Here is a 115343-nt window from a genome sequence, read left to right on the forward strand (position 1 = left end):
GGGATGTCCACCAAAGTGTGGTAATATATCCACACATTGTCGGAGGGCCTGATACATATCAAATCCGTGTATGCTTCTGGCAGAGCCTTTGGCTAACCCTTTCTCTCTGTCTATTGAAAGCACGATGGTGGGCACATAGTAGCGCTCCACGAGTTTGGAGGCTACGATACCGATCACCCCAACGTTCCAATCTTCTTCAGCAACAACCAATACCTTCGGTTTAGACGTCGTATATCGATCCTCTACCCAGGCAATAGCTTCTTTGGTCATTTGTTCAACGAGTTTCTGCCGCTGTGCATTCAATTGATCTATTTCGGCTGCTAATAGCTCCGCTTCCTCTGGCGTTGAGGAAATAAGCAAGTCGACCGCTTGATCGGCCGTCGCTATACGCCCACTCGCATTAATTCTAGGACCTAATGTGAATCCAACGTGCTCTTCATTTAATGGCTCATCATCAATACCTGCCACTTTAATTAAAGCTTGCAGGCCAACATGTTGTGTACGATTAAGCATCTTAAGCCCATGATGCACGATCAACCTGTTTTCCCCCGTTAAAGGCACGAGGTCGGCCACGGTACCTACCGTAGCAATATCGAGTAAATCTCTAGGCATGTCTCCTAATAAGGCGTGGGCTAGCTTTAATGTCACCCCAGCTCCTGCCAAGTAAGGATAAGGGTACTGACAGCCTGGTTTCTTAGGATTAATAACGGCTGTGCACTGCGGTAACTCTGGAGGCGGTTCATGATGATCTGTAATGACAAAATCTAGTCCTAAGGTCTCAACGCCGTATGCGACAACCTCCTTGGAAGAGATGCCTGTATCCACTGTAATAATGAGCTGTACGCCCTCTTCCTTGGCTAAATCAAGCGCTTTCTTATTGAGACCGTAACCTTCTGTAAAACGATTCGGTATGTAATAATCGAATTGGGCATCTAGGCGATTTAACACGTGATACAGCAAACTTGTACTACTCACGCCGTCGCAATCGTAATCACCATAGATACGAATAAACTCATGATTCTGTATGGCTTGTATGATTCTATCTGTCGCTGCCCTCATGTCATCGAGCAAGAAAGGATCATGGAACGACTGTTGTTCTAACTCTAGCATCTCGCGTGCTGTCTTCTCATCCCAACCTCGGGCGATGATCATTTTCGCTACTAGAGAGGATACGCCTAGCGTGTCCTGCCAGTATTGTATCTTGTCTTCTTCTACAGGAGTTATGTCCCATCTCGTTTTTGCATTTAACACCAAAAATCACTCCCAACTTTATCATTATACTTGATAGCGTTCAGGAGTGACAATCTTACTTTGGATATTCCTCTATTTGTCATATCTGATCAATCTCTTCTTAAGCACCGTTGACACCTGACGGATTGACATGAATAAGAACATTATAGACGTGATCATGCTTTTCCATCAACGTCGCTTTGACATTCTTGCCTATGGTGTGTCCTTCTTCTACTGTAAGGGTGGGGTCCACAGCGATTTTAACATCCACGATCACATAGTGACCGTGCTCACGGGCAAATAATTCATCAACGTATTCCACCCCCGCAACCTGCTGAGCTGTGTGTAGTAATTCTTCAGCGTCTTCCTTATGCAAAACATGGTCTAAAGTATTATGTATGGACTCTTTTCCGAGCTTCCAAGCCATGGTCATCACGAGAATAGACACAACGACCCCTGCTATAGGATCTAAATAAACCATCCACGGGATCCCGATATAGCCACCTAACACAGCGCCCCCTATCCCGATTAATGCTGCAAAAGAGGAGTACACGTCTGAACGGTGTTCCCATGCGTTCACAATCAGGGCATCGCTTTTAATTTTTTTACCTAAACGATATTTATACTGAAACATCGCTTCTTTAAGAATAATGGATAACAAAGCGACATAAATAGCGATTTGACTCGGGCTGGTTGTCAGTGGCTCAAATAACATCTGTACAGAACCATAGGCCATCTGTACACCGACAACAAATAAAATCACAGCCACAACGATGGCAGCGATAGACTCCGCCTTTCCATGGCCATAAGGGTGATCATCATCAGGAGGTAATTTGGCTGCTCGAAGTCCGACAAGTACAGCTAAGGAGCCTACCACATCGGAAGCGGAGTGAACAGCGTCAGCGACTAATGCACGACTGTTGCCAATCGTACCGACTATCATTTTTATGACAGCAAGTGCGATGTTCCCTATGATACCGACCCATGCTGCAATTTCGCCTTGCTTAAATCGCTTTGAGTGGTGATCGGTCTGTTTCATAATAACCTCCTGTCTTATATATATCGTGTAAAAGGACCTCAATTAATATTCATTGCCCAATTGTATCGTCTTTAGCCTGTAGCTTTGACTTTAATATGACTAGTCTTATTAAGTTGTTATGATGTTTATACGTATGTAACATACTTAAATGATGATGATGATATAAAAACCGTGAGCAAAGGGCTCACGGTTCATTTTAATTTTCTTTTTGTGGTTGGAACGTACGTGCTCTCACTTCACGTGCTTTCCATGTCACCCATACTTGTGCAGCAATAAAGATAGAGGAGTAAGCCCCTGCTAGTAAGCCGACTAAAAGCGCGAAAGAGAAGTTACGAATACTTTCTCCACCGAACAAATATAGGGTTAAAGCTGCAAAAACCACAGTGAGGGACGTATTAATGGAACGCGCCAAAGTGTCCACAAGACTTTTATTCGTGACAGCGTACAAATCGTCCACTGTTTTAATCTTAGCAAACTTGAGATTCTCTCGAATACGGTCAAAAATAACGATCGTATCATTGATCGAATACCCTACGATCGTGAGTACCGCTGCAATGAAGGTCAGGTCAACCTCTAGACGCAGGATTGAGAATAAGGCAATGACAATGAATGCGTCATGGAGTAAAGCAATGATTGCACATAAGGCGAACCTGTACTCAAAGCGGATGGAGACATAGATAATAACCCCAATAGAGGCGATGATCACAGACCACATCGCTTGTTTTGCTAACTCCTGCGCAATAACAGGTGAGACCGTCGCTTCATTGACATCAGTTTGTTCAATGGCATATTCTGCATTTAAGCTTTGCTTAATCCTCGACATTTGCTCTTGATCCAGTGTACCACGAAAGATCATGGATACGATCTCATTAGCATTACCTGATACCCTTGTCTCTCCGGGCTCAAGGTCAAATTCTTCTAGGAAAAAGGCTTCTAGTTCCTCTGTTGTCACATCCACATCTTCAATGAGAATTTCAACACGTGTTCCGCCTTCAAAGTCCACGCCTAGGTTCAAACCGAAAATCATGGTGAACAATAATCCTAGTGTGATAAGGAGACCAGAGATTAAAAAGTACTTTCTACGATGCTTGACGAAATCTAAACCTAACTTCTCTTGATCAAAGTTCACTGATTTCACTCTCCTTCACACCGAACAGACGTGGTTTTTTATCCAATGCTCGGCTTTTGACTAGGAGACCAAGGAGGAATCTTGATCCAAATACAGCAGTCACAACACTTAAAATAATGCTGGCAATCAGCATCACTGCGAAGCCTTGGATGGCACTACTTCCAAAGTAGAACAGCACAGACGCTGCGATAATCGTCGTGATGTTCGCGTCCATAATGGTCCCTAACGCTCGTTTGGAACCAGCTCTAAAGGAAGACATTATCGTTTTTCCATTCCTGATCTCTTCTTTAATTCTCTCATTCGTGATGATATTCGCATCAACGGCCATCCCAATTCCTAGGACCAATGCGGCAATCCCTGGTAAGGTTAAGGTCGCATCTAACCAATTAAAGACGAGTAGGATCAGGTACACATAAGCAATTAAAGTAATAGCCGCTATCACACCTGGTAACCGATAATAGACTAGCATATATAAGAGAATGAGTATGCCTCCGATCATGCCGGCATTGATGGTGTAATCCATCGCTTGCTCCCCGAGTCTAGCCCCAACACTGTTAGCGGAAAGCTCTTCTAATTGCACAGGAAGGGCACCAGCATTGAGGAGATTGGCTAACTCTTTCGCCTCTTGAAAAGAAGACATCCCTGTAATTCTACCGTTATTACTTAATGCGTTTCTCACTTCAGGTGCTGATATCAGGTTTGTCTCTTCTCCTCTCGCAAGAGCTGCCATCCCTTTTTCATAAGAATCCGTCTCAGGATCAAAATCTAACCAGATGGCTAATGGTTGTTGCAGTAACTTCCGAGTCTCTCTATACACCTTATCTGAGTTATCAAATTCTAGTATCACCTGAGGTTGATTGGCTTCATCAGGAACCGCTTGCGCTGATCCTTCCTTGATATCATCACCATCTAAAATGACCTCATCACTCGTATTTCTGAAGGTGAGGTGAGCCTCAGTAGACAGCATGCGTCTCGCTTCATCAGGGTCTTCTATCCCGGCGAGCTTGACACGAATACGGTCATCTCCTTCAATGGAAAACTCCGGTTCATTAACCCCGATCGCACTGACCCTTCGTTCCAAAGTGGCTTGGGTATGCACTAACGTTTGATTCGTAATGGTCTGGTCTTCACGCAGGGGTTCCACTTCATATAGAATTTCAAATCCCCCTTGTAAATCTAGCCCTAGTGTTATGTCATCAGCCACATCCATAACAGTCGTAGAGATAAACCCAAACGATAGAGCTACTATTAATATAAATGCAATAATTCTGCCCCATCTCGTCATGTATCCTAGTCCTCCTTTTAATGCACATAGGCTCTTTAACCTTCATCGTTATGGTTCCATATAGGTATCCAATCATGAGTGCTTATATCTTTTCATACAAATGATTCGCCATCATATGTAAGGTTGTCCATTTTGTGCAATACCTCTATTATAAAAGTTTGCTTTTTCCAATGTCAATTTCCCCTTTATACGCCTGTGTTGTAAGCCAGTTCATCAGTATAGCAGGTTTAAGGGTATAAATATCATTGACAATTTGGTGAAACATAGGCCATTCTCGTTTGTATTTAGATGTGACACAAGCCCAAATGTCGTCTGTCGTGACTGCATCGTACCCAAGCAGGTGAAGTTCTTCTGCTTTGCCTCTTAACACAGTATCCACTCTTTCACGCAAAATGTTCCACTGTTGAGCATTCATGCTTCATCACTCTCCCAATTTCCCTATGATTAACCGAATATGGAAAAACCGCCACCTACAACCACGCCCGCAATGATCACACCGATAAAAATAGCGGAAAACGCATAAACAAAACGGATTTTAAATAAACTCGCTGCGATACAAGCGGTCCATGCACCTGTCGTAGGTAGTGGGACAGCTGTAAATAAGATTAATCCTATGGCACCAAAACGTTCTATGTTTTGACTCTTCTTCATTGTCCGATGATACATCCAATCATAGAGTTTGGCATACCAACCAAAACGCAGAAGCTTCTCACTTAAAGGGCGAAATAACAACAACAACGGCACAACGGGTAACATGTTTCCTACCACCCCGTACACATACGCTTCCCAGAAAGACATGTGATAAACGCCCATGGCAATGGGGATCGCCCCCCTTAGTTCTAGTATTGGAAAACAACTTATAATCATCACAATCAACTCAGGGGGTAACGTATCTAAAGCTGTAAGTAACATCTCTGTTAAGGTATCTTTCATGTCATGCATTCCTCGGCCTCCTCCTTTTCTATCTTCAAGTTGTCCAATTTCTTGGTCATGCTTTCCCTCAGTACCTGCATATAGATGTATTACAGACAAGTCAGTCTAGAGACGAGATGCAAGGATAGAAAGAAGGGAAGCCAAACATGAGCAAGCAAACATTTATTCAAGGCGCTTTTATTCTCATTATAGCAGGACTAATCACAAAAATTCTTGGTTTTGTAAACAAAATCGTGATGGCAAGAATTCTTGGTCCTGAAGGAATCGGTCTGTATATGATGGCCGTTCCCATCCTTATCCTCGTGATTACCCTCACGAGATTAGGCCTGCCAGTGGCTATCTCCAAATTAGTCGCAGAAGCTGACGCCACAGGAGATAAAAAAAGAATTAAGCGTATACTCGTTGTTTCTCTGGCTGTTACGGGCACGCTCAGTATTTTGTTTACGATCATGACCCTTCTGGGGGCTAAGGTATTGTCTTCCATTTTCTTAACGGACCCGCGTGCTTATTATCCTTTAGTGGCCATTACGCCGATTGTACCGATTGTTGCTGTTTCTTCCGTTATCAAAGGGTATTTCCAGGGAAAACAGAATATGAAGCCCTCTGCCTATTCACAAGTGATTGAACAGATTGTGCGAATATCACTCGTAGCCTTTTTAGCGAACCTGTTGTTACCGTATGGATTGGAGTACGCTGCAGCAGGGGCGATGATCAGCGTCGTGATCGGAGAAGGGGCCGCCTTACTCTATCTCTTCACGACTTTTAAATTTCGCAATAGTAAAGGTTTTCGTGTACGACGCGGTTTTTTTGCCCAATTACAGAAAGGAAGACAAACGCTTCGTGAATTATTAAGAATTGGACTCCCGACAACTGGCAGTGGTCTGATTGGCTCTCTGTCTTGGACTTTTGAAGCGATTATCGTCGCACAAAGTCTCGCCTTAGCCGGGGTGGCGACGTCAGTGGCCACAGCGCAATATGGTCTTTTGTCCGGTTATGCCATCCCCTTGGTCATGTTACCGATGTTTATAACTTATTCGTTGTCCGTCTCTCTAGTTCCTGCCATTAGTGAGGCGGCCGCTCAACATAATGAGGCGATGATACACCGTAGAATTTATCAAGCGATTCGCATTGCTTTAATCTTTGGGGCACCGAGCACGGTGATCATGTTCGTTTTTGCAGAGCCACTCACCACCGTGGTCTATGATGCACCCGACGCAGGTAAGTTTCTAAAGATACTGGCCCCTTTCTTTCTATTGCTTTATTTCCAAGGCCCGCTTCAGGCTGTTCTACAAGGGCTTGATAAGGCCAACATCGCCATGGTCAACAGTTTAATTGGCGCCATCGTTAAAACCGTTTCTATTTTTTTTCTCGCTTCTCAACCTCAATTTGGTATTTATGGGGCCGCGATGGCTATTAACATAGGCGTTTGTTTGGTGACGTTGCTACACTTTTTCTCTATTGTGAAACTCGTGGGGTTTTCTTTTCATCTCTGGGATTTTGTCAAGGTAGGGGCGGCCATGTTTGGCATGGCTTACGCGGGAATCTATACGATGCAGCGACTCGTGGGCGTATATGGGCTTGAGCTCTTATGGGCCTTGCTGCTCACAGTTTCACTCAGCTTGCTTCTATACTTTATTTTACTTATTTTATTGAAGATGATCGGCAGACAAGACATCGCTCGTGTACCGGTCATTGGCCCGATCATAGGTCCAATGTTCCCTAAACGCTAAAAAAGCAAGATAAAAGCGTAAATACTCACTGTCCAGTATTTACGCTTCATTCCTTTCTATCATCAATATCGATGTACCAATGTCCTTTTTCATCCACACTACAAAAGGACACTTTTTTAATATTTGATGAGCCCGCTCTTTTTTTTATTTCTGATTTAAGCCAAAACAGACTTTTATTCAATTTTTTCAAGCTTTGTTCTTGTACGACACCATCTTTGACTAAGATCTCTGGGAGACTATAAGCTGAGCCTCGCATGTCGAGATCCTTTTTTGTTACCGTTTGCTCTTCTTCTATGGGTAATACCGTTAAGCGTCCTGTAGGTTCAAGGATGGCATACTCTACTTGACTCGGGGAGTGAATATTTTTCTCACGTAATTGTATTAACAAATCATCAAGACTGTAGCGTTGTTTGCGTAATTCATCCTCTTTTATTTTACCATTCCGTATCAAAATGGACGGTTTTCCATCCACAACATCCCTGATCTTCTGGGATTTAAGGGATAGATAAGCGAGCGAAACCTGGATCAGCATGAGTATGAGAATGGGCGCGATACTATATATCATCGGCACTTCAACATCTTCTAAAGAGATGACAGCAAGTTCAGCAATCATAATCGATACGACAAGGTCAAATACAGATAACTTGCCGATCTCTCTTTTGCCCATCACACGCAAGACAACAAGTATGAACAGATATAAGATAAACGTACGGAGAATAATGATCCAGAGCTCCATTTTTCTCCCTCCTATTCCTGCTTCTTATTGTCACCCACTGTCGTTATAAACATTCCGGTTATCGCTATCCAAATCTTTGTTCCTTTTCCTTTTCCAAAAGAAGTATAAATGACGGTTGTCCTGAATATGTTTGTACAAACATCATTCGAGAGGAGAGAGTATTATGGGGAGTCGTCGCAATTGGGTGGCTATGCTCTATGGTCTCACGGGTATCGTTGTCATCTTACTTGTGATCAGCCTGTTTTTATCTTTGCTTCTTCACCTTAGCGCGGTAAAAGAATCCTCTGTTCAATGGGTTCTTTTACCCATGACCTTATTGTCCTTATTTATAGGGGGTGCGATCGCTGGGTTCCGTTCAGGACAAAAAGGGTGGTATGTAGGGGGGATGACTGGCGTTCTTTTTCTGCTTCTGATTTGGTTAATTTCTTACTTAGGGTTTAACACGGCATTATCGGTGAAAAGTACAGTCATATACGTGTCTTATCTCCTTCTGACCATATTAGGTGGTATGATCGGCGTCAATATAAGCCCTCATCGAGACTGAGACAAAAAGAAAAAACCCTGCAACACTTGCAGGGTTCCCTTATGTATTCGGCTTAATCGTCCTTAACCACAGCGTTAACCGCTGTTCGTTCAAACGTTAAGCGCACGTTATCTGCCACTTTTAACGTGGCCTTGTCGTCTGTTAGGTCTACGATTGTTCCGTGTAAGCCACCGATCGTGATCACCTTGTCCCCTTTTTGCAGCGCATTAAGCATGTCATTTCGCTCTCTTTGACGCTTTTGCTGTGGACGAATCAGTAAAAAGTAAAACACAGCAAACATAAGCACGAGCGGTAGGATAAAGCCCATAATATCGCCTTCCATGTTTGTCTACCTCCTTTTCTTACTCGATTAAAAAGCACGAGCGTCTGGTTTGTTTAACCCATAGGTCTCAAAGAACTCATTACGATAATCAAGAAGTCTGTCTTCTTTTATCGCCTCTCTTATATTTTCCATTAAATGAATCAAAAAGTAAAGGTTATGATAGGTTGTGAGTTGAAATCCGAACGTTTCGTTACATTTAATCAGATGACGGATATAAGCACGTGAATAGTTTTGACAAGTGTAGCATTGACAATTCGGATCTAAAGGTCCAAAATCCCTTGCATACTTGGCATTACGTACAACCACTCGCCCCTCACTCGTCATCGTCGTCCCATTTCTAGCGATACGTGTCGGCAACACACAGTCAAACATATCAATCCCTCTTATCACGCCATCTAACAAGGCATCCGGTGAACCGACACCCATTAAATAACGGGGTTTATGTGTTGGTAACAATGGTGTTGTTTCCTCTAAAACTTGATTCATGAGATCCTTAGGTTCCCCAACACTGAGACCTCCTATCGCGTATCCTGGAAAATCAAACGGGACGAGTTCATCCACACTCTGCCTTCTCAAATCCGCATGCATCCCGCCTTGGACAATCCCGAATAGCGCTTGGTCCTGAGGTCTTTGATGTGCTTGTAAGCATCTCTCTGCCCACCTCGTTGTTCTCTCAAGGGACTTCTTCACATAGTCTCTCTCTGCAGGGTAAGGGGGACACTCGTCAAAAGCCATCATGATGTCGGGCCCTAAAGCATTCTGTATCTCCGTTGCCTTCTCCGGACTAATAAATAACTTTTCACCGTTGAGGTGGCTTCTAAAAGCCACTCCTTCCTCGGTAATTTTGCGCATATCACTTAAACTGAAGACTTGAAATCCACCACTATCTGTCAGTATTGGTCGGTCCCAGTTCATAAATGTATGCAACCCACCTGCTTCCTGCACGATATCGTGTCCGGGGCGCAGGAACAAGTGATACGTGTTACTGAGGATAATTTGGGCCTTCATCTCCTTTAACTGTTCAGGGCTCATGGTCTTCACAGTCGCTAAAGTGCCCACAGGCATAAAAATTGGGGTATCAATCACACCGTGGGGTGTATGTAATTTTCCCAATCGGGCCCCCGTTTGTTTACATGTCTTTATATGTTCATATCTGACTCCCATACGTGCCTCCTTATGGTCCTATATCTTAATCTATAAAATTAACATTGCATCTCCAAAGCTAAAAAATCGGTAGCGCTGTTCAATGGCTTCTCTATACGCCTTCATAATGTAGTCACGGCTGGCTAAAGCACTGACCAACATAAGCAAAGTCGACTTAGGCAAATGAAAATTCGTTAATAAGCCTGTGATAGCCTGAAATTCAAAACCTGGATAGATAAAGATATCAGTCCAACCACTCGTCTTAATAAAATGGCCGTTGCCTTGGCGAATCACCGTTTCAAGGGTACGAGCTGAAGTGGTACCGACAGCAATAATTCTTCTCCCCTCTGCCTTTGCCTGGTTCAGTTCGTCCGCCGCTTCTTGCTCAAGTTGGTAATACTCTGCATGCATTTTGTGATTCTCCACGTCTTCTACCGCTACGGGGCGAAAAGTACCTAACCCCACATGTAACGTGAGATAGGTCAGACGCACGCCTTTATCCTCTAATGTTTGGAGGAGTTCATCTGTAAAATGTAAACCCGCTGTCGGGGCTGCAGCAGACCCTTGTTCAGAGGCATAAACAGTCTGATACCTCTCAGGGTCGTCTAGTTGTTCACGAATATAGGGAGGCAAAGGCATTTGTCCTAAACGTTCAAGATGTTCTTCAAAAACGCCCTCAAACTCAAAGCGCAGCTTCCTGCCCCCTTCTTCAAGTTCCTCTACACACACTGCTTTTAATGCACCATCGCCGAAGGAAACCACAGTCCCTATTTTGACTCGTTTAGCCGGTTTAACTAACCCTTCCCAAACATGTCCTTCTGCTCGTTTTAATAAAAGCACTTCTATGTTCGCGCCTGTCTCTTCCTTTGTGCCGATTAACCTAGCAGGAAGAACCCTCGTGTTATTTAACACGAGGGTGTCACCGGCCTGTAACAGATCAACAATATTTCTAAACACGAGATGTTTTATATTGCCACTATCACGATGCAGGTGTAACAGCTTTGATTGCGTACGATCTTCTAAAGGCGTTTGTGCGATAAGTTCTTCCGGTAAATCAAAATCAAATGCGTCTACTTTCATCTTTCAATCCCCAATTCTAAACGATAATCTTATTTTAATACTTTGTTTCTAATTTTACATTGTTATGAAAATAGTGTTTCAACATCTGCTCATAATCATACCCATTGTTTGCCATACGATACATGCCCCATTGGGAGGCACCTAACCCATGGCCAAATCCATGACCATGCAATCTGAATAAAGGCTTTTTAGAGAGTATACGTGTGTCTAATTCCTGATTGACAGCAACGAATTGCGTTTGATTGACATTCACTTCTACCGTCTTATCAGGCTCGCCCTGTAAGGCGTATAGTGTTGTACTTTGGGTAGAATCTCTTGGATAATCCACTTGCTGACCATCCGCCCCTAAAACTGTGAATTCTCCCATCGCCTCCACTTCGAATTTGGTGGAGCGAAGGTTTCCTGTACCATCTTTAAAGACAGAACGATGGGCATCTGGTGTTGAAGTCTGAATGGCTTGTCCATTGGCCTCCATAGATAACACCCGTCCTGACGGTCCTCTTTCAGTCACCTCTAGTTGATAAACAGGGCTACGCACAGATGATGACTGAATGTCTCTCTCGTTTATCCAACGCTGTAATTGTTCTCCAGTGTATGGTCCCGCTATCCAAGAGTAAGCATTATCTTGTCTCACTTCATCGAGTATCAGTACACGTGCCCCTTGGGAAAGGGTACCGATCCGATTGTGACGAGTTGACGGACCTGCACGGAAGTTTAACGACGATGTATTAACGGTCCCGAATGTAAATGTTAAATCTGTGTCCGATGGTCCTTGTGTCCCTTTATCAATGTATTCACTGGATACATAGCCTATTTGCCCCTGGCCATCTTGTATACGATACCAGCGTACTTGTACTGTTTCTGGATAAGCATCATCACTTTCAACACGATTATGGTGTTCAAGGTCCTGTCGCCACACTTCTGACCCGTTTGCTGTCATGCCACCAGCGTTGGAATGATAAAAAGTAGCAAAGATATGACCACCGAACGTAAGAAATTGGCCACTGGTTTGATCGACAGCCTGTCGTACGTCCTGTGCCTCCCGTCCATATCCATGGTAAGCTTGTTCAAAGACGGAATCGGATAAATGGGCCACCCCATATTTATTTTCTTGTATCTGATTATAAGCATAGTTTCGAGACATCACAGCTTGAGCTTTTAACGCTTCTATCGGCCAACCTGTGGACATTTCTGTACCAACGACACTATATAAATAAGATTCCAAAGGTAAAACATTAACCACTGTAAAATGACCATTATGTTGCGTTAGTTCCATTTTGCCCCTATACTGACGCTGATCTTTCTCTTCCACTGTTATCAGTGGAACACTTGATGTTTCGGACGACAAAACTTCTAAAGTACTTCGTGTATCCACAGATATGTAAGGGACATTTGCGCTATCCGTTATGACACGCCCGTAATGCAATATATAGTCGGTAGCCTTTGCCGGTTGAAATGTCATATCAGAATAGCTTTGTTGTAACGTGCTCTGCAAGGCTTGTCTTTCTTGTTCGTTCGCAGCATCTCCCATCCATACCTCATAACTGATTTGATCACCAGCGTTCACTTGAGCTAAGTAAGCTGGAATGTCACTATCACCTTGTTGCATTCGTTGTAACCTTTGTTGAGCAGATTTCAAGGAGGTGAATTGCCCCGCCTGTACCCGATATGGGCCGGCGACCTGCGGGTTATAAGACATCTGCTGAGACACTTGTCTCTGCAACTGACTGATGGCTGCATGATCCGTAGCAGAGCCTAATACCACTCGATAATAATCCGTTCCCTGCATTTGTATTTGAACGAGGTCAGCGTTGTAACCACTTTGACTTAAGGCATTGTTGACCTGACGTGCTTGAGACGCATCGGTTGTTTCAGCCACCAGTAAATAAAAATCATCCAAACGAAAACGACTTTCAGACACGTGACCAATATTATCAAAACGCCCATTCCCATTTTGATAAGTGAGTGCCTCATCGCTACTTAAAGTCACTGATTGGACCGTTTCACGATAGCCACTTCCTGTATCTACGAATAGCGCAACTCGTATTTCGTTCGTTACAGCCTGCACATGATCAAAAGACGCTCCCCCTAACCAAGTACTTAATACAAAGACAAATATTAAGACGGCTTTCAAACCCCATTTCAACATACCTTTCCCCTCCTGCTTATTCTGGGTAATCAAGTCCAAAATGCTGATAGGCGAGTGGTGTGGCCATCCGCCCCCGGTTCGTCCGTTGTATGAATCCAATTTGCATCAGGTATGGTTCGTATACATCCTCAACCGTATCTGATTCTTCCCCAATCATAGCGGATATCGTATCAACGCCCACTGGGCCACCTCTAAAATGATCAATAATAGCCTGTAGCAGCTTATGGTCGATATGGTCGAGTCCCTGACGATCTACTTGCAGCTTTTCAAGCGCTTCTTCGGCAATCTCTCTCGTAATCACGCCTTCACCTGCCACTTGAGCAAAATCACGTACTCGTTTTAGGAGACGGTTAGCAATTCTTGGTGTTCCTCTAGAACGTAAAGCAATTTCGTTCGCTGCGTCCTCCTTGATATCTACTTGTAGAATATCAGCTGCACGAGAGATAATATAACCCAAGTCGTCCTTATTATAATATTCGAGTCTACACACAACACCAAAGCGATCACGCAAAGGTGCCGACAGTCTTCCAGCCCGTGTCGTTGCGCCTACCAATGTGAATTGCGGTAAGTCTAAGCGTACGGATCGTGCACTCGGCCCCTTGCCGATCATGATGTCCAAACAATAATCCTCCATAGCAGGGTATAAAACTTCTTCTACACTCCGATTGAGTCGGTGGATCTCATCAATAAATAAGACGTCACCTTCCTGTAAATTGGTAAGTATGGCGGCTAGGTCACCCGCACGCTCAATAGCCGGACCTGACGTCGTCCGTAGATTAACTCCTAACTCATTTGCAATGATATTGGAGAGTGTGGTTTTCCCCAGTCCTGGAGGGCCATATAGTAAAACGTGATCCAGGGCCTCCTCCCTTAACTTAGCCGCTTCTATAAATACTTTAAGGTTGTCTTTGACTTTCTGTTGTCCTATGTATTCAGCCAAATAACGGGGACGTAAGCTAAGTTCAACCTCAGTATCAGCCTCCGTTAATTCTGAGGTAATGATACGGTCTTCCATTCTCATTCCCCTTTCTCTTTATCTCTTTATACGAATCACTTCATGAGAAGTTGTAGTCCTTTCTTAATATACTGATCCGTTGTCCAGTCTTCATCACCTTGCTTTTGAAGTTGAGAAGAGACTTGCTTCACTTCCTTGTCCGAGTAGCCCAACGCCTTTAAGGCTTCTAGCGCTTCACGCTGAACGTCTGAATAATCGCTAGTAACGGTCACAGGAGCCTCATCCTCCAACAGTGTGGGACTAACCTCTTGTTCTGAAACAAAGTGGGGTAAGAGATCATCCAGTTTATCTTTCAGATCTAGAATAATCCGTTGCGCTGTTTTTTTACCTACGCCGGGAAACTTTGTCAAGATATTCACATGATCATTTTTAATAGCTTCGATTACACGCCAAACTTGACCTGAAGCCACAATCGCTAAGGCTCCTTTTGGCCCGACACCTGACACCTGAAGCAGCCGCGTGAATAACGCTCGTTCTTCCCGAGTGGCAAAACCAAACAAGCTTAACTGATCCTCTCTGACGTACTGATATGTATATAGGATTAACTCTTGTCCTTCTTTGCCTTGGTATACGTACGGGTTTCCACAGTGTATATGATACCCGACGCCATGCGTCTCAAGCACCACGTAATCCAAATCTAAATGAGCTAACGTTCCTCTAATATAATCAATCATTACAACCGCCTCTTCTCCACTAGTTGATGCATATGCCCGGAATGGGCTTCACAGATGGCTACAGCCAATGCGTCTGCCACATCATCCGGTTTAGGTCTTTCTTTTAGATTTAATAACATACGAACCATTTCCTGGACTTGCTTCTTTTCCGCTTGTCCATAGCCCACAACGGCCTGCTTGACTTGTAACGGTGTGTATTCCGTAATGGGAACTTCCGCTTCTTCAGCAGCTAAGAGCATGACGCCACGCGCTTGCCCAACGGTAAAGGCTGTCGTGACGTTACGGTTAAAATAAAGCTTTTCGATGCCCATAACATCGGGTTTATATTTATCAATCAGATGAGTCATTGCCTCATAAATCTGCTTTAACCTCGTTTCCGTTCTCAATCCTGCTTCAGTAACGATACTGCCATACTGTACAGGACGAAGCTGATGTCCCTGCTTCTCAACCACGCCAAAACCTACGATCGCAATACCAGGGTCGATTCCTAATATTAGCATGCTTTTCTCTCCCATTTCACGAACATATATTTCCTATATCTTCACACATTTTACCACAGAGACAGAAGAGTGAAAAGCAAGTGATTGCAACGAAAAAAAGACCACAGCATGAACTGTAGTCTATTAACATCGTTATTGACATGTGAAGACTTATTTAAGACCATTCTTCATTTAACTAAAGCTACGATCACTGTTCTGCAAATGGACTATAGGTGGATAGGACACCTAAGTATTCTTCCATACTCTCAATTCTAATGCCTTGAATCAGCGTTTCTACTTCTTCTTGTGGTAAAAGGGACTCTAACTTTTTGGTATCAATTCTGAAAAAGGTTTGAATCACTTTGTTGTCTGACGGTGGCCCTTCAAAAATCGTGAGCACACCGTCCTGGTCTATTCCGAAGTAACCTGTCTCTTTACAGCGCTCTGAAAGATCATCACTTACTTCTCGACCTAGTACATAGTGCCCGCCATTACGCTCTAATACTTTCCATCTATAACCGTGTTCCGTCAACCAGTCCTCCATCTCTCGCTGATGGTGGAATTGTAGCTTCTCCGTTTCCACCCCACAGACATAATGAGTCTGTAGGGTGATGGTAAACTGTTGGGTTGACGCTGCAGCTTGTTGTTGTATGTCTATATTTTCCTTAACAGCAAGGCTCGGTGTTGTACTAATGGAAGTAAGGTGAAAACCATTGATAAGAAAAAACATAATGCTACCGATGGCCACTAAACTTTTGGCTCTTCTTAACATTTTTCTGAGTCTTCTCAGTAAACGAGACATCTCAAAAACCCCTTTTATACTGGAATTTTTGTTTTAGTATTTCCAGCAGCAAGGGGGTTATGCAAAGACAATTTTTAGTTGTGGCTCAAGCGCTCCACCGTTTCATTATCCATCTCTACATTGGAATAAACGTTTTGAACATCATCGTTATCTTCTAGTGCATCAATCAATTTAAGCATTTGCTCCGCATCTTCGCCATGTAGTGCGACGTATGTGGCAGGAACCATCGTGATTTCACTCGAGTCAAAGGAAACCCCTTGGGCTTCTAATCCTTCTTTAACCTCCTCATAAGCTTGAGGTGTGGTATATATTTCAAACGATGATTCGTCATCTGTGATATCCTCTGCTCCTGCTTCTAAGGCTTCTAACATCACCTCTTCTTCACTTAACGGGCTGTCCGACTTCGTAAAGCTAAGGACCCCTTTGCGCTCAAATAAGTATGACACACACCCTGTTTCGCCCAAATTCCCACTATTTTTGTTAAATATGTGACGGATATCTGCTGCAGACCGATTGCGGTTATCTGTTAATGCTTCAACCATGACAGCAACCCCACCTGGTCCATAACCCTCATATAGTATTTCTTCGTATTGAACCCCATCTACGTCGCCGAGTGCTTTTTTTATGGTTCTGTCTATATTGTCATTAGGCATGTTGGCCTCTTTTGCTTTTTGTAAGGCTAACCTTAATCGTGTATTCGTTGTGGTATCGTCTCCCCCGCTACGAACTGAAGCAAATATTTCCTTTGAGATCTTTGTGAATACCTTTGCTCTTCTGGCATCTTGCCGTCCTTTACGGTGCTGTATATTCTTCCATTTAGAATGACCTGCCACGTCATTCCACCTCCCAATGTGTAATCAATCACATACACAGTGTAGCACATTGTTTGGGGATCTCGGTAGGGGGCCTAAATCCATACAAAAAAGCAGGCAAGGATCTGCCCGCTTTTTGCATGAATATTTCTCAAGACACTCATGATAAATACTGGCTCGTTAATAAACGAATGATTCGTGGTGACATGTGTTATTGATTGCCTTCACCAACAGATCGTCCAATATCTCTTAATAACCTTTGCATTTCTCTGCCTGTGTCTTCAATTGGACCATTTTGGTTCTGGTTCTGGTTTTGGTTACCCATATTACCGAGGCGTCCAAAAATGTCAGCATCGTCGGTAATGTGAACCTGCTGCCCTCTCGTGTCTTGTTGCACTTCTTGTTCAACACGTTTCATCACTTCGTCTCTGTTACCGTTAGTCTCTACACCACAGACTACGTCATCACCATCAACCATGACACGAGCATCTTCTACACCAGGTACGGATAGAATTCTCTGCTCTAAGTCACGCGCCATTTCAGTATTTTCATTTCCGAAACGCATGTTGCCACGATTTAACCTGCTTGCATCCTGCATACGTGTGCCTTTTCCACCGCCGAGGAAAGCACCACCGCGGACACCATTGCCCATATTTCTTCTGTTATCGGTTCCTCTGTCTTCGTCACCGATCCGGCCAGCTAAGCCTCTGTATCGTGGGTCGGTGTAATTTTGATCTCGCCCCATCAAACCTTGACGGTCACGTATGTCATTGGTCCCAATGGAACGATTGTCATTCTGATGCGTTCTCTCTTGATACTGTCCAGCAGAACGTAATCTCTGATCATCAGCTGCTCCTTGATCTCCAGGTGTACATGCCACCGTTGCACCCATGACGAGTGCAAGTGTTAGTCCTAATGCTGTTTTTTTCATTTAATAAAAGCCCCCCTTCATCCTTATGTTGATGTTTTTGGAGGGCTTTTAGTCGAGTTAAGATGTTCCTTCACTAGGTAATATTATCTTTTAAGAAAAAAGCGATGCTGTAGATACTGTGTTTGGTACTGGTGTACAAACAACCGTCTTTTTTCCCAGTTCTGGTATAGCTGTTGAGATTGCTCCACTAACTGTTGAGGATGAAAAGTCACATGGGTATTCCATAGTCCTTTCCACTCTCGGAAGATGTCATGAGGAAAACATAACATTAACTGTAAAATAATCAATTGATTTACCGACAGTGGGTTGATGGACATATATCTGGAAACAAACGCATCAGCTATGTCTTTACACCATCCATAATGGTCCAAAATACTTGTCATATATTGAGCAATGTCTAATAATTCTGTGGCATTAGCCATCCGATCATAATCGATTAAATAATAATGACGGTGACGCTGTACAAGCAAATTAGGTGTGAGTACGTCTAAATGGGCCACTTGACCTTTTCTCGATGCTTCTGCTTCTACCCCTCGCAGGTTGTGACTAGGTACGCACTGAAGGACCCATGTTCCCCATGCGAGTGCTTCCTCAACATAAGGGATGAGATCCTTCACAAATCCGTCCCTTCCTTCATTACTTTCAAGAAATTTATTGGCTTGTGTCACCCGATGAACCCATTGGTTTTCTAAGGAAGACATTTTGGGGGCTATTGGAGACACTGGTGTGACTTTCGCTTGCTTGTGAAAATCGGCGAGGAGCTCGATACCATCCATAACTTCATCCATCTGAGCAGGATTAACCGGACGCCCTTCAACTTTGGGAGCAACAGCGATAAATTGCTGATTAAAAGGTGTGCAGTACGCCTCATTCTCGTTTGGAATAAAGGGCACGATACCTGTCATTCCTCTTTGTAAGAAATGCTCTAGGCACTTGGCCTGCCACAGTAGATTCTCTTCGGAAGGAAAGAATTTGACTATATACGTCTGCTCTGAACCAAGTGCTCTAATTTCATATACGCGACCGAGCTTGACGGCTTTAATGTTCATCGTGGTCAGATGATATGCCTGCTCTAACAACTCGAGTAACTTGGTTTCTAAAGCTAAGACACTCAAGCCATAGCCCCCTTCTACCTAAAAATTAGCCCATGTTCTTATCACATGCAAGGGACTTTTTTCACTTGTCGCGCTTGCTCGGATAAGAAGATATGGGCCAATATTTACCACTGTTAGTCATCTGGTTCATTCAATTTTACTGATCTGTAAATTCATCTCCTTGATCTACAGGTTCATAATAATCTTCTCTTGCACAGCCGCAGTCCTTTTTCTTTTTGTGACCATATGGACTCGTTTTCCCATGGGTGGACATGCCACCGTAAGGAGATGGGTATCCTGGTGCACCGTATTCTGGACCTCCATAGGGTGAAGGTGCTCCTGCGCCATACCCATCACTACCATACGGAGACATCTGTGGCATTCCCATCGGTGACTGAACGCCCTGAACTTGCCCCGGTTGTGGCGTTCCGTACATCATACCGGGATACTGTCCATATTGCGGGCCTGGGCCATAAGGCTGCCCCATCCCGTGCGGACCCATCCCGTGTGGGCTTGGTGGATAGGGTGGGCATGGGTGGTGAGACACATTAGGTTTTTGTGGTTTATAAGGCTTAGGCATTGCTTTGGGCTTTGCAGGTTGCACTTTTTGAACCGGTAATGGTTTGTGATGGTGTTGGTGAGACACTTGTTTTTGATGTTGATCCATTTCTACAATGACCTGATTCACGATATCCGGTTTCTTTTGATCCATAATAGCATCTACAATACTTGGTAATTGCTGACTTACTAAGTCTTTTACCATTTGTTGAATATCATCTAATTTTCCAAGGTCAGGCTTAGGTAGATCAAATTTATCCTTCTTGGGTGTTTCTTTCTTTGGTAATTCTTTTGGCACTTCTTTTTTTGGTAATTCTTTAGGGATGTCTTTTTTTGGTAATTCTTTAGGGATGTCTTTTTTCGGCAGCTGAGCCTTGGGTAACTCCTTTTTCGGTAGATCTTTTTTCGGTAACTCTTTCTTTGGCAATTCCTTTTTGGTTTTCGCTTGCACAGCGGAACTCGGAATTTTAATTTTCATTCCGGGCATAATCATATCTGGATTTGTTAATTGCGGGTTTGCCGCTTTCAACTCGTCAAAATCAACACCATACTGCTCTGCAAGCTTCCATAGGGTATCACCTTTTTGTACTGTGTGAATTTTCACTTTGTGATTACCTCCCCTTAAAACATAAGTCCCTATATCTTATGCCTAGGGAGGTCATTTGCTCATATTTTTTTAATAAAAGAAGGATAACTTCCTAGAAAGTGAACATCACAACCTAGTGCGTCAATCTCTGCTAAGGCACCGGGTAGTAAAACTTCATCCATGGCATGATCAACATCAAGGAAAAAGTAGTATGATCCTAAACCTTTTTTGGTTGGCCTTGATTCTATCCTTGTTAAGTTTAGTTTTCTCCAAGAAAAAGCAGCCAGTACTTGATATAATGCGCCAGGGTAATCTTCGGGTAGAGTGATGAGCAAGGAACTCTTATAAGACGCTTGATGCTCTTCTGCCGTGACCCACTTTTCTTTTCCGGCTAGCACAAAACGCGTATAGTTGTTACCGTAGTCCTGTATATCCTCATGTAAAATCTTCAAGTCGTTCATTGAAGCTGCCCATCTATTACCGACAGCGACCGCTCGTTGATCGGAGTGACGACTGACCCACTCTGCAGCTTCTGCGGTGCTCTTCATATATTCCCACTTCGCTTGAGGATAACGATCCTTCAGAAACTGCTGGCATTGAGCGACTGCGTGAGGGTGTGAATATATGGTGTTTATATCGTTTGGTGAACAGTCCTGTAAAGCGGGATGGCACATCACCACCTGTTGAATCGGCAAGTGCAGTTCTGCTTGAATGGTTAATTCAGGGTGCAAAGTAAACCAGTCTAAGGTCATATTAACAGAACCTTCGATCGAATTTTCTATGGGGACAAAGGCGTAATCACACTTATCCTGCAGGCTATATTCTAAAGTATCTGGGATAGACGGGGCTGCAATAATAGAAGTTTCTCCCTTATTAGTCTGTTCATAAGCAAGCAGACTGTGTAATGCTTCTTCCGTGAATGTACCGTGCGGCCCTAAAAAGGCAATTGAGTATGACAATGCTCTTCTCTCCTATACATCTCTAGTTTCTATATCTCCTATCTCACAGAAATGATTTTTTGTATTGAAAAGATCATCTCATGTGTTGTTCTGAGATAAGTTTTATCTATCATACACGCTAAATGATCGTTTAAACAAGTCACTTTTTAGCTAATTGAGATAAAGTTTCTGATGTCGCGATCGCCCCTTGTCGATCAATGTCCAGCTCGGTCACTCTGAGGCCATCATCCTGTGTTTTAAGATGATATTCCATTCTTTCTTTCACATCAGTGATTATAGATGATTGGGAGACGAGTGCCAACACAGTGGGGCCAGCACCGCTAATCATATAACCTAATAATCCATTTTGTTTCTCTTCGCTCATTAACGGAGCCAAACCTGATATGAGATCCGTTCGATAAGGCTGGTGAAGACGATCCTGTAACCCCTCCTGCATCGCTCGCTCATCGGCTCTAAGGATCGCGGAGATGAGCAATCCAAATCGGCTGACATTATAAATGACATCGTGTTTGTCGTAAGCCGACGGTAATATGCCCCGCGCTTCCTTCGTTGATAATGGATAGGAGGGAATGGCCGCAATCCATTTCCAATTTTCTGGAAAATGGAGTGTTTGATAACATACAGACCCTGTCGCTGGATCGATGGTACCCAGAAAAACGCCCCCGAATAAACTAGCTCCTACGTTGTCAGGGTGTCCTTCTTCTCTGGCAGCTAGATGTAGCAACTCTTGGTTTGTGAGTGGACCGTCTAACCATTCATTTGCTAATTTTAAGCCTGCCACATAGGCTGAAGCACTGCTTCCCAAACCGCGAGTGAGCGGGATATCTGACGTAACCGTGATATGCAAGGAAGGCAGGGGGCGCCCTACATACTCGTATACGTCAGTCATGGCTTTCCAAATAAGATTATCCGTTGCACTGATATTCGCTTGCTGCAGTGCGTCCGTTTTCCATTCGAAGGACACGTGATCAGACGCCTGTGCCGTGACCGTCGTATACAGTTGAAAGGCGACGCCTATACTATCAAAACCTGAACCTAAGTTCGCCGTACTTGCTGGCACTCTTACTGTTATTGACCTATGTTCATTCATGTTGTTACACCTCTTGATGCTTGAATATGAGCTTGGTTAATTCTTCTTCATCTCCAGAAATAGGCTCTAACTCCTGATTGATACTGTCCATAGCTGTGGTAGGATCTTTTAGCCCGTTTCCGGTTAATACAGAAACGATGGTCGCGCCCTCAGGTACCTGTCCTTTATTCGCCTTTTTCAACAACCCTGCAACTGAAGAAGCTGAAGCTGGTTCACAAAAGATACCTTCTTCAGCTGAAAGGAGTTCGTAAGCCTCCCTGATTTGTTCGTCAGTCACATCATCAATGTCACCTTGCGATTCCTCCCGTGCCTGAACGGCTAGATCCCAACTTGCAGGGTTTCCAATACGGATCGCAGTAGCAAAGGTATCTGGATTTTCAATCACTTTATTTTTGACGATCGCAGCGGCTCCCTCCGCTTCGAATCCCCACATATGTGGTGTCTTTGATATCATTTGAACTTGGTGTGCTTCTTTAAAGCCTTTCCAGTAAGCTGATATGTTTCCGGCATTCCCCACAGGAAGAGCAACGATATCCACATCTCTCCCTAACTGCTCTCTTATTTCAAAGGCGGCCGTCTTTTGTCCCTCCAATCGGTAAGGGTTAACGGAATTAACCAATGAGATAGGATGCTTTTCACTTAACTGCCGAACGACCTGTAAAGCCTGGTCAAAGTTCCCTTTAATAGGGATAATGTCGGCACCGTATACCATCGCTTGGGCTAATTTTCCCAATGCCACATAGCCATGAGGAATGACAACGAAACAGGATAATCCTGCTTTAGAGGCATAAGCGGCTGCAGAGGCTGACGTGTTCCCCGTGGAAGCACAAATAACAGCACTTGCGCCCTCCTCCTTGGCTTTAGCTACGGCCATCACCATGCCTCGATCTTTAAAAGAGCCTGTCGGATTCAAGCCTTCTAGTTTGAGATAAACGTGTGCTTGGATTCTGTCAGATAGCTTCTCGGCATAAACGAGCGGTGTGGCGCCTTCCCCTAATGTGAGGCGGGGGGTCTGATCCGTCACAGGAAGTAGGGAAGCGTATTTGTGTAGTAAACCTTGACTCATGCTTGTTTCCCTCCTTCCACTGCGTAACAACTAGCGATATTTTCAATTTCTGTGGACGTTTCAACGTCTTCCATCCATGCTTCGATTGAAGCGAGAGAGACTTTATGAGTAATCATCACCACTTCTGCTCTTTCATTCCCAAGTGGTTTCTGGTATATCTGTGAGATACTCATATCAAAATTGGCGAAAGTCTGGGTAATATAAGCCAGCACTCCAGGTTGATCTTTGACCACTAAACGTATAAAGTATGGCCGATATACGCGGCTATTAGGTTTTAATTTCTTTTCCTTATAAGGGGCAACCATACCGCGTCCGTTCACCCCAAGTCTCAGATTCTTGACCACCGTGATAAGATCCGAAACCACAGCCGTCGCTGTAGGTAATTCACCTGCACCAGGTCCATAGAACATCGTTTCTCCAACTGCCTCTCCATGCACATACACCGCGTTAAATACACCATTCACCGATGCCAATGGATGGGTGTGATGGACGAGTGTCGGTTGTACAGATAATTCAATCTCATCGCCATCTCTTTCAGCCATCCCGAGTAACTTCATTTCATAACCGAAAGACTGACTATAATCAATATCCTCTTTAGTGACACTGGAGATGCCTTTGACTTTGACTTCACTTAGTGAGACATCCGTATGAAAACCCAAGGTCCCTAGTATGGCAATTTTACGGGCAGCATCTAGTCCTTCCACGTCAGCGGTAGGATCTGCTTCCGCATAACCAAGTTCCTGTGCTTGGGTTAAACAAGTCTTATAATCTAGCCCTTCCTGAGACATTCGTGTCAGCATATAGTTTGTGGTACCATTCAGTATCCCCATCATTTTCGTAATGCGATCTGATGATAAACCTTCAACAAGCGCTCTCAAAATCGGTATACCACCAGCCACACTCGCTTCATAGAACAAATCACAATCGTTGTCACTCGCTAGCGTGAGTAACTCGGCACCATGTAAAGCAACGAGATCCTTGTTCGCCGTTACCACGTGTTTACCTTGCTCTAAGGCTTGTGCAATAAGCTGGCGCGCTTCCTCAACGCCTCCCATCACTTCAACGACGATATCGATATCTTCATTCATAACGATATCTTCTGAATTCGTTGTTAAAGCGGCTGCATCAATATCGATTGCACGTTGTTTATCTATGGATTGAACCAATGCTTTTTCAACTTTTATCGTACAGTTAGTTTGATGATACAAATCCTCCTGATGTTGTTGGATGATTCGGTAAACCCCTGTCCCCACCGTACCTAGTCCCAATAAACCAATGTTGATTGTATGGTTCTCACTCGCGTCATTTACTGATGGCTTTAAATTTTTCAGCGCTCTCATCTTGTTCCTCCTTCTCCATAGACCACTATTGGTGGTTTTATCTATATTTTTGTTAACGGTCACTCTTCTTGGGTGTTGTCATCGCTAGTCACATGATCCTTCTTGCCTTCTTATGAGTGAATGATCCTCATCTAGGGGGCATCATGACTGCCCCTGTCCTACAATCACCACTTTTTGAATCCCTTCAATCTGTTTGAGCTCTTCTGTCAACTGTGTGGCTGATAAATTCATATGTGCCGTCTCAACGCTTAGGACAACGTTAGCCAGACCTTGTAAAGGAATGGTCTGGTTAATCGTGAGGACATTCCCTCTGCTCTGCGCGATATAGCTCAGCAGATTAGAGAGCACCCCTGTACGATGATCAAGATTTAACGATATGGTGATAATTTTTTGTTTCATCATCGCATTGAAGGGGTGAACGGCATCTTTGTACTTATAGTACGCGCTTCGACTTAACCCCACACGCTCTACAGCCTGCTGTATCGTTGCAACTTCTCCTCTCTCTAAGGTTTTCTTCGCTTCAATCGTTTTTTGAATGGATTCTGGTAATATATCTGAGCGTATAAGGTAGTAAGTTTCCTTGTTATGCTCCATATTTTTGTCCTCCCTGAAAATACATGCGTTTATTTATAATGGACAATTATAGCAAGCTTTGTGTTAAAATACAATCATTTTTTTATTTTTCTGACCACTCCATTAAAAAAAACACTAGAGTCTCAACTCCAGTGCTTCTTTCAGTCTGTTCCATGACGGTTATATTCGTTTATTTTTTCTCGGTATCATGTGTTGAGCACTTCTGAAGAACTCATTGTCCCTAAAGTTAAATTGTTACTCTGTAAACTCAAACTCATAATCCAAGATACGGACAGTATCTCCATCTTCTGCTCCTAAATCCCTTAGGGCACGGTCAACTCCCATGTTCTTTAAGGTTCGAGCAAACTTCATAACGGATTCTTCATACTCAAACTTAGTCATCTTGAACAGTCGCTCAACCTTCTCGCCAGTGACCACAAAGACTTCTTCATCTTTATGGACCTCAAAGCCTTGGTCCTCCTCTTGGAACCCGTAAGTCACATGTTGCTCTTGAGCGTCCTGTATGGTGTTCTCAAATGTTTGCTCTGGTATGCTATCTAAAAGATCAGCTATACGATAAACCAGTTCTTGCGTCCCTTCCTTGGTTACTGCCGATATAGGATAAACGCTTAGGTCACTGTATGTCTCTTTAAATGTTTGTAAATGCTCATCTGCACCGGGCAAGTCCATTTTGTTGGCGACCACAATTTGTGGTCGTTCTTCCAGACGATAATGATACTCATCGAGCTCTTTGTTAATTTGCTCATAATCCTGTAGTGGGTCGCGTCCTTCAGAACCGGCCATATCAATCACATGAACAATAACACGCGTTCTTTCAATGTGTTTGAGGAATTGGTGACCTAATCCTACACCTTCATGTGCCCCTTCAATCAGCCCAGGGAGATCAGCCATAACGAAGCTTCGCTCTCCAACGTCAACAACACCTAAGTTAGGAGTCAACGTCGTAAAGTGATAGGCGGCGATCTTTGGTTTTGCTGATGTGAGCACCGATAACAACGTTGACTTGCCGACACTAGGAAAACCCACCAACCCCACATCCGCTAATACTTTTAGCTCTAGGGTTACGTAGCGTTCTTGTCCTGGCTCCCCATTTTCTGCATGGTAAGGCGCGGGGTTACGCGGAGTGGCAAACCTTACGTTCCCTCTACCGCCTCTTCCTCCTTTAGCAATAATGGCACGCTGCCCTTGATGAATGAGATCGGCAATGACATCACCAGTGTCTTGGTCAACGACTGTTGTTCCGGGCGGCACACGAACAACCATATCTTTTGCATTCTGACCGTTTTGTTTCTTAGGCTTTCCGTTCTCACCCCTCTTGGCTTTAAAGTGCTTCTGATACCTAAAATCCATGAGGGTACGCAGTCCTTCATCTACCTCTAAAACAATATCCGCACCTTGACCACCGTCTCCACCGGCAGGCCCTCCGTCCGGCTCAAATTTTTCTCGACGAAAAGCAACCATCCCGTTACCTCCGTCACCAGCCTTAATGTATATATTCACTTTATCTACAAACATGCTTGTTTCACCTCTAGGTTTCTTCTCAAACGCGGACGTCATCCACAGGAAGTACAATGGTGACCATCCACTCTTGTGATTCTAATTTTTCACAGTGCATACGTTGATCCTTGTGTCCAATGTCGTTTTCTAATGACTGCAAGGCCTTTCTTGCCTCTCTATGATTAGACTGTCCATCTAACTCTAGACTTAATTCCAAGACATCAGATTTAACATCAAAGCTTAAGTATAGGTTATTGTCCGCTTCCTCGATGCATACGTCTTGAGACAGCTTCAATATGCCTTGTACCCATTCCTTGAGCGTCGGATACTTTACGGTGACCGTACGTAAGTCTTGCTCCTCTTCCAAGTCTAACTCATAATGAAGCTTGACTTTCTTTTGCACCCAATTATATGTCATCAGTTCATAAGCCAGTTCAGCGTCACCAATTTGGCTGATTCTGGACTCATCTTGTGCGTTAAAGATGATACGGTCCATATGTCTTTGGGCATCCTCTATTTTACCCAGAGTGAGATATCCTTTTACAATTTGAATATCATTGAGCCAATCATGACGATAATGCTTCAGCAGATTTAATAATTGTTCTTCTTTATTACTCACCGTTCTCTCCCCCACACTCTTGGCCAGCTTCACTATCATTATGAACATCATATCATTTATCGTGGGTTAAAATCATTATAAACCGTTAAGTCATCGGATAATATTTAGTACTAGTCAAAATGTTGAAGTAAAGAGCAAGCTCCGTTCTCCCATGATGCTTACATCGTTTGATGCATGTTGCATATGTCATTGCTTTTTCATATTTTTATACATAAAAATAACCTCTTCTGAACAATGTTCAAAAGAGGTCTTTAAAGGTTGCTTACTTACGCAGGGTAAACACTTACTTTTTTACGGTCACGCCCAAGGCGTTCGAAGCGAACAACACCTTCTGCTTTAGCAAATAGAGTGTCGTCACCACCGATACCTACGTTCGTACCAGGGTAAATTTTAGTACCGCGTTGACGTACTAGAATGTTACCTGCTTTTACTGCCTGACCATCTCCTCGCTTAGCACCTAGGCGTTTAGAGATTGAATCACGGCCGTTCTTTGTACTACCTACACCTTTTTTCTGTGCGAATAGTTGTAGATTCATTTTAAGCATGTCGTTCACCTCCCATCAATTAACTGTATATAGGGTTTGTATTCTTCATTCATCATAATCGACTCAAACGAAACGATCATTGCTTCTAGTAAGAGTTGCATTTTCTCTTGTGTGTCCTTCTGATCTATACTTGGAAGCACGCAGTGGAGAAAGCCATCTTTTACTTCCGTATAACGATCAAGTGGGATGGCTAGGAGCTTTTCAACAGCGTTGACGGTCCCAATCGAGATCGCAGATACAGCGGAACATATAATATCTTCTCCGGGATTCGCATATAGAGAATGTCCTGTAATCTTGAATGCTGTAATCTCACTTTGAGTGTTTCGCTTGATCCTAATTGTAATCAATTTTCATACCTCAATTAAGCTTTGATATCATCAACCACAACTTTAGTGTATGGCTGACGGTGACCTTGTTTACGACGGTAATTTTTCTTCGCTTTGTACTTATAAACGAGGATTTTTTTACCTTTGCCGTGACGGTCTACTTTCGCAGAGACAGATGCTCCGTCAATAGTCGGTGTTCCGACTTGAACATTACCGTCCTTGTTCACTAAAACGACGTGATCAAACGTGACAGTGTCACCCTCATCTGCGTGAAGCTTTTCGATATAAAGCTCAGATCCTTTTTCAACTTTATATTGCTTTCCACCAGTTTCAATAATAGCGTACATCTCTTGGCACCTCCCTCATATACTCAGACTCGCCAATGCTAGGTGGGTTACTCACATCATTGATATAACCACTTTCGGTACCTAGGATGTGCGGTTACAGTATGCCTGGAGACCCAAGCACACAAAAACTAACACAAATGTAAGCTTACCATATAGCGTATCTAGGTGTCAACCAACCAGCGCTTGTAGCTTTTTACTCACTTCGGCCTCTCGTCCATATAATAGAATGGATACATTGTCACGATGTTGTGTTGGTGACCTGTAAAAGTATAACTTATAACCGACCTCTTTTTCAAGGTGTTTGACCGTTTCCTTGTACTCCCCATTTAAGGCTTTTTCCAGCTGTGGATGTACTTGAAGTAACATCGCTTCTGTGTCCAAATGCCGGTAATCCCAAATGAGCTCTTTGACTTGAGATACGATTGTCGCAGTGGAAAAGGCTTTTCCCGTACCCTCACATTGAGGACAATCCGTCATTAACGTTTCCCGTAGGCTTTGCCTCATCTTTTTTCTTGTAAGCTCAACGAGTCCTAACGAGGTAAATCCTACAACAGTCGTTTTCGTCCGATCTTGCTTCACAGCCTGCCCTAACGCTCGTAAGACTTGTGAGCGCCCTTCTTCATCTGACATATCGATGAAATCAATGATGATGATCCCACCGATATCCCTGAGTCGCAATTGCCTCGCAATCTCCCGTGTGGCTTCAAGATTCGTTTGGCGAATAGTCTGTTCGAGGTTCTGTTTCCCCGTAAACTTACCTGTATTCACATCGATTGATGTGAGTGCTTCCGTGTGGTCAATGATCAGGTAAGCGCCATTTTTTAACCATACCTTTCTCCGTAATGCTTTATCTAACTCTGATCGTAATCCAAAGAAATCAAGCATGTTTTCTTTTTCAGTATAAAGTTGGATTTTGCTTTCAAGTTCGGGATAATGCTGTACTTTCTTCTGAAGGGTTTGGATTGCGCTTCGGTCGTTCACAACGCAAGCGTGAACGTCTACAGTCAACAAGTCTCTTACGATTCTGGAAAGGACGTCCCTCTCCTCATAAATCAGTTGTTTGGGCTGAGCACCGTGAGCCTCTTTCTGTAAGGCATGCCACTGATCTCGTAAATTATCGATATCTTGTTTCAGTTCCGCTTCAGACACTTCAGCACACGCCGTACGTAAGATCAGTCCCTCACGATCTTGTATAAAAGACTCTCCTAACTGTTTCAATCGTTCTCGTTCTTCCTCAGAAGTAATCTTACGTGACACTCCGACGTAACGACCAAAAGGCATGTAAACGAGGTAACGCCCTGGGAAGTTCAGGTTTGTTGTGACTTTAGGCCCTTTCGTCCCCGTTGCTTCCTTTTGTATTTGGACTAAAACCTCCTCACCCTGTGTCACCAGTTGCTGGATGGGAGGGAGTCTCTCTTCCGTAAAACGATTAATGTCGTTGATAGGATAAGCTTCGTTCACATGGAGAAACGCGTTTTTCTCTGTCCCTATATCGACAAAACATGCTTCCATACCGGGTAAAACATTTTCAACTTTTCCTTTATATATGTGGCCAACTTGCTCTTTTATCTCTGTTCGTTCAACCCAATACTCGATGGGTTTATCGTGCTCAGTTAGAATCACTTTCGTTTCGTCTAATAGACGCTGTATGTACAGTTTCTTCACTTACTTCGCACCTCATTTTTACATTAAGTCCTGCCGCTCCTTCCTATTTTACCTCAAAAGTCGTTGCACTGTACAATGACTACGTTGTTTTTCAAAGTAGTAAGACAACATCTCCTCTTCACTAAACAAATAAACGAATTGATTAGCCTGCATGACGAAAAAGTAATGGCTCTTATGTCTAAACATTTTCTCCAATGCAGTATGCAAGGTGTCATAGGGAGACACATGGACGCTAGTGGTATCTAAGGGGAAGTCATCTTTTTTACCATAGTGACGGTGCATCAGAAAACGAAGAAACTGAAATGAAGACTGTTTAAATTCAATATAAATAGAAAAAACAAGAAAGACAGAAATCATCCATAAATACAACGCTTGTGGCATAACAAAAAGCACAACTAGGATATATAAACTGACGCCAAACAAACTGATCCAGAGGGTCCATTTGACGGCTCGATAATACGGGAGTAGCAGGCATAATAGTAGCTGTAGGCAACGCCCACCATCCAATGGCCAGATCGGTAAAAGGTTAAATAATAAAATGACGGCGTTAACATTGAGAAAAGCGTATGCGAAGGGCTCTTCCCAAACACCGACCTGCAGTAAACCATAGCCTGCTCCGAGCATGATCACATTGGTAAGAGGACCGGCTAGGGTGACCATCCACTCTTCCTTCATCGGAGCCGTCCCATACTCATCAATTTCAGCCACACCGCCAATTGGTAATAACTGTATTTTCCTTACTCTCCATCCAAGGAAATGGGCTGTTAATGCATGTCCTAATTCATGGATAAGAACGACAGTAAATAATAGCAACACTTCGTATATAAAGTCGTAGACAAGTGCGATGAATACGATTAAGAAAAACAGTGGATGTACAGCAAGGCGGTTAGTCAAAGGGAATCACGTCCAAAGGATCAATAAATTTAGAGTCTTTTTTTAAAGCAAAGTAAAAGGTCCCGTCCTGTGACTCTTCATCAACCCGTGTGTAACCGACGACATCCCCTTGCTGCACCCAATCGTGTAGGGCAATGTTGGCATCTTTGATCTGGGCATACCAAGATTCTTCGCCGTCACCATGTTCAATAATGATGGTAAACCCAAGACCTTCCTTTTCACCTACAAAGGTCACCCACCCTTCTTTTATCGCTTCAACGGGTAATGAATCTGTCGTTCCAACCATAATGCCTTGCTGCGTTTGTCCAAAATTGGACACGACCTTCCCCGCGCTCACCGGAACACCATAATCTGATGGCGGAGGCTCTGTTTCTGGACGTTGTACGATTTGGGGTAAAAACGTCACCTCACTTCCTGTATAAGATTCCATCCACGCAGTGACACCTTGAACATTAAAATCTCTTTGAAGCACTTCAGTCATATAACCTTGGACTTCCAATAGCTCAGGTCTGTCCGATTCCAAAACAAAGTACCCCGCACCCACAATTAACAAGGAGATAAATATTTTAAATAATAGTGGCAATACCCCCTTGTGATCCATTCTTTCTTCTGGTTCGTTATAGTCAAAGTAAGTATGATAAGCATCCTGTTGAGTGCTCATGGTCTTTTGAAACGGGGTGCTGGTTTCATGTAAACGTTGTTTCTTCCGAAGAAGTCGTAGACGCTCGGCTCTTCTCTTTTTGATTCCTTCTTTATAATTTTCGAATTCCATATCTTCACCCCTCAACCAATGATCTACTTGGTACATAATATGCTTGTCTGTAGAAAACATGACTGCCAACATGAAAAAAACCCTACCAGTTGAGGCAGAGTTTAGGTTAAGTTTAGGTTGAGAATATTTACCATTTTCTGTCTGTTATCATGTTGTCATTATTCTAAGTGACCTTTTGGGTGCTCTCTTATGGGATCAGCAAATTCATCATGACGCTCGGATGCTTCGTGTAACTGTTCATTTTCGTAGGAGAAGCGGGGGTTAACTTCTTCACCTGTATCCCATCCAGACGTTTTCCCTAACATTGTATTGGTAGCAGAGCCATAAGGTCCCTCAGGAAACTCTTCTAAAGTTCTGGAATGCACGTAGTTATACTCTGTAGACAATGGTGTGTACTTGTTACGCTCTCCTTTGTTTTCTAAAGATTTTTTGCCCATATAAAACCCTCCCTTTCGTTTAATTTTCCGCTAAGGAGGGTTTCTATACGACATACGCCTACACGCCTGAGTAGGCCATAAAACCGCCATCTACGGGTATGGTCACACCAGTTACGAATCTAGACATCTCCTCGTCACATAACCACATGAGCGTACCTAACAAATCTTCCGGTTCTCCAAATCTGCGCATCGGCGTATGAGAGATAATTTTATGAGAGCGATCCGTTAAAGACCCATCTTCATTCAACAAAAGTTTCCGATTTTGGTCCGTTAAGAAAAATCCTGGCGCGATGGCGTTGACCCTTATACCAGACTGTGCCATATGAACAGCCAGCCACTGGGTAAAATTATCAATGGCCGCTTTGGCCGCACTGTATGCTGGTACCTTTGTCATAGGGGAGGGGGCACTCATCGACGACATATTGATGACAACTGCTTCATCTTTTTCAACCATTTTTTTTAAGAAGACCTGTGTTGGGATCACTGTTCCCAGTATATTCAGGTTAAAGACGTGTTGGAATCCTTCTTCCTTCATATCGAAAAAAGTGGAAATACCGTCTCTATCAAGGTCTTCTGTTTGAAAGGTTTCGTTGGTGGTGGTGCCGTCGGGATGGTTTCCCCCAGCGCCATTAATCAGAATATCACAAACACCGAATGCTTCTGTGATTTTCTGTTCTGCTTCAATCACGCTTTCCACCTTTAACACATCACAAGCAATAGCTAAGGCCTCTCCACCTGCGTCTTTAATGTCTGCCTCCACTTGCTTTCCTTTTTCTGCGGTGCGGTTGAGAATGGCCACCTTAACGCCTTGTCGCCCTAACTCTCTAGCCATTGCGCTACACAATACACCACTTCCTCCCGTCACAACTGCCACTTTCCCTTTTAAGTTCTCATTCAAAGATAGCACGTTATTAAGCCTCCCTTTTTGACTGTTCATCAAATGCTCATAGCAAGATGAACGTTTGGTTAAAACGATGCATTTTTTTAATTCAAGCTCGGTTTGACATGATGAATAGCTCCACCTATGCTTGTTTCATACGCTCTAAAGAATCCCAGATTCCCCATAGATACATGATGCCGAGTGCTCGATCATAAAGGCCATATCCAGGTCGACACACCTCGTCCCAAAGGTGTCTTCCGTGGTCGGGGCGGGCATATCCTGTATAACCGTTCTCATGGTAGGCCTTCACAATGTCGTAAATGTCGACGGACCCATCCTGCGTCCGATGGGACGTCTCGATGAAATCACCATTTTCATAAATTCTCAAGTTGCGAATATGGGCAAACGGAATGCGATTAGCAAAAGCTCGTACCATCTCAGCCACATCGTTATCTTTGTTTGCTCCGAGTGATCCACTACATAACGTTACGCCATGATAAGGACTATCCACGAGGTTCAACAGTCGCTCTATATTCGCTTTGTTGGTTATAATACGTGGAAGACCAAAAACAGACCATGGTGGATCATCCGGGTGGATGGCCATTTTAATATCATGTTCTGCCGCTACAGGGATAATTTGTTCTAGGAAATAGGCAAGATTGGCCCATAAATCTTCCTCAGTGACGCCTTCATAAGCTTTAAAAAGCTGAGTCAAATCAGCCAAACGTTCTGGTTCCCATCCAGGCATGGTTAATTCCGAGTTTTCAGCAATCTGTTTCACTAAATCAAAGGGGTCTACATCATGAATCTTGGAACCCTCATAAAACAACGCGGTAGACCCGTCTTCAAGTGGCTTTGCTAAATCGGTTCTTAACCAATCAAATATGGGCATAAAATTATAACAAATGACTTTTACCCCTACTTGTGCTAATTTTTCAATCGTTCGCTTATAGTTCTCTATATACTGATCTCTTGTCGGTCGCCCCAACTTAATATCCTCGTGTACATTCACACTCTCTACTACATCAATATGTAGATCGTTAGCGTCCGCTTGCGCTTTCACTTTTTGTATCTTTTCCATGGGCCATTCTTCCCCTGCAGGAACATCATGTAAAGCCCAAACGATTCCTTCTACACCCGGAATTTGTTTGATCTGTTGGAGTGTGACATGGTCGTTGTTTTCCCCAAACCATCTAAACGTCATTCTCATCATAAACCCTCCCTAACATGTTGTTGCTAGCTGTCTAGTTGTTCTTCATTAAAAAGTCATAACCGCTTTTCGTACTTCATCAGGATAACGTTCAATATATTCCAAGGCTTCCTGGATGTCCTCCACAGGGAACGTGTGAGTCACCATCCCATCGACGTTCAATTCTTTTTGATTTAAGCGTTTAATGACATTTGGGAATTGATTCGTTTGTAAGCGTGAACCAACCACTGTAAGTTCTTGCTTCGTTAGTGGTAATTGCGGTATAGCTGACGTTTGCTCCGTAAAGCCTAGCACTACGATACGACCTGCATTCGAAGCCACTCGTACCCCAAGTTCAAATGTGTGGGGAATACAAACCGCATCGATGACAACATTCGCTCCTTCTCCGGAAGTGAGTGACATGATTTCCTGTTCCACGTCTTTATTACCTGCATGGATCACTTCATCTGCCCCACTCTGTTTCGCGAATGCTAATCGTTCCTCACTTAAATCGGTGATATAACACTTGGCTCCTAGTAATTTAGCCATCTTCAAACAACAGATCCCTATGGGACCCGCCCCTTGAATCAATACCGAGTCACCCTCTTGAACTTGGCCCCGCCAATTCGCTTGGGCCCCGATGGTAAAAGGCTCCACTAAAACGGATGCTTGATACGGTACGTCCGGTTCTACTTTGTGCAGGTTTGCACTGGGGACAACAATATATTGCTGCATGCCCCCATCTCGATGGACACCGTAAACTTCAAGATTCTGACAAACGTTACTGCGTCCATTCCTACATGCATAACATGTTCCGCATGTATCGATGGGTTCTAGTACCACCTTATCCCCTGGTTTTAATGTATTCACCTGCTCGCCAATCTCGACGACCTCTCCTGTCACTTCATGTCCGATGACTCGAGGATACGTCGCTAGAGGATTCGTACCATGGTAGATGTGCATATCTGAACCGCAGATGCCAACCATTTTGATCTGTACGAGCACCTCATTTTTTTCTCTTATTTCTGGTTTCTCTTTCTCTATGACCTCAATAGAACCCGCTTCCTTCACACTTACGGCCTTCATGATGTCGCCTCCTTCTTTAATCAATCACATTTGGTAAGAATAAGGTTAACGCTGGAATAAATGCTACGAGTAATAGTACGATTAAACTTACAATTAAGAATGGGACTAACGCTTTTGTTGTTTCCCATATTGAAATTTTACCGATACTTGATGCGACGAATAGGCACACCCCAACTGGTGGTGTAGATAGCCCTATAATTAATGTCAGCACCATTAAAATGCCAAAGTGTACAGGTTCCATCCCTATCGTTGTCGCTACGGGTAACAGTACAGGGAACAAAATCACTAGCGCTGCGATCGTCTCCATAAACGTACCCACGAATAAAAGCAAAAGAATAATCAGCAGAGTCACGAGTATAGGGCTCTCTGTTATACTTAATATCGTGTCTGCCACTAAAATTGGAATTTGCTCACTCACGAGGATCCACCCGAATAAATTGGCAAATCCAACGAGCATCAAAATGGCCGACGTACTCACCATTGAATCGAGTATAATCTTAGGAATTTGTTTTAGTTTTAAATTTTTATATACGAATAGACCAATGACGAGGGCGTATAAGACAGCCACAATGGATGCTTCGGTAGGGGTGAAAAAACCACCTAAAATCCCGTATAATATAATGAATGTCATAAGGATAGCCCAAAATGCACCGAAAAAGGATTTGACAATCACAAGGAACGGCTTTCGCTCTTCTTTGGGATACTGACGCTTAACGGAAATGGCGTATGCCACAATCATAAGTCCAACCCCTAATAAGACGCCTGGTATAGCCCCCGCTAGGAATAAGTCACCGATGGATACACCCGCCAGTGTTCCCACGATAATGAGCGGTAAAGAAGGTGGAATGATCGGTCCTACGGTGGATGATGATGACGTGACAGCAGCCGAAAAACCTGCATCATAACCTTCTTTCTTCATCGAGGGGATCATCACAGAACCGATACTGGCAGTATCCGCAAGTGCCGTGCCTGAAATCCCAGCGAATCCCATGGATGAACCGATGTTCGCCAGCCCTAATCCTCCACGAATATGTCCCACAACATCATTAGCAAATCGGATGATACGTTCTGTTATCCCACTTGCGTTCATTAAATTGCCAGCTAAAATGAACCCGGGAATACACAACAGCACGAAGGAATTAATCCCTCCAAATATGCGTTGGGGTATGATGTTCAACCCGATATCTGCCACGAGTAGATAAATGAGTGAAGATATCCCTAAACTGAAGGCGATAGGAATACCCAAACACATTAAAAGTAGAAAAGAGAGGAAGAGTACGAGTGCCATCATGATTGTTCACCCCGTTTCTGCTTAGAAGAAAAAAGTTCAATGATATTCACTAGTGCATAAAATCCTATGAGCAAAGACGACAAGCCAATACTAGCATGAATCCAAGACATGTCGATGGCCATGGTTGCAGACGTTTGCCCTTGACCGATGATCATAAAGTTATAACCCTCATAAGCGACAACAAAACTAATGCCAACGACTATTAAGGTTGTAAATGCCTGATAATAATGGCGAGATGTGTCCGGAATGGCGTTCAATATTAAATCGATACTAATGAACTCTTGACGTTTCATCGCAATCGGTGCGCCAAAAGCCACAGCGTAAATAAATAAAAACCTCGTTAATTCTTCTGTCCAAACGGCGGAAAATGGAAGAAATCTTGTAGAAATTTGAATCATGACCACAGTGATTATACCGATAAAACAAAGCGTAGTTAATATCTCCAAAGTACGGTCTAATAGTTTTAGCGGCTTCATATTGTCAACGCCTTTCTGTTAAAGAGGCCTACCAACGTCTAGTTGATACGCCTCTACACGTTAATTTACTCTACTTCTAATATCTTTTGGTAAAGCTCGAATTGCTCTTCTGTTAATGACGCTTCAATGGCTGGTTCCATCACTTTGCGGAAGGCATCTTGATCTACCTCATGGAATGTCATTCCTTCTGACTCTAGTAATTCATGATAGTGTTGAATTTCTTCCTCGAATAATTGATCACCATACGCCTTGGCTTCCTCGGCAGCTTCCAAAACAGCTGCTTGAAGGTCGTCCGATAAAGCTTCGAATTGGTCATTTCCAACGACCACATAAATCCAAGAGTAAACGTGTTCTGTTAAATTAACATAATCCTGTACTTCATATAATCCACCACTGTGAATGAGGTCTACAGGGTTTTCTTGTCCATGGATGACTCCTTGTTGAAGTCCTGTGAATACCTCATTGAAGTCCATTACTTGTGGACTAGCCCCTGCCGTTTCCCATGCATCCATGAATAATGGCACGTTTGGCACACGCATTCTAAATCCATCTAAGTCATTTGGGCTTGTAATCGGTTCATTTGATGTTAAATTACGTGGTGCACGCTCCATGTAAAATAACGGGGTCACACCCACTTCTTCAATGATGTCTTCTTCAATCTCGCGGCCGATGTCCCCCTCTACCACTTTGCTTAAGTGATCGCTGTCACGAAAGGCGTAAGGAACGGCTAATAGAGCCGCTTTTGGAGCCCAGTTTTGCATCGTTTCTCCCGTAATGAGTAAATCTACATTTCCAGAACGAATACTGTTTAACGTGTCCGTTTCCCCACCTAATTGGTTATTAGGATAGATACTAATGTCAATTTGACCATCCGTTTTTTCCTTCACTAACTCTGCGAACTTTAATGATGTTTCATGCCAAATGTGATCCTCATCCGCTAAGTGACCCATTCTCCATTTAATGGTGTCACCAGAGTCCCCTCCCTCATCCGTTGATGCCGTATCGTTTCCTCCACAAGCTGTAAGTAATAAGGTAAAAGCAGTCAATAACATGAACAATTTGATGTTTTTCATTTTGAGTTTCCCCCTTATGTTTGTATGCTGATATGTGAACGGTTTGTTAACCGCTTACAACATTGTCATTGCATTAAATAATCATTGATCGTTTTTGTGATGGTGACACCTTCTCGTAGGGCTTGTTCCTCTTTTAACTGCTCAGGCTCACCAGGAACGAGTACTTTCTCAAAGCCTTTTGCCGGCTCAACCTGATGAATGTCATCAATCATTTGGTCCATTGAATCTAAGAAATCGTCGACATTCGTAAACATTGCAGGATTGATCGTCATGATGAAATGCCCTAGCTTACGCTTTTTGTCGTAATCTCCATACATCTTTGTTATATTTGGTCCAAATGAGGAACCGGTAAGTACACCGGATAGAATATCCACCACCATCCCTAGTCCGTACCCTTTCGGCCCTGCAAATGGCAGGAGGTAAGACACATCATGAGGGTTTGTTGTTGCTTGACCTGAAGCATCAACCCCCCAATTATTCGGTATGTCCTTTCCGGCTTCACGCGCGTGAAGGACCTTCCCAAAAGCGACATGACTTGTAGCCATATCTAGTACGACTGGTTTATGGTTTCTAGCCGGAAAGCCGTACGCAATAGGATTTGTTCCAAAATAAGGCTTGGCTCCTCCAAATGGGACGACAATGTTATCCGTATGCGTCACTGCCATGCCAACGATATTTTCCTCTGCTGCTTGCTGTACAAAATAAGATAAAGCGCCGCAATGGCTGCTATTTACGATTCCGATCGTGCCAATACCATTCTTTCTAGCCATGTCGATGGCTTGATCCATCGCTTCCTTCATGACGACGTGGCCCATGCCATCATCACCATCAAAGGTGGCGGAACAAGGACCCGTTTCTTTCATAGAAAACAAAGGGTTGGGGTTTATGCTACCTTCTTTCAGCCGTCTGACATAATGTTCCGTACGGAGAACACCATGGGAACTCACCCCGCGTAAATCTGCATGAACTAAAACGTCGGCCACAACCTCAGCATGCTCTTGCACTAACGATGCATCTGTTAATTTCTCTATGACTAATTTTTTCAGATTCTGTGGTGACATTTGCACATCTGTCATCGTCTTCTTCCTTCCTTATTCTAAGTTTGCGTGCCTGTTTCTCATATCTTCTTGAATGTCATTCGTCTCTTTTTTTCTTAGACTGTCAATAATGATGGCGTCTAGCATCAAATGTAGGCTTTGGTCAAATTGATTACCTAACGGTTGTATGGTTTTGGGCTCATGTTCATGACGATATTTCGTTGCGGCCGGAATCGTCAGTAGGGTGTCACTTAGCGATGCTAGTGGTGAGGTCGGTTGTGCCGTGACGGCCAGTACACGGGCACCCGCTTTATGTGCCTTATTGGCAAACTGGACCATTTGTTCAGTTTTGCCTGAGCCTGAAATGGCCACTAACAAATCGCCTCTGTTGATACTGGGGGTGATCGTTTCACCGACGACGTAGACGGTAAAGCCCCCGTGCATCAGTCTCATGGCAAAGGCCTTCCCCATTAAACCTGATCTTCCCTCACCTAGAACAAAGATACGTTTTGCCTTTTGAAGCGCGTGACTTACCTGGACCGCCTGGTTCTCATTCACGTTTAACAGGACTTCTTTCACTTCATTGGCTATTGTTTTTATCGTTGTCTTCAAATCGCCAGCACCTCCTTCAACCTTCTTGCTGCCTCTGTGACGTAGTCCGTCTTCGTCATTCCCCTTCCATCATATCGTCGGGCGTTATCATATGGGCCACGAGCGTATTTTCCGTCTTTCTACCTACCTATCCATCCGTTCTTTCTCTCCCAGCTTAACTAACACATCTTCAAGGTAAGGAAGCCCTTCGTTATCACCAGAGACACTAACAACCATCGAACCGATCACATTGGCAAAATATAATGAATCTTCTAGTGACTTTCCATGAAGATAAGAGTATTTTGCATAAGTGACATTATGTTGATTGCCTATGTTTTAATGTCGGTTCAAACCGAAGAATATACTCTTGCTCCGTTTCGTCCGATTGACTTATTAACTGTAGGAGTATACAAGCTGCCTTTTTTCCCATTTCAAAAGCGGGTTGGGCCACAGTCGTCAGTGCTGGGTTAAAAAGACTGGCAAAAGACACATCATCAATCCCTACAATCGCTAAATCATCTGGAATCGTCAAATTCTCCTCTTTTATATAGGCCAATGTTTCCATCAGAACGAGGTCATTGGCGAGGACTAGCGCTTTTGGCGGTTTGGACAAGGAGAGCATATCTTTCAAAGATGATTGAATATACACAGGCTCGGCACTCTTAATATAGGATTGATTAACGTCTATCCCGTGCTTCAACAGTGCTTGTTTGTAGCCATTAATACGTTCAACACGAGGGGGTAAATGATTAACGATAGATGCTGTGATGATCCCGATATCTTCATACCCGCTTGCAATAAGGTGTTCCACAGCTAGGGAACTAGCTTTCTCGTTATCTAGCATAAGCGTATGTACAGGTAGACCCTCTACCACTCTATCCACAAATACTAAAGGAAATGTCTCATCTACCATTTGCTCGTAAAGGGTTATATTTCGACCGGTGGGAACAACAATTAATCCGTCTACTTGTTTGGCTCGTAACATATCTATGTATTTCTTTTCCTTCACTGGATCATCATCGGCATTACAAACGATGACATGAAAATCATGCTCGTGACAGAAATCCTCGATGGCTCTGATCAATTGTGTTGAGAATGAGTGCAAAATGTTAGCAACGATGACGCCAATTGTAGACGTTTTTTTCTGTTTCAAGCTTCGCGCAACGTAATTTGGTTGGTAGCCTAATTGACGAATGGCTTGCTCAATGCGCGTCTTTGTGTCCTCTCCCATGTAATCATAGCGTTTGTTAATATATTGGGAGACTGTACTTTTTGAAACGTTTGCCTCATTGGCAACATCTGACATTGTAACTCTTTTCATCTTTACTCCTTCAACATTATCGTTTGCGATTCACTAAATCGGTTTAGTAAATCGGTTTAGTTGTATTGTAATTGTAAGCGTATACAAAATCAAGAGATATCTTAATCTTTTTATCTTTTTATAAAAATACTCTTGAGTACGGACATTGGGCAAAGATCAAGGCGAATGTCTTTTAATAGAATTCACAGGTGGAAATCATAAAAGGCGGGATCATAAAAAAAGACCGCCCTTAGTGGCGTAAGGGTGGCCTGGTCCTTATGATAACTTTCCTAAGTGTCCTAGGAGAAAAGTTTTTTGAGCACGCAAGCGTTGATAGGCTTGTATGCTTTTTAGGCTCGCATGCCAAACATGCGTTTCATTTTAGAGAAGACGCCTTCATCTTCATCTAGATTCATGAGTGGTATAGAGTCTCCAAGTATTCTTCTGGCAATGTTATTGTAAGCAATAGAAGCTTTTGAATGAGGATTCATGACAGTTGGAATCCCCTCATTAGAAGCTCTAATCACATGTTCATCATCCGGAACGATGCCCAGTAAATCAATGGCCAGAATGTTGACTATTTCATCAACGTCAAGCATCTCACCTTTTCTCATCATTTTAGGTCTAATTCGGTTGATGACAAGACGTGGTGCTTCCATCTTCTCAGCCTCAAGTAAGCCAATAATACGATCAGCATCTCTAACGGCTGATTTCTCCGGTGTTGTCACTACTACGGCACGATCCGCACCGGTTACAGCATTACGGAATCCTTGCTCAATACCTGCGGGACAGTCAATGATAATATAGTCAAAGTCCTGCTTTAATTCCTGAATGATCTTTGAGATTTGCTCTGGTTCAATGTCATTTTTGTCCTTTGTCTGTGCTGCAGGCAGGAGATAGAGTTCTTCTACATCTTTGTGCTTAATGAGGGCTTGTTTCAGTCGGCATGACCCGTCCGCTACGTCTACTAAATCATAGATAATACGATTCTCAAGCCCCATAATGACATCTAAGTTGCGTAAGCCGATGTCTGTATCAACTAAGCAAACTTTCTTACCTTGCATGCCCAAAGCGGTTCCTAAGTTAGCTGTCGTCGTTGTTTTTCCCACGCCACCCTTACCAGATGTAACAACAATCGCCTCTCCCACGTCATTGACCTCCTTCATTGATGGTTACATAATCGGTATGATATTCGGTCTCTTCTCTGTTAGTTTGTGTAGCTTGTCCACCAATATTTGTTGTCCCTCAATATAAGCAAACTCCATTTCATACTCATCTTCTTCCCACTGGTCCGGTGGGCGACTCACAATCGTTGCGATACGCAACTGCGTCGGTTGTAACACAGAAGCTGAGATAATGGCGCCTTCATCACCAAGGTAACCCGCATGTGCCATTCCACGTAGGGCGCCTAGTACGTAAATATTACCACTCGCTTGTATGCAACCACCAGGGTTTACATCCCCTAGTATTAGTGTATTTCCTTCTATTTCATAGACTTGTCCAGAACGTATCGTTTTTGGTATGACCTTGACATCCGCATATTCCTTGGCATGCTGTATCTGATCCTTTGTCACTAGTTCACTTTCAATTTTATTGACGACCAAGTTGCCTTTGGAACGTATCATGTCCTTGAGCTCTTGTTCCTGCTCATGGCGGAGATAGCGATAGCCAAGATGAACGGTAACCTCGATTAAAGGTCCTTTTTCAAAATGATGACGGCTCGTGTCTAATTTATCGTTGAGCTCAGCTAGTAGCTCTTGGTAGGAGCATGCATCGTCCATATGGAAGACTAGGCCATCTTTGGTGCCTTTTATGGTTACAAGCGGTTTTGTTGTCGTCATCCAAAGATCACCCCACCCCTATTGATTTCAACAGTCATGCCTATTATCCTGCTCAATCTTATTATGTATTTTCTTCTTCTTCCTTCATCTGTAATAAAATCATACGTACGGGATAAGACACAAGCAAAGCAAATATAAAGTTGAGAACTAACGTTGGAATGACTTTGTTAAAGAAGAAAAAGTCTAGTTCAACTGATACAAATCCGATCAACGTCAGCAATCCGTAAACTAAAAACTCATGCAACACGAGTGACACGAGCACTGTCGATATAATAATAATTAAACTCTGTTGAAAAACCTTAAAAGTCAATCCACTAAAGTAACCAACAAGGGCCATGGAGAACGCGTATATACCGATAACGCCACCGTAGACGACATCATAGATCAATCCAAAAAACAAACCGATAAAGAGCCCTTGAATACGCCCTAAAAATAAAGCCGAGAAAATCAGGAGCACCACAACAAAACGTGGAATCATAAGGATCTGAATCCCCCACCGGTCTGGAGAAAAGACTTGGACTATCGTACCTTCGATGACAAACAAAAAAAACATGGTCAAGAGTAAGAGAAAGTGGGTCATGCTCCCTCCTCCTCTGTGTCTTGGGTATCCTCATCTTCCTGTCCTTCTTCATCTTCTTCTGAGAGATCAAGTTCAGGGAGAAAATCACGCTCGACCACATAAACGTAATCTAACCGATCGATATTAGCCGCCGGTTTGACCAAAGCCGTTTGGGTTAATCCGTAGTCATCTGGGATAACATCGATGACTTCACCAATAAATAAACCTCGGGGCATGACACCCCCAAGTCCAGATGTGATCACTGTTTGCCCTTCTTCTAGTGGAGCATCCATCCGCACCATCCGTAGGTTTAACGCTTCACGTTCTACATCGTAACCCTCAATAATGCCTTGGACCTCCTCTTGACCCTGTACGATCGCAGACACATTAATATTGCGATTACCGTCTGTTAACAATTCAACAATAGAAGACAATTGGGATACACTTTTCACTCGTCCAACAAGGCCTTGTGGCGTGATGACAGCCATATTGGGTTCGATACCGTGTGTTTCTCCCATATTAATAGTGACATGCTGATACCAGCGATCAGGTGACCTCATAACGACTTCAGCAGGGCGTAGCTGATAGTCAGTAAGGTCTGACTCGACATCTAGTAGCTGCTGTAGACTCTCATTTTGCGCTTCTAAATCTCTGATACGAGCCATGAGTTTGGCATGTTCCTCTAGGTTTTCTTTTAAACGTTCATTTTCGGTGTACATCACTTTCATCTCATTTATGTTCTCAAAGAAACCCGCTACACTTCGAGCGGGCTTATACGTCATGTATTGAAAAAAACCGACGGTATCTCTTAAAAACTTTTCAGGCCATGTCGGATATGGGCGTTCTTTCATTGATACCCCAACAACGGCGACCATCGTAATCATACTAACCAAAAGCACAATTAACCTTTTATTTGAAAAAAAGGATGGCAACGTCTAACACCTACTTATCTCTTCATCTATAGATGTGTCTAATCATTTATATGAGGACATCATATTGTATAAAATATATTTAAATTATATACTATTTTTTTGACTTCGGGTTAAATTTGTACTCCAAGAATCTCCCTGTACCAATGGCCACACAGTCTAATGGATCTGTGGCAACAATCACAGGAATACCCGTTTCTCGTAATATAACATGGTCTAAATTATGAAGTAATGCACCGCCCCCTGTAAGCACGATACCACGGTCCATAACATCAGCAGCTAATTCGGGTGGCGCCTTTTCCAACGTGACGCGCACAGCTTCAATGATAGAATCCACTGTATCAGAGAGCGCTGAAGCTATCTCCTTCGCTGTTATCGCGATCGTCTTAGGGAGGCCCGATACAAGGTCACGTCCTCTAATCTCCATATCTAAAGACTCATCTACTTCACCGGCAGAACCAATCTCCATTTTAAGTAACTCGGATGTTCGTTCACCGATCGTGAGACTATATTTTTTACGCACGTATTGCATAATAGCATCGTCCATTTCGTCGCCTGCCACTCTAATGGATTGACTCGACACGATACCACCTAAGGAGATGATGGCCACCTCTGTCGTACCTCCACCGATATCAACGACCATACTACCTGTGGGCTCCCACACAGGTAAGTCAGCTCCGATAGCAGCTGCCAAAGGTTCTTCAATCGTTTCGACTTCCTTCGCTCCCGCTAGCTTCGTCGCTTCTTTTACTGCTCTTTTTTCAACTTCTGTTATACCATTAGGGACACACACGACGACGTTTGGCTTTTTGGAAAAAAGGGTCCGTCTTTTCTGGGCTTGGGTCATAAAATATTTCATCATTGTTGCTGTTGTATCGAAATCAGCGATAACCCCATCTTTCATGGGTCGACTAGCCACGATGCTCCCTGGGGTCCGCCCAAGCATGTTTTTAGCTGCGTTACCGACCGCTTCAATAGCCCCGGTATCGTTATTAATAGCGACAACGGACGGTTCGCGTACGATGACACCTTTTCCTTTGACATAAACCAACGTATTTGCCGTACCTAAATCAATCCCCATATCTCTCGTAAAGCCACTAAACATCTGTGCAAGCTCCCTTCTTGTTCGCTAAATCTATGAAGTATTAAATATAGCCTTTCTCTTTTAAGCTGAGGTATTGTCCGTCACCTATAATTAAGTGATCTAAGCATTCAATGCCAAGTATGTTGCCTGATTCGACTAAGCGCTGAGTCACTCGAATATCCTCTTGGCTCGGTGTCGGATCTCCGCTCGGATGGTTATGTGCCACAATGATGGAACAAGCACTCCATTTCACTGCTTCTTTGTACACTTCTCTTGGGTGGACAATGGAGGCATTGAGACTTCCAACAAACACAGGCTTTTCATAAACAACCTCATTCTTTGTGTTGAGATAAAGGCAATAAAAGATTTCCTGCTGTTCCAAAGCGATTTTTTCAATAAGATAATCAGCTACATCGTGAGGTGACCTGATGGTCTTCAATGCAGCTTGTCTCTGGGCCACTCTACGCCCCAATTCTACGCCAGCTTGTATCTGAACTGCTTTCGCTTCGCCTATGCCTTTGATACTCATGAGTTCTTGAACTGAAATTTCATTCAACCGACGAATATTACCCAAATCATTGAGTATACGACTCGCGAGTGCAAAAACAGATTCATTTTTAGTTCCTGTACGTAGTAATATAGCTAACAACTCTTGATTATTAAGGCGCGATGCACCTTCCTTGATCATCCGTTCTCTAGGACGCTCTTCCGATGGGTAGTCACGGACCATCATGCGTTGCGGTTGTTCTTTGACCGACATGATTTGTCCTCCGTTTTATCGTTAGAAATTACTTTATTGTTCGGCTTTCTCGTTGTATGCATTGTCGTTTAAACCCAATATATCGACACCAGCTTGAGATAAATAATCCGCTGTCAGGGATAAAGGTTGTCCAACCACCGTAAAGTAGTCCCCCTCTATTCGCTCAACGAACGTTGCGCCAAGACCCTGAATCGCGTAGCCTCCAGCCTTATCCATAGGCTCTTGAGTGGCCACGTACTTTATCATTTGGTCCTTGGACATAGTCTTCATAGTAACGTGTGTCGCACGATAACCGATTTTTTGTAAATGGTGATCGAGATCTATAAGCGTGAGCCCGGAATATACTGTATGTACCTTGCCTTGTAAACGGGAAAGCATTTGAATCGCTTCTTCCTCATTTTTTGGTTTTCCGAGAATCGACTGATCATCCACTACTACGGTATCAGCACCTAGCACTATACCAGTTTCGTATTGGGAAGCAACACTTTGTGCTTTTTGTTTCGCTAACGCCTGAACCACTTTATCGGGTGACCGATCAGACTGTATCACTTCTTCCACTTCACTTGGGTGGACGGTAAACGTCAATCCTAACATGTGAAGCAGATCCCTTCTACGTGGTGAGGCAGAGGCGAGTATTATTGGGCGATGTGCTCGTTCTGTTTTGGAAGGCTGATGTCTGTTCATTGTTAACTCCTAATAGAAAAGTGTTTTTATCGTCTTTAGAGTTTTCTAAACAAGTAAATAGCCAGAGCTAAGCCCAGTACACTAGCAAGGTTTAGTTTAACCTGAACAAACAGATCATATTTTAAAATATCGAGATCGGCCTTGGGCTCCCAAGTAATGGCTTGAGCCTGTCCTAAAAAAGGTAACCAAGGACTTAATAGCTCTCCGATAATACTTCCAAATAAAAGTCCAATGACGAGTAATATGAGCAATACAATTGTGTTCTTCGGCATATAAAACTCCTTGCTCCTACTTTCCCTCTAGCATCTAACACCCATAGTTTAGTTAAAGTGTAGCAGAAGGGGGAGGTCCGCACAAGATGAAATATATGTGAAAAGCACATAAAAAAACCTTGCCCTCGCTTGCTTGTTCGATACGGAGCAAGGTGTTTTGACAGGACAAAATAGATTAGTCCTTTACATTATATACCACCTGTTCAGCCTCTTGCAAATACTTCAGAGCTGCCTGTTGGACTTGCCACAAGTAACCTACATGTTGCTGTTTTTGGAACATTTCCAATGCGTTCATCGCACTGCCAAGATGTTTGACCATCACCTGATGAACACTTTGAAGTTCACCTGATGTCTCTTCTATATCTTGATTTTGCTGGAGCATGTCTCTGTGCAGGCCTCTAACGGTCTGCCATTCCTCTTCTGTCAAGGCCGAGGAAGGATCTGTGATGCCACTTGATGAAATATCACACAACGCTTGCCATAACTGTTCGCCCATTTGTATCACTTCAGGATGAGACGGGTTAGTTTGAGCAGGGTCTACACCTAAAGAAGTTAGTGCTGGTGCGACATCATGTGTACGTACATAGGTCTCTTTTCCTTTATCCTCCAGGAAATCCCCTAGTACCCGAGCCCCCTCCTGGCTGGGGCTAATGCCTACATAAAGACGATGTTGTTCGTCATGATTGAGTATCACAGCTGCTCTCCCCTCATCTCTCCATGTTTGGCTATAAGGTTGGGCTGTTTCAATATCAGAAAAAACACCGGCTTGCACCACATAAAAGCCTTGCATAGGAATAAAGCTTCCTTCACTCTGTACAGTCCTTTGTTCACTATTCCCTGTCCAAGCTAAATCACCTGATTCGGATTGGCTAAGACCTTCTCTATTCTCCCCACCTTGGTCTTGCAATGTTGGTTCTTGCTGTGTACCGGCTGTCCTTTCTTCTAATTGTGAAAAAAAGGATAGGACGGTCATGCCTAGTACAAGGCCCAGCCCTATAGCGGAAAGGGCGGTCAATACAACCTTTGAGCTACGTTGCACACGCTTTCTCATAGATTGAGAGCGCAGATGTGGCCTGCGTTTTTCACCATCTCGTCTGACAGGTAAACGAGGCCCCCACTTATAAGGCACGTCCAACTCATGTTTGTCGAGTGTTCCCCTGCCTTTAGAACTCTCAACTAAACTTAATTTTTGCGTCTTCTGTTGACTCTCGTTTTGATCTTGACGATCACTTGTCCGATACACACTAGTTCCTAATCGGAAAGACATTCGATTGCGCTGATTCTTACTCATGTCAACCCGCTCCTCTAGACTACCTTTTATTCGTAGACTATGAGACATTTACGAGATTTAGAACATGAATAAGTCAGGATGAAAGAGGCCAAATGTTATAACCTTTATTCTAATCATCACACATCATTATCCCGTTTGATACACCGCTACCCTGTTTCTGCCTCTTTGCTTCGCACCTGTATAGAGTGCCCGATCAGCGTGTCTTACTAAGCTTAGTGTGTCCTCTGCATGGTTTGGGAAAACGGCTATACCTAGGCTGACCGTTAAACGGACTTCTGTTTTTACACCCACCGTTTGTCCCGATTGTAGGTCCGCATTCACTTCTATTGACATGGTTTCAATACGCTGTCTGATGCTCTCCGCACGTGCCATTGCTTCCTGTATCTTTGTACGAGGTAAAAGGATTGTAAATTCTTCGCCACCGTATCGGGCCACGATTTCTTCTTTTTTGGTTTCCATTAATAGCTGTGATCCTAGTGCTTTTAATATTTTATTACCGGCAAGATGTCCATACTGATCATTTAATTGTTTAAAATGATCGATGTCTAGGAGGATTAATGCAAGTTGATCCCTGTGTTTCCTAGCTTGCTCAACATATTCAAACAATTGTTGTTCAAAATATCGATAATTGTATAAGCCGGTTAATTCATCACGCTCACTTTTGCGTTTGCTCTCAGCAAATTGTTCAACGTTCTTTAAGGCTATAGCCGCTTGATTAGCTAAGATCTCTACCAAAGTGACATCTTCCGGTGCATACCTATTCTCTTCTTTATGACTTAATGTCATCACGCCAGATATTTGACCTTCCGAGATGAGAGGAACAGAGAGAATCGAATTTTGATGGTGAAGAAAATCAGGTTCATTTTTAAAATGAATATCGTCCTTTTCGTGTCCAATCCTAATACTTTCTCCTTTTTCTGCTACTATCCCACTAAGACCGTCACCTATGTCCACACCGTATCGCCTAAATCTCTCACGCTCTCGTGAGGATATGTCGTCTCCAGCAATGAAAATCGGTTCGAGGTGGTTCTGGTCGTCGTTTACCTTGAAGATATAGGCATATTGAAAAGGGACGAGCTTCTCTACGGCATGCATGAACTCACTTATCACCTCGTCCATATCCAGTTTCCCGGTCATTGCATTTCCGGTATGATTAATGGCTTTAAGCTTTTCATTAACAATATCAAGCTTATTATATAAACGGAAAATAATAGAGAATGTCACAACCGGAATCATGACGTAGACAATAGCCATGATATGTAATTGACTATACAAGAGATAAATGAGTATACCTGTAGGTGTAATAATGGCCACCGGTAGGACTTCCCACCAAAAGTCTTTGCCGAACCATGCTTTGTTCATCCGTCTTATTTTGCTCTGTATAAAGTATAATAAAATATGATTAATGGCGATGTTTGTCAGCATGTAACCCATGATGGGCCACACAGGAACGGAGGGTAACCCTGTCTCATTCAATGCTGTATGTCCACCTAGAGCATGGTACACATACGCTGAACCTGCAGAAATAAATAAAAACATCGTACCGTTCACAACGTAACGATCCCATGTCTTAGCCTTGATTCTGATTAAGACATTGAGCACTGCTAGTTGCATCAACACCGCTTCTACTATAAAACCGAACTGTAGAAAAAGAGCGACGGTAATGGCTTGGGCAAAGACGATGTTCGTTCCTTTAATATTGATAGGAAAACTCACGACTAGCAGTAATAAAATAAAAAACCACAGCATTCCGTGGTAGTCCTGCTTTGTATATTGATTGGGGTCAAAGTTATGATAAAAGTATAGAAAAAAGAGGGCGTAGGATAGAAGTGCTACATATATGACAAGCCACTTTGTCCACTTCGACATGCTACCCCTCCTTATAGGTCCATAATCCTATTTTTTACCTTATGTCAACTTTATATTACTACTATTCTGAACATTATTCAAGATTGGACATAGTGTGGCTGATCGTATGTGCCACTTTCCAGATATCGCCCGCTCCCATTGTCAACAGAAGATCCCCCGGTTGAAGGGTTTGTGTGAGTGTCTCCACAATGTCATCCGTACCTGCTATAAACTGAACATGAGGGTTGCTGTTCACCTTAATACGGTTCACGAGCGCTTCACTCGTGACCCCTTCTAGTGGCTGCTCTCCTGAAGGTGAATAAATATCGGCAATAATGACTTCATCAGCCTCCTTAAAAGCATAGCTAAAAGCGTCGAGTAGGAAATAAGTACGCGTATACCTTTGAGGTTGAAAGACAGCCACAATTCTTCGCCCTGTCGATTTTGCCGCTTCTATAGTAGCCAAGATCTCGGTCGGATGGTGAGCGTAATCATCCACAACGAGAATATCTCGTGCATCTCCAATCACTTGAAAACGTCGTTTGGCCCCAACGAATGACTTGCAAGCTCTCTTCATATAGGCCATGTCTACATCCAATGTGAATCCTAAGGCCATAGTAGCGAGAGCGTTATATACATTGTGCTTACCCGGAACAGAGAGCTCTACAAAGCCATAACTTTTGTTATTCCACCAAAGCTCGAACTGACTATGACCATTATGAAGACTCAGATTGGTTGTTCGTATCGTCGCCGTTTCATCACTCAAACTGTAGGTCACGAGTGTTATATTTTTTTGCTTGATGATCTGTTGAACGTCTTTCCTGCACATCAGCTGTGCTAAATCTGGATCATCCATGCCGACAATGAGAACCCCCGAACGCTTAATTTGATGAATAAACTGAACGTAGGCATTTTTCAATTGTTCAAAGTCCCCGCCATAGTTTTCGAGGTGGTCGGCTTCTATATTTGTAATGATGGCCATTTCTGGGTAGTACTTCAAGAAGGATGCATCACTCTCATCGGCCTCCGCCACGACATACTCACTCTGACCTGCTTTAGCATTAAATCCGAAGTCAAGCACTTCGCCACCGATTAAAAAGGTAGGATCTAATTGGGCTTCTGTCATCATTAAGGTGACGAGAGAAGTAGTGGTCGTTTTACCATGCGCGCCAGTTATAGCGATTCCCCTACGTTGATTAAGTAGTTTAGCTAACATTTGAGAACGATGAAGCAAAGGAATATTGGCTACCCGAGCCATTTTTTTCTCTATATTGTCTTCCGGTATGCCTGTTGAATAGACAACGTAATCCGCACCTTTGACATGGTCTGCATGATGACCTAAATAAACGCTTACCCCTTGAGCTCTGAGCTGATGGAGCAAGTCATGATCATGTACGTCTGATCCTGATACACGGTATCCCATTTCGGCTAAAACTTTAGCCACAGCACTCATACCTGAACCGCCTATGCCGATAAAGTGGACATGCTCTTGTTGTTGACTCAAAGGGCTCACCTCTTATGTGTTTTTCAAATACTCTCTTACTTGTGAAATAAAATAGAGAGATCCGGTTACGAGAAGGACATCATCCTCTGCACTATCCGTTATCATTCGATCTAATGTTGATTGCCAATTTTCCGCACCCCTTAGGTGAGATTGCCATTCATCATGAGGGGTTAGTTGGTCCATGAGATCATTTAACTCAACAGCTCTAGGGAATTCAAAAGTAGTTACCTCAATCGTATCTACGATGGCATCTAGAGGTTTGAGCAATTGTTTAATGTCTTTACCCTTTAATGCAGTAAAAAGAAGACGAATACGGCGATGAGCAAACCGGTGTTGTAAGGTATGTGCTAGCTCATGGATGCCTTCTATATTATGGGCGCCATCGATGATGAGTAGGGGCGCTTCTTGCATCACTTCAAACCTCCCCTCCCAGGCCGCTCTTTCATATCCCCTGCGAAGCTCGTCTTCATCCCATAAAACAGCGTAATACTGTCTTAACACTTCTAGTGCCATCAAGGCGACACCTGCATTGTGGAACTGATGTTCACCCTGTAATGAGGTGAAAACGTCCAAGTACGAGCTGAAAACGGATTGATAGCTAAACGACTGTCCATGGGGTTCCCTTTTATAATCATAGGTGTGAAAGTGATGCGGCATGGTGTATAAACTCGCCTGCTTATCTTGGGCTGTTTGAGTGACGACTTCTCGAGCCTCCGGCTGTTGAACACCAGTGATGACTGGGACACCCGACTTAATAATTCCCGCTTTTTCAGTCGCGATTTGCGTAATAGTATCACCTAATATATGTATATGGTCGTGCCCTACATTGGTGATGACTGAGAGAATTGGGACCACGACATTGGTTGAATCTAATCTTCCCCCTAAGCCTACTTCCCATAAAACAATATCCGGATAACTGACTGTACCGAAGTATAGAATCGCGATCACGGTGATGACTTCAAACTCTGTCGGAGCTCCTAACTCATCATGTTCAAGCTCTTCAACTAATGGTTTCACCTTGTTCGTTAAAGCGATAAGGTCGGCATCGGAGATATCAACTCCGTTGTATTGGATACGATTTTGGAAGCGCGTCATATAAGGGGACGTAAAACTCCCCACATGAAAACCAGCTTCTTGGAGCACATGGCGCATAAAGGTGAGCGTAGACCCCTTACCGTTTGTCCCCCCAATATGGACAAACTTGATCCCCCGATCAGGATGCCCCAGACGTTCTAACATCCACTCCATTCTCTTCAGTCCTGGCTTTATACCATGCATTTCTAGGCTATGTAACCAAGTGATCGCTTCTTCAGTCGTTGTAAACATGTGAATGACCTCACTCTATGATAATTTATGATACATAAAATACTCACAGCTGTGACTATGCGTATAGATATTAAAAAGACGAAAGTACACCTTTCGGCTAACCGATAAATCAAGACTTTCGTCCCCCTCCAGCAAACAGGTGAGTAAGCGAAACCTATGAATGTACAAGAAATGAAATGTACAAGCAAAAAATTTGTAGGAGGTTTAATCATGAAAAGATTAATTTTACTTACAGTCCTTATTTTCGCCCTTGCTATTCCTGTGTTTGCAAGCGAAACGCTTCTCACAGGGAACGGTGCCCCTAGTGGTGAACACTATAACCTTCAAATTATCGGTGTACCAAAAGACAAAAAACAACCGATGAAAAACAGCGATGGCAACCGCATCTTTGTCCCACTACACGGTGAAACAAATATCCATTTATTCGAAGGTGAATTTAAAGTGCTTGATGCAAATGGTACTGACGAAGACGGTGCCGCTTTCCAACTTCCAAACCCTGATCCAGACAACACAGGCGTGACTGAGTATTCAGTGTATACGCGCGCCCTTGGCAAGCCGGGTGGAAGTGCAACCATGACAACTTGCGCAACAGATGCTGAAACTGGAGACGAATACTGTTCTACTAACGAACATGCTATCGTGCGTGACGATGGGCAAAGTTTATTCGTGAACGCTTCTGAAGAACTCTTATACGTCTATGCAGATACTGATGAAGACGGTGAAATAGAAAGATATCCTTTATTCTCTGACGAGATGGAAGGGTACTACTGGCACTACGATAACGATGGACTAAAAGTAGCTCAACTACGCTTTTATCAAGGCGTATCTACAACTGTTCAATAATACAAGTATACAACATCACACGGTATGATGTTAATGTCTTGTTGGGGTCGTTAGACGAACAGACAAAAGGCAAAGGTGCCAGTGGCGCCTTTGCCTTTTTTAAATAGTAAGTGTTGAGGCTGTCAGCTCTAGTGCTTTACTCCACACTTTTGCATAAACCAGCATGATTGTTAGTGACGATCATGCTTTTATATAGATACGTCCATTATTGATATTTTAAATATTATCCTTTTAACTCTTCAATTCTGGCTCTGACCTGCTCACGCTTATCTTGGTAATCTTTTTGTTTGGCTTTCTCCTCTTCAACAACATGTGCGGGCGCTTTTTTCACAAAACCTTCGTTAGCGAGTTTCTTCTCCACACGCTCAACTTCACTATCAAGTTTATTTAATTCTTTCTCCAAACGGGCTAACTCTTGATCAATATCAATGAGCCCAGCTAATGGTAGATAAATTTCTGCGCCACTGACGACGGCGGACATCGCTTTTTCTGGTGCCTCTATCGTTGTGCTAATCGTAAGAGACTCAGGATTGGTCAGTCTGGCAATAACCGACTCGCTGTTTTGTAGATAGCGTAACTCTTCTTCGTTATTGGCCTTAATCAGGATCTCAACCGGCTTTCCTAACGGTACATTCACTTCAGCTCTGATGTTTCTCACCGCACGGATCACTTCCATTAACAATTCCATCTCTTTCGTCGCTTCCCGGTGCGTGAATGTGTCGTCTGCCTGCGGCCACTCGGCAACGGTAAGGCTCTCCCCGTCATGAGGAAGATGGTGCCAAATCTCCTCTGTGATGAATGGCATAAACGGATGAAGTAAGCGTAACGTTTGATCTAAGGTATACGTGATGACAGACTGTGTTTCACGCTTCGCTTGCTCATCATCTCCGTAAAGCGGTATTTTGGCCATTTCAATATACCAATCACATAATTCATCCCAGATGAAGGTATAGAGAATACGTCCGACTTCACCAAATTCGTAAACATCCGCTAGACGAGTCACATCTTTTATCGTTTCATTAAGGCGGTGTAAAATCCACTTATTCGCTGTCAGTTGACTATCACTGATATCGATGTCTTCTGCCTTAACCCCTTCTAGGTTCATGATGGCAAAACGAGAAGCGTTCCAAATCTTGTTGGCAAAGTTTCGGGTTTGTTCAACCTTTTCCCAGTGGAAACGCAAGTCGTGGCCTGGCGCACTACCAGTAGATAACATGAAGCGTAATGCGTCCGCACCGTACTGATCGATGACATCCATTGGGTCGACACCGTTTCCGAGTGACTTGGACATCTTACGCCCTTCTGCGTCACGGATCAATCCATGAATGAGGACATCTTTAAATGGACGCTCGTCAGTAAACTCTAGAGCGGTAAAGATCATACGTGCTACCCAGAAGTAGATGATGTCATATCCTGTGACGAGGGCATCCGTCGGATAATAACGTTTGAGATCCTCAGTTTGCTCAGGCCACCCCATGGTGGAAAACGGCCATAGTCCCGAGCTGAACCACGTATCAAGGACATCATCATCTTGCTTAAGTTCTGTTGTGCCGTACTTCTCTTGGGCAATGTTTCTCGCTTCTTCCTCCGTTCGGGCGACAATCAGTTCTCCATCAGGCGTGTACCAAGCTGGGATGCGATGCCCCCACCAAAGCTGACGAGAAATACACCAATCACGTATATTCTCTATCCAGTGTAAATATATTTTTTCAAACCGATCTGGCACGAAATGAACTTTATCTTTATCGGACTGCTGTAACTCAATCGCCTTTTCAGCTAATGGCCCCATTTTAACAAACCACTGTGTTGAAAGATAAGGCTCAACCACAGCCCCACTTCGTTCACTATGTCCGACATTGTGTTCATGCTCTTCGATCTTAAAAAGGACGCCCTGATCCTGTAGGTCTTTGACAATTTGTTTACGACATTCAAAGCGATCGAGGCCTTGATAACCCGCTGCGTTTTCGTTCATTTTACCTGCTTCGTCCATGACGAGTATTTGTTCTAAGTTATGGCGGTTGCCGATATCAAAATCATTAGGGTCGTGTGCTGGCGTAATTTTTACGGCACCACTTCCGAAGCTCATATCGACGTACTCATCCGCCACAATTTCAATCTCGCGCTCTGTAATAGGGAGCTTTACTTTTTTACCTATCATATCTTTGTAACGCTCATCTTCAGGATGAACAGCAACGGCGGTATCTCCTAGCATAGTCTCCGGTCGCGTGGTCGCCACTTCAATATGGCCACTATTATCAGCTAATGGATAACGCATATGGTAAAGAGACCCTTTGACATCCTTATACTCGACCTCAATATCGGATAACGCTGTACGTGTTTGAGGGTCCCAGTTAATAATGTATTTACCGCGGTAAATCAAATCTTTTTCGTATAGTCTCACAAACACTTCACGGACGGCCGAAGATAGGCCGTCATCTAATGTAAAACGTTCACGCGAGTAGTCTACCGATAGCCCTAGCTTCGACCATTGATTACGGATGACGGAAGCGTACTCTTCCTTCCAGTCCCACACTTGCTGAACGAATCCTTCACGTCCTAAGTCGTGACGGTTTTTTCCTTCTTCTTTCAGCTTTGCTTCAACTTTAGCTTGAGTCGCGATGCCAGCATGGTCCATCCCAGGTAACCATAGCGTGTCATAGCCTTGCATTCGTTTCATTCTAATCAGGATATCTTGTAAGGTACCGTCCCACGCATGTCCAAGGTGTAATTTACCTGTGACGTTAGGAGGCGGTATCACGATCGTATATGTTTCACGGCCTTTTTCTTCCCGTGGCGTAAAAAAGCCACCTTCTACCCAATGTTGGTACCATTTACTTTCCGTTTTTGACGGATCATATTTCGTCGGCATTGATGTTTCTTTTTCAGTTGTCATGATTATCACTCCTTATAGCAATCTTAACGTTACTCATTGTTTCGTCATTCTCCTGAACTGCTCAGAACATATGCATAGCCATCGTCTTTTTGTGTAGACATAAAAAAACTTCCACGTCTGTAAAGGACGAAGAAGTTTCGCGGTACCACCTTTGTTCACCTGTACTGACCTCTGAACTGAACTTGACTGAAGAACGTGGTAGTCGCATATCACTTCTAGATCGCTTAGATAATATACTCCAACCCGAACACCAATGATAACAGATTAAGGTCGGTTTCAAGTGCACTTTGATGGGATAACGGCTCCACCGATTTTTCCTATACCTTACTAGACAATGGTATACAAGCAAGATAGTCAGAAAAATAACTCTAGGGCGACATTCAATAGCTTCTATCATAGAAAATGTTGCAGCCATGCATTTTCCTCTCTGAATGAATCCACTATCTACTCTTCCCTGTCTACGTATTATACATATGTACATGTTGTGTAAAGGTCTATATATCACTCAGTTTTCATACCTTCAATATTGTCATATATTTTACTTTTTATTTATTATATAGTCAAGTCCGTGTGAGATGTGCATCCAATGTCAATTCGGGCTAATATATTGGTACACATTTTCAACATACACACATAAACTATACTACAAGTTAATTAAAAGTTGGTGATGGGTGTGCGTCTCCAATTCAATAAGTATAAACTCAAAAATAAATACCTGTATTGCAAGCAGACGTGCTTTTACTACTTGTATCGGTGCAAGTTAGTCGCCAAGCAGATCTTTATTCCACTAGCTGTTTTTCAGTTAATTCGGACCGTGTTATTTCCTACACCATTAGACGTTGTTCTACTGCTGATCATCTTTGTGGTCATCTTATGTCTCCTATTAGATTGGATGTAGTTAAAACAGTCTCTCACCTGCTGAGATTCTGTTTTTTTTTTAGCGGAAGAAAAGGCCGATTAAAGTTTTTGGCTGCTCCATCTTTAAAGTGGAAGTCATTGGGGCAAGTTATAACCAGAGATTTTCTTCTGGGGGGCTTGTCATAGACATGAATCGAAAATCATTCGGTTTGAACACTGTTTTTTGGGTTTCTTCAATCGTCATAACCGTGCTCGTCCTAATAGGGGCATTGCTACCTGAAGTTTTCAAAGATATGGCAAATGCTGCCTTTGGATTTACCACTTATGCTTTCGGGTGGTTTTATTTAATTTCCGTTTTTGTGTTTGTTCTCTTTTGCCTGGTCTTGGCTGTATCGAAATACGGTAGAGTGAGGTTAGGACGTGATGAGGACAGACCAGAGTACCCCTTTTTCACTTGGATTGGCATGCTTTTTAGTGCCGGGTTTGGTATCGGATTAGTCTTCTGGGGTGTGGCCGAGCCTATGAGTCACTTTTTCACCCCACCACAAGAAGCGATTGATCCCTTAACAGACGAAGCGGCGAGGCTAGCCATGCGGTACTCCTTCTTTCACTGGGGTTTAAGTCAATGGTCCGTATTCACTATCGTAGGGCTCATTATCGGTTACTCTCAATTCAGAAAAGAGAAGAATGGTCTGATATCCACTACACTGAATCCATTGATAGGGGAAGGCAAAAAACCTTTTTTAAGACATGCCATTGATATTTTAGCTGTCATTGCGACTGTTATGGGGGTTGCCACGTCCTTAGGACTCGGAATTTTACAAATTAATGGTGGGCTAAATAGTGTGTTTAACATCCCTAATCATTTCCTGGTCCAACTGATTATTATCGTTATTCTGGTGGTATTGTATTTGTTTTCCTCCACGACTGGATTAAACAAGGGCATCAAGTACCTCAGTAACATTAACTTAGCCTTGGCTCTTTTACTCATGGTCTTTGTTTTTGTGGTCGGTCCATCCGTATTTATTTTAGACAGTTTTACTTTAGGACTCGGAGGGTATATTCAGCGATTTGTAGAAATGAGCTTACGTTTAACACCGTATCACGGAGGAACCTGGGTACAAGATTGGACGATCTTTTATTGGGCTTGGGTTATCGCTTGGTCCCCATTTGTCGGGTCATTTATTGCGCGAGTATCTAGAGGGCGCACAATACGTGAGTTTGTCTTGGGCGTTCTCATCGTACCGCCATTAATTGCGCTTATCTGGATTGCAGTATTCGGAGGGACTGCATTGAACTTTGACCTATTCGAGGGGACTAATATTGCTCAATTCGTTGACGAGGACGTCACCAGTGCACTGTTTGTGACGTATGAACAACTTCCCTTTAGTCTGTTGCTTTCCGTTTTGTCCTTACTGTTAATCTTTACTTTCTTAATTACATCCGCTGATTCTGCGACATATGTACTCGGGATTATGACAACGGAGGGCCGTCTAGATCCACCACTATATATTAAGATTGTATGGGGACTGCTCATTGCCGCCATTGCCGCTGTGCTATTGTTAGCGAGTGGCTTACAAGGATTGCAAACGGCTTCACTGGTCTCAGCCCTCCCGTTCACTGTTATATTAGCCTTTATGTGTGTCGCCTTATTAAAAGCCATACGACGTGAGTTTCAAGATAAAAAGAAAGGGCAGCAAAATACAAAAACAGATGGATCATCATGATGGTCCATCTGTTTTTTATATAGGATAACGGTCCGAACAGTGTTCATCGGTTGTTATGCCATGATATCCCGTACAAAGCTCCTCATGTGCATGGTATGTTGCATTTGTTTTTGCACATAACGTGCCTGTTTTTCTATAGGCCACTCACGTACAGCCTGGTAGTAATTATCTATTTCTTTGAATACGCGCTCTGGAAACAGCAAATATATAGCTAGTAAGGCCTTTGACTCCGTATCCAATGGATATTGTTTCTCATACGCTTCTAACCATAATGTGGCGAGACCTTCACGTTCAAACACTTTATCAGCGTGCCGTCGAAAAAATGCCGCAATCTCCCGCGCAGGAGTGTCAATCTGAGCATGGTCGAAACTAATGATCACAGAGCCTCGATTCGTTTGTAGAACATGCTTACGGTGAACGTGCCCATGACATAAAACAGTCGGCAATGTCCGATTCTCTCGGTTCTTATCATCCCATTCTTGTAGATAACGGATCGCTCTCAGCGCAAGCTCTTGGAGATAATCAAAGTGGGTGATATAGGCTGTTTCAACGGGCGATAACACGGAACGATCTTCAGCAAAATTTTTATACTCCACCATTTGTAATAACCTTGTACGCCATCTCTTCAGTAGTGCCTCATGGAATATGCTCTCCCGCTCACCATTTGTTGATGTCGTCAGCTTGTGTAGCGTACCTAGGCTGTTTAAAATATCCTGCTCCCAATTATCCTTATATTTTTCTTCAATGTGATCTTCTACCCAGGGTGTGACATAGTAAGCCTCATTGTCGATATGCACATACCTTTCACCGTATTTCGTATGACACCATGAAAGGATGTTATCGTATCTTAGTGCTTCTAGGTTTTGGATCTGTTCATCAATGTATTTCAGTTGGTCCGGCGAGGCTTGTGATTTTTTCAAGGCAAACTCGCCCCGGCTACAGGTCACTTTTTTTATGCGACCGACATTTTCAATCTGTTGCGGTATAAAATCATACTCTCGTAGCACGCTGGCTTCTATTTCTTGAGACGTCCACTCTTTTTCTAATAATTTCATACTGACATGGCATCTCCTCTGAGGCTGTCAATTCGTTTGGCTAGCCATTGTTGAAATAGGTCAATGTTTTCCTGATGGTCACAACGTTCTAGCCAACGCTGACAAGCCTGATCAACATCAATGTCTGCATATACATATTTCTTGGCGATATCTAAAAACGACTGTGGATAGATGACATGACCTAGTATTTGTGTCTGTTCGCCCATCTTGGGGCTGTAACTTTGTTCAAATGACAGGTAAAAAGTCTTTGCGCGATCGATCCCCTCCGTGTCTGCCTGAATAAGCTCACAGAGTAGATGAGCAACACCTTCAAATCCCTTCGTCATGCGCCATGCCCCCGGCTGCCAGTGAATCCGTTCATACCCGTCCTTGATAAATTGATCACACGTGAGTGATTTCACACTATATAGAGACGGCACTTGAGACTGTTGTAATAGCGTCAGCGCTGACCTCCATCTTTTTTCAATTTGGGGCCAATGGGGTTTAACTAATGACGTAAAGGCATCGGATGGCGACATTGTGATGATCTTTTTCTTCAAATCTTCCTCATTATATAACTCTGTAGGATGTTCAAGTTGCTGGTCTAAAGCCTTATGCCAGTGTTGTTGATTCACTGTATCAGTCACACGGAAAAAGCAGCGGTATAATTGTCCTACCCACTGCCCGAAAGGACCACTGTCCTCCTGAGGTCTCCATTTTGTTCCTTCTAGAAGATCAGTAACGGTAATCCAGTGTTCATTTACCTGTACATAGGGGGCACCATCTCGCGTGCGAATCATCCGGTTGGCATACCGGGACCCCATCTGAACGAGCTCTTCACTCCATAAGAAAGACCACATGAGGACGGACTTTTCTTTCCACAGCATCACCTGTTTTGGCCCACAATTGGTTTGTATCTCTAGGCCGTAAGAAGTGGCTACACTATGGTATGTGTGAAAATGATAATGCTGATGGACGGCTTGAAGAAGTGTATGAACGTTCAAGCCCTCACCCCCTATGCTTTACTGTTTAGGTATATATAGGAGCTGCCCTTCTCTTAACTCTTGTGTACTCATACGATTCACTCTCATAATATCTGTCACTCTGAGCTCGTAACGTTCTGCTATGTCTTCTAATGATTCATTCTTTTGTGTGATGCACATGGTGAGACGAGTGTATGCCTGCCCTTCTTCTTCACGCCCCGACATGAGTTGTGCTAGGAAATCCGTTGTTGTGGATTCTGTCTGGTCTGTTTCAAATGTGTCTGCATCCGGTGAATCAGTGGCGTGAAAGTTTGTTTTCACTCTACCATCAAATAATGGTATGACTTTCCCGTCTGTATCTGCTTCGCGGTCAACTATTGACGCATCCAGTTGTTCAGATTCATTTAATCCCTCATGTTCATCTTGGTCGTCTCTAGAATCTAGTGACTCTTGCGCTTCGTCAATGTCATCGTCGCCTTGGTCTACAGTATCTGCTGTTGCTCCCTCTTGGTGGACACTTTGTCGTTCAGGTGTCTGCGTGGCTTCTACTGTTTCTGGCCCCGTTTGATCTTGTTCCGTCTGACTTTGTTCTGCCCTGTCTTGAGCGCAAGATTCATACTCAGTTTCTGGATCATTGCTGTTTGGACTGTGACGATAAAAAGGTTCGGGCGGCACTTCTTTATCAACTTCAGACGCCCCTCTTATCTCCTGGCCTTCATCTGACTGAGCGTCGCTCATGCTTTGGTGGTCTTGGTGGTCTGAACTTCCAGTCCTGGCTTCTTGACCTTCTCCTGCTGGTTCTTCAGCTTTTTGCTGTGAAAATTGTAGGGGTGGAGGCGTGTTTTCATGTTCATTTTCAGATGATTCGTCTTTTGTCGCTGCCACATCAAAAGCGGGATAGTGGGAGTCCGCACGAAATTCACCGTCTTTTTTCTCTAGTACGACATCCTTTTCTTTCTCCATCTCAATCCCTAAAATTGCGATATCCGCTTCTATATCGAGGCGATGTGAATCGACAATATGGTAGTCAAACTGCTCAACATGCACGTAAACGCGATTGAGATCCTCTACTTTTTCCTGGGGTACGGTCACGTCCACAGGAAAATACTTTTCTATTTTATTACGATAATCTTTTTCGTATATTTCTTTTTGATCCACTCTAAGGGGTTGAAAATGTAATTGATCTGCTAATGAACTCGAGTCTAACTCGAAACCGTCCTCCTCATCTTTGGCATTAAACTTTCCTGTCAATACTAAGCTTCCTCTAATGGTCACTAACCCACTATCACCTTCGACTTCAACATCCGGCTCCAAAGATAGACTTGTCACTTCTATGTGCCGTGCTTGATGGTCTAACCAAATGGATTCATTCAACTGAAACCGAATGGGTGAATGTTGTTCGGCTGCCATCGTCATCCTCCTCCCGAAATAGACCTTTACGATAATATATATGGGAATGTCCTTTTGAATATTCTACTTGATTTCATCTTTTGACCTTACGATAGTAGCGTGGCGTTAACCGCTGAGGACATAACCCATTATTTTTACAATATTTACAAAATAAACGTGTCAGCTTATGTTAAACTAAAATTATGTTCATAATGTCTCGTTTTTTCTTGATTTTCCTTGGTGTTCTTTCTTTAAAAGACTGATTGTGATCCTATTGAAAAAGAGGTGTATCGTATCATTCAAAGGATGTTAAAAGAGTCAAAAGAGTCAAATGTGCAGCCTAAGCATCTTTTATATATCTATGGTGGTTTCTTATTTTTAACATGGACCATTCATCTTTTTACCGTTGAACATTATACTAAGGAACACATGACAACTGGGATGATCTTCATTATCATTGTTTTAGCTTATTTTTTTCCCTGTATTTATTTGTATCACAAAAGTGAATGGGGAAAAAAGATCGTCGTAAGCAGTTTGATTTTATTATCCATTCTCATCATAATAAGATTGATGTTCCTTATCATTTCGTAAATAAAAAATTGTGCTTCCATTCATGTATAGTTTTTTACTATTCGCGTTTTATGGAAAAAAGGACACAAAGAAAGCTTGTAGAAAAGAGAACCTTACGGTGCTGTTTCTACAAGCTTATTTGAGAATCATGGGTAACATGCATCAAATCCGATATACTTAATATATGTTTTTATGACTCTATAAGTATAACGTCTTTGCTATTCCTTGCTATCTTATTCTACCACTAATGTGGCCACCATATCTTTATGACCGTTACCACATGGTATACTACATTCAATACGATATTCACCCGGTTCTAATTGTACGGTTTCTGAGCCAGCGCCATTAATCATCACATCAGTTCCGACGACTGCAATACCGTGGTGTCCATCCGCATTTTCAAGATTAATGGTCACCTCTCCAGAGGAAACAGTGTAAGCGTCTTGATCAAATTCAAAGTTTGATGCAACCACTGTCACTTCTTGAGCGTCAGCGGACGCCTCTGTCCCTTCTGCTTCGTTTTCTGCATTGGAGTCAGTATTTTCAGTTTCTGTCACATCATCATCGGCTGGTGTAGTCGTAGGTTCTTCGCTATTCCCACAAGCCACCAAGACAGAGAATAGTAATACGAATATGGCTAATGTTAAAACTTTTCGCATATATAAAGACCTCCTTTTGCGTTGGTAAATGTTTCATACTGCTATTATAAAACGAATAAACCTACCTCAACACCAATATATAAGGCAGAAATCTGACAAGATTATTACGAAGATGTGAACATTAAAAAGATCCCCCAAGTGTCGGGGGATCCGTATCTATATGTGAGGTTACGCTTGCTGTTCATTGGCTAAAATGCTTAAAGCCTTATCATTCGCTTCGATCGTACGATCTAAATCCTCTTGTGTATGAGCAGTGGATATGAACATACCCTCGAACTGTGAAGGCGCAATATAGATGCCTTCTTCTGTCATCAGTTGGAAATAACGAGCGAACCTAGATAAGTCTGACTGACTTGCCTGCTCAAAGTTCTCGACAGGTCCTTCAGTAAAGAAAAATCCGAGCATGGATCCCACGCGATTAATGTGATACGGGATTTGATGCTTTTCAGCGTTACGACGTATCCCTGCTTCTAAATAGGCCCCTTTTTCCTCCAGAGCGTCATACTGCTCAGGAGTCATAAGTGACAGGGTTTCGAAACCTGCCGTCATCGCTAGTGGATTCCCAGATAACGTACCCGCTTGGTAAATTGGACCGTCTGGCGCCACGTGGTCCATAATCTCTTTCTTACCACCGTATGCCCCAACTGGTAAACCTCCACCGACGACCTTCCCGAAGCAGGTTAAATCCGGTATGACATCATATAGTCCTTGGGCACAGCTGTAGCCGACTCTAAAACCTGTCATCACTTCGTCGAAGATCAGCAGCGTCCCATTCTGATCTGTGAGTTCACGTAAGCCTTCTAAAAATCCTGGCAACGGTGGTACAACCCCCATATTCCCCGCTACAGGTTCTACAATAACCGCAGCGATATCGTCACCAAACTTTTCAAACGCTAATTTGGCACTATCGAGGTCATTGTAGTGGACCGTAATGGTATGTTCAGCCGTCGATGCTGGCACACCAGGTGAATCTGGAAGTGATAAGGTCGCGACACCCGATCCCGCTTTAATCAGGAGGGAATCCGCATGTCCGTGGTAACATCCAACGAACTTAAGAATTTTTTGACGTCCCGTAAAACCACGAGCTAGTCGCAGTGCGCTCATTGTCGCTTCTGTCCCGGAGTTGACCATGCGGACAATGTCAACGGATGGCACTCGATCCACAACGAGCTTAGCGAGCTGAGTTTCTATTTCAGTAGGAGCCCCAAAACTCGTCCCTTTTTCAGTGGTGGTTTTTAGTGCTTCTACCACCTGCGGATGCGCATGTCCTGCAATGAGTGGGCCCCAAGAAGCCACATAGTCAATAAACTCATTTCCATCCATATCCGTTAGTCTGGCACCCTGTCCACTTTCAAAATATATTGGGCTCATATTAACAGATTTCATCGCTCTAACGGGGCTATTTACACCACCAGGTATAACCTGTTTTGCTTCTTCAAAGGCTTGTACAGATTTTTCGTAATGTCGCATTATTTATCATCTCCTAACCATTTGGCAACGTCTTTGGCATGGTAGGTCAATATCATGTCAGCTCCGGCTCGCTTGAATCCTGTTAGTAATTCTAATACGACCTCCCGTTCATCAATCCAGCCGTTTTGGGCTGCCGCTTTCACCATGGCGTATTCACCACTCACATTATAAGCGGCTACAGGGTATTGAAACTCGTCTTTTATTTCTCTCATAATATCCATATACGCCATTGCAGGCTTGACCATTAACATGTCGGCACCCTGCTCAATATCTGCTCTCGCTTCTCGTAGGGCTTCCTCTCTATTCGCTGGGTCCATCTGGTAAGTGCGTCGATCCCCAAACTGAGGCGTGGAGTGAGCGGCATCTCGAAAAGGGCCATAGAAAGATGAAGCATATTTGACTGCATAAGATAGGATAGGAATATCTTCATAACCAGCCTCATCTAATCCGGATCTAATCGCCTCCACGAATCCGTCCATCATATTTGAAGGGGCGATGACGTCCGCTCCAGCTTTCGCTTGTGACACGGCCGTTTTCACTAATTGATTAAGGGAAGGATCATTTAAAACCTTGCCATTTTCTACAACACCACAGTGCCCGTGATCCGTGTATTGGCACAGACAGGTGTCGGCCATAATGACCAACTCAGGTGCCGTTTCTTTGGCGACTTTAATGGCTTGCTGTACAATGCCATTTTCAGCGTAAGCTTGATGTCCATGTGGATCTTTTTCCGTTGGTACGCCGAATAAGATAACGGAAGGAATGCCTAGACGTTGAACTTCCTTTAATTCTTCTACGAGATATTTTAATGAGTAATGGTATACACCGGGCATTGAAGGAACTTCCTTTGTCGGTTGTTCTGCTCCTTCTACGACAAATATAGGATAAATGAGATCTTGAACACTTAGAGCATGTTCTCTGACCATCTTTCTCAGGCCTGAGTGACCTCTTAATCTACGATGGCGTTCATAACTCATAAACTCACACCTCTCTGTGTATAATATACGCTTCTATAGCCTCTATTAACCCTTCTACTGTTTGCTTTCTAGCTTCTATATGAACAGGGTAGCCCAAATCCATTGCCGTTCGTGTTGTTATGGGGCCTATTGAGGCCAAGTACAACGAAGAGGACTTAATCTGATTAAAGTCAAGTTCCTGTTCTCGTAACCAATAATCAAAATGGCGCATAGCTGAAGAACTCGTGAAGGTGACGACGTCGACCTGTTGGGATTTCAGCATTGTTTGTAGTTTAGGATAAGTTTGATTCGGTTTGATGGTCCGGTAAAGGACGTACGCTGTCACATCAAGTCCTTTTTCACGCATCGCCTGGGCGAGTGCTGGCCTGGACAAATTGCCATGAGGAAACAGAATCTTCTCATGACGCCCAACGTGTGGGAGCCACTCCTGTATCAAACCTTCCTGCGTGTGTCTTTGAGGAATGAAAGTGGCCGATAGTCCGTACTTCTGTAATTGTTTATTCGTTTTATGCCCTACAGTGACAATTGAGACGCCCCCAGCCAAGAGTCGTTTATAAAGGGATTCATGCTGGGGCTCCTGCTTATCCCTCGCGTTTTGTTCGAAAAAAAATCGCACGCTGTTTGCACTCGTTAATAGTAACCAATCATACTGCTCTATATGTCCATCAATACCTTTCAGCTGCTCGGAGGTGTGTGCAGGTATGATGTCAATCATTGGAAAGAGAAAAGGCCTTCCGCCCCTCGTTCTAATTTTATCCATGAACGATTGCGCTTGGTTTTTCGCTCTTGTGACCACAATGCGCTTTTCCTTTAATGGATAAAGCGGCTCAGTCATTACGAATCAAGACCTTCCTTTACTTTATCTAAGATATCTTTAGCCCCTCGCTGGATCAGAGCTTGCGCAACCTGCCGTCCTAAGGCTTGAGGGTCATCTCCTGTTAATGTTTGCTTTAAAATGGTTTCACCGTCGGGTGAACCGACGAATCCGGTCAATTGGATGGTCTCATCCTCCAAAGTGGCATGTCCCCCTACAGGTACCTGACACCCACCCTCTATTTCAGCTAGAAAAACGCGTTCCGCTTCCACCGTTTTTCCTGTTTCGGCATGATGCACCTTTGTCAATAAGTCGATGACTTCATTATCATCCGATCGACATTCAATGCCAAGCGCACCCTGACCAACAGCGGGTAAACAGACGTCATGAGGTAAGTATTGTGTCACGGTATCTTCGGACCAGCCCATACGTTTCAAACCAGAAGCGGCAAGAATAATGGCGTCAAAGTTTTCTTCGCGTAGCTTTCTTAAGCGGCTATCAATGTTACCTCTAATCCAATGTACCTTCAGATCTGGACGATAGTGTAGGATTTGAGCAGACCGTCTTAAACTACTCGTACCGACAACGGCACCTGCTGGTAGTTCATCAAGAGGTTGGTGGTCGTTAGAAATAAAAACGTCTCTTGGGTCCTCGCGCTCAGGTATACAACCAACGGTGAGTTCATCAGGCAATACAGCAGGCATATCCTTAATGCTGTGTACGGCGAAATCGATCTCTTTGTCTAACATCGCCCGTTGTATTTCTTTGACAAAGAGGCCTTTCCCACCTACCTTAGAAAGCATGACATCGAGTATTTGATCCCCTTTGGTCACAATCTCCTTAATCTCAAATTCAAATGGCAAACCTAGTGCCTCTAGTTTGTTAATGAACCATTTTGTTTGCGTCATCGCTAGGGCACTTCTTCTCGTACCGACAACGATCTTTCTTTTTGTCATTAAACATGCCATCCCTTCTAATACAATCTATCTGTTTTAGGACCAGATGTGAAATCTTGAAAACAAGCTAGAGATAAAATAGTTGGTTAAAAGTACAAAGAAGCAAACGCAATTTAGCTCAACGATTTTCTTCCCTGACCATCCTCTAACGACACGTTGGTATAAGTAAATGCCATACATGAGTAAGACAAATAAAGAAAACACGACCTTCGTATCAAACCAAAACGCCGCTTCTACGGTGTTGATAGCCCAAACAATACCTAGTATCAAGCTAAGCAGTAGCACCGGAAAACCGATCAAGTTTAAGTAAAACGATATTTTGTCTAACTGTGCTAAACTAGGGCCGCGTAAAAATTGCTTACTCCACTTCTTACGCTTTAAAAGTTTATGTTGGAACAGATATAAGACTGAAAATATAAATGACAACGTGAAGGCGGCGTAACTTAGGAAAGCCATCGAAATATGGATCGTCAGCCACTCAGAGCTCAATTGTTGGGCCATTTCCTCGGGGATTCCTCTACCGGCTACAAATAGGCTTAAGGCCATCACTGTAAAGCCAACCACATTCGTAAAGAATAAAAACAAATCCATCCGGAAGAACCAATTAATCAGCAAGCTAAAGGTAATTAATAACCAAGCAAAGAAAAACAGGGTATCAAATCTCGAGAATAATGGCAGGTGTTCCTGTTCTATCATTTTTACAGTTAGAAGTGCCGTTTGAGAAATCCAGACAATAGAAAGCAACCAGAAGGCTAAACGGTTTGCCTTCCGGTTGTGCTGTAAAAAGTCTACAAAGTAAAAGAGGACACTACAAGCATAGAGAATGATAATGAGCTCGTAAAAAAGATTATGATTAAACATGAGGCAGAAACCTCCTTTTTAATGAGCAGGAAGTTCGTTTCTTACTGCCTGTTCCTTGTAGGCTTTTTGTTTTTTATCTATTCGTTTCGCTAGCTGCTGGGCACGTTCGATCTTCTCTTGTTCTTTAATTTCTTCTTCTAGGGCAAAAATCTCCGTTACTAGATCGAGTGAATCACGCGCCCCTGGTTCTCCTGCGAGTTCTTTTACTCTTGTAATGGGATCACGCAGCATCTGGTTCACTATGCTCTTCGTGTGTTTTCTAATTACTTTTTCTTCTCTTTCATCTAAGTCTGGGCATTTGTTTAGGATACTTTGAACCGTTTCTTCCTGAATAGATAGCGCCTTCTGTCTTAAGGCTGTAATAACAGGAACGACGCCAAGTGTATTGAGCCATTTACTAAACTCATCCATTTCAATGGCGATCATCTCTTGTATTTTAACAGCTTCTTTTTTCCGTTCTTCTAAATTGGCGTTTACGATGCCATTCAAATCATCGATATCATATAAAAAGGCATTTTCAACTTCATGAATAGCAGGATCTAAATCCCTCGGTACAGCAATGTCAATCAAGAATAGTGGATGGTCATGTCGTGCAGACATCATATCTTCTATCTGTTGCTTAGTCATGACGTAATGATTAGCCCCCGTCGAACTAATGACAATATCCACCTGCTGTAAACACTGATCTAATTGGCTATAATCATACGCTTGACCGTTAAATTTCTGAGCAAGTTCAACTGCACGCTCATACGTCCGGTTGACGACGAATACCTCACTGACACCATTAGCGTTCAGGTGTTTAACGGTTAATTCACTCATCTTACCCGCACCGAGAATTAATACTTTCTTCGCACTTAAATCCCCAAAAACTTTCTTCCCTAGTTCGATGGCAGCGTAACTGACAGAAACCGCATTCTGCCCAATGTCCGTTTCAGCGTGAGCTTTCTTCGCTGTTGTAATCACTTGCTTGAACAACATATTGAAAATCGTACCTGTGGTCCCCGCTTCCTGCGCTGTAAAGAATGCTTCTTTGATCTGGCCGAGGATTTGTGTCTCCCCTAAGATCATAGAGTCTAGTCCCACTGGCACCTCAAAGATATGTTGCACCGCCTCATCATTTTCCTTAATATCTAAGAAAGGTTCAAAAACTTCCTTTTGTATATCAAAGGTCTCCGAGAGAAAGCGTTTAATATAGTAGCGTCCCGTGTGTAATTGATCGACAACAGCATAAACTTCCGTACGATTACATGTCGACACAATGACACATTCAAGAATACTCTTGGTTTGACGCAACTCCTGTAACGCCTCCGTAAGCGCATTGATGGGAATAGCAAACTTTTCGCGTATATGAACAGGGGTTTTCTTATAATTGATACCTACTGTTAGGATATGCATGCTTGAACTCACCCCAAATCATTAAAGTAACGATCGTTGTCCGTATTTTGTCCAAAAAAAGACAAGTCTAATAGTCATCTTGATTATTATAACAAATTTGTGAAGAGTATGCTTCGTTTGGTATAGAAAAATGTGAACATAATTTAAAAACAACAGTCATTCTCAGGCACTATAAGCGCCATCGAAGGTGCTGAGCATCTTGTCCATATCCTATTATACATGAATAAGTCCCTGTTCCCTAAAAAAATTGCTCAGTTTTCGCCTTATGACATATGTTCTTTCAATCCAAATATCACGTAGCGATTTAAATAAGGGGTATAAATCATTTCGATCTCACGTGTCTCCTCTTGGTATTCCTGTGCTAATCGTAGGTAGCCATCTTCATGCTCAAGGATTTTCCACTCACTTCCACCTCTTAAATCATTGGATAAGCTCGAAACATTGGCTATGATACGCTCTTCTAGACCTTCACCCATCATCGTGATATAACGGTGCTCATCCAAAGCAATCCTTACCGTATCTCGTTCGGAGTCGTTTAGGAAATATAACGTGACAGCGACCTTAAAGGGATTTTCTTTTTCTGCCACAATGTACCCTACGCCCCATACTGCTAAAACAATGAGGCAGAGTGCAGCAGGTACGAGAATCCTTCTATTCTTTAATATTGTCATGATACACACTCCCTTTCTCTCCTTATGGTCACTTTTACCTTTATAAGATCTTGCTTAAGAACGCTTGTGTCCGTTCCTTTTTGGGTTGTTCAAATATCTTGTCCGGCGTACCCATTTCTTCAATGCGACCGTCATGGAGAAAACACACGGTATCGGCCACTTCTCGAGCAAACCCCATCTCATGTGTCACGACCACCATGGTCATGCCTTCCTGCGCCAATTCCTTCATCGTCTCTAACACCTCACCTACGAGCTCAGGGTCTAGCGCCGACGTTGGTTCATCAAATAACATTATCTTGGGTTGCATGGCCAATGCCCTGGCGATGGCGACACGTTGCTTTTGTCCTCCCGATAACCGAGCAGGGTATTCATTTGCTTTGTCTCCTAGTCCCACTTTGTCCAGTAGGCTCTGTGCTTCCGCAATGGCAGTCTCTTTCTTTACTTTTTTGACCATTGTTGGAGCCTCAATTACATTTTCAAGCACATTCTTATGAGGAAACAAATTGAAATGCTGAAAGACCATGCCTACGTCTTGACGGATGATATTAAGATCATCCTTGTCCGGATCTATTTGCCTTCCATCAATATGGATTTCACCAGCATCCTTGATCTCAAGAAAGTTGAGGCAGCGTAAGAGCGTACTCTTTCCAGAACCACTCGCCCCAATCAGACATACCACATCACTTTCATTCACTTCTAGATGAACATCCTTTAATACGTGTAATTCGCCGAACGATTTATTTAAATGCTTGACTTTAATCATTGACATCTTCACCTCGACACTTTTTAGTGATCACTGACACTTAAACGATGTTCCAGTTTGTTCACAAACCAAGTAAAGATAAGGACGATAATGAGATAGTACACCGCCGCTAATATATAAAACTCTAGCTCTAGGTAAGTGGCAGATACCATCTGACGTGAGTAGTTAAAAATTTCTGTCATGCCAATAAAGGCGGCTAATGAAGAGTCCTTTAAACCGATGATAAACTGATTACCAAGAGGCGGTACTGTCCGCTTAAACGCTTGTGGAAGTACGATTCTTCTCATGGCTAGCGAGCTGGACATCCCGAGTGAACGAGCGGCCTCTGTTTGACCTTTTTCAATCGATTGAATTCCTCCACGGAAAATCTCAGCAATATAAGCCCCGTTGTGAAAGGCTAAGGCGAGTGAAGCGGCCCAAAATTGTGAGAAAGCGATAATCTCTGTAAAACCAAAATACAAGACAAAGATTTGAACGATGAGAGGGGTGGCTCGTACGACAGTAATATACAGGTTTGCGATGGCATTCAATGGACGGATGGGTGATAATTTTAATAAAGCAAAAAAGAGGCCGATAACCATCCCAATCCCCATTGCGGCCACAGTGAGTTGTAATGTCAGTTGCAATGCCTGCATAAAAAAGGGTAACTTATCGACGGCGTGATATAGAAAGGCTGATAAAGAAAACACATCCAAATGAAACCACTCCTTCTGTTGATTGTTTGAAGACCTAATCCACTCTTTGATCGACTCTTAAAAACGGGGGTATTTTTACATTCATGTCATGTTGATAAAAAAAGGCTCCCACCAGACCTTATGTAGTGGCGGAAGCCTGTATGTTCATGACAACGTACGTTTTTACAATAACCGTACTTTATGTCCGGTACTGTAGTGTATGACTGCGAGTATATTAATGAGAAACGATAAGGAGATTGGCTTCATCTCTATTCACCTTGAGGGCCGATATCTGTCCCGAAGTACCGATCACTAATATTCACATAAGTCCCATTTTCACGGATCTCGGCTAGTGCTTCATTAATCGCGTCCAGCAGTTCTTCGTTTCCCTTTTGAACGGCGATAGCCATCTGTTCTTCATATATGAGATCGCCAGCCATCTCAATTTCAAAACCTGTTTCCTCAATGGCGATGAGCCCCACCAAACGGTCGGTGATCACGGCGTCTAAATTTTCTGAAACCGATAAATCACGTAAGGCTGTGACGTCACTCTCATAGGTTGACACCTGACTTGTATACTCCCTAGCGACAGGTTCATAGGATGTCCCTAGAGCAACCCCAATCACATGATCGTCGTTCATTTGCTCAAGACTTTCGATATCGCTTCCTTCAGGCACAAAAAGTTGTGCCCCTGAGAGATAGTATGGGTCAGAAAAGTCTACTTCTTTTGCACGATCGGGTGTAATCCCCATACTGCCAATAATAGCGTCATACTTGCCACTATTAAGGCCACTCACGATGCCTGAAAAAGGCGTTGCATAAGGGACCGGTTCCCAACCGTGATATTCAGCAATGGCCTCTCCAATTTCAACATCAAATCCAGCTAATTCCCCTGTATTCTCATCTTTATAATTAAAAGGATGGTACTCCCCAGACATCGCGTACGTTAAAACACCCTCCTCTAGTAACACGCCAGTTTCTGCTGACCCACAGCCCACTAAAATCATACTTAACATGAACAGTAAAGCTAGTACGCTGAATAAACTTCTTTTCATTTTAATAATCAACCCTCTCCTTTTTTCATTCTGATACGTGTCTGCTCACACGTGATCCAATCCTTACGACTTAACGCTTTTGTCGGTCCGCCTAGCCCCGTGCATCATCACTTTCATTTTATCAAACTGTTTTGAATTTAGGAAAAATTAACATGATAAGTATGAACACAAGCACAGCGCTATTATGACACGTTTCTCTTACGATCATTCTATGGTGCATTGTCCCTTAATATTATAACGTGACTCACTTGTTAAAATAAAATCTGTTCAGTTAGCGTATACTTGTCTTTCCCTTGTCAATATCTCTTACTAGGACTTGAGAAGTCCGAGCCTTAGATTTTGAATGCCATATGTCCTTTTACTCTAAGTATAAGGATGTGGATGGCTCTATAACGGTTGTGACGATAGGGGAACATGAAAGAAAAAGCCCTCAATATAACATTGAGGACTTCTAAATGATACCGTATAAGAGGATGAGGCTATGTACGTAAATGTGCTAGTATGGCCGCCCATGCCTGGTCTTTTCCTTGTCCAGTTTCAGCGGAGAAAGGGAGAATCGGTGTGTCTTGATCTGCACCTAGTGTCTCCCTCACTTGTTTAACATGTTTTTGTACCTTGCCTTTTGGAATTTTGTCAACCTTGGTGGCTACGACGATGATCGGCATCTCCAGGTAGGCTAACCATTCGTACATCATTTGATCATCTTCCGTTGGCTTATGACGTATATCGACCACCTGAACAACACCTTTGAGGCCTTCACGTGTGGTCATATACTCTTCGATAAAGGCGCCCCATTTTTCACGCTCCGCCTTAGACACTTTAGCGTAACCGTATCCAGGTACATCAACGAAGTAAAATGACTCATTGATGATATAAAAGTTCAGCGTTTGTGTTTTGCCCGGTTTGGAACTCGTTCGAGCTAAATTTTTGCGGTTAATAAGTTTATTGATAAATGATGACTTCCCTACATTAGACCGCCCTGCCAAAGCAATCTCTTGCAAGGGGGCTGGATACTGTTCGGGACCTACTGCACTAATCACTAATTTTGCATCATGTACTTTCATTAAATTCTCTCTCCCACTAGTGCATGTCGCAATACTTCATCCATGTGCTCTACAGGAATGAACTTCAAGTCTTCTCTGACGCTTTCCGGTATATCATCGATGTCTTTTTCATTCTCTTTAGGCATCATCACGGTCGTCAAACCTGCACGATGGGCCGCAAGCGACTTTTCCTTTAATCCCCCGATCGGAAGGACACGACCTCTTAATGTGACTTCACCCGTCATCCCAATAAACCTCGATACCGATTTTCCAGACAATGCTGAGACGAGTGCGGTGGCCATTGTAATACCAGCCGAAGGACCGTCCTTAGGTATCGCGCCTTCTGGGACGTGAATATGAATATCTTTTTTCTCATGGAAATCAGGATCGATGCCCAGTTCATCTGAGCGAGAACGAATATAACTGAATGCTGCATGCGCAGATTCCTTCATCACATCTCCTAATTTACCAGTGAGGGTCAGTTTCCCTTTGCCCGGTAGGACGGTGACTTCTATGCTTAACGTATCGCCTCCGACAGCGGTCCATGCTAATCCAGTCGCTGCACCCACTTGGTCTTCTTCTTCAGCCAAGCCGTACCGATACTTCGGATTACCTAGCAATTGTTCCAGTGTATTCTCTGTCACAACAACCCGCTTTTTATCCCCAGCGACGAGGCGCTTCGCAGCCTTACGACAGACGTTTGCCATTTCACGCTCTAGGTTACGTACGCCTGCTTCCCTCGTGTACCGACGGATGACTTTGACAATGGCTTCCTCGTGTACTTGCAGCATATTCTTACTTAAACCGTGCTCCTCCATCTGCTTTGGTAGCAGGTACTTCTGGGCGATATGTTTCTTTTCCTCTTCTGTGTACCCTGGGATATAGATCATTTCCATCCGGTCCAACAGAGGACGTGGAATGGTATGGGTCGTATTAGCCGTTGTGACAAACATGACGTGGGAAAGATCATAAGGCTCTTCAATAAAATGATCGCTAAAAGTGCTATTTTGCTCTGGGTCTAGTACTTCAAGCATCGCAGACGCGGGATCTCCTCTGAAGTCACTGGCCATTTTGTCAATTTCATCTAATAAGAAAACTGGATTGACTGTCCCGGCTGTTTTCATACCCTGAATAATACGCCCTGGAAGCGCGCCAACATACGTTCTTCTATGGCCACGAATTTCTGCTTCATCTCGAACACCGCCTAGAGAGATGCGTACAAATTCTCGACCTAGGGAGCGCGCAATCGATTTAGCAAGGGACGTTTTCCCCACACCGGGTGGGCCTACGAGGCATAGGATAGGTCCTCGAATCTTCTGCACGAGCTTTTGAACAGAAAGGTATTCTAACACTCTTTCCTTTGGTTTCTCTAGCCCGTAGTGATCTTCATCTAAAATTTCTTCCGCTCGATTGATGTCAAGGACATCCTCGGTGGTTTTCTCCCAAGGTAAATCTAAGACCCAATCGATATAATTGCGAATGACACTGCTTTCAGCAGAAGTCGGTGGCATTTTTTCATATCGTTCTAGCTCTTTTTCAACCTTTTCGTGAATGCGTTCTGGCACGTCTGCGTTCTCAAGTTTTTCACGAAGTTCTTCAACCTCACCCGCTTTTCCGTCCTTGTCACCAAGCTCTTTTTGAATGGCTTTCATTTGTTCGCGCAGGTAGTATTCCTTCTGTGTTTTCTCCATGGACTTTTTCACGCGTTGGCCAATTTTGCGCTCGATTTCAAGGACTTCTTTCTCGTTACTAAGTATATCTAGAATTTTTTCTAAACGCGCCTGTGCATTGAAGGTTTCTAATATGTCCTGTTTATCGCTCATCTTCAGTGAAAGATGCGAAGCGATCATGTCTGCTAGACGTCCTGGCTCCTCAATGTCACGTACTGAGGCAAGGGTTTCAGCTGTCACCTTTTTAGATAGCTTGATGTACTGTTCAAACTGCTCAAGGACCGTACGCATCATCGCTTCCGTTTCTGATGTTTGGTCGTCTTCATCTTCCACTTTTTCAAAAGTCACTTCGATATATTCGTCTAACATATTGAAGGACGTTATTTTCGCCCGACTCAACCCTTCAACCAAGACACGAATGGTCCCGTTAGGTAGTTTTAACATCTGCTTCACGTGTGCAATGGTTCCAACATCGAAGATTTGTTCTTCAGTTGGATCATCAATATGGATATCCTCTTGTGTTGCCAAGAGGATTTTATGGTCTTCTACCATGGATTGCTCAAGTGCTTTGACCGATTTCTCTCTTCCAACATCTAAATGGAGAACCATTGTTGGATACACGAGGAGCCCTCTTAAAGGCAACAGAGGGATGACTTTTTCTTTTACTTCCCCCATAAACCTTAACACCTCCATTAGCTGTTTGTTCTATTTCAATGTTTGTATCATCTTGTAGTCCCAATACGGTGAATACAATGTGTGTTCAATTTTATCCTTTTATCTTGATTTTGTCTAACGTTAAACGCAAGCGCCTAATTATTCAAAGCAGGCGTTGATCCTGTGACGACATCCGTTTTGCTCGAAACGTCTGCCACCTTTGCTTTTTCATCGAGTAAAGCAAGCTTGAAGACTTCTTTTAGATCCTCTACAGGAATGACTTCAATCTGGTTCATTTCTTTAAAAATGGCCTGGTAGTTCTCTTTCGGTACGATCACCCTCGTTGCCCCTGCCTGAATGGCCGCTTCTACTTTGGCTACAACGCCACCGATCGGTTTGACTTTACCGTGTATGCTAATTTCACCCGTCATCGCCAGTTTGTTATCGACAGGCAAATTTTTAATGGCAGAATAGACAGCAGTGGCCATGGTGATCCCGGCAGATGGTCCGTCAATCGGGGTCCCACCTGGGAAATTCACGTGAAGGTCATAGCTATACGCATCAATATCTGTTCTTCTCAACACAGTGAGGACATTCTCGATCGATCCTTTGGCCATCGATTTACGCGTAACTGAACGACTGCTGCTTCCCATTGTCTCTTCATCGACAACCCCTGTAATATTGATGGTCCCTTTCCCCTTCTCTTTGGCTGGGTTGGCGGTGACCTCTATTTCCAATAGGGCACCCATATTGGGTCCAAATACAGCTAGACCGTTGACCAACCCTACTTGTGGGATTGGTGGCACTTTCTTCTCTGGACGAGGGGAGATTTGACTACTATGGATCACCCACTCAACGTCGCTTTCCTTAATTTTGTTACGTTCTTCACTTAAAGCGATACCGGCAGCTATTTGGACTACATTGACCGCTTCACGACCGTTTGTCGCATATTTGGTAATGACCTCTACGGCCTCAGGTTCATAATCAAACTTGATTTTTTCAGCCGCATCCCTTGCGATTTTACCTATCTCATCAGGCTTGAGTGAACGGAAAAAGATTTCTAAACAACGCGAGCGTATAGCTGGAGGAATTTCGTCAGGCATGCGAGTCGTTGCCCCAACCATTCGGAAATCCGCCGGCAGTCCATTTTGAAAGATATCATGGACATGGCTCGGGATGTTCGTATTATCCTCATTGTAATAGGCACTCTCTAGATAGACTTTCCGATCCTCTAATACCTTTAATAACTTATTCATTTGGATAGGGTGAAGTTCGCCGATTTCATCGATAAACAACAATCCACCGTGGGCCTTGGTTACAGCACCCGGTTTGGGCTGTGGTATACCTGCCTGCCCCATGGCACCCGCGCCTTGATAAATCGGGTCATGAACAGAGCCGATAAGGGGGTCTGCAATCCCTCTTTCATCAAACCTTGCCGTTGTGGCGTCCAATTCGGTAAAAGTGGCGTCATGTTTGAATGGGGATTTCAAACTTCTCTTCGCTTCTTCTAAAACTAACCGCGCAGCAGCCGTTTTTCCTACGCCGGGTGGGCCGTAGATAATCACATGCTGTGGGTTAGGTCCACATAATGCTGCTTTAAGTGCTCGGATACCCTCCTTCTGCCCGATAATATCTTCAAATGTTTTCGGTCGCGTCCTTTCGTTTAGGGGTTCAGATAGCGAAATTTGTCTCAATTTCCTCAGTTGTTCAAGCTCTTTTTTGGACTCTTTATCCACGGCCACTTTACTAGTTCTTTGACTCTTAAGTAGGTTCCAAAAGTATAGTCCTATAATAATCCCAAAAAAGATCTGAACGAAGATGACGATTGCCATGATGTTCATGAAATGACCCTCCCACAAATATTCTTAACGATATTTTGTAGTATTGCCTGTAGGAGGAAGAGATAAACAAAAAGCCATTTGAGAACATGCTCAAATGGCCTTCTTTATTTTGGTAACTATGCGCTTTCTTTTGGCTTGTTAACGATGACTTCTCCTTCTTTGGTCGTCAACGTTGGGGGCGTGTCATTCTCGACCACTTCCTTCGTGATCGTACACTTGGAGATATCTTCTCGAGACGGTAGTTCATACATGACATCGAGCATAAGGGACTCAATAATAGAGCGAAGACCGCGTGCCCCTGTATTTCTCGTAATCGCCTCGTTGGCAATGGCACGCAACGCGTCCTCTTCAAATTCAAGCTCTACTTCATCCATCTCCAGCAATTTAGTGTATTGCTTAATGAGGGCATTCTTAGGCTCAGTAAGGATCTGAATTAAAGCATCCTCATCGAGCGGCTCTAAGGTTGAGATAACCGGTAAGCGTCCGACGAACTCTGGTATTAACCCAAACTTTAGTAAATCTTCCGGTAAGGCCTTAGATAAGAACTCTCCCTCTTTGAGGTCAACCGTATCCTGCCCAGCACCAAAACCGATCACCTTTTTACCTATACGGCGTTTGATAATCTGTTCAATACCATCGAAGGCACCACCACATATAAATAGAATGTTAGAGGTGTCGATCTGAATGAACTCTTGGTGAGGATGCTTACGACCCCCTTGGGGTGGTACGCTTGCTGTTGTGCCCTCAAGTATTTTAAGTAACGCTTGTTGAACCCCTTCGCCTGATACATCACGTGTAATGGATGGGTTCTCTGACTTACGAGCGACCTTATCAATTTCGTCAATATAAATAATCCCTTTTTCCGCCTTTTCCACATCATAATCTGCAGCTTGTATCAGTTTAAGCAGAATGTTTTCAACATCCTCCCCAACATATCCTGCTTCAGTCAATGATGTTGCATCCGCTATCGCGAATGGGACATTAAGAATGCGTGCCATCGTTTGGGCCAGTAAAGTTTTACCACTACCGGTTGGACCGAGCATTAAGATATTACTTTTTTGCAATTCTATATCCTCAAGTTTAACCCCGGAACCGACTCGCTTATAGTGGTTGTATACGGCAACGGATAGAGATTTTTTCGCTTGGTCTTGACCGATCACATAGTCATTGAGTATGTGGCGGATTTCTTGCGGTTTTGGAATTTCCTTTAGTTCTAATTCCTCTTCAGTTCCTAGTTCCTCTTCAACGATTTCAGTACATAACTCAATACATTCATCGCAGATATAGACACCAGGACCTGCCACGAGTTTACGTACTTGATCCTGTGATTTTCCGCAAAAAGAACACTTAAGCTGTCCTTTTTCATCATTAAATTTAAACATTTTACCACCCCTTTTATCTCTGATCGTTTCGGGTGATCACTTGATCCACCAATCCATATTTTTTAGCTTCGTCAGCACCCATAAAAAAGTCACGGTCTGTGTCTCTTTCGATCACTTCTAATGGTTGACCCGTTTGTTCAGCGTAGACACGGTTTAATTTTTTCCGCGTTTTGAGTATCCAATCGGCATGTATCTTAATATCGGCGGCTTGCCCTTTGACACCACCTAAAGGTTGGTGCATCATGATTTCGCTATTAGGTAAAGCGTAACGCTTTCCTTTTGTACCTGCCGCCAGTAGGAATGAACCCATACTTGCAGCCATCCCGATACAAATGGTCGATACGTCTGGTTTTATGTACTGCATCGTGTCAAAAATGGCAAGTCCGGAGGTCACCGATCCTCCAGGTGAGTTTATGTATAAGCTAATATCTTTATCGGGGTCTTCCGCGGCTAAAAACAGCAGTTGGGCTACAACGACGTTGGATACGTGATCATCAATAGCAGTACCGATAAAGATGATACGGTCTTTTAGCAGTCGAGAGTATATATCGTAAGCTTTTTCTCCTCTATTTGTCTGCTCGACGACCATTGGTACGACTGGCATATCTTGAACACTCCCTTCTTCATAACATACGGGGTGAACTTAAGGGGTATGCACATATTCAGCATATAAAATTTGGATGTAATAAACAAGGCACGAAAACTCGCGCCTTGCTTTATCCTTATTTTAATTTATATTTATGCTACAGTCTTACTGTTGTTCACAAGAAGATCGACCGCTTTACGAATTTTAAGGTCTCCTTCTAGAGATTCAAGATTACCGCCTAGACGTTGTTTAATGTCATTGGCCTCCATATTGTACATTTCAGCCATTTTGTTGAGCTCTTCTTCAACTTCGTCTTCTGTCACTGCTATATCCTCTGTGTTCACAATCGCTTCAAGTGTAAGGTTCACACGTACGCGCTTCTCTGCATCTTGTTTGAACTGTTCTTGTAGACTTTCTTTGTCTTGGCCAGAGAATTGGAAGTACAGATCGAGGTTCATGCCTTGCATTTGTAAACGCTGTTCAAATTCTCTCGTCATTTGGTCCACTTCTTGATCAACCATGGCTTGAGGAATGTCAACTGTGGCGTTTTCAGCTGCTTTTTCAATCACAGTGTCCTTCTTGTAGTTCTCTTCCTCTTGGTCTGCTTTTTCTTCAAGCTTCTTACGGAGGTCTGCTTTGTACTCTTCAAGCGTCTCAAATTCAGACACGTCTTTGGCAAACTCATCGTCGAGCTCAGGTAATTCCTTACGCTTGATCTCATTGACTTTCACTTTGAAGCTAGCTTCTTTTCCGGCTAATTCTTCAGCTTGGTAGTCTTCTGGGAAAGTGACGGTAATCGTCTTTTCCTCATCTTTTTTCGTGCCGATCAATTGCTCTTCAAACCCAGGAATGAAGCTGTTAGAACCGATCTCTAGAGAATGGTTCTCACCTTTTCCTCCTTCAAAAGGCTCATCTCCAAGGAACCCTTCAAAATCGATCACAGCGGTGTCGCCGTTCTCAACTGCTCCGTCTTCAACTACGACAAGCTCTGCTTGACGGTCACGCACACGGTTCAGTTCTTCTTCCACATCTTCGTCCTTCACACTGAAGTCCTTCTCTGGTATTTCAAGACCCTTGTATTCGCCAAGCTCGACTTCAGGTTTCACCGTTACGGTCGCTTTAAAGATAAGGTTCTTACCCTGTTCCATTTGTTCAACGTCAACTTCCGGACGGTCTACAGGTTCAATTCCTGTCTCATCAATCGCTTTGCCGTAAGCGTCAGGTAGAATAATATCTAACGCATCTTGGTATAACGATTCAACTCCAAATCTGGCATCAAAGATTTTACGTGGCACTCTTCCTTTACGGAAACCAGGTACGTTCACCTTATTTACAACTTTTTTAAATGCTTTGTCTAGGGCTTCTTCGACTTCTTGTGCATCAACTTCAACCGTTAATACCCCTTCGTTCTTTTCTAGTTTTTCCCATTTGGCACTCATTTTATGCTTTCCCTCCTATGTATCTTACCGCTTTTTTAGCGAATAAATGTCGTCATTGCTGTTACGTTTCATAATTTACTGTATGATTCCGCAGTATAACCACCTTATTATAACACATCATTGTTCGTTTTCAAGTGATGCGCTTACTGGTTAAAGCTAAGTAATAGCGCTTCAAAACGTTGTTCATAATACTGCAAAGTAGATACCGTTTCTTCATATCTTTGGCTGATCGTATTGCGCAGCTGCAATTCCTTCGTTTCAGGTGTGATCATTCTAAGAGTATATAAATGAAGGCCGGCTGTCCAGCTTAAGGTATCGTCAATTTCTGGTAGAAAAGGATAATGTTTTTCTAAAAAATAAAACCACACTTCCGCGCCCATTTGGATGACAGTCGGATTATCATAAGTGTAATCTTGTAACGATTGTAATGGTTTGACGTACGTTTCGGGCCAATCTTCCTTAAGCAGTGGCACCTCTTCAAGCGTAACCGTCTCTGAATGCTCTCCTTTTCGGATGGGATAAGACCACGAACCTGGGCACACTTGCTTGCATTCTTGTAGCATCTTTGTCTTCAGCAGATGGTCTCCTTCCTCATATATAAGGAACGTTTCTATTAACTCATGTACCTCTTCTTGCATGAATCCAAACATCTGATCAAATGTTTCCCACTGCTGTTTCATATTCTCCTGCAATAACTGTTTGCGCCACAGTTGTAAACGGTCTGGTTCTACGACTACAGTTTGATTTGATGTCGTCTCAGGCTCTAACGACCGTCTAAGATCATCTAGAGCTTCTAGAATTTGGTTCGCTTCTTCATGATTGGGGTCTATTTCTAATACTTGTTCTAAATGTTTTTCTGCTTCTTCATACTCGTCCTCTTCTATCGCTTTGACCGCTTTTTTAATATATAGTTGGGCTAGATTAGGAAAGAGGATGAGGTTGTCTTCGGACATAAATGGGACTCCTTTTGATATATGCTATGTGAGTTATATCATATATGGCGTGGTGGTGTAAAATGTATCTACTAAATATATTTGTCCAAACTTTCAATCGAGTAAACCATGTTTCAACAACATAAATATATTTTACCCAACTTTACCACCCTAAATTTCGAGGTTTGTTTGAATACATCATTTGAAGACCGACAGGTTTGGCTGATTGGCCTTTTAATCTATAACACTCTTAATGTCACTAACGATTTGAGGATCATAATCTAGCTTCATTTGAATGGTTTCCTGATGTTGTTCCCCACCAGTTGTTGTCCAATAGATAATCATAAATGTACTTTTTTCAATATCTTTGATACTTAGGTTTTTATCTGGATAAAATCCCCCTCCGCCTACTTTTACGGGACCATCCCTAAGTCTTTCAGCGTTGAAAGTAGACGTTCCTTTTGGTCTTTCTCCATCCTTAAAAAAGTTATAGACCTCTACCTTAACTTTTCCCGTTAAATCATTTACATCACCTAAAAAGGCAACAGTATGACTTCCAGACATACCGTGTTCTCCCACTCCTAACCAAGCAAGTTGATAATTTGTTATCTCCCATTCCTCGCCTTGACCACTCATTTTTAATAAATACTGAGTGTGATCTATAGTAGTAGGAAAATACAGTTTAACGACCGCAAAAGTTAGGAGATTGGTAATAACTATTATGCCAATCACGTTTTTAAGTTTTAAACTCATGCTGTTCCCCTTTTCCTATAAAATTACAGTTGACCCTTTAAATCAACAATTACAGTTTAAAACATTTCGTCATAAAAAATAAGCCTCCAATATCGTTAAATTCTAGTTGCGGCCGTGTGGTTCATATCTGTATATTCGGATAATAAACGTTGTACTAACCGTCTCATTTAACATCATTGAACGCTTATCTAGCGGGTTTAGTATTTAATCCTCTTGTTTACATTCGTAGTAAAACGATTATAGATTATAAGCAAAAATGAGCTTGGCGAACATACACCAAAACTCTTTTCTTTTTAAATCCGTTATTAAACTAAAGCCCCTGTTAGTTTAAGTGCAATATTTCACAATCTAAGAAAGAATGCGACATCATACTTATAGAAAGACCTGAAATGATTTAAGGCAGACCCAGATAAAGTTAATTATTCTATTTTAGCATAAAATGGAAAAGCATCCAATTTGGTTCATTTGGATGCCTTTTTCTACAATCTAAGACGGACACTATAAGATGTTCGTTGTGAATAATTAATTTTTTGTTGCTGTATTCCCCATTGCAATAGAAATTCTATTCAAGCTGTTAATTTGATTGATTATTAGAACAAGGTCAACATATTGTCTCTCGTCATAATGTTCACGTACTCGTTGATAAAGCTCATTTGGTACACGTTTTGTCGGGATTAAAGTCACGTACTCTGTCAACTCAAGAGCTACTTTTTCTGCATCTGTGTAAAATGTACACTCTCTCCAAGCACTAATACAATATAAACGTTGTTCCGTTTCTCCCATTTTCTTAGCATCAGCTGTATGCATGTTAATACAATAAGCACAACCATTTATTTGAGAAGCTCGAATTTTAATAAGTTCACGAAGTTTACGGTCTATACCTGTATTTTTTGTATACTTCTCCATTTCCATCAATATTTTAAGTGCTTCTGGTGCTACATTGTAATAATCAATTCTTTGTTCCAATTTAATTACCTCCTTAAATAGGTTCTCACAATTAAAGACTAATTTAATCGACGATTAACACTGTCTATAATATATGCTATAATTACTTTTTGTCAAATAAATATATTTACCTATAAGAGATTTCTTTCATTTGACTAACACTCAAAATACTCTTAAGATACAATTTGATAACCCTTAAAATTAAAAGCAGGTGAGTTTATATGCAATATAGTGTCGGAGTTGAATATGCTTTACATTGTCTGGTTTATTTAATTGATGTTCCTTCAAAGGAAAGTGTTGGGATAAAGGATTTGGCAGAATTCCAAGGACTTTCTGAGACATTTCTTTCAAAAGTTTTTGGTAAATTATCTAAGGCTGGTATTGTAACTTCTGTCCCTGGTGTAAAGGGAGGATATAGATTATCTAAGTCCCCAGAAGATATTTCATTTTGGGATGTAATTGAAGCAGTTGAAGGTCCTAAGCCTATTTTTCAATGTAAAAATATTAAAGATAAAGGTTATTTGTATAGAGAAAATTGCTGTTCGGCTCCCTCCTCTTGCACTATCAATTTAGTTATGCTCTCTGCGGAAGAAAAAATGCGTGATGACTTGCGTAGTAAAACACTGTCATGGTTAAATGAAGAGCTTGATCGTGTCTTACCCAAACAAATACGTGAAGATACTCGGAAATATTTTTCGAAGTGCAACATATGAAAAAACCTCTCGTGAATTTCCTTAATTTAGAGGAATTTAGAGAGGTTTTTCTGCTTACAAGGAAACATAGCATTCAATTGTCTATTGATAACTATAACCTTCTTCAACTAACCTGACCGTTAGTTTAATAAAGAAAGCCTTTTTTATTATCATAACACTAAAAAACGCCGAGAGTGATAATCTCGACGTATAAATCCTATAAAAACTTACGCAAATTCTCCGCTACTTCTTCCTTGTCTAAGTGTAGGTATTGAGTCGTTACCGCTAAGTTACTGTGCCCGAGTGCCTTAGATATATCCGTTATGCTAGCTCCCTTTTCGAGAAGGCTCTTAGCAAATCCTCGCCGTATTCCTTACGTATAGCGTCGTTCTGTTTAATTAGGACCGATAGCAAACGGTTAAGCGTGTCGTCGAAAGGTAATAGTAATTGGTCGTGGTTTTTAACGATTGAGCCGTCTATACGTAGTAGATTATTCTCAAAGTCGATATGACGGGTCTCTAGGTGAACGATTGTGTTAATACGTAAGCCCGTCTTGAACATTAGGAGAGCCGCCGTAGCGTCCCGTATTTGTACGAAGTCGTTTAGGTCGAGGACGGATAGTAAGAGCCTTATATTACGCTCCGCCGTTCCCTCCTTTACTATGTTATCGACCTTGATGTTTATTGGACGCCAAAACTTACGCTCTATCCAACCATTATCGAAACAACGAGATAGAAACGCCTTTAGGCACTTTAAGCGAGTTAACTTAGTTTGCTTAGATACGTCCATACTAGCGAGCCACTCGTAAACGTGGTCGGCGTTTAGCTCGTCGATATACTTTACCTTTACCGTATCCGTAAAGTGATTGACGTAGACGTTATAGTCGCTTATCGTTCGAGGTCTATTTCCGCTTATCTCCATTTGACGTGTGATAGCCGCTAGAGCTTTTTCGATAGTGAAACGGTCTGTAACCCTTTCGACCGACTCGCCGTCTTAGTTTTAGTCGACTTAGCCGCCGTGGGAGCCTTTGTGGGAGCCTCTTGTGCCTCGTCTTTCTCCGTAAATAATCCGCTTAAATCATCTGTAATCGTTAGTATTGCTTTCTTTTTCGTCATAAAAAAAAAGCCTTCAATATCGTTAAATTCTAGTTGCGGTCGTGTGGTTCATATCGGTGTATTTTCCGATAATAAACGTTGTACTAACCGTCTCATTTAACGCATTGAACGCTTATCTATCTGGTTCATTCGCTTATATGTATATAATGGCGTCCCAGGAGAGATTCGAACTCCCGACCGACGGCTTAGAAGGCCGTTGCTCTATCCAGCTGAGCTACTGGGACTTAAGCGAGTATCATTATAACGTATTATACCTCAGAGGTCAACTCACTTATTCATCTTTGAATATAGGTGCTGTAGCGCGTGATAACGGTGACTGATCTTGTTTTTCTCCTCTTTGCTTAACTCAGCCATCGAACGCCCTTGCTCAGGGACATAAAAGAGGGGATCGTAGCCAAATCCAGCCTCACCCACCTTCTCTTCTAATATATAGCCTTCGCAAGCGCCATGAGCTAATATGTACTGATCTTCGGCAGTCACCAAAGCGATACTACACCTAAACCGTGCATTCCGCTCTTCAGGTGGTACACCTTGTAAGTGTTGTAAAAGTTTTTCATTATTGGCATCGTCATCGCTCGGTTCTCCAGCATATCTAGCGGAATAGACGCCTGGCGCTCCGTCTAAAGCGTCAACCTCTAGACCTGAATCATCCGCTAATGCCGGAATATGAAAAGCGTTGTAAAAGGCTTTGGCCTTTTTCAGGGCATTGTCGTCAAAGGTTTCCCCATCCTCTACAACGTTGGGAATATGTGCTGCATCTATATCCACTGGTGATAGCACCTGTATATCCAGTGGTTCCAGAAGGGCCCTTATTTCCTTTAGCTTGCCTTGATTAGAAGTGGCTACGATTAATTTTTCTACTTGTAAAGATGGTTTCATCTCTTCTCCCTCATTTATGTGTCAATTATGTACGCTATCTGTCGTTCTCAGGGTATCTCTTTATACATTGCTTAAGTTGCATAAAAACCTTGTCATCTAACAAAACTGTCCTAAGATCATTATTTATGATTCATTTTCAGTGACTGCTGAATCCACACTCACTTTCTCTGCTAGAGGTCCGAGGACATCTTTTTGTTTCTCAATCAGTTCTGCAATACCCTTCTCCGCATAATCGAGCATATGGTTCATTTGATCTCTTGTGTACGGGTGCTCTTCTCCTGTACCTTGGATTTCCACGAATTCCTTTTGTCCTGTCATGACAACGTTCATATCCACTGTTGCTTGGGAATCTTCTTCATAGCATAAATCTAATAAGACATCGTTATCCAGTACACCGACACTCGTGGCCGCAAGAAAATCTTTGACAGGCAAGGTGGTCAGCTTCTTTTCTTCCAGTAACTGTCCTAATGCCATGACCATAGAGATATAAGCGCCTGTGATCGAAGCGGTGCGTGTACCCCCGTCTGCTTGGATGACATCACAGTCTAGCCAAATGGTTCGCTCACCAATTTTGTCTAGTTGGACGACAGATCGTAAAGAACGCCCAATTAAACGTTGAATTTCCATGGTTCTACCACCGAGCTTCCCACGTGAAGCTTCTCTTTGGTTACGTGATTCTGTGGCCCGAGGCAACATGGAGTACTCTGCCGTGATCCAGCCTTTGCCTTGACCACGCATAAAAGGAGGGACCCTATCTTCGATTGTCGCTGTACAAATGACTTTAGTATCTCCTACTGTAATGAGCACGGAGCCTTCTGCATGTTTGATGTAATCCGGTTCAATTGCTACCGCGCGCAGTGTATCTTTGTCTCGACCATTTTTTCTTATCATTATTCCAACTCCCTCTCCTCAACGTCTCGTCGCTCGTGTATGATACCATTTTTTATCTTGTGCAAGTACTCACTATTCAATACTTCTATTCTCATAATATCGCAGACACCCTTAATGAGACAAAAAGAGGTAAGCCCATAGCCACCTCTTGTCTCAACTATTATAACACAAGCCTATATTTTAAAAACCAGTTGATTGTCCAACAAAGGAACGGCTCACAGGCTGGGACAGGTCTGCACCGCTATAAGTAACCAGTTGCTCGCTTCCATCCACCATAAATTGAACCTTGTCTATGGATTCATGCTCGGTTAAGGACAACACTAATGACTTAATGGCGTCATCTGAAGCTTTTGGCTCTTCTTCGGCATATTGTAAAAAAGTCTCGTCAAAATTAAGTGTTAACACATCACCGTCTAATTGCTGATCTAAAAGTTTGGTATCTACTACCCCTGTAACAAGTCCAGACCCTTGCTGTGGACCAGCCACTAGTTCATTCACAGTGGCTTGAACAAGGTCATCTGTTTTCGGTACGATTCTCGTGACGGGAACAAAATAATCTACAGTTGCTGATTCGTTTTGGGCCATGAAATACAATGTCACTGTAGAATTGTTGCCGATCTGGGCCTCATTTGCCACTTCGATGTTGATGCCGTCTTTTCTGCTTAAGGGTGAACCAACGGGGGTGCCATCAACTGGCATCGTTTCTTGTAAATGTCCGTTAATAGAGATTTGAACTTGTTCTATACTATCAAATTCTGTAAGGGTCCATGTAATCGCTTCTAGGATCCCTTTCTCATCTTCGGCTTGGTAATCTCTAAACTCTGGTGAGAAATCCACCACAGCAGTACCATCTTCCTTTACATTCACACTTAACTCTGTGCCTGCTGGAATGACCGCTCGCATGCCACTTGGTAATACATTTGTCACAGGTCCGCCTTCTACAAGATAACGTAAGGCTTGTGTGGCAACGCCCTCTGTCTGCGGTAATGGTAATGAAACGGAAACCACATAGCCATTTTCATCGAAGAGATAGAGTGTACGCTCGGTCGTACTAGACGGCTCATCTGTTGATGTTGCACTAACGTTTTCATCTGTTTCTGGATTCTCATCCGATTCGTCAATTTCAAACACGATATCTGTGGAGTCTTCCTCCTCTCCGTAGTCTATTTGTGGAGGATCAATTTCAGATCCAGCATCATCACTAGGGCCAAAGACACATCCTGTTGTGAAAACAATGACGACGAGTAACGAGAATATACTTAGAAATCCTTTACGAGTGAACATGGTTTTCCCTCCTCAGTGGTTTGTACTACTATGTATACGAGCTATGTTTCGTTTTATGACCACGAATTAAATGTAAGATCTCTAGGAAAAACAAAAAGCCTTAGCAACGGTTTTGCTAAGGTTCTCTCCATCATTTATTTTTCTATATTTTATGAATCCAGTATCACTTGCTTCACGTTGATGTGCTTATTCAACCATCTCTCCGCTATCTGTTGAAAAACAGAGACATTACCGCTTGTGTAAAAACGATGCATGGGTCGACCAAACTGCTGTGAAAGTAAATTCTTATGGAACAGTATTGTACTGACTTCACGGGCGGTCTCGTCCGCAGAGCTAATCATTTGTACTTGATCTCCTATCACGCGTTGTATGACGTTAGAGAGCAATGGGTAATGCGTGCACCCTAAAATGAGTGTGTCAATGTCCTCTCCTGCTAAAGGGGCCAAAGCCTTTTTTACAATCTGAATGGCTTCTGTCTCTTCTCCGCCACCTTTCTCAGCTAGCGGAACAAGCGTTGGGCACGCGAGGCTCTTAACATATAAAGCAGGATGAATCTGCTTAAGCGCTTCCTCATACAATCCACTCTGGACAGTATTCTGTGTGCCGATGACACCTACTCTTCCAGTCACTGTCGCTTTAATCGCTGTTCGGACACCAGGGTGAATAACGCCGATCACAGGAATATCCAGTTTCTCTCGGCATTCCTCAAGGATAACCGCTGTGGCCGTGTTGCACGCGATGACAAGCATCTTCGGGTTGCTTTCCATAAGGTAGTCTATCATTTGAAAGCTGAATGTACGAACTTCCTCTATACTTCTTTGACCGTATGGGCATCTCGCTGTATCACCAAAATAACAAATCTCTTCCCTGGGGAGTTGTCGGAGTAACTCTTGGGCGACCGTTAGACCTCCAACTCCAGAGTCTATCACTGCAATTGGGTTACTCAAGTTGGTCACTTCTTTCTCTCGTTGTGGTTTACGATTGATCTCTCTTCATTTCATTATGCAAAATTTGCAATGTGCGTGCTAAATCTGTGACATCCTGCTCAGAAAAATGGGTTAATACTTCAGCCAGATAATGTCTACGAGCCTCTAGTACTTCTTCAATAATGCTCTTCCCTTTACTCATTAGGTGAATGCGTACCACTCTGCGGTCGCTCGTATCCCGTACTCTTTCGACTAACTCATTTGCTTCCATCCGATCAATGAGGTCTGTTGTCGTGCTACAAGCTAAATACATTTTGTTGGAGAGTTCCCCAATGGTCATGTCACCGTCTTCATTTAACCATTGCAGTGCAACAAATTGAGGAGGTGTAATCGGAAAGTCGGCTAATATCTCTCTACCCTTTTGTTTGACAATTGAGCTAATATACCGAAGCTCTCGCTCGATATCCCCCACTTGTTCCATCGTAAAAGCGTGTTCCTTCTCCATAATGATCCTCCAATGCAAAATATTCGATAGTTCATTATAACATGTCCGATGTAAAAAAGCCCTTATCATTATCGACGGCATAAGACTTGCTGTATTCACCATAACAATAACTAAAAAGGTACATAAAGGAGGTCAACCATGTCGGCCGTTTTAGAAACGGAGAGTAACGAGCTGAGAACAATCAAAACATGTTTATTAGAAAATCAATACGGGGTCGCTATCCATCTTGTCAGTTCTGTTTCAAATGCCATTGAGCTAAGAAAAAGTGATCATGGACCACTACGAACAGATACACCTCTTGTGGTCCAAGATCGTTGGGCGTCTCTCAGACGACTCTCCTATCAATACTTAACCTACGCATTACACCTACCCCTACGATGGTTTGAAACCATGATCAAAAGGATGGAATCTGCCGCTTACACCTATCCACCGTATCCATTTCACTTTCCTATTCTTATATATGGCGATGGTTTTTACTATTCTTATTATATGGCTTGGGAGGTATCCGTTTTAGAAGAAGAAGATGAATGAAGTAACGCTCTTTTTTTTCAATAATTAGGCACTTCTCACGACATCGTTGAATTAAATATATTGATACTGTTTGTGAGAGGTGATTGTATTTGTTCTTTCATGTTAAAGAATTGCAATATGAGGCTATACCCGAACGCCCAGATCCCGTATATGCCAAATGGCTCCAAGAAATTTTAGGTGGACAGTTCGGGGAGATATCGGTCGCGTTACAATACTTGTTTCAAGGCTGGAATGGTCGAGCGGATGTTAAATACAGAGATATGCTCATGGCAACCGGTACTGAGGAATTAGCTCACATTGAGATGTTGGCAACCATGATTGCGCGCTTATTAGATGGGGCGCCTGTTGGAGATCAAGAAACCGCTGCTCAACACCCCGTTATCGGTGCTGTCCTTGGAGGAATGAACCCACAACATGCCATTGTTTCAGGTTTAGGTGCCATGCCTGCCGACAGTGAAGGGAACCCATGGACCGCCAGTTATATTAATGCTAGTGGCAACCTTTTGGCTGATTTCCGTTTTAATTTGACGATGGAGTCTAACGGGCGGTTGCAGGCTGTCCGTCTATATGAAGCAACGAATGACCGCGGTGTCAAGGATATGTTATCCTGGCTAATTGCAAGGGATACGATGCATCAAAATCAGTGGTTAGCCGCTATCTGTGAATTAGAGGAAAGAGAAAATGTTGTGGTACCAAGTACTTTCCCTCGTTCTCTAGAGAAACACGAGGTCGCTTACACGTTCTATGATTTCACCAACGGTGAAGCCGCTTGTGATGGACGTTGGGCACATGGTAGAAGTATGGATGGTTTAGGTGAATTTACTTGTGTGAAAAACCCTCCTGCCTATGGCCAAGTACCAAATCTACCGCCAGCCCCGCCATATATCCATGACACTATGCCCATGTATTTTGACGGACAACACCACATGCCACCTCATTGGGGATAGCCCCTCTTTTTGGGGAACAACATAAAATTACAGTACGACCAAAACGCAGTACATCAAAAACTGCTTTAGGCTGTTTATATTTATATTAAATAAGCTAAATAGTGACTATGCAAGGACCATACATGATATATGTCTAACATGTGTGGTCCTAACTTGTATTTTTTCTTTATGTACTCTACTTCTCTCAATCCTGCCCCGTTAGTCGAACAGAGCGATGGTCCGGTATTAAAGCATCATACCTTTCTACTGAAAAGCCGTTAAAGAAACCGTTATCAACTTAAATATTGTCAATCTACTTCATTATGATTTCTTTCTAACTTTTCTATTCTTTCTTCAAGCTCATTCATTTTCACCTCAATTTCTTCTTTGGTCGCTGCTAATGAACGGTCAACCAAAATCTGAGCAACAAATATTATCACAACTAAAAGACCAATGAATAAAGTGATGCCATTCAAGGCATTTCCCTCCCATCTAGCTGAGTGTAGAAGATGTTATTTCATACCCTATCAGGGGGCCCTTTAAGTTGGTACAAAAAAAGTACCAAATAATTAAAAAACCCCCGTGGCGGGGGCCTAGCCCACAGGGGCCTTGGGTTCGTCAGATTGTTAGTTCACCTAAACGAACAAGTTCGACAACAGCCTGAGAGCGACCTTTTACTCCTAATTTCTGCATAACATTGCTAATGTGATTGCGCACGGTCTTTTCACTAATAAATAAAAGGCCAGCAATTTCTTTTGTTGTCTTATCTTGTACTAGTAACTCAAATACTTCTCTTTCTCTGTTCGTCAATAATGGCTTCGCACTTTGGTCGTTCCCCTTCAAAATGTGCACCCCTCCTTGCAATCCGGGCTCATGAATACAAGGCGAAGGTTACAGTCAAGTTATATTATGACTGGGGGAAAAGTGTGGTGCTTGAGGGGAATGAATTTAGGCCTACGCCCACAGTATATTCAAGCATTTAAGGGAATGACACTTGTTCGATGTTATTTGTATGACTCATTATTGTACGCTATATGGACTGTTGAACGATCATTTGTAAGTTAATAACGCCGATATCTTCAAGTTCTATGGGAACAGAGATCGCCTTGCCTGAAGCGGTGAACTCTTCAGAGTTGGCAATTAACTGTGGAGGTGTAATATCGATGTTGATTCCTTCGGTAGATAAAAGCACACTTGCATTGCCAGATATCATATTGCCGAGTTCTGATATTGCACTTTTACTTATGTCATCAAATTCAGTGACCGTCATCCCTCCCATCATGACCGATACGATGCGGAGTGCAACATTACGATCAATACCAAATAGGATTTGACCTGCCCATTGTCCTGTAAGTCCAATCGCAATCCATACATGATCTTCTTTGAAAAACACGTCACAGACATCCGTTTTTCCCTGATGGGGTGAAACTTGAATGACTTGTTCCAGCACCATTTTTGCAGAACTTAAAAAAGGATTTATATATTGTGCCTCCATCATTACTCCCTCTCTCCATCTAAAAATCTACTGCCCGAACCATATGTGTTCGAAGGTCGGTCCACAGATAACATGTCCTGTCATTCACTCTTGTCTATCTTTACACGTTATTTAAAAAGAACCATACCAGTAATTTCGGCATATTCTCATATATTGTTTATATTTTCGACAAAATTCTTATACTTAAACTTCGACATTTTATGTATTAAACCTTCTCATAATTGAGTACTTTTTCCTTCATTTCTAAAGACCAAGGAGTGCTTTTTCCAGTTGATTTGTGTACATGTACAATGGCGCCTCTGGCCACAGCAAGTACTTGCATATTATCTTCTTCGTCCACGATGGCGTAATGTAAGTCTAGGGACGAAGTACCAACTTTGGCTGACTTTACTTTTACCTTTAACCTCTGATTAAAGTACATTTGACCAACATAATGGCAATGGATGTCTGCAGCCACAACCATAGTGGGATATGCAGGGTCTAGAAAAGCGGAGAATACACCTATGTCTTCAAAGTAATCGAGCCTAGCTTGTTCAAAATATATGATATGACTCACGTTATTCACATGACCAAACGCATCAGTTTCTGAAAACCTGACTTTTAATGTGGTTTCAAAATGAAAAGAGTCTAACCAACTTTCAACGTCAGGCTCAATAAAGGATATATGTTTCACTATGTGCCACTCCTTACCTCTTTATTTTACTAATTTCGACATAAACCATCATTTCCCTTTTGCATTTATAGAGATTTTTGTCATTCGCGTTAGACAAAATTCGCGAAACATGATTTTTATCTCTATAATATAGCCTAATGAAGTATGCATGTATATGAAAAAACCCTATCTTAATCAAGATAGGGTCCCTCATAAAGTATAGAATATGACATTATGATCCGAGGAACTTCTTAATCGCATGGACCGTCGTATCACGGTTTAATGCTGCGATAGACGTTGTGAGTGGTATACCTTTTGGACAAGATTGAACACAGTTCTGAGAGTTACCACAGTCTGTGATCCCACCTTCACCCATGATGGTTTCTAGACGCTCCTCTTTGTTCATCTCTCCCGTCGGATGAGCATTAAATAAACGTACTTGGCTTAAAGGAGCCGGTCCTATAAAGGAAGAACTACTATTCACATTCGGACAAGCTTCTAAACATACACCACATGTCATGCATTTAGATAGTTCGTATGCCCATTGACGTTTAGACTCAGCCATTTTAGGCCCTGGTCCAAGGTCGTAAGTCCCATCGATCGGAATCCAACCTTTTACTTTTTTCAAGGCGTCAAACATGCGATCACGATTAACAGATAAATCTCGAGTCACAGGGAATGTACTCATCGGTGCGAGTCTAACCGGTTGTTCTAATTGATCAATAAGGGCGGTACACGCTTGACGGGGTTTCCCATTGATAACCATAGAACAAGCGCCACACACCTCTTCGAGACAGTTAGATTCCCATACAACAGGTGTTGTTTGCTCACCTTTGCTGTTAACAGGATTACGCTGTATTTCCATTAATGCCCCGATCACATTCATATTAGGGCGATGTTCTAGTTCGAATTCTTCATCGTACGGCGTGCCTTCAGGACCATCCTGACGAGTGACAATAAATTTTACGGTCTTCTCACTCATTTTTTAGCCGCCTCCTTCGCTTTAGAATAATCTCGTTTACGTGGTTTGATGAGGGAAACATCAACATCTTCGTACTCAAAGCGAGGTCCATTCTGTTCTGGATCAAAGAATGCTTTCGTTGTTTTGAGGAATTCTTCATCGTTACGTTCAGGGAATTCCGGTTTGTAGTGTGCACCACGACTCTCATCTCGGTTCAAGGCACCGAGTGTGATCACTCTAGCTAATTGTAGCATATTCCAAAGCTGACGGGTAAATGGTGCAGCTTGGTTATTCCATTTTCCTGTATCAATCATGTTAATGTTATGATAGCGCTCAATCAACTCTTGTATCTTTTGATCCGTTTCTTTTAGTCGGTCATTGTGGCGAACAACGGTTACGTTGTCGGTCATGATTTGTCCCAGTTCTTTGTGAATCACATAAGCGTTCTCTGTACCGTCCATGTTGAGAATGCTATCATACTTGTCTTCTTGCTTTTTCTTCTCAGCATCAAAGACTGTACTTGGCACATCTTCAACGGTTTTATCTAGACTGTTAATGTATTCGATCGCTTTCGGACCTGCAACCATGCCACCATAAATAGAGGATAGCAACGAGTTGGCACCGAGTCTATTAGCACCGTGATACTGATAGTCCACTTCGCCCGCTGCAAAGAGTCCAGGGATATTCGTCATTTGATCATAATCAACCCATAATCCACCCATGGAGTAATGAACAGCAGGGAAGATCTTCATAGGCACCTTCCGCGGGTCATCTCCCATGAATTTTTCATAAATTTCAATGATACCGCCAAGCTTAATGTCTAGTTCTTTCGGGTCCTTATGAGAGAGGTCAAGATAGACCATATTTTCTCCGTTAATGCCTAGCTTCTGCTCTACGCATACGTCGAAAATTTCTCTCGTGGCAATATCACGAGGCACAAGGTTACCGTAAGCCGGATATTTTTCTTCAAGGAAATACCACGGTTTACCGTCTTTATACGTCCATACTCGGCCCCCTTCACCACGCGCTGATTCGGACATCAAGCGTAGCTTGTCGTCACCAGGGATTGCTGTAGGGTGAATCTGTATAAACTCACCATTGGCGTAACTTGCACCTTGCTGATATACTGCTGCAGCAGCCGTACCTGTGTTAATAACAGAGTTCGTAGATTTACCGAAAACAATGCCGGGGCCACCCGTCGCTAAAATGACAGCATCGCCGGCAAACGTGTGAACTTCAGAATTTTTAAGGTTTTGGGCAGAAATTCCGCGACAAACGCCGTCATCGTCAATAATAGCAGAAAGGAATTCCCAGCCTTCGTATTTATTCACTAGTCCTCTCACTTCATGACGACGTACTTGCTCATCTAGGGCGTATAATAGTTGTTGTCCTGTCGTCGCACCCGCAAACGCCGTTCGATGGTGTCGCGTACCACCAAAGCGTCTAAAATCTAGTAAACCTTCAGAAGTACGGTTAAACATAACCCCCATTCGGTCCATTAAATGAATGATGCCAGGTGCTGCATCACACATCGCTTTTACTGGAGGTTGGTTTGCTAGAAAATCTCCACCATATACTGTATCATCAAAGTGCTCCCAAGGAGAATCTCCCTCCCCTTTTGTGTTAACTGCACCGTTAATTCCGCCTTGTGCACATACGGAGTGAGAACGTTTTACAGGTACAAGGGAAATTAAGTCGACTGGAACACCCGCTTCGGCTGCTTTTACCGTGGCCATTAAACCAGCGAGCCCACCACCTACTACGATGATTTTACCTTTACTCAAATTAACTCACCCCTCCGATTATGATAATGATGCGAATTCAAGTACGATTAAAATGCCACCAAACGTTAATACTAAGAATAAGGCCATCCAAACGTATGTAGAGATACGTTGTGCCTTAGGTCCGACTGTAATACCCCATGTTACACAGAAAGACCACATGCCGTTAGCAAAGTGAAACGCTGCTGCTGCCACACCAATAATGTAGAATGCGATCATAAATGGACTACCGAGAATATCAATCATCATTTGAGCGTTTACTTGGGCCCCAAATGCTGCTGCAACTCTCGTTTCCCATACGTGCCATGCGATAAAGATGATAAGTATGACACCTGTGGCACGCTGTAGCATGAACATCACATTTCTAAAGTAACCGTAATCAGTCACATTATTTCTAGCTTGAAAAGCGATATAAAGGCCATAAATGGCATGATATAGCAATGGTAAATAAATAAAAAACGTTTCTAGGAAAATCCTAAATGGAAGGCTTTCCATAAAATGCGCTGCTCTATTAAACGAGTCAGCCCCGTAAAGAATGAAATGATTAATAAAAAGATGTTGTACTAGGAAAAATCCGACTGGAATGACTCCTAATAACGAATGAAGCTTACGGTTAAAATAGTGCGTAGTGGCCACACCGGTCCCCCCCTTCAATTTTTGAACACACATTGTTGCAGTCTAGCATTCCTATCCACTTTTTCGACTTTTCAAAAAGTCTCATGTCTAAATATGACACGTTATTTTGTACCAAATTTTATTTTACCCCCTTAGCCCGGAAGCGTCAAGAAAACGGTATCATCTATAGAGGCAAAGGTGCTTGATGACTCAGCACCTTTGCTTTTACTTTTTATCGATGGCTGTTGGCATTAAGCTTAACCTATAATGACTCTTTCCACAGGGTAATGATAATGCGTCTTAGTATCTGCCCGCTTCATGGAGAAGAGTAGCGCGACCAGTCCAATTCTACCGATGAACATGAGTAGCACAAGTATAAACTGACTTAGCGTAGACAATTCTGACGTAATACCCATAGACAAGCCACAAGTTCCAAAGGCCGAGCTCACCTCAAAGATAATCGCCATTAACTCTAAGCCTGAATCACGCTCAATGGAGCTAATCAGGATAATTGAAGTGAACAGTATAAAAATAAACACCGAAAGGACAATAAAAGATTTTCTAATATCTTCATCATGGAGTTCCCGACCAAACACTTTGACGTCCTTTTTTCCTAAAGCAAAAGAGCGTATTGTTAGAAACATCACAGCGAGTGTTGTCGTACGGATCCCTCCTCCCACACTGGAAGGACTTGCACCGACAATCATGAGGCCAGAAATGAGCAGCAATGTAGGGATGCTATAATAGGTGATGTCCATGGTAGCTAACCCAGCGCTTCTAGCAGTAACCGAGTTAAACAAGGAAAAGAATAGCTGTTCATGCCAAACCATACCTGCATAGTGTTGCCCTCGTTCTAACAGCCAAATAGATACAGTCCCAAAAACGAGTAAAAACATGTAAGTAGAGACGGTTATTTTTGTGAATAATGAAAAACGATATTTTTCATGCTTGCCACTGAAATACTCTCTTAATTCCACTAAAACTGGAAATCCAATTGCACCGGCTAAGATCAAAAGGATCGTTACCAGTTGAACAAAATAGTCATGAGCAAATGGAATAAGAGAATTTCCGGTTATGTCAAATCCAGCGTTCGTAAAGGCTGTTAAGCTAGCAAACGCCCCTTGATAATAGGCCTCATACCATACATCAAAATAATTTAAATAATAGGTCCCCAAAATCATGGCCCCGATTAATTCAATGAGTATCGCAATTCCAAGGATATTTTTCATCAAATTTACGAGCCCCGCTAGGTTAACCTGGTTCTGATCGACCATGATCAACATGCGTTGTGATAGGACTATCTTTTTACCCATAATCATCCACACAAAGGTACCGAGGGTCATAATACCAATACCACCGAGTTGAATAATAACGGATAATATGATGATGCCTATCGGGCTAAAAGTCTCAGGTGTATTCACCACGATTAAACCGGTCACACTGATTGCGCTAGCTGCGGTGAAAAAAGCCTCGCTAAATGATAATGCCGCGCCAGGTTGTTGTGAAAAAGGTAAATAGAGCAGTATGGATGAAATTAGAATTAAAATGAAATAACTCAATATGATAATGCGAAATGGTGTAAGAAATTGATTCAGTTTCATGTCTGCCTCCAACGTTCGCCCATCTAGGGCACATGGTCTCTTCCTAGTATGGTTAAATCCTTGACGTATATCAAGAGATTTTTGCGCATATATCTGAATTAAGTCTCTTGTCCATACAAGAAGAGAAAGGGGTGCTACGCACTTGATTAGTGAAAAAAAAGCTCATTCCGCTTCAGCAGATACAAAATTTCTAAAAATGAAAGGGCAGGCCGTACCACTTTATGGTTACCATATACTCCGCGAACATGTCATGAAAGAAATAACGGGAGAACACCAAAGTGCCATTCTATATTGGGCTGGTAAGAACCTAGCCGAGCACCTTCGAATCCACACATTTGAACAGTGTCGCGACCTTTTCTTAGAAATGGGGTGGGGGTATCTAGAAAAAGTTCATTCCTCTTCCCATATCTATCGTTACACGTTAGAGTCTCCATTTTTCGCAAGCCGACAGGTTGACCAAAACCAGTCTACTTTTGCACTAGAGTGTGGCTTTCTCACAGAGGCCATTGCTCAAATTGAAAACAAGCAGACTGAAGGTGAGTTCAAAGCATTCATTAGTCAAGAAAATCAAGGGGTACAGTTCACCATCTATCTACAAGAAAAAGGGGAAAGCTAATCAGCTCCCCCTTTTTATCTTCAAATTAAGCGTTTACTTTTTCCGTTTCTTCTACTTTATCTAGATTAAAAGTGTTGTGTAGGACTTGCACTGCTTTTACCATATTAGCAGCTGGTACAACACATGACACTTTAATTTCGGATGTTGAGACCATCTTAATTTCGATTTCCTCACGACTAAGGCTATCAAACATGTCTGCCGCTACACCCGGGTTCGAGATCATGCCTGCTCCAACAATAGATACCTTAGCTAAATTTTCTTCATAAATAATATCTTCATATCCTAGTGACTCTTTATTGTCCTCGAGGACATGTAGCGTCGCTTCAAGATCCTCACTATCGATTGAAAAGGCAATATTGGTGATATCCGTATCATACATGCTTTGGTTGATAATAATATCGACGTTGATTTGTTTGCTTGCGAGTGTTTTAAACACTCGGGATAAGGCCCCAATTTCTTTCTTCATTCCTCTTACAGTCACCTTCGTCATCTCTTCATCATGGGCTACACCATGTACAATAATACCGTCCTCCACTGTCACTTCCTCCTTCACTAACGTTCCTTCTTCCTCACTAAACGTCGATCTAACTGTCAGATAAACATCGTTATTCTTGGCACATTCAACTGCTCTCGGGTGCAAAACCCCTGCACCAAGATTAGCTAGCTCTAACATTTCATCATAGCTAATTTGCTCAAGTTTGCTTGCTTTCGGTACAACTCTTGGGTCTGCGGTATAAACACCGGTGACATCTGTGAATATGTCACAACGTTCAGCCTTTAGCGCTGCTGCTAGAGCGACAGCCGTCGTATCTGAACCCCCTCTTCCAAGGGTTGTAATTTGTCCATCCTGGCTTACACCTTGGAAGCCGGCAACGACAACAACGCTCCCCTTAGACAATTTATTCTGAACCTTTCCAATCTCGATATCTTGGACTCTGGCACTGCCATGAACACTTTCGGTTTGAATGCCTGCTTGCCACCCTGTCATCGAGGTGGCGTCTAAGCCAAGTTGATGTAACGCCATCGCTAGCAGTGATATGGTGACCTGTTCACCCGTCGTTAAAAGCATATCCATCTCTCGTGCCGCCGGATTTGGCGTCAGCTGATTGGCCATATCCACTAGCTGATCAGTGGATTTTCCCATTGCTGATACCACCACAACAAGCTGGTTTCCCTGATCCACTTCTTTTTTCACTTTTTGAGCAACGTGCTGAATTTTTTCGATCGTTCCTACAGATGTTCCGCCAAACTTCTGAACGATGATACTCAATGCTCTCCATCTCCTTAATTTAGACACATTCATCTTTTTTGATCTTACTAGACCTTGCCCATATCGTTAAGACCAATAAAAAAGCAACAACAAAGAGAGAACTTTTTGTTGTTGCGAGTAAACATGGTGATCTAACGAATGTTCACCTCAATGCAACGTGATAGTCCTCCACCTGTATAGGTGACAGCGTTGCATTTATTCAATGCGACGCCAGTCCTCATTACGTTGAGCTATAATGAGACTTCGGCGGATCACCCTTTCAATACCCTTCATAGAAGGCCCAACTTCTCTAGGTACGTACTCTTGATCACCGCTCCCCTAACACTCCTCAATGTGATTGAGTTGTTTGATGAGGTTATGATGTTTTAATTGTTTGTAATTGTATCAAACATCCCATGGGTTCTCAACAGCCGAATAACGACTGTATCGTCTGCATTTTATCGTATATCAGACGTAGCATTACGACTTTGCTTTCTCTTGGAGATATTCAACAATCGTTCGGGCTAATTGCTCTCCTATCCCGATTTCTTTAAAGTCGTCTACTGATGCTTCTCTCATTTTCTTCATTGAACCAAAGTGTCGTAACAATGTCTTTTTACGCTTGGGTCCCACGCCTGGAATGTCATCTAAGGCTGATTGTATCAGTGATTTGGAACGGGTTTTGCGGTGGAACGTGATAGCGAAGCGATGGACTTCGTCCTGGATCCGTTGTAAGAGGTAGAACTCTTGACTGTCTCGTTTCATTGAAACCGGCTCTGGTGGATGGCCATATAATAATTGAGAGCTTCGATGCTTTTCATCTTTGGCCAAACCACATACTGGGATATAGAGGCCTAGTTCATTCTCGAGAACGTCTTGTGCAGCCCCAATTTGCCCTTTTCCCCCGTCGATCATAATCAGATCAGGCAATGTTTGCTTTTCTTTTAATAAGCGGACATACCTGCGACGAACGACTTCTCTCATTGATTCGTAATCGTCAGGGCCTTCTACGGTTCGTATTTTATATTTTCGGTATTCATTCTTAGCAGGTTTACCATCGATGAAAACGACCATAGCGGACACAGGATCCGTCCCTTGAATATTAGAGTTATCAAATGCTTCGATGCGGCGAGCGGGTCCGACCCCTAGTGCATGACCTAATCTTTCAACTGCTTTTATCGTTCGTTCCTCGTTTCGCTCGATAAGTTCAAATTTTTCCTTTAGCGAGTTTTGGGCGTTAGATTGTGCCATCTGTAGTAATTCTTTCTTGATGCCTCGTTTTGGCGTATGGACTTTAATATCTAACCATTGTGCGAGGAGCTCCTGGTCTACTTCCTCTGAAATCAGAATTTCTTTAGGTAGGACATGTTCTTTTTCCATATAAAATTGACCAATGAATGACATCATCTCTTCCCCTACATCACCGCTATAAAATGGAAAGAGGGACACGTCTCGTTCAATCAGCTTGCCTTGTCTCACAAAAAACACTTGAACACAAATCCATCCTTTATCGACATGAAAGCCAAAGACGTCTCGGTCCACTTGGTCTGTGAGCGTAATGCTTTGCTTTTGCATCACCTGGTTAATATGCTGAATCAGATCACGAAGTTCTTTGGCTCGCTCAAAATTAAGTTCCTCTGACGCCTCATGCATTTTTTCTTCTAGCTCTTTAACCATCGCTTTATGGCCGCCATTTAAAAACCGATTAATTTGCTGGGTCATGTCCTCGTACGTGTCTTGTTCAACGTGGAACTCACAAGGGGCTAAGCACTGATCCATATGGTAGTACAAACACACGCGGTCCGGTAAAGTTTTACATTTCCTTAAGGGATACAGACGATCTAACAGTTTCTTGGTCTCATTGGCTGAACCGACATTAGGATATGGACCGAAATACTTAGCTTTATCTTTCTGTACCTTACGTGTGATCTCTAGGCGGGGATGCTCTTCATTGGTTAGTTTAATGTACGGGTATGTTTTGTCATCCTTCAGCATCACATTGTAGCGCGGGTCGTGCTTCTTAATCAGGTTGCATTCTAGTAGAAGTGCTTCGATATTACTTGAGGTGATAATATATTCAAAATCCGTTATTTCACTAACAAGCTTTTGTGTTTTCCCGTCGTGACTGCCTGTAAAATAGGAACGTACTCTGTTCTTTAAGTTTTTTGCTTTACCGACATAAATGATGTTGTCTTGGCTATCTTTCATCAGATAAACACCGGGTTGAGCGGGTAGCAACGTCAGTTTCTCTTTGATCTGTGTCAAAAAAATACACCTCCCACAGATCTAGGCATGATATATGTATTATACATCATTCCCAAGAACGTGGGGAGGTGTACGCTTTGGTTTAATTTTACTGTCAGGCGTGTGGGGCTTCCCTCGAGTGTCTGTATAGGCAGCGCAGGAGTTCAGGCTACTTTAGGGGGCTCATGCACCCCTACTCTATCACTCGAGCTTCGCCCAAATGTGACGCCGTAGGGGTACCTGATCTTTTGACTTCCGGGCATAGACGCCTACTCCTTCACTCGAGCTTCGCCCAAAGGATTCCATCGTTAGGAAGCGGCACTTGGTCATCTTTATTGACGTGCTTGCTCGATTGTTTCGGCGTAGCGGTCAAGGGTGGTTTGAGCCTCTTGCCCATCGATGACGATGTCCTGGAAGGCCCCTAGGATGGCCTTTTCGACTTCGGGCCAATATGGGACATTTCCTCTTGGTTCCGAGGATTGCAATGCTTCGTTTACAGCATCAAAGTACGGTTGTTGCCACGCTTCAACTTGACCGTAAGCATCAGTGCGGACGGAGGGCCAGCCTAGTTTGCTCACTAAAGTTTCTTGGACCTCTTTTGACATGAGATATTGGGCAAATTCTAAGGCCAATGCTTTATTTGGGGCTCCTTTTGGTATGCCGATCACTTCACCACCTAGGGTGTGTGACTCTCCGGCGGGTCCTGCCCATCCGCTATACGCTTTGATTTCTTCTTTGCCACCTTCTTCAACGATCACATTCACACCAAAGGGCCAATTTTGTCCTAGGTAGACCGATTCATTTGCAAGATAAGTGTTCATTGTATTCCAAGTAGCGGTACGACTATCAGGCGCTAGATAGGGATATAATTCTTGTAAAAATTCATAAGCGCGTACACTGCCCTCATCGTTAAGGACGTAAGGGTCTCCTCCACCGGCACGAATAAAGTTAAACAGGTGTAGCACGTGATCGATTTCTAAATTGGCTTTGACGGCGACTCGGCCAATGTCCTCTTCAGCATGAAACGTCTTCGCTACCTCTAGCAAGTCTTCCCACGATTGAGGTGGCGTTATATCGTATTCGTCAAACACCTTTTCATTGTAGTAGGTGATTTCAACGTTGGGTCTATAGGGTAAAAATAATAGTTTGTCATCAAAAGTAGAAACGTCTATCATGGCTTCAATTACTTCGTCAGGAATGTTCTCTTTCTGATCTGTGAGATCATCCATCATATCACCGTCTACTAAACCATAGAGGTCATTCACATCCTGCGTAATCAGGTCGTATGTCACTCTATCGGCTTCAATTTGGCCACGCAATTGATCCACCACATCCGCAGCTTCGGATTGGACAGCATTAATGGTCACGTTGTGCTTTTCCTCAAATTCTGGAAATATATCCTGTCGCATCACTTCCCATTCATTTTCACCTAGTCCCATCACGACATTCAGTTCGTTCTCGTCTTGCATGGCCTGCTCTCCTCCGCCACAACCGATGGCAAAGAAAGCCATGGCAGCCAGAAGGCAACAAGTATACAACATTTTTGTCCTCTTTTTTACGTTATTCAACATTATGACCTCCATTCAATTGACTTATCTTATTTTATGTAAAGAGAGGTCTCCCCCTCTGTTACCCCCTTAATACTTTGTTATAAATCCTCTTATCCCTTAACAGAACCTGAAAGGAAGCCCGATTTCATGTACCTTTGTAGGAAAAAGGTGACAATAATTACGGGGATGGTCAGTATCATGGAGTAGGCGGCAGATTGGAACCAATCACCCCTGGACACGTAATAATACGTCTGTAAAGGTAGCGTGTTTTCTGTATAGGTCAGGTATAATGCATATGTAAATTCATTCCATGAGTTTAACCACACAAACATTGCTCCTACTGCGATACCGGGCGCTGCAATAGGGAAGACCACCCTTTGGAGGGCTCCCCATCGGCTGGCGCCGTCTATTAAAGCTGCTTTTTCTAATTCTCTCGGAATCGTTTCAAAAGTCCCGACAAGAATCCAAGCTAAGAAAGGTAGGTTTGGTATCAGGTGAGCTAATATAAGTCCTACATACGAATCAGTGAGATCCCAACGAATAAAGTTAACGGAAATAGGTAAGGCAATGCCCACATCTGGAAACATTCTTGTAAACAATAAAGAGAGTATAATACCGTAGCGGTAGGCTTTAGGCATAAGCGAAATGACATAAGCAGCCGGTGCAGCTATTGCAATGGCAATGAGTGTCGCCACGGATGCAACCATAAAACTCTTCAGCAAAGGAGCCCAGAGATTGCCAGCCTCAAATACGCGTACCCAATGATCAAATGTAAAGTTCTCAATGAGAAAAGGTGGATTTTGGGTTAATATATCCTGAGGCTCACTGACAGAAATCTTAAACATGATATATACTGGCGCTAGCATGACAAAGCTAAATAATATGAGAAATGGAAACGTGCCATATCGACTGATGGCACCCCAAAGGTCCGTCTGCCTCGTCTTCATTTGAACACCCCTTTCCACCTAAACATCTTTTTTTCTCTCAACAAATAAAAAGTAAATGATAATAAACACTATAATCATGAGCAGTAATATCGTTGCTGCTGCTGCAGACGTATGCTCATTAAAAAAATCACGATATTCGGAATAAGCATAGGTCCCAATGACTGGGGTGTGGCGTCCAGCCAACACAAGCGGTAACTCAAAGATTCGGAACGCGTCAATGGCACGCAGAATCAAGGCCATTGTAATCGCTGGTTTTAATAAGGGCAGAGTGATATACCAAAAGTTCTGCCACGTGGTGGCACCGTCGATAGCTGATGCTTCATAAACATCCTCAGAAATACTCTCTAACCCCGATAAAAGTAATAAAATGACGATGGGAAGCACTTTCCACATATCAGCAAAAATGATCATGAATAATGTTTTGAATCCACCTTCATTCCAAATGATGGGGGCTTCAATGATGTTGAAACGTTGTAGGAATAAATTAAAGTACCCGTTTGTGGAGAAGACGTAAAGCATGATGACCCCTGCCACGATGGTGGGAACCCCCATGGGAATTAACATTACGGTTCGGAAAAAACCCCGTCCTTTAAAGGCTCGTTTTAACAACAGAGCGATAGATAACGCAACCGATAATTGTAGCGCTAACCCCACAATGGTAATGACGATGGTGTTTGAGAAGGCTTTCTTAAAACCCTGCTGACTCATAATATAAACATAATTACTTAAGTCATAGGTATTTGTGCTTGCATTAACAAAGCTGAGCCGAATGGTCTCTAAAACCGGTACGAGCGAAAACCCCAATATGTATAAGACCAATGGCAACACCATGACGATTTCAAGCCTATATCGTTTAACCCAAGCCACTGTATCCCCCCCTTGCTCAATTTAACATGTTTTATTTTTGAAAAGGTTTTCAAAAGGTTGCCCTAAAATTTTACCAACATTCTGATATTAATGTTTGGTCGTTGTACCATCAATAGCACAAATTAAAACTTTGTAGGAGAGTCAAGGCACTAGGGTGCCTTGACTGAATCCCTTATCACCAACTGATGTGGTAAATAGGTTCTTAACTCATCGACCTCCCCTTTCGAAAGGAGCATCTCTAGCTTATTAACAGCCTCGTAACCTATAGCATGAAGAGGCTGTGACACTGTCGTCAATTTAGGGATGCACACGTGAGCTAGTCTCGTATTATCATAGCCCATTACAGACACATCCTCTGGCACGTTTATGCCTATAGAATCTAGATATGAAATTGCGCCTAACGCCATCTCATCACTTGCACATAAGACGGCACTGAGCTTATCATTGAGTTGATAAAGTTCCTCCATAGCCTCGTAGCCATCTTCATACCGGTAATGACCATATACGACGTTTCTTTCAACAGAGTGTGGTAGATCGTGCATACGCATCGCCCTTAGAAATCCCTGCATTCTTGGAAGCCCTGCTATGGGGTCATGGGAAGGACCGCTAATCATACCAATATGTCGGTGTCCCATCTTAATCAGATACGCTGTGGCATCATAACTTGCGGGCTCATCATTCACTTTAACCGACGGTAACTCGTAATCATGAGAATGTGTTGCGGCGAGCACCACAGGGATCTGAAGTTCCTTTAACAGTTCATAGTAGTCAGGATAGACCGGCTCGCTTGTAAATATCATTCCATCTACCTGTTTCTCTTTTAAAATCTTGAAGTAGGACATCATACGTTCTTTGTTAAGATCCGTATTGCAAATGACGAGATTCTGGCCCGTTTCGTGTGCAGCATCCTCCATTCCCCTAAACACTTCAGCGAAAACGAGATTTGATACGTCCGGTATTAAGACGCCTAACGAGTGGGTACGCTTTTGAATGAGGCCACGGGCTAGTGCATTAGGGTGGTATCCTAGCGTTTCAATCACTTTTAGCACCTTTTCCCGCTTTGTCTCAGTCACTAGCTCAGGGGTATTTAACACCCTTGATACGGTGCTAATAGACACACCAGATCGTTTAGCAACATCTTTTATTGTAGGTTTCATCTCCTGACTCCTTACATGATTAAACATTATTAAAGGTTATGCGCAAAAATAAGATCGTGTTGTAGTGTTTATAAAGTTAGCTGAATAATTGAAGAGATTAGTAGAAACATATCATTTATGCGGGTTCTTGACATGAGGTGTATAGATTTAATCATTCAGAGTCATCTTGTGAGGAAAAAGCTTGCTGTATTCGTAGGTGATTATGCTATAATATGAAAAGGTTTTCAGTAATATAATAGCGCTTTCTATTTCTTCGGTCAACTGTTTAGTTTGATTTAAAATATAAAAACTTACTTATATTATTTAATAGATGTGTTCATAGAGATTTTTGAGTTATTTTATTTTTTTGTTTTGTTATTTTTTACATTTATATGTTGACAGATGATAGTGACAATCATAAGGGAGGCATCAGTATGAAACGTACGTGGTGGAAGGAATCTGTGGTATATCAAGTTTATTGGCGGAGTTTTAAAGATACGACAGGGAACGGCTATGGGGATTTGCAAGGTGTCCTTGAGAAACTGGATTACATAAAAGATTTAGGGGTAGATATCATTTGGCTCAACCCCATTTACGAATCACCGGACAAAGACAACGGGTATGATATATCCGATTATCGTAAGGTGATGGACAAAGCTGGTGATATGCAAACGTGGGAAACACTTCTAGAAGAGATTCATCGTAAGGGTATGAAATTAATCATGGACCTCGTGGTCAACCATACTTCTGACCAGCATCCATGGTTCTTGGAATCCCGTTCATCCCTAGACAATCCAAAACGTGATTGGTATATATGGCAAGATCCAAAAGAAGATGGTCAGCCCCCTAGCAACTGGCAATCTTATTTTACGCCTTCAACATGGACATATGATGAGCAAACGAAACAATATTACTTTCACTCTTTTGCTGTGGAGCAGCCCGATCTAAACTGGAAGAATCCTGAAGTCAGACATGCCATCTACGACATGATGCGCTTTTGGCTAGATAAAGGGATTGACGGCTTTCGAATGGATGTTATTAATTTACTAGCAAAAATCGATGGTTTCCCGGATGTGGATGAACCTGAAGATCGGCGTTATCTAGGCAATAATCCCGGGATACATGATTACCTGCAAGAAATGCATCGGGAAGTGCTGCAGCACTATGATGTGATGACCGTGGGTGAGATTCCTTTTGTTACGCCGGAGGATGGGGTCAAGTATGTAGGAGAGGATCGTAACGAGTTAGATACTTTGTTTCACTTTGAAGTGGCTGATGATATGCCCACATGGGATATGCTTCGCTTCAAGGACATTCAAAAGAAATGGTATGAAGGCCTCAAGGGGTGTGGATGGAACTCTCAATTTCTCAATAACCATGATCACACCCGCCAAGTCACTCGTTATGGAAATGATGGTGAGTATCGAGTAGAATCGGCAAAGCTACTCGGGACAATGGTTCACACGCTTCCCGGTATGCCGTACATTTATCAAGGGGAAGAAATCGGAATGACCGGTGTTCGATTCGATTCCATTAACGATTATCAGGATATTATGATGAAAAACAAATACCATGAGGAAGTGAACAGGGGGCGTAACCCGAACGAGGTGTTAGAAGCACTTATCCCCTTAAGTAGGGATAATTCAAGAACCCCAATGCAGTGGAATGATACTGAGAATGCGGGCTTTACCACAGGAAAACCATGGATGAACATCAATCCAAATTATAAAAAGATCAATGTTGAGCAAGCCCAAAACGATCCAAATTCCGTGTATTACTATTACAAAACATTGATTGCCTTAAGGAAAAAGCATGACGTCATGGTCTATGGCGATTACAAGGATTGGAGTGAGGATGATCCTAACGTGTATGCCTATACCCGCTCACGCCACGGGGTGACTTGGCTGATCGTCTTAAACCATTCAGATGAATTATGTGAGTATCAACTTCCTTCAGAGCTTCAGAAGCCTCGCTCGTTAATTTTAGGAAATTATGCTAAAGAAGCTGAGTGTGAAGATGGAGAGCGACTCACCCTTCGGCCTCACGAAGCTAGAATTTACAATATTCTACTTCATAGTTAGGTTCCAGGTGAGATAAAGAAAGGGCTAGCTGCACAATTTTAAGATATAGACGTAAGCATAGTGTTTTTCAAAAAAATGGGGATACTCGATATCTGTACATGAGATACTGAACTAGATCGTTCGACGCATCATCAGTTTAAATAAAAAACCGTATCACGTTAATGATACGGTTTGAACATTCATTTGATCAAATCATTTATTTGTTTCATACGTCTTACAGATGCTGTTCAACCTTCTCTACTAGCGCTTCCTTTGGTTGCCCTGCGCCAACAATTTTATCCACTACTTCACTATTTTTTAGTACCAATAAAGTAGGTATACTCATAATCCCGAACTCGGAAGCCGTTTCAGGATTATCGTCCACATTGACCTTGACGATTTTAAGTTTGTCACCTAATTCTTGATCTATTTCTTCAAGCATTGGTGCAATCATACGGCAAGGGCCACACCATGGTGCCCAGAAATCGACGAGAACTGTACCATTTTCAACCTCTGATTTGAAACTCTGATCTGATGCCTCTATAAGTGCCATAGCACAATAGCCTCCTCTTCACATCCACTTATGTGTGATGGTGATGAATCAAATTATATCACTGTACCACATTTATTTCCAAGGGGATGCTCAATTATGATGAGTGGGCTAATACTTTTTTGAACTCTTCAGTCAAAAGTGGAACGACTTCAAACAGATCGCCGACAATCCCGTAATCAGCCACTTTAAAGATCTCTGCCTCTGGGTCTTTATTGATAGCGACAATGACCTTAGAGTTTGACATCCCCGCTAAGTGCTGAATGGCTCCTGATATCCCACAAGCGATATACAAATCTGGGGTTACGACCTTCCCTGTTTGGCCAATTTGTAGTGCATAATCACAATATTCAGCATCACATGCGCCTCTGGAAGCACCAACAGCGGCACCTAGTACTTCTGCCAATTCTTCGAGTGGCTTAAAGCCATCAGCGCTCTTGACACCTCGACCGCCGGAGACGATGACACGGGCTTCAGACAAATCTACACCGCCACTCGTTTGTTTGACAACTTCTTTCACCACTGTACGTAAATCTTTCACCTCGACTGTTAACTCATTAACGAAAGCAGCACGGGATTCATCAGCCTCAAGTGCGGTGATATTATTAGGTCTGATGGTGGCAACTATAGTGCCAGACGTGATTTTCTTTTTAGCAAAAGCTTTACCGGAATAAATAGGACGTGTGAATACGGGCTCATCATCTTCTATATCTACAGCGGTGCAATCAGCAATCAGTCCCCAGTCTTTCTTAGCCGCTATCCGAGGGGCTAAATCCTTGCCTATAGAAGTATGCCCCAAGAGTATGGCGTCTGGTTTAACATGATCAATGACTTGCAGGAGCCCTTGCGTATATCCATCCGTTGTATAGGTGTCTAGTTGATCGTGCTTTACGGTTATGACCTCATCCGCTCCATGATGTGTCAAGACTGTACTATACTGATCCACTTTTGATCCAAATACAGATACAAGCACTTTCCCACCATGGCTTATCTTTTGAGCAGCTGCGATTGCTTCTAGTGTGACGTTTCTTAATTGTCCGTCTTTTTCTTCAGCTAATAGTAATACTGTTCTACTCATGGCTATTCTCCTCCTTTATAGCACTTTCGCTTCGTGACTTAAAAGTTCAACCAGTTCCTTCACTTTCTCTTCCGTTTCACCTTCTAAGATACGGCCTGCCTCTTTCTTTGGCGGTAAAGATAATGAGACAACCTCTGTTTTGGATGACAGATCATCTGGTAGACTGACATCCTCAGATGTGATCCGTTCCAGTGGTTTCTTTTTAGCCTTCATGATGCCAGGCAATGAAGGATATCTCGGTTCGTTCAGTCCCTGTTGAGCAGTGAAGAGTGCAGGAAGTGTTGTTTCAATGACTTCAAGATCTCCTTCTACATCTTTTTCAGCAATCGCTTTAGTCCCCTCTACCGTGAGTTTCGTAATGGTTGTCACCTGTGGGATGTCTAGTAATTCAGCTACCCTCGGCGCCACTTGTCCTGCACCATTATCAACGGAGACGTTACCTCCCAGGATGATGTCATACGATTCACGTTTAGCGACTTCTGCAATGACATGAGAGACCTTAAATTCATCTCCAAATAGCGCTTCGTCCCCTATTAAAATGCCCTTGTCTGCTCCCATCGCTAAGGCTGTTCTTAACTCTTTTTCCCCATCCTCTGGGCCCAAAGATAGAACGGTGACTTCCCCACCGTGGTCATCTCTCAACTTGATCGCTTCTTCTATGGCATACTCATCATATGGGTTAATGATGAATTCTACGCTTTCTTCACTTATTTGATTATCTTCGATTACTATTTTCTCTTCGGTATCGAATGTACGCTTCATGAGTACTAAAATATTCATGACTTTCCCTCCTTAACGGATTACATTAATGGATTACATTACGGTTTACTCTAAAGGTATATGATAAAACGAGTGTTTCATGCTGATGAGCTTTTCCTCTCTCCCAACTGAGCGCTTAGTCAGTTTAAGCGTATGCAAAAGATAATAAATGAGTGAGCATTCATTCAGTTTTTATAAAAAGAGTCAATTAAAAAAGAGCTAGGTCATATTGTAAGCGTTCTAAAATTTATTAAAGGATCAATGATCCCCGTGCAAATTAACGATCCTTAAATTGAGGTTTTCTTTTTTCTAAGAACGCCTGAATGCCTTCTTGAGCATCTTCGGTCATGAAAATATCCCCGAAGAGGGCGGCTTCCTTCTCAGAACCAGATTGCTGTCCATCTTGTTCTCCAACTTGAACAGCGTCAAGCGCATACCGTAGTGATATGGCCCCTTTCTGAGCTACTTTTGCTGCGAAATGCTTTGTCTCTGTTAACAGAGAATCCTGATCATACACTCTATCAACAAGGCCTAATCTGTGCGCTTCGTCGCCCGTTATAGGATCACTTGTAAAAAGCAGCTCCAACGCTTTGGATTTGCCAATAAGCTGCGGTAGACGTTGTGTACCAGCAAATCCAGGTATTAGACCTAGATTAAGTTCAGGTAACCCTAATTTGGCTTCGGGCGTGGAAAACCGAAGGTGACAGGCCATCGCTAACTCTAATCCTCCCCCTAGGGCAGCACCATGAATGGCGGCAATAATCGGCTTTGGAAACGCTTCCATTCTGTTGAACACATCTTGACCGACCTGCGCGATACGTGTGCCTTGTTCGGCTTTTTCTACAGCGGTAAATTCTTTAATGTCTGCCCCTGCAGCAAAAAATTTCCCTTGACCAGTAATCAACAAGACTTTTACCTGATCATCTTGTTCTAGTTCATTAAGTGCGGCTGTCAAATCTTCAAATGTCGTTTGACCTAAAGCATTCGCAGGAGGGTGGTTAATGTATAAAATGGCTATTGATTGTTCAACATCACGTTCGATTTGAATCGTGGACATCTCTCTACCTCCTTTACTCTCAATCTGTGTCTATACTTAGTGCTACTTATTCTATTATAAATAAAAATCTCCTGTTTGTGGGTATAATTTCACATATTTTTCATAAAAAACTGAAAAAGAGCCGATTTACGGCTCTTAGAGACTAAAGAAAGCACCCTCTTTAGTCGTTGCTCACCCTCTTGTTTTCCTCCTCTCTTAATGCCCTTCTTAAAATTTTACCGACCATCGATTTTGGTAATTCATCTCTAAATTCATAAATACGAGGAGCCTTATAGGAAGCGAGTTTTTTTCGACAGAATTGATTAAGTTCCTCTTCTGTGACCTCTACGTTATCCTTCTTAACGATAAAGGCTTTAACAGTCTCGCCCCGGTAATCATCTGGGACGCCAATAACCACACACTCTACAACGGCAGGATGTTCATATAGCACCTCCTCAATATCCCTAGGGTAAATATTAAAACCGCCAGCGATAATCATATCCTTTTTACGATCAACGATATAAAAGTAACCTCTTTCGTCCATATAGCCCACATCACCCGTTAAGAACCAACCGTCTTCTATCATGACGTCTTTTGTTTCGTCGGGTCTCTTCCAATAGCCTTTCATCACTTGCGGCCCTCTGATGGCAATCTCACCAATTTCTCCAGCGGGTAATGCGTCCGGATGTAGATGTGTGGCGTTAGATTCGGTATGTTCTTGATTTTGTCTCTCTACTTGATTCCGTTTATCTACTTGATGTTGGCTATCTAAAGGAAGTATTGTGGCTTCCGTATCAGGCCAAGGTATACCAATACTGCCGACCACATTATCTCCCTGTATAAGATTAGCGTGTGTCACAGGGGAGGTTTCCGTTAAACCGTACCCTTCAACTAATTTACCACCCGTGACTTTTTCGAATCTCTGTTGAATTTCAACGGGAAGAGGGGCAGAGCCACTGATACACGCCTTGATTGAGGATAAGTCATAATCTGACACATGCGGATCATTCAGTAACCCAATATAGATGGTGGGAGCCCCCGGGAACAAGGTAGGCTTTTCTTTGTGTATCGTCTTAAGTACTTCTTTTGATTCAAACTTTGGTACTAGAATCATGGT

111 protein-coding genes, 1 tRNA gene, 1 pseudogene, 1 riboswitch and 2 other annotated features (2 of these 116 cut by a window edge) are annotated in these 115343 nt (G+C 42.9%); of the genes and pseudogenes, 9 read left to right on the plus strand and 104 right to left on the minus strand.

Going from position 1 to position 115343, the window contains the following annotated elements; translation table 11 throughout:
* The 6 genes from recJ to JKM87_RS09860 form a co-directional block, all read right to left on the minus strand.
* Positions 1-1251 carry the 5' portion of a single-stranded-DNA-specific exonuclease RecJ gene (recJ, locus tag JKM87_RS09835; RefSeq protein WP_336885160.1) on the minus strand. The gene continues 1143 nt to the left of window position 1, outside the view, so the window shows 1251 of its 2394 coding nt (coding positions 1-1251); it begins with the start codon at positions 1249-1251; its stop codon lies off the left edge, out of view.
* A gap of 100 nt (positions 1252-1351) precedes the next feature.
* Positions 1352-2269 carry a cation diffusion facilitator family transporter gene (locus JKM87_RS09840; RefSeq protein WP_202080182.1) on the minus strand — a complete coding sequence of 306 codons (918 nt, stop codon included), beginning with the start codon at positions 2267-2269 and terminating at the stop codon, positions 1352-1354.
* Positions 2270-2465: 196 nt separating this feature from the next.
* Positions 2466-3398 carry a protein translocase subunit SecF gene (gene secF, locus JKM87_RS09845; RefSeq protein ID WP_202080183.1) on the minus strand — a complete coding sequence of 311 codons (933 nt, stop codon included), beginning with the start codon at positions 3396-3398 and terminating at the stop codon, positions 2466-2468.
* Positions 3388-4683 (minus strand): protein translocase subunit SecD, encoded by a 1296-nt coding sequence (gene secD, locus JKM87_RS09850; protein ID WP_202080184.1) that lies wholly within the window; start codon positions 4681-4683, stop codon positions 3388-3390. Before secD ends, secF begins: the two co-directional genes overlap by 11 nt.
* A 148-nt stretch (positions 4684-4831) precedes the next feature.
* Positions 4832-5098: a post-transcriptional regulator gene (locus JKM87_RS09855; protein ID WP_202080185.1), complete on the minus strand. Its 267-nt coding sequence runs from the start codon at positions 5096-5098 to the stop codon at positions 4832-4834.
* A gap of 29 nt (positions 5099-5127) precedes the next feature.
* Positions 5128-5625 carry a COG2426 family protein gene (locus tag JKM87_RS09860; RefSeq protein ID WP_202080186.1) on the minus strand — a complete coding sequence of 166 codons (498 nt, stop codon included), beginning with the start codon at positions 5623-5625 and terminating at the stop codon, positions 5128-5130.
* Between the two features lie 137 nt (positions 5626-5762).
* Here JKM87_RS09860 and spoVB point away from each other — a divergent pair, with 137 nt between their 5' ends.
* Positions 5763-7346: a stage V sporulation protein B gene (spoVB, locus tag JKM87_RS09865; protein ID WP_202080187.1), complete on the plus strand. Its 1584-nt coding sequence runs from the start codon at positions 5763-5765 to the stop codon at positions 7344-7346.
* A gap of 46 nt (positions 7347-7392) precedes the next feature.
* Here the strand turns inward: spoVB and JKM87_RS09870 are convergent, their stop codons facing one another.
* The gene (locus tag JKM87_RS09870) at positions 7393-8082 is read right to left on the minus strand and encodes a DUF421 domain-containing protein (protein WP_202080188.1); all 690 of its coding nucleotides are present in this window, start codon (positions 8080-8082) and stop codon (positions 7393-7395) included.
* Positions 8083-8245: 163 nt separating this feature from the next.
* Between JKM87_RS09870 and JKM87_RS09875 the strand changes: the two genes are divergently transcribed.
* Positions 8246-8626 carry a TIGR04086 family membrane protein gene (locus JKM87_RS09875; RefSeq protein WP_202080189.1) on the plus strand — a complete coding sequence of 127 codons (381 nt, stop codon included), beginning with the start codon at positions 8246-8248 and terminating at the stop codon, positions 8624-8626.
* Between the two features lie 52 nt (positions 8627-8678).
* Here JKM87_RS09875 and yajC read toward each other — a convergent pair whose 3' ends face one another.
* From yajC to JKM87_RS10110, 47 genes are all read right to left on the minus strand, one after another.
* Positions 8679-8948, minus strand: a complete 270-nt coding sequence (yajC, locus tag JKM87_RS09880) for a preprotein translocase subunit YajC (protein WP_202080190.1) — start codon at positions 8946-8948, stop codon at positions 8679-8681.
* Between the two features lie 27 nt (positions 8949-8975).
* Entirely contained in the window at positions 8976-10112 is a 1137-nt protein-coding gene (tgt, locus tag JKM87_RS09885) for a tRNA guanosine(34) transglycosylase Tgt (protein ID WP_202080191.1), read from the minus strand.
* 30 nt (positions 10113-10142) lie between these two features.
* Positions 10143-11171 carry a tRNA preQ1(34) S-adenosylmethionine ribosyltransferase-isomerase QueA gene (queA, locus tag JKM87_RS09890; RefSeq protein ID WP_202080192.1) on the minus strand — a complete coding sequence of 343 codons (1029 nt, stop codon included), beginning with the start codon at positions 11169-11171 and terminating at the stop codon, positions 10143-10145.
* A 34-nt stretch (positions 11172-11205) separates the two neighbouring features.
* Positions 11206-13320, minus strand: a complete 2115-nt coding sequence (locus JKM87_RS09895) for a SpoIID/LytB domain-containing protein (RefSeq protein WP_202080193.1) — start codon at positions 13318-13320, stop codon at positions 11206-11208.
* 16 nt (positions 13321-13336) lie between these two features.
* Positions 13337-14335: a Holliday junction branch migration DNA helicase RuvB gene (gene ruvB, locus JKM87_RS09900; protein ID WP_202080194.1), complete on the minus strand. Its 999-nt coding sequence runs from the start codon at positions 14333-14335 to the stop codon at positions 13337-13339.
* Positions 14336-14370: 35 nt separating this feature from the next.
* Complete coding sequence (gene ruvA / locus JKM87_RS09905; RefSeq protein WP_202080195.1) at positions 14371-15009, minus strand: Holliday junction branch migration protein RuvA; 639 nt, start codon at positions 15007-15009, stop codon at positions 14371-14373.
* Positions 15009-15509, minus strand: coding sequence for a crossover junction endodeoxyribonuclease RuvC (gene ruvC, locus JKM87_RS09910; protein WP_202080196.1), 501 nt, complete (start codon positions 15507-15509; stop codon positions 15009-15011). Before ruvC ends, ruvA begins: the two co-directional genes overlap by 1 nt.
* A gap of 187 nt (positions 15510-15696) precedes the next feature.
* Positions 15697-16290 (minus strand): BofC C-terminal domain-containing protein, encoded by a 594-nt coding sequence (locus JKM87_RS09915; protein ID WP_202080197.1) that lies wholly within the window; start codon positions 16288-16290, stop codon positions 15697-15699.
* A 74-nt stretch (positions 16291-16364) separates the two neighbouring features.
* On the minus strand, positions 16365-17123 hold the full coding sequence (locus JKM87_RS09920) for a YebC/PmpR family DNA-binding transcriptional regulator (protein ID WP_202080198.1): 759 nt from the start codon (positions 17121-17123) through the stop codon (positions 16365-16367).
* A 190-nt stretch (positions 17124-17313) separates the two neighbouring features.
* Positions 17314-18033: a YhcN/YlaJ family sporulation lipoprotein gene (locus JKM87_RS09925; RefSeq protein WP_202080199.1), complete on the minus strand. Its 720-nt coding sequence runs from the start codon at positions 18031-18033 to the stop codon at positions 17314-17316.
* Positions 18034-18116: 83 nt separating this feature from the next.
* Complete coding sequence (locus JKM87_RS09930) at positions 18117-19148, minus strand: protein kinase family protein (protein ID WP_202080200.1); 1032 nt, start codon at positions 19146-19148, stop codon at positions 18117-18119.
* Positions 19149-19284: 136 nt separating this feature from the next.
* Entirely contained in the window at positions 19285-20289 is a 1005-nt protein-coding gene (safA, locus tag JKM87_RS09935) for a SafA/ExsA family spore coat assembly protein (protein WP_202080201.1), read from the minus strand.
* Between the two features lie 62 nt (positions 20290-20351).
* The gene (gene pheA / locus JKM87_RS09940) at positions 20352-21230 is read right to left on the minus strand and encodes a prephenate dehydratase (RefSeq protein WP_202080202.1); all 879 of its coding nucleotides are present in this window, start codon (positions 21228-21230) and stop codon (positions 20352-20354) included.
* A 139-nt stretch (positions 21231-21369) separates the two neighbouring features.
* Positions 21370-22320 carry a homoserine kinase gene (thrB, locus tag JKM87_RS09945; protein WP_202080203.1) on the minus strand — a complete coding sequence of 317 codons (951 nt, stop codon included), beginning with the start codon at positions 22318-22320 and terminating at the stop codon, positions 21370-21372.
* Positions 22321-22324: 4 nt separating this feature from the next.
* Positions 22325-23386, minus strand: a complete 1062-nt coding sequence (gene thrC / locus JKM87_RS09950; RefSeq protein WP_202080204.1) for a threonine synthase — start codon at positions 23384-23386, stop codon at positions 22325-22327.
* Complete coding sequence (locus JKM87_RS09955) at positions 23383-24726, minus strand: homoserine dehydrogenase (RefSeq protein ID WP_202080205.1); 1344 nt, start codon at positions 24724-24726, stop codon at positions 23383-23385. The genes thrC and JKM87_RS09955 overlap by 4 nt, the downstream gene beginning before the upstream one ends.
* 141 nt (positions 24727-24867) lie before the next feature.
* Complete coding sequence (locus JKM87_RS09960; protein WP_202080206.1) at positions 24868-25320, minus strand: ACT domain-containing protein; 453 nt, start codon at positions 25318-25320, stop codon at positions 24868-24870.
* Between the two features lie 234 nt (positions 25321-25554).
* Complete coding sequence (obgE, locus tag JKM87_RS09965) at positions 25555-26835, minus strand: GTPase ObgE (RefSeq protein WP_202080207.1); 1281 nt, start codon at positions 26833-26835, stop codon at positions 25555-25557.
* Positions 26836-26860: 25 nt separating this feature from the next.
* Positions 26861-27475 carry a Spo0B domain-containing protein gene (locus JKM87_RS09970; RefSeq protein WP_202080208.1) on the minus strand — a complete coding sequence of 205 codons (615 nt, stop codon included), beginning with the start codon at positions 27473-27475 and terminating at the stop codon, positions 26861-26863.
* A 227-nt stretch (positions 27476-27702) separates the two neighbouring features.
* The gene (gene rpmA / locus JKM87_RS09975) at positions 27703-27981 is read right to left on the minus strand and encodes a 50S ribosomal protein L27 (RefSeq protein WP_202080209.1); all 279 of its coding nucleotides are present in this window, start codon (positions 27979-27981) and stop codon (positions 27703-27705) included.
* Between the two features lie 5 nt (positions 27982-27986).
* Positions 27987-28328, minus strand: a complete 342-nt coding sequence (locus JKM87_RS09980; RefSeq protein WP_202080210.1) for a ribosomal-processing cysteine protease Prp — start codon at positions 28326-28328, stop codon at positions 27987-27989.
* A gap of 14 nt (positions 28329-28342) precedes the next feature.
* Positions 28343-28654: a 50S ribosomal protein L21 gene (rplU, locus tag JKM87_RS09985; RefSeq protein ID WP_202080211.1), complete on the minus strand. Its 312-nt coding sequence runs from the start codon at positions 28652-28654 to the stop codon at positions 28343-28345.
* Positions 28655-28669: 15 nt separating this feature from the next.
* Positions 28670-28760: a sequence feature (ribosomal protein L21 leader region), on the minus strand.
* 62 nt (positions 28761-28822) lie between these two features.
* A complete protein-coding gene (locus tag JKM87_RS09990; protein WP_202080212.1) occupies positions 28823-30319 on the minus strand; it encodes an Rne/Rng family ribonuclease in 1497 nt (498 codons plus the stop codon).
* A 48-nt stretch (positions 30320-30367) separates the two neighbouring features.
* Positions 30368-31213 (minus strand): M50 family metallopeptidase, encoded by an 846-nt coding sequence (locus JKM87_RS09995; protein WP_202080213.1) that lies wholly within the window; start codon positions 31211-31213, stop codon positions 30368-30370.
* Positions 31206-31985: a M23 family metallopeptidase gene (locus JKM87_RS10000; protein ID WP_202080214.1), complete on the minus strand. Its 780-nt coding sequence runs from the start codon at positions 31983-31985 to the stop codon at positions 31206-31208. The genes JKM87_RS09995 and JKM87_RS10000 overlap by 8 nt, the downstream gene beginning before the upstream one ends.
* A gap of 158 nt (positions 31986-32143) precedes the next feature.
* Positions 32144-32422, minus strand: a complete 279-nt coding sequence (locus JKM87_RS10005; RefSeq protein ID WP_202080215.1) for a hypothetical protein — start codon at positions 32420-32422, stop codon at positions 32144-32146.
* Positions 32423-32480: 58 nt separating this feature from the next.
* On the minus strand, positions 32481-33329 hold the full coding sequence (locus JKM87_RS10010; protein ID WP_336885161.1) for an SDR family oxidoreductase: 849 nt from the start codon (positions 33327-33329) through the stop codon (positions 32481-32483).
* Between the two features lie 115 nt (positions 33330-33444).
* Entirely contained in the window at positions 33445-34512 is a 1068-nt protein-coding gene (gene uxuA / locus JKM87_RS10015) for a mannonate dehydratase (protein WP_202080217.1), read from the minus strand.
* A 48-nt stretch (positions 34513-34560) separates the two neighbouring features.
* On the minus strand, positions 34561-35577 hold the full coding sequence (locus JKM87_RS10020; protein ID WP_202080218.1) for a zinc-binding alcohol dehydrogenase family protein: 1017 nt from the start codon (positions 35575-35577) through the stop codon (positions 34561-34563).
* A 16-nt stretch (positions 35578-35593) separates the two neighbouring features.
* Complete coding sequence (locus JKM87_RS10025; RefSeq protein WP_202080219.1) at positions 35594-36868, minus strand: TRAP transporter large permease; 1275 nt, start codon at positions 36866-36868, stop codon at positions 35594-35596.
* Positions 36865-37344, minus strand: a complete 480-nt coding sequence (locus JKM87_RS10030) for a TRAP transporter small permease (protein WP_202080220.1) — start codon at positions 37342-37344, stop codon at positions 36865-36867. Before JKM87_RS10030 ends, JKM87_RS10025 begins: the two co-directional genes overlap by 4 nt.
* Before the next feature lie 65 nt (positions 37345-37409).
* Positions 37410-38417: a TRAP transporter substrate-binding protein gene (locus tag JKM87_RS10035; RefSeq protein WP_202080221.1), complete on the minus strand. Its 1008-nt coding sequence runs from the start codon at positions 38415-38417 to the stop codon at positions 37410-37412.
* Positions 38418-38482: 65 nt separating this feature from the next.
* Positions 38483-39493, minus strand: coding sequence for an ureidoglycolate dehydrogenase (gene allD / locus JKM87_RS10040; protein WP_202080222.1), 1011 nt, complete (start codon positions 39491-39493; stop codon positions 38483-38485).
* A 15-nt stretch (positions 39494-39508) separates the two neighbouring features.
* On the minus strand, positions 39509-40066 hold the full coding sequence (gene hxlB / locus JKM87_RS10045; protein ID WP_202080223.1) for a 6-phospho-3-hexuloisomerase: 558 nt from the start codon (positions 40064-40066) through the stop codon (positions 39509-39511).
* A 295-nt stretch (positions 40067-40361) separates the two neighbouring features.
* The gene (locus JKM87_RS10050; protein ID WP_202080224.1) at positions 40362-41366 is read right to left on the minus strand and encodes a substrate-binding domain-containing protein; all 1005 of its coding nucleotides are present in this window, start codon (positions 41364-41366) and stop codon (positions 40362-40364) included.
* A 329-nt stretch (positions 41367-41695) separates the two neighbouring features.
* Positions 41696-42493: a septum site-determining protein MinD gene (gene minD / locus JKM87_RS10055; RefSeq protein WP_202080225.1), complete on the minus strand. Its 798-nt coding sequence runs from the start codon at positions 42491-42493 to the stop codon at positions 41696-41698.
* Positions 42494-42517: 24 nt separating this feature from the next.
* Positions 42518-43186: a septum site-determining protein MinC gene (gene minC, locus JKM87_RS10060; protein WP_202080226.1), complete on the minus strand. Its 669-nt coding sequence runs from the start codon at positions 43184-43186 to the stop codon at positions 42518-42520.
* A 61-nt stretch (positions 43187-43247) separates the two neighbouring features.
* Positions 43248-43766, minus strand: a complete 519-nt coding sequence (gene mreD, locus JKM87_RS10065; protein ID WP_202080227.1) for a rod shape-determining protein MreD — start codon at positions 43764-43766, stop codon at positions 43248-43250.
* The gene (gene mreC, locus JKM87_RS10070) at positions 43763-44677 is read right to left on the minus strand and encodes a rod shape-determining protein MreC (protein ID WP_202080228.1); all 915 of its coding nucleotides are present in this window, start codon (positions 44675-44677) and stop codon (positions 43763-43765) included. The genes mreD and mreC overlap by 4 nt, the downstream gene beginning before the upstream one ends.
* A 91-nt stretch (positions 44678-44768) precedes the next feature.
* Entirely contained in the window at positions 44769-45779 is a 1011-nt protein-coding gene (locus JKM87_RS10075) for a rod shape-determining protein (protein WP_202080229.1), read from the minus strand.
* A 40-nt stretch (positions 45780-45819) separates the two neighbouring features.
* Positions 45820-46518: a RadC family protein gene (gene radC, locus JKM87_RS10080; protein ID WP_236838738.1), complete on the minus strand. Its 699-nt coding sequence runs from the start codon at positions 46516-46518 to the stop codon at positions 45820-45822.
* Positions 46519-46551: 33 nt separating this feature from the next.
* On the minus strand, positions 46552-47202 hold the full coding sequence (locus JKM87_RS10085) for a Maf family protein (protein ID WP_202080230.1): 651 nt from the start codon (positions 47200-47202) through the stop codon (positions 46552-46554).
* 35 nt (positions 47203-47237) lie between these two features.
* Positions 47238-47474, minus strand: coding sequence for a DUF4321 domain-containing protein (locus JKM87_RS10090; RefSeq protein ID WP_202080231.1), 237 nt, complete (start codon positions 47472-47474; stop codon positions 47238-47240).
* A 175-nt stretch (positions 47475-47649) separates the two neighbouring features.
* Entirely contained in the window at positions 47650-48765 is a 1116-nt protein-coding gene (locus JKM87_RS10095; RefSeq protein WP_202080232.1) for an SPOR domain-containing protein, read from the minus strand.
* 126 nt (positions 48766-48891) lie between these two features.
* On the minus strand, positions 48892-50634 hold the full coding sequence (locus JKM87_RS10100; RefSeq protein WP_202080233.1) for a sensor domain-containing diguanylate cyclase: 1743 nt from the start codon (positions 50632-50634) through the stop codon (positions 48892-48894).
* 73 nt (positions 50635-50707) lie between these two features.
* Positions 50708-52117, minus strand: a complete 1410-nt coding sequence (gene murC / locus JKM87_RS10105) for a UDP-N-acetylmuramate--L-alanine ligase (RefSeq protein WP_272899196.1) — start codon at positions 52115-52117, stop codon at positions 50708-50710.
* A 12-nt stretch (positions 52118-52129) separates the two neighbouring features.
* On the minus strand, positions 52130-53443 hold the full coding sequence (locus tag JKM87_RS10110) for a bifunctional folylpolyglutamate synthase/dihydrofolate synthase (protein WP_202080234.1): 1314 nt from the start codon (positions 53441-53443) through the stop codon (positions 52130-52132).
* A 210-nt stretch (positions 53444-53653) separates the two neighbouring features.
* Between JKM87_RS10110 and JKM87_RS10115 the strand changes: the two genes are divergently transcribed.
* A complete protein-coding gene (locus JKM87_RS10115) occupies positions 53654-54286 on the plus strand; it encodes a hypothetical protein (RefSeq protein ID WP_202080235.1) in 633 nt (210 codons plus the stop codon).
* Positions 54287-54509: 223 nt separating this feature from the next.
* Here the strand turns inward: JKM87_RS10115 and JKM87_RS10120 are convergent, their stop codons facing one another.
* Positions 54510-57179: a valine--tRNA ligase gene (locus JKM87_RS10120; RefSeq protein WP_202080236.1), complete on the minus strand. Its 2670-nt coding sequence runs from the start codon at positions 57177-57179 to the stop codon at positions 54510-54512.
* A 119-nt stretch (positions 57180-57298) separates the two neighbouring features.
* Positions 57299-57649 (minus strand) — a binding site (T-box leader).
* A 576-nt stretch (positions 57650-58225) separates the two neighbouring features.
* Between JKM87_RS10120 and JKM87_RS10125 the strand changes: the two genes are divergently transcribed.
* Positions 58226-59764: a glycine betaine uptake BCCT transporter gene (locus JKM87_RS10125; RefSeq protein ID WP_202080237.1), complete on the plus strand. Its 1539-nt coding sequence runs from the start codon at positions 58226-58228 to the stop codon at positions 59762-59764.
* Between the two features lie 53 nt (positions 59765-59817).
* On the opposite strand, the gene JKM87_RS10130 is transcribed toward JKM87_RS10125, so the two are convergent.
* From JKM87_RS10130 to JKM87_RS10240, 23 genes are all read right to left on the minus strand, one after another.
* Positions 59818-60819, minus strand: coding sequence for a phosphotransferase (locus JKM87_RS10130; RefSeq protein ID WP_202080238.1), 1002 nt, complete (start codon positions 60817-60819; stop codon positions 59818-59820).
* Positions 60816-61802, minus strand: coding sequence for a hypothetical protein (locus JKM87_RS10135; protein ID WP_202080239.1), 987 nt, complete (start codon positions 61800-61802; stop codon positions 60816-60818). The genes JKM87_RS10130 and JKM87_RS10135 overlap by 4 nt, the downstream gene beginning before the upstream one ends.
* A gap of 18 nt (positions 61803-61820) precedes the next feature.
* The gene (locus tag JKM87_RS10140) at positions 61821-63191 is read right to left on the minus strand and encodes a LysM peptidoglycan-binding domain-containing protein (RefSeq protein WP_202080240.1); all 1371 of its coding nucleotides are present in this window, start codon (positions 63189-63191) and stop codon (positions 61821-61823) included.
* Between the two features lie 782 nt (positions 63192-63973).
* Positions 63974-64399, minus strand: a complete 426-nt coding sequence (locus tag JKM87_RS10145) for a cytochrome C oxidase subunit II (protein WP_202080241.1) — start codon at positions 64397-64399, stop codon at positions 63974-63976.
* 168 nt (positions 64400-64567) lie between these two features.
* Positions 64568-65869, minus strand: coding sequence for a glutamate-1-semialdehyde 2,1-aminomutase (gene hemL, locus JKM87_RS10150; RefSeq protein WP_202080242.1), 1302 nt, complete (start codon positions 65867-65869; stop codon positions 64568-64570).
* Complete coding sequence (gene hemB, locus JKM87_RS10155; protein WP_202080243.1) at positions 65869-66846, minus strand: porphobilinogen synthase; 978 nt, start codon at positions 66844-66846, stop codon at positions 65869-65871. Before hemB ends, hemL begins: the two co-directional genes overlap by 1 nt.
* Positions 66847-66850: 4 nt before the next feature.
* Positions 66851-67681 (minus strand): uroporphyrinogen-III synthase, encoded by an 831-nt coding sequence (locus JKM87_RS10160; RefSeq protein WP_202080244.1) that lies wholly within the window; start codon positions 67679-67681, stop codon positions 66851-66853.
* A complete protein-coding gene (gene hemC / locus JKM87_RS10165; RefSeq protein WP_202080245.1) occupies positions 67681-68616 on the minus strand; it encodes a hydroxymethylbilane synthase in 936 nt (311 codons plus the stop codon). The genes JKM87_RS10160 and hemC overlap by 1 nt, the downstream gene beginning before the upstream one ends.
* A 36-nt stretch (positions 68617-68652) precedes the next feature.
* Positions 68653-69477, minus strand: a complete 825-nt coding sequence (locus JKM87_RS10170; protein ID WP_202080246.1) for a cytochrome C assembly family protein — start codon at positions 69475-69477, stop codon at positions 68653-68655.
* 18 nt (positions 69478-69495) lie between these two features.
* Complete coding sequence (hemA, locus tag JKM87_RS10175) at positions 69496-70872, minus strand: glutamyl-tRNA reductase (protein ID WP_202080247.1); 1377 nt, start codon at positions 70870-70872, stop codon at positions 69496-69498.
* A gap of 263 nt (positions 70873-71135) precedes the next feature.
* Complete coding sequence (locus tag JKM87_RS10180; RefSeq protein ID WP_202080248.1) at positions 71136-71543, minus strand: hypothetical protein; 408 nt, start codon at positions 71541-71543, stop codon at positions 71136-71138.
* 40 nt (positions 71544-71583) lie between these two features.
* Positions 71584-72306, minus strand: a complete 723-nt coding sequence (locus JKM87_RS10185) for an amino acid ABC transporter ATP-binding protein (protein WP_202080249.1) — start codon at positions 72304-72306, stop codon at positions 71584-71586.
* A 23-nt stretch (positions 72307-72329) separates the two neighbouring features.
* Positions 72330-72941, minus strand: a complete 612-nt coding sequence (locus JKM87_RS10190) for an amino acid ABC transporter permease (RefSeq protein WP_202080387.1) — start codon at positions 72939-72941, stop codon at positions 72330-72332.
* Between the two features lie 308 nt (positions 72942-73249).
* Positions 73250-74035: a transporter substrate-binding domain-containing protein gene (locus JKM87_RS10195; RefSeq protein WP_202080250.1), complete on the minus strand. Its 786-nt coding sequence runs from the start codon at positions 74033-74035 to the stop codon at positions 73250-73252.
* Positions 74036-74514: 479 nt separating this feature from the next.
* Entirely contained in the window at positions 74515-75099 is a 585-nt protein-coding gene (gene yihA, locus JKM87_RS10200; protein WP_202080251.1) for a ribosome biogenesis GTP-binding protein YihA/YsxC, read from the minus strand.
* Positions 75099-77423, minus strand: coding sequence for an endopeptidase La (gene lon, locus JKM87_RS10205; protein ID WP_202080252.1), 2325 nt, complete (start codon positions 77421-77423; stop codon positions 75099-75101). Before lon ends, yihA begins: the two co-directional genes overlap by 1 nt.
* Positions 77424-77557: 134 nt before the next feature.
* Positions 77558-79243, minus strand: coding sequence for an ATP-dependent protease LonB (gene lonB, locus JKM87_RS10210; RefSeq protein ID WP_202080253.1), 1686 nt, complete (start codon positions 79241-79243; stop codon positions 77558-77560).
* Positions 79244-79359: 116 nt separating this feature from the next.
* Positions 79360-80625, minus strand: a complete 1266-nt coding sequence (gene clpX, locus JKM87_RS10215) for an ATP-dependent protease ATP-binding subunit ClpX (RefSeq protein WP_202080254.1) — start codon at positions 80623-80625, stop codon at positions 79360-79362.
* A gap of 13 nt (positions 80626-80638) precedes the next feature.
* Positions 80639-81229, minus strand: coding sequence for an ATP-dependent Clp endopeptidase proteolytic subunit ClpP (clpP, locus tag JKM87_RS10220; protein ID WP_202080255.1), 591 nt, complete (start codon positions 81227-81229; stop codon positions 80639-80641).
* Positions 81230-81363: 134 nt separating this feature from the next.
* Positions 81364-82650 (minus strand): trigger factor, encoded by a 1287-nt coding sequence (gene tig, locus JKM87_RS10225; RefSeq protein WP_202080256.1) that lies wholly within the window; start codon positions 82648-82650, stop codon positions 81364-81366.
* Positions 82651-82793: 143 nt separating this feature from the next.
* Positions 82794-83603, minus strand: coding sequence for a hypothetical protein (locus JKM87_RS10230; protein ID WP_202080257.1), 810 nt, complete (start codon positions 83601-83603; stop codon positions 82794-82796).
* Between the two features lie 213 nt (positions 83604-83816).
* Positions 83817-84335, minus strand: a complete 519-nt coding sequence (locus JKM87_RS10235) for a hypothetical protein (protein WP_202080258.1) — start codon at positions 84333-84335, stop codon at positions 83817-83819.
* A gap of 522 nt (positions 84336-84857) precedes the next feature.
* The gene (locus tag JKM87_RS10240) at positions 84858-85301 is read right to left on the minus strand and encodes a carboxymuconolactone decarboxylase family protein (protein ID WP_202080259.1); all 444 of its coding nucleotides are present in this window, start codon (positions 85299-85301) and stop codon (positions 84858-84860) included.
* Positions 85302-85501: 200 nt separating this feature from the next.
* On the opposite strand from JKM87_RS10240, the gene JKM87_RS10245 reads away from it, so the two are divergent.
* Positions 85502-85993 (plus strand): Rrf2 family transcriptional regulator, encoded by a 492-nt coding sequence (locus tag JKM87_RS10245; protein ID WP_202080260.1) that lies wholly within the window; start codon positions 85502-85504, stop codon positions 85991-85993.
* Positions 85994-86189: 196 nt separating this feature from the next.
* On the opposite strand, the pseudogene JKM87_RS18060 reads toward JKM87_RS10245, so the two are convergent.
* The 7 genes and pseudogenes from JKM87_RS18060 to JKM87_RS10285 form a co-directional block, all read right to left on the minus strand.
* Positions 86190-87087: pseudogene (locus JKM87_RS18060) on the minus strand (tyrosine-type recombinase/integrase).
* Positions 87088-87234: 147 nt separating this feature from the next.
* Positions 87235-87311 (minus strand) — tRNA-Arg (locus tag JKM87_RS10260).
* A gap of 43 nt (positions 87312-87354) precedes the next feature.
* Positions 87355-87966 (minus strand): XTP/dITP diphosphatase, encoded by a 612-nt coding sequence (locus JKM87_RS10265; RefSeq protein ID WP_202080262.1) that lies wholly within the window; start codon positions 87964-87966, stop codon positions 87355-87357.
* A gap of 123 nt (positions 87967-88089) precedes the next feature.
* Entirely contained in the window at positions 88090-88854 is a 765-nt protein-coding gene (rph, locus tag JKM87_RS10270) for a ribonuclease PH (RefSeq protein WP_202080388.1), read from the minus strand.
* A gap of 183 nt (positions 88855-89037) precedes the next feature.
* Complete coding sequence (locus JKM87_RS10275) at positions 89038-90141, minus strand: GerMN domain-containing protein (RefSeq protein ID WP_202080263.1); 1104 nt, start codon at positions 90139-90141, stop codon at positions 89038-89040.
* Positions 90142-90290: 149 nt separating this feature from the next.
* A complete protein-coding gene (racE, locus tag JKM87_RS10280; RefSeq protein ID WP_202080264.1) occupies positions 90291-91097 on the minus strand; it encodes a glutamate racemase in 807 nt (268 codons plus the stop codon).
* Between the two features lie 19 nt (positions 91098-91116).
* Positions 91117-91572: a MarR family winged helix-turn-helix transcriptional regulator gene (locus tag JKM87_RS10285; protein ID WP_202080265.1), complete on the minus strand. Its 456-nt coding sequence runs from the start codon at positions 91570-91572 to the stop codon at positions 91117-91119.
* Between the two features lie 138 nt (positions 91573-91710).
* Between JKM87_RS10285 and JKM87_RS10290 the strand changes: the two genes are divergently transcribed.
* Positions 91711-92103: a hypothetical protein gene (locus JKM87_RS10290; RefSeq protein WP_202080266.1), complete on the plus strand. Its 393-nt coding sequence runs from the start codon at positions 91711-91713 to the stop codon at positions 92101-92103.
* A gap of 89 nt (positions 92104-92192) precedes the next feature.
* Positions 92193-93050 (plus strand): manganese catalase, encoded by an 858-nt coding sequence (locus JKM87_RS10295; protein ID WP_202080267.1) that lies wholly within the window; start codon positions 92193-92195, stop codon positions 93048-93050.
* A 287-nt stretch (positions 93051-93337) separates the two neighbouring features.
* On the opposite strand, the gene JKM87_RS10300 is transcribed toward JKM87_RS10295, so the two are convergent.
* From JKM87_RS10300 to JKM87_RS10335, 8 genes are all read right to left on the minus strand, one after another.
* Positions 93338-93505 (minus strand): hypothetical protein, encoded by a 168-nt coding sequence (locus JKM87_RS10300; protein ID WP_202080268.1) that lies wholly within the window; start codon positions 93503-93505, stop codon positions 93338-93340.
* A gap of 142 nt (positions 93506-93647) precedes the next feature.
* Positions 93648-93872 (minus strand): helix-turn-helix domain-containing protein, encoded by a 225-nt coding sequence (locus tag JKM87_RS10305; protein WP_202080389.1) that lies wholly within the window; start codon positions 93870-93872, stop codon positions 93648-93650.
* Between the two features lie 187 nt (positions 93873-94059).
* Positions 94060-94524: a chemotaxis protein CheX gene (locus JKM87_RS10310; RefSeq protein WP_202080269.1), complete on the minus strand. Its 465-nt coding sequence runs from the start codon at positions 94522-94524 to the stop codon at positions 94060-94062.
* A 205-nt stretch (positions 94525-94729) separates the two neighbouring features.
* Complete coding sequence (locus tag JKM87_RS10315) at positions 94730-95197, minus strand: thioesterase family protein (protein WP_202080270.1); 468 nt, start codon at positions 95195-95197, stop codon at positions 94730-94732.
* 211 nt (positions 95198-95408) lie between these two features.
* The gene (sdhB, locus tag JKM87_RS10320; RefSeq protein ID WP_202080271.1) at positions 95409-96158 is read right to left on the minus strand and encodes a succinate dehydrogenase iron-sulfur subunit; all 750 of its coding nucleotides are present in this window, start codon (positions 96156-96158) and stop codon (positions 95409-95411) included.
* Positions 96155-97921: a succinate dehydrogenase flavoprotein subunit gene (gene sdhA, locus JKM87_RS10325; protein ID WP_202080272.1), complete on the minus strand. Its 1767-nt coding sequence runs from the start codon at positions 97919-97921 to the stop codon at positions 96155-96157. The genes sdhB and sdhA overlap by 4 nt, the downstream gene beginning before the upstream one ends.
* Positions 97922-97939: 18 nt before the next feature.
* Entirely contained in the window at positions 97940-98554 is a 615-nt protein-coding gene (locus JKM87_RS10330; RefSeq protein WP_336885162.1) for a succinate dehydrogenase cytochrome b558 subunit, read from the minus strand.
* A 236-nt stretch (positions 98555-98790) separates the two neighbouring features.
* The gene (locus tag JKM87_RS10335) at positions 98791-100134 is read right to left on the minus strand and encodes a TrkH family potassium uptake protein (RefSeq protein WP_202080274.1); all 1344 of its coding nucleotides are present in this window, start codon (positions 100132-100134) and stop codon (positions 98791-98793) included.
* Positions 100135-100276: 142 nt separating this feature from the next.
* On the opposite strand from JKM87_RS10335, the gene JKM87_RS10340 reads away from it, so the two are divergent.
* Positions 100277-100750 (plus strand): DUF2507 domain-containing protein, encoded by a 474-nt coding sequence (locus tag JKM87_RS10340; RefSeq protein WP_202080275.1) that lies wholly within the window; start codon positions 100277-100279, stop codon positions 100748-100750.
* A gap of 25 nt (positions 100751-100775) precedes the next feature.
* Here the strand turns inward: JKM87_RS10340 and JKM87_RS10345 are convergent, their stop codons facing one another.
* The 6 genes from JKM87_RS10345 to JKM87_RS10370 all read right to left on the minus strand — a co-directional run bounded on the left by JKM87_RS10345 (position 100776) and on the right by JKM87_RS10370 (position 108764).
* On the minus strand, positions 100776-102020 hold the full coding sequence (locus tag JKM87_RS10345; RefSeq protein WP_202080276.1) for an aspartate kinase: 1245 nt from the start codon (positions 102018-102020) through the stop codon (positions 100776-100778).
* A gap of 153 nt (positions 102021-102173) precedes the next feature.
* A riboswitch (Lysine riboswitch) is annotated at positions 102174-102349 on the minus strand.
* Between the two features lie 130 nt (positions 102350-102479).
* Positions 102480-104264 carry an excinuclease ABC subunit UvrC gene (gene uvrC, locus JKM87_RS10350; protein ID WP_202080277.1) on the minus strand — a complete coding sequence of 595 codons (1785 nt, stop codon included), beginning with the start codon at positions 104262-104264 and terminating at the stop codon, positions 102480-102482.
* Positions 104265-104575: 311 nt separating this feature from the next.
* Positions 104576-105811: a sugar ABC transporter substrate-binding protein gene (locus tag JKM87_RS10355; protein WP_236838741.1), complete on the minus strand. Its 1236-nt coding sequence runs from the start codon at positions 105809-105811 to the stop codon at positions 104576-104578.
* Between the two features lie 92 nt (positions 105812-105903).
* The gene (locus tag JKM87_RS10360; protein ID WP_202080279.1) at positions 105904-106740 is read right to left on the minus strand and encodes a carbohydrate ABC transporter permease; all 837 of its coding nucleotides are present in this window, start codon (positions 106738-106740) and stop codon (positions 105904-105906) included.
* A gap of 18 nt (positions 106741-106758) precedes the next feature.
* On the minus strand, positions 106759-107607 hold the full coding sequence (locus tag JKM87_RS10365; protein WP_202080280.1) for an ABC transporter permease subunit: 849 nt from the start codon (positions 107605-107607) through the stop codon (positions 106759-106761).
* 149 nt (positions 107608-107756) lie between these two features.
* A complete protein-coding gene (locus tag JKM87_RS10370; RefSeq protein ID WP_202080281.1) occupies positions 107757-108764 on the minus strand; it encodes a LacI family DNA-binding transcriptional regulator in 1008 nt (335 codons plus the stop codon).
* 413 nt (positions 108765-109177) lie between these two features.
* Here JKM87_RS10370 and JKM87_RS10375 point away from each other — a divergent pair, with 413 nt between their 5' ends.
* Positions 109178-110824, plus strand: a complete 1647-nt coding sequence (locus tag JKM87_RS10375) for a glycoside hydrolase family 13 protein (RefSeq protein ID WP_202080282.1) — start codon at positions 109178-109180, stop codon at positions 110822-110824.
* Between the two features lie 214 nt (positions 110825-111038).
* Here the strand turns inward: JKM87_RS10375 and trxA are convergent, their stop codons facing one another.
* The 5 genes from trxA to JKM87_RS10400 all read right to left on the minus strand — a co-directional run.
* On the minus strand, positions 111039-111356 hold the full coding sequence (trxA, locus tag JKM87_RS10380; protein ID WP_202080283.1) for a thioredoxin: 318 nt from the start codon (positions 111354-111356) through the stop codon (positions 111039-111041).
* Between the two features lie 94 nt (positions 111357-111450).
* Complete coding sequence (locus tag JKM87_RS10385) at positions 111451-112431, minus strand: electron transfer flavoprotein subunit alpha/FixB family protein (protein WP_202080284.1); 981 nt, start codon at positions 112429-112431, stop codon at positions 111451-111453.
* Positions 112432-112446: 15 nt separating this feature from the next.
* Entirely contained in the window at positions 112447-113211 is a 765-nt protein-coding gene (locus JKM87_RS10390) for an electron transfer flavoprotein subunit beta/FixA family protein (RefSeq protein WP_202080285.1), read from the minus strand.
* A gap of 256 nt (positions 113212-113467) precedes the next feature.
* Positions 113468-114247: an enoyl-CoA hydratase gene (locus JKM87_RS10395; protein ID WP_202080286.1), complete on the minus strand. Its 780-nt coding sequence runs from the start codon at positions 114245-114247 to the stop codon at positions 113468-113470.
* Positions 114248-114407: 160 nt separating this feature from the next.
* Positions 114408-115343: the 3' portion of an AMP-binding protein gene (locus JKM87_RS10400; protein WP_202080287.1), read on the minus strand. Its footprint extends 831 nt past the window's final position; 936 of the gene's 1767 nt are visible here — the last part of the coding sequence; its start codon lies off the right edge, out of view — the gene reads right to left on this strand; it ends in the stop codon at positions 114408-114410.

This window comes from Caldalkalibacillus salinus, assembly GCF_016745835.1.
GTDB classification, from domain to species: Bacteria; Bacillota; Bacilli; order Caldalkalibacillales; family JCM-10596; genus Caldalkalibacillus_A; species Caldalkalibacillus_A salinus.

What these genes read in the sequence shown, in the direction of transcription:
- JKM87_RS09840 (WP_202080182.1), bottom strand. Translation starts at nt 2,269, where the DNA reads ATGAAACAGACCGATCACCACTCAAAGCGATTTAAGCAAGGCGAAATT.
- secD (WP_202080184.1), bottom strand. Translation starts at nt 4,683, where the DNA reads ATGACGAGATGGGGCAGAATTATTGCATTTATATTAATAGTAGCTCTA.
- JKM87_RS09855 (WP_202080185.1), bottom strand. Translation starts at nt 5,098, where the DNA reads ATGAATGCTCAACAGTGGAACATTTTGCGTGAAAGAGTGGATACTGTG.
- JKM87_RS09860 (WP_202080186.1), bottom strand. Translation starts at nt 5,625, where the DNA reads ATGCATGACATGAAAGATACCTTAACAGAGATGTTACTTACAGCTTTA.
- spoVB (WP_202080187.1), top strand. Translation starts at nt 5,763, where the DNA reads ATGAGCAAGCAAACATTTATTCAAGGCGCTTTTATTCTCATTATAGCA.
- JKM87_RS09870 (WP_202080188.1), bottom strand. Translation starts at nt 8,082, where the DNA reads ATGGAGCTCTGGATCATTATTCTCCGTACGTTTATCTTATATCTGTTC.
- JKM87_RS09875 (WP_202080189.1), top strand. Translation starts at nt 8,246, where the DNA reads ATGGGGAGTCGTCGCAATTGGGTGGCTATGCTCTATGGTCTCACGGGT.
- yajC (WP_202080190.1), bottom strand. Translation starts at nt 8,948, where the DNA reads ATGGAAGGCGATATTATGGGCTTTATCCTACCGCTCGTGCTTATGTTT.
- tgt (WP_202080191.1), bottom strand. Translation starts at nt 10,112, where the DNA reads ATGGGAGTCAGATATGAACATATAAAGACATGTAAACAAACGGGGGCC.
- queA (WP_202080192.1), bottom strand. Translation starts at nt 11,171, where the DNA reads ATGAAAGTAGACGCATTTGATTTTGATTTACCGGAAGAACTTATCGCA.
- JKM87_RS09895 (WP_202080193.1), bottom strand. Translation starts at nt 13,320, where the DNA reads ATGTTGAAATGGGGTTTGAAAGCCGTCTTAATATTTGTCTTTGTATTA.
- ruvB (WP_202080194.1), bottom strand. Translation starts at nt 14,335, where the DNA reads ATGGAAGACCGTATCATTACCTCAGAATTAACGGAGGCTGATACTGAG.
- ruvA (WP_202080195.1), bottom strand. Translation starts at nt 15,009, where the DNA reads ATGATTGATTATATTAGAGGAACGTTAGCTCATTTAGATTTGGATTAC.
- ruvC (WP_202080196.1), bottom strand. Translation starts at nt 15,509, where the DNA reads ATGCTAATATTAGGAATCGACCCTGGTATTGCGATCGTAGGTTTTGGC.
- JKM87_RS09915 (WP_202080197.1), bottom strand. Translation starts at nt 16,290, where the DNA reads ATGTCTCGTTTACTGAGAAGACTCAGAAAAATGTTAAGAAGAGCCAAA.
- JKM87_RS09925 (WP_202080199.1), bottom strand. Translation starts at nt 18,033, where the DNA reads ATGAAAAAAACAGCATTAGGACTAACACTTGCACTCGTCATGGGTGCA.
- thrB (WP_202080203.1), bottom strand. Translation starts at nt 22,320, where the DNA reads ATGAATGAACATAGGTCAATAACAGTAAGAGTGCCAGCAAGTACGGCG.
- thrC (WP_202080204.1), bottom strand. Translation starts at nt 23,386, where the DNA reads ATGAGTCAAGGTTTACTACACAAATACGCTTCCCTACTTCCTGTGACG.
- JKM87_RS09955 (WP_202080205.1), bottom strand. Translation starts at nt 24,726, where the DNA reads ATGAGAGCGCTGAAAAATTTAAAGCCATCAGTAAATGACGCGAGTGAG.
- JKM87_RS09960 (WP_202080206.1), bottom strand. Translation starts at nt 25,320, where the DNA reads ATGGAGCATAACAAGGAAACTTACTACCTTATACGCTCAGATATATTA.
- obgE (WP_202080207.1), bottom strand. Translation starts at nt 26,835, where the DNA reads ATGTTTGTAGATAAAGTGAATATATACATTAAGGCTGGTGACGGAGGT.
- JKM87_RS09970 (WP_202080208.1), bottom strand. Translation starts at nt 27,475, where the DNA reads ATGATAGTGAAGCTGGCCAAGAGTGTGGGGGAGAGAACGGTGAGTAAT.
- rpmA (WP_202080209.1), bottom strand. Translation starts at nt 27,981, where the DNA reads ATGCTTAAAATGAATCTACAACTATTCGCACAGAAAAAAGGTGTAGGT.
- rplU (WP_202080211.1), bottom strand. Translation starts at nt 28,654, where the DNA reads ATGTACGCTATTATTGAAACTGGTGGAAAGCAATATAAAGTTGAAAAA.
- JKM87_RS10000 (WP_202080214.1), bottom strand. Translation starts at nt 31,985, where the DNA reads ATGGAATTCGAAAATTATAAAGAAGGAATCAAAAAGAGAAGAGCCGAG.
- JKM87_RS10005 (WP_202080215.1), bottom strand. Translation starts at nt 32,422, where the DNA reads ATGGGCAAAAAATCTTTAGAAAACAAAGGAGAGCGTAACAAGTACACA.
- uxuA (WP_202080217.1), bottom strand. Translation starts at nt 34,512, where the DNA reads ATGAGAATGACGTTTAGATGGTTTGGGGAAAACAACGACCATGTCACA.
- JKM87_RS10020 (WP_202080218.1), bottom strand. Translation starts at nt 35,577, where the DNA reads ATGAAGGCCGTAAGTGTGAAGGAAGCGGGTTCTATTGAGGTCATAGAG.
- JKM87_RS10025 (WP_202080219.1), bottom strand. Translation starts at nt 36,868, where the DNA reads ATGATGGCACTCGTACTCTTCCTCTCTTTTCTACTTTTAATGTGTTTG.
- JKM87_RS10030 (WP_202080220.1), bottom strand. Translation starts at nt 37,344, where the DNA reads ATGAAGCCGCTAAAACTATTAGACCGTACTTTGGAGATATTAACTACG.
- JKM87_RS10035 (WP_202080221.1), bottom strand. Translation starts at nt 38,417, where the DNA reads ATGAAAAACATCAAATTGTTCATGTTATTGACTGCTTTTACCTTATTA.
- allD (WP_202080222.1), bottom strand. Translation starts at nt 39,493, where the DNA reads ATGACAGATGTGCAAATGTCACCACAGAATCTGAAAAAATTAGTCATA.
- JKM87_RS10050 (WP_202080224.1), bottom strand. Translation starts at nt 41,366, where the DNA reads ATGAAAAGAGTTACAATGTCAGATGTTGCCAATGAGGCAAACGTTTCA.
- minC (WP_202080226.1), bottom strand. Translation starts at nt 43,186, where the DNA reads ATGACGACAACAAAACCGCTTGTAACCATAAAAGGCACCAAAGATGGC.
- mreD (WP_202080227.1), bottom strand. Translation starts at nt 43,766, where the DNA reads ATGACCCACTTTCTCTTACTCTTGACCATGTTTTTTTTGTTTGTCATC.
- JKM87_RS10075 (WP_202080229.1), bottom strand. Translation starts at nt 45,779, where the DNA reads ATGTTTAGTGGCTTTACGAGAGATATGGGGATTGATTTAGGTACGGCA.
- radC (WP_236838738.1), bottom strand. Translation starts at nt 46,518, where the DNA reads ATGTCGGTCAAAGAACAACCGCAACGCATGATGGTCCGTGACTACCCA.
- JKM87_RS10085 (WP_202080230.1), bottom strand. Translation starts at nt 47,202, where the DNA reads ATGAACAGACATCAGCCTTCCAAAACAGAACGAGCACATCGCCCAATA.
- JKM87_RS10090 (WP_202080231.1), bottom strand. Translation starts at nt 47,474, where the DNA reads ATGCCGAAGAACACAATTGTATTGCTCATATTACTCGTCATTGGACTT.
- JKM87_RS10095 (WP_202080232.1), bottom strand. Translation starts at nt 48,765, where the DNA reads ATGAGTAAGAATCAGCGCAATCGAATGTCTTTCCGATTAGGAACTAGT.
- JKM87_RS10100 (WP_202080233.1), bottom strand. Translation starts at nt 50,634, where the DNA reads ATGTCGAAGTGGACAAAGTGGCTTGTCATATATGTAGCACTTCTATCC.
- JKM87_RS10110 (WP_202080234.1), bottom strand. Translation starts at nt 53,443, where the DNA reads ATGTTTACAACGACTGAAGAAGCGATCACTTGGTTACATAGCCTAGAA.
- JKM87_RS10115 (WP_202080235.1), top strand. Translation starts at nt 53,654, where the DNA reads ATGAAAAGATTAATTTTACTTACAGTCCTTATTTTCGCCCTTGCTATT.
- JKM87_RS10120 (WP_202080236.1), bottom strand. Translation starts at nt 57,179, where the DNA reads ATGACAACTGAAAAAGAAACATCAATGCCGACGAAATATGATCCGTCA.
- JKM87_RS10125 (WP_202080237.1), top strand. Translation starts at nt 58,226, where the DNA reads ATGAATCGAAAATCATTCGGTTTGAACACTGTTTTTTGGGTTTCTTCA.
- JKM87_RS10130 (WP_202080238.1), bottom strand. Translation starts at nt 60,819, where the DNA reads ATGAAATTATTAGAAAAAGAGTGGACGTCTCAAGAAATAGAAGCCAGC.
- JKM87_RS10140 (WP_202080240.1), bottom strand. Translation starts at nt 63,191, where the DNA reads ATGGCAGCCGAACAACATTCACCCATTCGGTTTCAGTTGAATGAATCC.
- JKM87_RS10145 (WP_202080241.1), bottom strand. Translation starts at nt 64,399, where the DNA reads ATGCGAAAAGTTTTAACATTAGCCATATTCGTATTACTATTCTCTGTC.
- hemL (WP_202080242.1), bottom strand. Translation starts at nt 65,869, where the DNA reads ATGCGACATTACGAAAAATCTGTACAAGCCTTTGAAGAAGCAAAACAG.
- hemB (WP_202080243.1), bottom strand. Translation starts at nt 66,846, where the DNA reads ATGAGTTATGAACGCCATCGTAGATTAAGAGGTCACTCAGGCCTGAGA.
- JKM87_RS10160 (WP_202080244.1), bottom strand. Translation starts at nt 67,681, where the DNA reads ATGACTGAGCCGCTTTATCCATTAAAGGAAAAGCGCATTGTGGTCACA.
- hemC (WP_202080245.1), bottom strand. Translation starts at nt 68,616, where the DNA reads ATGACAAAAAGAAAGATCGTTGTCGGTACGAGAAGAAGTGCCCTAGCG.
- JKM87_RS10170 (WP_202080246.1), bottom strand. Translation starts at nt 69,477, where the DNA reads ATGTTTAATCATAATCTTTTTTACGAGCTCATTATCATTCTCTATGCT.
- hemA (WP_202080247.1), bottom strand. Translation starts at nt 70,872, where the DNA reads ATGCATATCCTAACAGTAGGTATCAATTATAAGAAAACCCCTGTTCAT.
- JKM87_RS10180 (WP_202080248.1), bottom strand. Translation starts at nt 71,543, where the DNA reads ATGACAATATTAAAGAATAGAAGGATTCTCGTACCTGCTGCACTCTGC.
- JKM87_RS10185 (WP_202080249.1), bottom strand. Translation starts at nt 72,306, where the DNA reads ATGATTAAAGTCAAGCATTTAAATAAATCGTTCGGCGAATTACACGTA.
- JKM87_RS10190 (WP_202080387.1), bottom strand. Translation starts at nt 72,941, where the DNA reads ATGCAGGCATTGCAACTGACATTACAACTCACTGTGGCCGCAATGGGG.
- JKM87_RS10195 (WP_202080250.1), bottom strand. Translation starts at nt 74,035, where the DNA reads ATGAAAAGAAGTTTATTCAGCGTACTAGCTTTACTGTTCATGTTAAGT.
- yihA (WP_202080251.1), bottom strand. Translation starts at nt 75,099, where the DNA reads ATGAAAGTACATGATGCAAAATTAGTGATTAGTGCAGTAGGTCCCGAA.
- lon (WP_202080252.1), bottom strand. Translation starts at nt 77,423, where the DNA reads ATGGGGGAAGTAAAAGAAAAAGTCATCCCTCTGTTGCCTTTAAGAGGG.
- lonB (WP_202080253.1), bottom strand. Translation starts at nt 79,243, where the DNA reads ATGAACATCATGGCAATCGTCATCTTCGTTCAGATCTTTTTTGGGATT.
- clpX (WP_202080254.1), bottom strand. Translation starts at nt 80,625, where the DNA reads ATGTTTAAATTTAATGATGAAAAAGGACAGCTTAAGTGTTCTTTTTGC.
- clpP (WP_202080255.1), bottom strand. Translation starts at nt 81,229, where the DNA reads ATGCCAGTCGTACCAATGGTCGTCGAGCAGACAAATAGAGGAGAAAAA.
- tig (WP_202080256.1), bottom strand. Translation starts at nt 82,650, where the DNA reads ATGAGTGCCAAATGGGAAAAACTAGAAAAGAACGAAGGGGTATTAACG.
- JKM87_RS10230 (WP_202080257.1), bottom strand. Translation starts at nt 83,603, where the DNA reads ATGTCCGAAGACAACCTCATCCTCTTTCCTAATCTAGCCCAACTATAT.
- JKM87_RS10235 (WP_202080258.1), bottom strand. Translation starts at nt 84,335, where the DNA reads ATGAGTTTAAAACTTAAAAACGTGATTGGCATAATAGTTATTACCAAT.
- JKM87_RS10245 (WP_202080260.1), top strand. Translation starts at nt 85,502, where the DNA reads ATGCAATATAGTGTCGGAGTTGAATATGCTTTACATTGTCTGGTTTAT.
- JKM87_RS10265 (WP_202080262.1), bottom strand. Translation starts at nt 87,966, where the DNA reads ATGAAACCATCTTTACAAGTAGAAAAATTAATCGTAGCCACTTCTAAT.
- JKM87_RS10275 (WP_202080263.1), bottom strand. Translation starts at nt 90,141, where the DNA reads ATGTTCACTCGTAAAGGATTTCTAAGTATATTCTCGTTACTCGTCGTC.
- JKM87_RS10285 (WP_202080265.1), bottom strand. Translation starts at nt 91,572, where the DNA reads ATGGAGAAGGAACACGCTTTTACGATGGAACAAGTGGGGGATATCGAG.
- JKM87_RS10290 (WP_202080266.1), top strand. Translation starts at nt 91,711, where the DNA reads ATGTCGGCCGTTTTAGAAACGGAGAGTAACGAGCTGAGAACAATCAAA.
- JKM87_RS10310 (WP_202080269.1), bottom strand. Translation starts at nt 94,524, where the DNA reads ATGGAGGCACAATATATAAATCCTTTTTTAAGTTCTGCAAAAATGGTG.
- sdhB (WP_202080271.1), bottom strand. Translation starts at nt 96,158, where the DNA reads ATGAGTGAGAAGACCGTAAAATTTATTGTCACTCGTCAGGATGGTCCT.
- JKM87_RS10335 (WP_202080274.1), bottom strand. Translation starts at nt 100,134, where the DNA reads ATGAAACTGAATCAATTTCTTACACCATTTCGCATTATCATATTGAGT.
- JKM87_RS10360 (WP_202080279.1), bottom strand. Translation starts at nt 106,740, where the DNA reads ATGAAGACGAGGCAGACGGACCTTTGGGGTGCCATCAGTCGATATGGC.
- JKM87_RS10370 (WP_202080281.1), bottom strand. Translation starts at nt 108,764, where the DNA reads ATGAAACCTACAATAAAAGATGTTGCTAAACGATCTGGTGTGTCTATT.
- JKM87_RS10375 (WP_202080282.1), top strand. Translation starts at nt 109,178, where the DNA reads ATGAAACGTACGTGGTGGAAGGAATCTGTGGTATATCAAGTTTATTGG.
- trxA (WP_202080283.1), bottom strand. Translation starts at nt 111,356, where the DNA reads ATGGCACTTATAGAGGCATCAGATCAGAGTTTCAAATCAGAGGTTGAA.
- JKM87_RS10385 (WP_202080284.1), bottom strand. Translation starts at nt 112,431, where the DNA reads ATGAGTAGAACAGTATTACTATTAGCTGAAGAAAAAGACGGACAATTA.
- JKM87_RS10390 (WP_202080285.1), bottom strand. Translation starts at nt 113,211, where the DNA reads ATGAATATTTTAGTACTCATGAAGCGTACATTCGATACCGAAGAGAAA.
- JKM87_RS10395 (WP_202080286.1), bottom strand. Translation starts at nt 114,247, where the DNA reads ATGTCCACGATTCAAATCGAACGTGATGTTGAACAATCAATAGCCATT.